This window comes from Atlantibacter sp. RC6, from assembly GCF_014193285.1.
Classification (GTDB): Bacteria; Pseudomonadota; Gammaproteobacteria; order Enterobacterales; family Enterobacteriaceae; genus Atlantibacter.
Map to the genome: position 1 here is coordinate 57,672 of NZ_JACHZE010000001.1, position 115,343 is coordinate 173,014.

A 115,343-nucleotide genomic window follows, 5' to 3' on the forward strand; every position below is an offset into this window, starting at 1 on the left:
TTTTATGCTGACGCCGCCCCCCAGCGGTATTGAAGTCCCCATTCAGGCGCTGGGCGAAGCCAGCACTGCGCTGCTGTTTGATCGAATTGCCAATAAACCGACGCCTGGCTCCATCTTACTGGCCACTGAAAATGTGATTACCGGTTCACTGCCAGGATAAGTATTGAGCGCAGGTGCGTCGGCCTGCGCCCGATGGATATAAGAACGTTTTGGAAGGTTCGTCAGAAGGCGTAATTCACGCCAATGCCCGCGTAGTGGAAAATATCATGGGTATCGCCTTCGCGGTGCGTTTGCCATTCATAGGCATACTCCAGCGTCATCGATAATCCGTTATTAAAATCATGGGCGTACAGCAACCCCAGACGATTGTAATCGTGATCTTCGGGATCCGAACCGTCATCCTGCCAGTCCCAGTTGCTCCAGCGATCGATCGTTAAGCGGGTATAAGGCGTAAAGGTGTTGCTTCCCAGGGCGATGGGGAAATAGATACGCGCCTCATTAGTTGAGAATTCGCCCTGCTTATTACTGCTCACGGTGTTATAGCCGCGCTCAAGATAATAGTGCGCCTGAACCGAGAAGGTCTCATTAAAGTGATAATTCAAACCAGTTTCGGTTTCGACGCGGCTGTCGGAATAACCGGTCTGGTTGAGATCGTTAACAAACCGATACCAGGCCAGCCAGCCTTCAAAAGCCAGATCCTGATTAATTTTCACATTCCAGTCGGGCTGGATTTTCCAGCGCTGAGTATTGGCAGTCCCGGCGGGCGAGCCATCCGCATTTTCAAAATGGTAACCGTAATTGCGTACGCCGCCGGTTAACCCCAGGGAGAGATCGTCGTTTTCGATTAACTGATAACGCAGGTTAAATTCCGGGCGGTTGAAATAGGTGCCGCGCGACATCGAACTGTAATCAACCGGGCCTTCCTGATACATCACCAGGTTAATACTCCACGGCCCGTAAGCGGCATTGAAATAGACGGAGGGTTCATACAGCCCATCCATATCTTCCGCCTGGCCCTCGACGTTTTCAATTTCGTACATCGCGCCAATGCTGTATTTCCAGCTTTGTTGCGGTATTTCTTGCGCCTGGGCATACATTGCGCCAGCAACAGGCAACAGTAACAGCGTCCGAATTATGGCATTCATATTTTCGTTCCTTCATTTGTAGGTATTGCAGAGGTAATGCAAAGGCAAGACGAACGCCTGCCTTTGCGGTTATTACTCGATGGCGTGTTCCGTCTCGCTATTAAAGAAATGGGATTTGTTCATATCAAAATGAATAGGCAGCGTTTGCCCGGCGTGATAATGCCCGTCCGCGCTGGCGCGGACCACAAGTTCATGCCCACCGACCGTGGTATAAAGCATAAATTCCGCGCCGGTTAATTCCGCTACGCTAATATGCGCATCGGCGCTATTGTGCGACTGCGCCAGGGTGGAGATATCTTCCGGGCGAATGCCCATGACCACCGGCTTGCGGTGATATCCTCCGGCATTGAGGATGGCGCGTTTTTCTTCCGGCAGCGCCAGCTTCAGGGTTTCGGTAACAAAATGGCTGCCGTCGAATGCCCCACGCACAAAGTTCATTGCCGGTGACCCGATAAAACCCGCGACAAACATGTTGGCCGGATGGTTATAAACCGTTTTCGGCGCCCCCACCTGCTGGATAATGCCGTCCTTGAGGATCACAATCCGCGTCGCCATGGTCATGGCCTCGGTCTGATCGTGGGTGACGTAAATCATGGTGGTATTGAGTTTCTGATGCAGCTTGCTGATTTCAGCACGCATCTGCACCCGCAGCTTGGCGTCCAGGTTTGACAGCGGTTCGTCCATCAAAAACACCCCGGCTTCCCGCACAATCGCCCTGCCCAGCGCCACCCGCTGGCGTTGCCCGCCGGAGAGCGCGCCGGGCTTGCGCTTGAGGTATTCTTTCAGGCCAAGGATCTGCGCCGCCCATTCGACCCGTTCACTGATCACCTCAGGAGCGATTTTCTGCATCTTCAGCCCGAACGCCATATTGTCGTAGACGCTCATATGGGGATAGAGCGCGTAGTTTTGAAACACCATGGCGATGTCGCGCGATTTAGCAGGGACGTCGTTCATCCGCACCCCGCCGATATAGAGTTCGCCGTGGGTGATCTCTTCGAGCCCGGCAATCATGCGCAGCGTGGTGGATTTCCCGCAGCCTGACGGGCCGACGAAAACAATGAACTCTTTGTCAGCAATGTCGAGGGTGAAATCCTTAACCACGTGGACGTTATTGTCATAAACCTTCTGAATGTGTTGTAAGGAGAGTTGTGCCATGTGAATCCCTTAACGGCGAACCGCTGTCGCCCTGTCTGTGAGTTCCATAAGCCCGGCAATCCGCCGCCAGGTCAGTTCTTCCGTGCTGTTAAGCCGTAAATCCGCATCGGTAAGCGTGGCCCCGATACCAATCGACACCATGCCGCTGGCGTTAATCGCCGCAATCCCGGCCTGGGCGTCCTCCACGCCGATACAGCGTGTCGGCGTAGCGCCCAGCCCGGCGCAGGCCGCGAGAAATATTTCCGGATCGGGTTTGGAATGGGTAATGCGGCTGGCATCGGCGCAGTAATCAAACATCGCGGTTAATCCGAGCGCCTGTAATATGCCCGGCGCATTTAACGACGCGGACGCCAGGCCAATGCCGATGCCGCGCGTTTTAAGTTCATCCAGCAAGGGCGCAATTCCCGGCAGAATGGATTCTGGCCCCAGAGAACCCAGCAGTTCTACGTAGCGGTCATTTTTACGGCTGGCGATCGCCACCTTCTCCGTTGCGCTAAAGAGTTCTGCCTTGCCGCCAAACTGCAAAATACGCTCAAGCGACGCCATCCGGCTGATGCCTTTTAACGACTGGTTCACCTCGTCATCTATCCGGATGCCCAGCTCTGCGGCTACCGATTGCCACGCGATAAAGTGCAGATGCGCGGTATCGGTAATTACGCCGTCTAAATCAAATATCAGTGCCTGTAACATGATCCCTTCCCGGGAGCGCTCCCATCCTGAGTTAAATAAAATCCTGATACGCCCAACTTCCCTGGCCGCTAAATGAAACCGATTGTCCGTACAACCTGAAGGTTAACGGCGCGGAGGTAGTCATCGTCAGATGTGTTGGCGTGAGTTCCAGCGTCAGCCTGATGCCCTGGTAGCACAGCGGGAAACGCAGCCGCCGCCAGCCCTGCGGCAGGCGCGGGGCAATGCACAGCCCTTGTTCAACGCTCACGCCGGCAAAGCCTTCAATCACGCCCAGCCAAATCGCGCCTGTCGCGGCGGCATGGATACCGTCGTCGCAGCTGTGCGGATCGTCGCCAAGATCGATTTGACTCCCCTCGCGCCAGAAGCGATACGCGGTCTGCGGATCGTTACAGCGCGCCGCCACGATGCCGTGAATGGTTTTGCTGAGCGACGAATCATGAATAGTGCGCGGCAGATACCAGGCCAGGCTGGCTTTCTGAACGTCTGGCGTAAACAGCCCCGGCTGGAGATAGAACAGCATCACCACATCCGCCTGCTTGAGGATTTGCATTTCGTTGACTTCAGCCCGCGAGTAATCCTGCAAAATGGTTTGCTTGCCCGCCAGCGCCTGGTAACGGCTCAGGTCGATACAGGGCTTACTGAAAAAGCTGTCATCCTGAGGCACGACATGGCTCGAATCCGCCTGCGGCAGCCGTAAACGGGCGATAAAATCCGCCGCTTTGGCCTTAAAATCCGCGGTTAGCCGCGCTGCCGGGCCATGCTTGAGGGCGTTTGCCACGTTGTACAGCGCCATATAATTGGTAAAGGCGTTGTTATTGACGTGCTCGGTATATTCATCCGGCCCGATAACGTCGTGAATTTCCAGATGGCCGTCGACCTCGGTGGTGCGGCTAATCCAGAAGCAGGCGGTTTGATACAGCAGCTCTCCCCCTTCCCGCTGCAAAAACGCCTCATCGCCGGTAATATCCACATAGCGCATCACCGCCCAGGCAATATCGGCCACCAGATGATGCTCCGCCAGCGCCGATGCGACACGCTGGCGCTGGCCGGTACGGATGTTAATGGCGGCGAACTCCGGCGTCTCTTCTTCACCCGTGCGGGCGCTTTCCCACGGAAACAGCGCGCCCTGATAGCCGCAGCGCCGGGCTTTGTGCTGCGCGCCGGGCAGATTATGCCAGCGATAGCGCAGCAGCTGACGCGCGGTTTCAGGCCAGAAAGGCAGTAAAAATACCTCGGTGTCCCAGAATACATGGCCCTTATAACCCTCGCCGGTGAGCCCTTTCGCCGCAATGCTGGCGCGTTCGTCATGCGCCGGCGTCATGGCATGCAGGTGATAAAGAGCAAAATCCAGCGCCTGCTGATCCTGCGCGTCATCGCAATCCAGCTCCACCCGGCTTTGCCGCCACCAGGGCGCCATAGCCTGACGCGACTCATCCAACAGGGCCTCATAGCCCCGATCTGCCGCCGTTTTTAACGCCGCCAGATTCTGCGCCTCAAAGCCATCATGGGTGTGATCAGGGTCGCCCGCGATCCAGCAGATTTTTTCACAACACAACGTTTCGCCCTGGGCGACATGGGCCGTGGCGTGCTGCAACAGTTTGCGGTTAACGGCGCTGATGCGATTAACCGCATGGGTCACCGTGCAGTGGCAGCCGATAGACACATCGATCTGGCTACCCTGCACGCGATAAACGCCCTGCAAGTAGCGCTCGTCATACACCCGCAGCGAGATTTCATCCAGATGCTGCCGCCCGCTGTTGGTCTGGGTCGCGTCAATGCCAGTGGTCAGTTTTATCTGCGCCGCGCCGTGCAGCGGGGTTATTGAAAGCCGCATGGCAAACAACGATTTTTGAGCGGCAGAAAGAAAGCGGCGGCTTGTGATGCGGTAGCGCCGCCCGTTCGGGGCGCGCCAGAGCACATCACGCATAACTTCGCCGCTGGAAAATGACAGTTCGCGCCGCCAGTCGAGGATTTCTCCGGATAGCAAACTAAAAATGGCTCCATCGATTTCTAAATCCATGCCCACCACGTCGGGCAAATTAATCAGCTCGGTGACGTCCCGCTCCCCTGCGCGGTGGTACAAGCCTGCCATGTACATGCCGCGGTTTTGCTGGCTGTAACTCTCTTCGTGGGTGGCGCGGATACCCAGATAGCCGTTTCCTGCCGCCATCAGCGTGGCGTATTTGTTCAGGCAATGCGGGTCGAAGCGCGCTTCATTTAGCGTGGTCATCGGTTTCATAGGGCGACGGTGACTCCCTGCTCAGCGGCGTCATAAATTGCCTGTACCAGCCGCTGGATCTGATAGCCCTGCTCCGCATCGGCCAGGGCTACCGGGCTGCCTTTCACCGCATCAACAAAAGCGGTCATGGAGCGGAAATGACGCAGGTCATCCGCCGCTTCTCGCTGCATCAACGTGACCAGTTCTCCGGCTTCATCGTGATAAATATGCGCCGGGAACAGCGTACCGCCGGCTTTATCCCCGCAGAACTGGACGTTCATGATGCTTTGTTCAGGAATATTCAGCGCGAACGAGGTTTCCAGGCGCAGAATGCCGCCGTTAGTGAATTCGAGCGTGGCGAACAGCGCGTCTTCAACGGTGTAACTCGCCGGGTCCCATGCGCCGAATTGCCCATTGTTTTTGGTGGTCCCCAGTTTCTGGAAGCTGTGGGCGGTGACGCATTTCACCGCCGGGAACCCCAGCACAAACAGCGCGGCATCCAGCATATGGATACCGATGTCAATAAGCGGCCCGCCGCCCTGGAGCGCTTTATTGGTGAATACGCCCCAGCCCGGAACGCCGCAGCGGCGCAGCGCACGGGCATTCGTCACGTAGACTTCGCCCAGCGTGCCCGCTGCGACCTGCTCGCGCAGCAACTGCACGTCAAGGGCGAAACGATGGTGGAAATCATAAGCCAGTAGCCGATCGGCTTTGCGCGCCGCCAGGCGCATCTCGTCCGCTTCCTGCGGCGTCATCGCCGGCGGTTTCTCACACATCACGTGGCAGCCCGCCGCCAGTGCGGCCAGCACATGCTGATAATGAAACCGATTGGGCGAACAGACGCTGACCACATCCGGGCGCAGCGTCGACAACAGGGTATCCACATCATCAAACGCCGCGCAGCCGTACTTATTGGCAAACGTCTGCGCCTGTTCTGGCCGGTTATCGCAGACGCCCACCAGCTCGGTATCCGGACAGGCGTGATAAAACGATGCGTGAACCCGTTCGGCAATATTACCCGCGCCGATAATGGCAACGCGCAATTTCTTGTCGCTACCGCTCATAGTGCTCCGCCCCTTAGCATGACCGTAAGAAAGCGAGTGACTGGCGGTAGGCGGCGGCAGGATCGTCGGCGCGGACGCGGCACTCGTATACGACCCACCCGTCATAATCATTGGCGCGCAACGTATCAAAATGCTTCTTGAAATCGATGCAGCCGCTACCCGGCTGGTAGCGATGATTATCCGCAAGGTGAACATGACCGAGCAGGTCGCGATGGGTAGTCAGCGCCGCGCTCAGGTCGTCCTCTTCAATGTTCATATGGTAGAAGTCGCCGATGATCTGCACGTTGCGATACTCGCCTTCGTCGATATAGCGACGCGCGTCGGCGAGGGTGTTGATCATGTGATCCTGATAGCGATTCAGCGGCTCAAGGAAAATTATAGTGCCTGTGCGGCGCGCCACCGCATCAAGCTGGCGCAGCGAATCGCTCACCGCTTTGCGATCCCCCTCGACGCTACGCGGCGAAACCATCGGTGGCAGACGGTAAGTAAACATCCCCCAGGCGGCGGGAACGATAATCCCCTTGCCGCCCACTTCCGCCAGCGCCTCCAGAATGCGGGTGATCTGCGCGATACCGTTCAGGCGGCGCTCTTCGATAAAGTCGCCAATCCAGCCGTCATAGCCGCCGCAGGCGGTGACCACCGGTAAGCCGGTCTCCTGGATAGCGGCTTTGACTTCCGCCAGATTGTCTACCAGCAGCTTGCCGTCGATTTCAAAGCCGTCAAAGCCCATTGCCTTGATATAACGGAATTTCTCTTCGATATCCTGCGGGAAAAATGCCTGATTCTGGGTTGCGATTTTCATTTTCTACCTCCGTGTAATTTAAAACGTGACGCCCATTTTGATGCTCAGCTCCGGCTGGCGATCGACATACTTCATGTAGCTCTCCGGGCTGCTGGCGAAAGTCACCACCGGGTCGATTAATTCTTCGCAGTTGAGATAACCGTTCATCAGTAATTCCCAACAGGTTTCTTCAATGCGTTTGCGATTCCAGCGCGGGTAGTCCGGGTTGGGCTCGCTACTGGCGCGGGAAAAGACTATTTTGGCGTTATTGAAATGCGCCTCACGGCCCAGGTTGAACCCCGCCGGGAAGGGTTTGGCGAACGCGATATAGGAAATGGTGCCGCCATAGGCCAGGCCGCGCAGCGCGCTTTGCAAGGCATCGGCATAACCGCTGGATTCGATAATGCTGTCGGCGCCCTGCTTGCCGGTCAGCCGTTTGATCTCCAGCCCGACATCGCACTCCAGCGGGTTAAGGCAGAAATCTGCGCCGTGTCGCCGGGCGATATCACAGCGATGAGCAATAGGATCGATGCCGATGACAATCGACGCCCCCGCTTTTTTGGCAAGCTGGATGGCGATTTGCCCAATCGCGCCGAGACCAAACACCACCACGAAATCCCCGACCCGTACATTGGCGTCGCGCACACCGCTCATGGCGAACTGCGCCGGATCGTAGCAAACCGCGTTTTTCCAGCTTGCGCCGTCAGGCATTTTGCGTAGCTTGTAGTTGTTCACGCCATTAACAATGACGGTTTCCTGAAGCGGGCCATAGGTACAAACGCGATCGCCTTTTTTCACCGCGCTGACCTCTGCACCGATCTCAATCACATCGCCCACGACCATATTGCCAAGCTGGAATTGACCGAACTGGATACCGCGCGGGGCGCCTTCCGGGCGCGGCATAAACATTTGCCATTCCGGGTTAAAATCTTCATCAATGAACGGGCTGGCGGCGCGGAAGTCCACCACTTCAGTGCCGTGCTTCGGCGCGCCGAACAGCACCTTAATTTTGACTTCATTGGCCGCCACCGGGCGGTCCTGATACTCCACAAGCGCCGCCACGCGCGGCTCAGATGCGATTAACTTTTTCATTAACAATCCCTGAATATTAAGTGCGGTTAGCCTTTAACGCCGCCCGCGGTTAAGCCACTTTTGATAAAACGTTCGGAAAGCGCGTACATCACCACTACCGGCAGCGCGGTCACCAGCGATGCCGCCATCATGCGTCCCCAGATGTAATCAGGGGTGCTGAACAGCGCGTTCAGCCCAACGGGAAGCGTGAAGTTGCTGGCGCTGGACAAGAAAATTGAGGCGAACAGAAAGTCGTTCCACGCCACCATAAAGCAGTAAACAAATACCGAGATCAGACCGGAAATCGCCAGCGGGACGGTGATATAAAAGATGATCTGCAACCGGTTCAGGCCATCCATCATGGCGGCTTCTTCAATTTCGTCCGGCAGCGTGTCGAAGTAGCTTTTCAGCATAAACACCGCCGTTGGCAGGGTCTGGGTCACCATGGTGATAATCAGCGCCATTTCCGTGTCGTAGATCCCGAGAGCGGTGATGATTTTGAACAACGGCACCACCAGCAAAATCCCGGAAAACATATACACGGTGTAGAAGCTGGCATTGACCGCCATGCGTCCTTTAAAGCGCAGTTTGGACAGCGCGTAGGCCCCGAGGATGCCAATCGCCACCGCCAGCCCGGACGACACCAGCGACACCACCAGGCTGTTCTGGAAATAGGTGACGAACGGAAAAATAGTCGGGTTAAAAATGTCGAGGTAGTGCTGGAGCGTCCAGTGCTGCGGCAGCAGCGTCGGATGCAGCGAGATCGCCTCTTTTGAGCTTTTGAACGACGTCATTAGCATCACAAAAAAGGGAAACAACGTAATACCAAGAAACAGCATCAGCCCGATATAAAAGCCGACGCGCGGCGCAAGGCGTTTATTTATTGCCATGGAGATTTACCCGTTTTCTGGAAATCAGGATCACGGCGAACACAATGGCGAACAGCACCACAGATATCGCCGAGGCTTTGCCTAAATCGTTAAATGCGAACGCGGTTTTGTAGAGATAGACGCCGAGAATGTCGACTTTGGTGGTCAGTAGCCAGACGTCGGCGAACATGTAAAACATCCAGATAGTGCGCAGCGTGATCACCGTCGCCAGCACCGGCATAATCGCTGGCAGTGTGACGATACGAAACCGCTGCCAGGCGTTCGCGCCGTCCATTTCCGCCGCTTCGTACAGTGATTTGTCGATGGTCTGCAAAATCGCCAGGAACGAGATAAACGCGTAAGGGAAATAGCGCCAGATAGCGAACAGCACCACCAGCACAAAACTGCTGCCGGGGTTGTCGAACCACAGCGGGGCTTTTTCGTACAGATGCAGGACATCCACGCCGAGGTAGTTCACCAACCCGTAACCGTTGTTGAACATGTACTTCCAGGCGAACACCAGCGAGATCGACGGCGTAACGTAAGAGAGGATCACCAGCGAGCGCGCGGTTTTGCGAAAACGAAATTCGCGGTTAAAAAACAGCGCGACCGCCAGCCCCAGGCCAGAGCTCCCCATGACCACCAGCGCGGTGTACCAGAAGGTGGTCCACAGCGCGTGCCAGAATCCAGGATCGCTGAGAATGCCGACATAGTTCGCCAACCCCACGAAATGCGCGGCAATGCGCGGATTCAACGGCAGGCGCAGAAAACTGATTTCAACATTCGAAAGCATTGGCCATGCCACCAGGCCGCCCAGCAAAACCAGGCTGGGGGCCAGTAGCATCAGAGCGAATGGCAAATCTGAACGACCAGAAAATACCTTCATAACACCCCTTCCCTGTGATGATTTAATGCGCTGCCAGCTCGGCGATGCGCGCCTGGCTCTGGGCGAGCGTGGCGTTAACGTCCTTGTTGCCCACGGTCACGTTATTCACCATGGCGTTCAGCGCGCCGGAGCCGGTGATGTCGCCCATACGGGTGAAGTTTTTATCGCCGACCGAACCAAATACCTGCACGTTGGGATACTGGGCGATAAGCTGAGCAGGCAATTCGCCAAAGGCTTTGATCACCGGATTGTCTTTATAGGACGGGGTATCCGAAACGGCGCGGAGGACCGGCAGCGCTGCGCCTGGCGACATCAGCACCCAGTCAGCCGCGTTTTGCCCCTGCTCCATAAACATCACGAATTTTTTCGCCGCGTCGGTTTCGGCTTCGGTCTGGCCCGCCGTCAGCGTCAACGAGGTGATCATTCCGTACACCGCGGGTGACTTCTGGTTTGGCACCACAAATCCCAGATCCTGCGGGTCCCCTTCGCTGTAAACGGCAGGCAGGATATAAGTGGAGTAAATCGCCATCGGCGCGGCGCCGTTCATAAAGGCGTCTTTGATTTCCATCACGTCGTTGGAGCCCGGCATGGTGTCTTTGGCCAGCGTCTGATAGAACGTCAGCGCCTGGGCCATTTGCGGGGTATCGATGGTTACCGCGCCGCTGGCATCAAACACGTTGGCGTTATTCGACAGCGCAAACTGGGAAAATGCCTGTTCGGTCATCACGCTCTCTGCGGTCGGCAGCGCGATGCCGTATTTTTTATGCGCCGGATCGTTTAACGCGTCAGCGGCAACCAGCAGCGAATCCCAGTCCTGCGGCGGTTGTAAACCGGCGTTAGCCAGCACCGATTTTTTGTACCAGACGCCCTGGATCCAGGCGCTAATCGGCACGCCGGTCCAGGCTTTGGCGTCTTCGGTGCGCACAATGCGCAATATGCCGTCGTAAAAGGCGTTATCGCCCAGGGTGGTAATCACCTCCTGAATCGCATCACGATCCAGCAGTTGCTCTTTATCCATGACTTTGGCGTAGTCATGGCTGATCTCGATGATTTCCGGTAGGGCCCCGGAACGGGCCAGGGTGGTCACTTTAGTGTTATAGGCGTCTTCTTCCACCGGCACTTGTTTAACCGTAATCCCCGGATTCTGCTGTTCGAAGCGTTCAATCAGTTTACTAATAACCGCCTGGCGCTCCTGCTCAACAGAGGAGTGCATAAACTCAATGGTGACGGAATCCTTTTTATCATCTTTGCAGCCTGCCAACAGGGCGCAGGCAACCAGTGCTGATAACAGCACAATTTTATTTTTCCGCATGGTAATTTCCTTTATGTATTAGTTAAGCCACAGCGATTGCCAGGGACCTAACGTTATTGCATTCCCATTAATAAACTCGCCGCGGATTAATTCCTGATATTGCCCCTGCCCTAATGATAACGACTGAGGGCGGTCGGTGAAATTAAATAGCGCGGTAATTTTTTCTTCCTGCGCGTTGCCTCGAATAATTTCCAGCACGCCATGGCATTTTTCATTAATGCTAAATTCGCTGTCAGGATGGAAAGCGGGATGGCGCTGGCGAACCGTAATAAGTTGCGTAAGGGCTTCCAGGGTGCGCGCGCGCAAATTTTCAGGCTGCGCCATTAACGCTTCAATTTCCGACTCGCTATATTTCTGGCGATTAATCGCCCGGTTATAGCCCAGACGCTCCACGCCCAGATAATCATTACGCGAACCCAGCACGCTTTGAATATATACCGCCGGCACGCCCGGGAAGGTTAATAACAGCGCGTGCGCCAGCGTAAATCTCGCCAGCCGCTCGTCATCATTACAGACTGGCGGCGTGAGAGCATCCATATAAGTCACGTTTAATTCGTAAGGGCTGCGGGTGCCGTCGGGATTATTTTTCCAGTTAACCTTCGCGCCTTCGTTTTCCAGCGTGTCAACTAAGGTCAGAATTTCCTGTTCGTCAATAATACCGCGCAGCGGATTCAAACCAATGCCGTCATGGGACGCGAGGAAATTAAACCAGGTGGTGCGCCCGTCGCCCTTCGGCGGCAACACGCTGGCCCAGCGTTTCAGCGTACTCACGGACTGGGTGCGAATGGCATGGAGCACCAGCGGCGGTAGCGGGAATTGATACACCATATGCGCTTCATCGCCGCCGTTGCCCAGGTAAGAAACGTTGTCTTTATGGGGCACATTGGTTTCAGTAATAATCTTCGTGCCAGGCGCGACGATATCAGCAATGGCGCGGAACAGTTTTACCAGCAGGTGGGTGTTTTCCAGATGAATGCAGGAGGTGCCGGGGGTTTTCCACATAAAGCCCACGGCGTCCAGCCGGACATAATCGGCCCCCTGCTCAAGATAGTGGATCAGCACATCCACCATTGCCAGCAGTACGTTAGGGTTGGCGAAATTGAGGTCAACCTGGTCTGCGCTAAAGGTTGTCCAGACAGATTTTGTCTCGCCATCAGCAAAAGTGAATGGCGTTAACAGCGGCAATGCCCGGGGACGCGTGACGGCGGATAAATCCACGCCCGGGTCGACGGTAATAAAGAAGTTCTGATATTCCGGGCGTTGATCAATAAAACCTTTAAACCATTCACTTTCGGCTGACATATGATTACATACGAAATCAAACATCAGGCGAGTAGATTTTTTGATGGCGCTAATATCACGCCAGTCGCCGTAATCAGGCGCAACCTGATAATAGTCCTTTACTGAAAACCCATCATCAGAAGTCCAGGGATAAAACGGTAAGAAATGAACAATGGGAAATGCGCTGGCGAGATAGTTATTATAAAAACGTCTGAACGTCGACAACGTTTTTTCATTCGCTGCCGAGAATTGATCGGCATAAGTAATAAGCACCACATCAGATTCATCCCACCCCTGCTTGCGCGCGGATATAATGTTACGCTTACCTTCAAGAATACGGGAAATTAATTTCCCCCGGAGAGCATCATTAAAACCATCAGAATAGATGCGTTCAATAATCTGAATTATTTTGTCCATTTTTGTTTTCCATGGTAGCGGTCCCACGGAAAGGAAATCTACTCCTGAGCCTTATTTATGTCAATGAGATCGCCCTCACAGAAATCATCATTACATCCTTTGCCGGGGGCAAAACTATGTTTTATATTTCCTCTGGCCGTTATCAATCATCATTTAAATAAATATTATTTAAAATGGCATATAAATAAGATATAAAAAAAACCGCTCCGGAGAGCGGTTATTCATTGCATTGGTCATTACAGCGCTTTAAGAATCGCATCCACGCTGGCTTTAGCATCGCCAAACAGCATATGGGTGTTTTCTTTAAAGAACAGCGGGTTTTGAACGCCAGCGTAGCCGGTATTCATGGAGCGTTTAAACACGATAACGTTCTGCGCTTTCCACACTTCCAGCACCGGCATACCGGCGATGGGGCTGCGTGGATCGTCCTGCGCCGCCGGGTTAACGGTGTCGTTCGCGCCTATAACCAGAACGGTGTCGGTATCGGCGAAGTCATCGTTGATTTCGTCCATTTCCAGCACGATGTCATACGGCACTTTGGCTTCCGCCAGCAGCACGTTCATATGGCCCGGCAAACGGCCCGCAACCGGGTGAATGCCGAAACGCACCTTGATGCCGCGCGCGCGCAGACGTTCGGTGATTTCCGCAACCGGATACTGCGCCTGCGCCACCGCCATGCCGTAGCCTGGAGTGATGATCACGGAGTGGGAGTTTTTCAGCATTTCGGCGGTGTCTTCCGCGCTGATTTCACGGTGCTCGCCCACTTCTTCGCTGTCGCCGGTAGAAGAACCGTCAGTGCCGAAGCCGCCCGCGATCACGCTGATAAATGAACGGTTCATCGCCTTACACATAATGTAAGAGAGGATCGCACCCGAAGAGCCCACCAGCGCGCCGGTCACGATCAGCAAGTCGTTGCTGAGCATAAAGCCCGCCGCCGCTGCCGCCCAACCGGAATAGGAGTTGAGCATAGAGACCACCACCGGCATGTCCGCCCCGCCGATAGACGCCACCAGATGCCAGCCAAACGCCAGCGCGATGATGGTCATAATCAGCAGCGCCAGCACTTGCAGGCCCACGCTTTCGGTACGCACAAACACGATAAGCAGCAGAAACGAGACCACCAGCGCCGCCAGGTTCAGCTTATGACGGTTCGGCAGCATCAGCGGTTTAGACGAAATCTTGCCGCGCAGTTTGCCAAACGCCACGATGGAGCCGGTAAAGGTCACCGCGCCGATAAACACGCCCAGGAACACTTCGGTCAAATGGATGTTGACCAGAATGGGCTCCAGACCCGCGTCGTGATACAGATAGCTGTTGAAACCCACCAGCACCGCCGCCAGACCGACGAAGCTGTGCAGGATGGCCACCAGCTCCGGCATTTCGGTCATTTCGACTTTCTTCGCCAGGTGAATACCGATCGCGCCGCCGATCACCATGGCGACGATGATCCACACCACGTTGCCGGTATCCGGCCCAAAGATGGTGGCGACCAGCGCAATCGCCATACCGGCGATACCAAACATGTTGCCCTGACGGGACGTCTCATGTTTGGAAAGCCCGGCCAGGCTGAAAATAAACAGGATCGCGGCAACAATGTATGCAGCTGTAACTAATCCTCCAGACATGTGTTACCCCTTAGTTCTTCCGGAACATTTTCAGCATGCGCTGAGTGACAGTGAAACCACCAAAAATATTGATACTGGCGATCAGCACGGCGATGAAGCTTAAGAAACTCACCCAACCGCCATGGCCAATTTGCAACAGCGCGCCGACCACGATAATCCCCGAAATGGCGTTGGTGACCGACATCAACGGCGTATGCAGGGCGTGGGAGACATTCCACACCACGTAGTAACCAACTACGCAGGCCAGCGCGAACACCGTGAAGTGCCCAAGGAAAGCTTTCGGGGCCACATCCGCCAGCCAGCCGAACAGAATAATCGCCAACGCCATCAGGGCGTATTTACGCCATGGCGAGGCCGGTTTCGGCGGTTCAATAGGGGCAGCGTCGGCTTTTTTGGCCGCCTGCGGCTGGGCGGAAACCTGGATCGGCGGCGCAGGCCAGGTGACTTCGCCGTCGCGGATCACGGTTACGCCGCGCACCACGACGTCGTCAAAATCGATGGCGACATTGCCGTCTTTTTCTTTGCACAGCAGCTTCAGCAGGTTAACCAGGTTGGTGCCGTAAAGCTGGGATGACTGGGTCGGCAGACGGCCCGGCAGGTCGGTATAGCCGATCACTTTGACGCCGTTGGCGGTTTCGAAAACCGCGTTTGGCACGGTGTATTCGCAGTTGCCGCCGTTTTGCGCCGCCAGATCGACCACCACGCTGCCCGGCTTCATGGAATCAACCATTTCGCGGGTGATCAGCTTCGGCGCGGGTTTTCCGGGGATCAGCGCCGTGGTGACGATAATGTCCACGTCTTTCGCCTGGGCGGCGAACAGCGCCATTTCGGCTTTGATAAAGGCTTCAGACATCACTTTGGCGTAGCCATCGCCGCTGCCGGCTTCTTCCTTGAAATCCAGCTCAAGGAATTCCGCGCCCATACTCTGCACCTGCTCTTTAACTTCCGGGCGGGTGTCAAAGGCGCGCACGATAGCGCCGAGGCTGTTGGCCGCGCCAATCGCCGCGAGACCCGCGACGCCTGCGCCAATCACCATCACTTTGGCCGGCGGCACTTTGCCCGCCGCCGTGATCTGGCCAGTAAAGAAGCGGCCAAACTGGTGGGCGGCTTCAACAATCGCGCGATACCCGGCGATGTTGGCCATCGAGCTCAGGGCGTCGAGAGACTGGGCGCGCGAAATACGCGGCACGGAGTCCATGGCCATCACGGTGACGTTGCGCGCCGCCAGTTGCTCCAGCAAGGTGGGGTTTTGCGCGGGCCAGATAAAACTGACTAAGGTGGTTCCCGGATTCAGCAACGGGATCTCTTCGTCGGCAGGGGCGTTAACTTTTAAAATCACGTCCGACGCCCAGATCTCATCGGAGCCCACCACTTGCGCGCCTGCCTGCACAAACGCGTCGTCATCAAAGCTTGCCAGTTTGCCCGCATCGCGCTCAATGGCGACGGTGAAACCCAGTTTCAGCAGCTGTTCCACCGTTTTCGGCGTTGCTGCGACGCGGGTTTCATTGGCCAACCGCTCTTTTGGTACACCAATACGCATAGTATTCCCTTCCATCGGTTTTTTAATGATGGTTTGCCCATTTAACTTTGGCGCAAGCAGCCCGTTTTAGCGCCGCTTAAACCGTAGAAAAATATCTTTGTAACAAACTTTCTATAACCTACTGAAAATAACGACTGTGATCCAGATTCGATCTGCTGAATTTATGGGTTAATCGGTAAAACGGAAGTGAATACCGCCGCTGATAGCTTTTTTTATCTGGTTTTCCTTCCGGAAGGCCGATATTACGCTTCATTGCGCTGGCAAAACATGATTCTACGCCGCGCCAAATCGCTGTTTTAACATCAATTTAACGCTAAAAGTCATAAGCTTTATCATTTATTCCGGTCAGGCGGCTATTTTTGCATCCATAACGAAAGGTTATTAACCGAAATCGTGTCTGGCGCACCAGATGGCAAAAATGGCGCAGACAATTATGGCTTTTCAGTGCAATAATCAGCGGCTGACGGTTTTTAGCATGCAATATCAGTTTTCATTTTTGCGCAAGGCAAAGGATTAATGTTTATGAAGCTCAAGAATTCCCTTCTGGTGTCTGCTGTGTTGTCGCTCTGCGCCTTGTCCGCGCAAGCCGCTACCGAATTAACGCCAGAGCAGGCAGCCGCGCTGAAACCCTTTGACCGTATCACTATCACGGGAAGGTTCAACGCAATTAACGAGGCGGCCTCCGCCATTTCACGTAAAGCCGACCGCGTGGGTGCCGCCTCATTTTATATCGTTGATACCAGTGATGCGGGCAACAGCGGCAACTGGCGCGTCATTGCAGACGTTTACCATGAAAACGCGCAAAAAGCAGATGCGCCTAAAAACCGTGTGATCGCGGGCGTGATGGAACTGCCGAAAGACCAGGCTGTTCTGCTTGAGCCTTTTGATACCGTGACCGTGCAGGGTTTCTATCGCAGCCAGCCGGAAGTCAACGAAGCCATCGCTAAAGCGGCAAAAGCCAAAGATGCAGCCTCTTTCTACATCGTCCGCCAGGTTGATGCCAACCAGGGCGGCAACCAACGCATCACCGCGTTTATCTATAAAGCCGATGCCAAAAAACGTGTCGTGCAGAGCCCGGACGCCATCCCGGCGGATTCCGAAGCCGGACGCGCAGCGTTGGCTGCCGGTGGCGAAGCGGCCAAACAGGTTGAGATCCCGGGCGTTGCCACCACGGCTGCGCCGAGCAGCGATGTGGGCCGTTTCTTTGAAACCCAGTCATCGAAAGGCGGTCGTTACACTGTCACTCTGCCGGACGGAACCAAAATCCAGGAAGTGAATAAAATCACCGCCGCGCAAATGGTGCCGTTTGATAGCGTGAAGTTCACCGGCAACTACGGCAACATGACGGAAATTTCCTACCAGGTGGCGAAACGCGCCGCGAAAAAAGGCGCGAAATATTATCATATTACGCGTCAGTGGCAGGAGCGCGGCGGCAACATTACCATCAGCGCCGACCTCTACAAGTAAGCGTCTCGACTACGCTTTGCAAGGCAGCCAGTGGCTGCCTTTTTTCATGCGGGCAATTTTTTGTGTGATACATCATTGAAAGCTGACTTCGCACTCCGTAGAATCGCGCGCCTCAGAGCGATCCTCCATGGTTATGCGCCCAGGCGGTATAATTATTCTGGATCGACCTTATTTTCAGAACAGGACTCCTATGGATAAAAAACTGGGCCTTACCGCATTAACCGCGCTGGTTCTCAGCTCCATGCTGGGCGCGGGCGTTTTCAGTTTGCCGCAGAATATGGCGCAGGTCGCCAGCCCCGCCGCGCTGTTGATTGGCTGGGCGATTACTGGCGTCGGGATCCTGATGCTGGCGATGGCGATGCTGCTGCTGACCCGGATTCGTCCCGATCTGGACGGCGGGATTTTTACCTACGCCCGTGAAGGTTTTGGCGAGTTAATCGGTTTTTGCTCGGCATGGGGTTACTGGCTGTGCGCGGTGATCGCCAACGTCTCCTATCTGGTGATCGTGTTTTCGGCGCTCAGTTTCTTTACTGATACGCCGGAGCTGCGCCTGTTTGGCGATGGCAACACCTGGCAATCCATTGTCGGCGCGTCGGTATTATTGTGGGTCGTGCACTGGCTGGTGCTGCGCGGGGTGCAAACTGCCGCCAGCATCAACCTGGCTGCGACGCTGGCCAAGCTGTTGCCGCTGGGCCTGTTTATTATCCTCGCGATTATCGCCTTCCGATTGCCCACCTTCAGCCTTGATTTTACCGGCGTGGCGTTAGGCGTCCCGGTCTGGGAACAGGTGAAGAACACCATGCTGATCACCCTGTGGGTGTTTATCGGCGTGGAGGGCGCGGTGGTGGTCTCGGCGCGCGCGCGCAATAAGCGCGACGTGGGCCGCGCTACGCTGCTGGCGGTGTTTGCCGCGCTGGCGGTTTATCTGCTGGTGACGCTGCTGTCGCTGGGGGTTATCGCCCGCCCTGAACTGGCGCAGATGCGTAACCCGTCCATGGCGGGGCTGATGGTTGAAATGATGGGGCCATGGGGCGAAGTGATTATCGCCGCCGGGCTGATTGTCTCGGTGTGCGGAGCGTACCTGAGCTGGACCATCATGGCCGCCGAGGTTCCGTTGCTGGCCGCCACCCATAAAGCCTTCCCGCGTATTTTCGCGCGGCAGAACCAAAACGGCGCGCCGTCGGCATCGCTGTGGCTGACCAATATCAGTATTCAGCTGTGCCTGGTGCTGATCTGGGCCACCGGTTCGGATTACAACACCCTGTTGACCATCGCCTCTGAAATGATCCTGGTGCCTTACTTCCTGGTCGGCGCTTATCTGCTTAAAGTCGCCACTCGCCCGCTGCATACCGCCGTGGGTGTCGGCGCCTGTATTTATGGGTTATGGTTGCTGTATGCGTCGGGCCCGATGCATCTGCTGCTTTCCGTGGTGCTGTACGCGCCGGGTTTGCTGGTGTTCCTGTATGCCCGCCGCACGCACGATAACAATATCGTGCTTAAGCAAACTGAAAAATTGCTGATAGGCTTATTACTGGTTGCCGCTTTGCCAGCCACATGGATGCTGATGGGGTAAACGCCCCATCTTCGTCATGACATACTGACGAGGGTTACGTTATGGGGAAAACACCACACCGACCAATTTTGATCACCGGGGGCGGCCGCCGTATCGGGCTCGCCCTCGCCCACCATTTTCTGGCTGAGAAGCATCCGGTTATTGTCAGCTATCGCGCCGCTTATCCTGCCATCGACGTGCTGACGGAGATGGGCGCTCACTGTATTAAGGCCGATTTTTCCACCGATGACGGCATCCTGGCCTTCGCGGAACAGGTTAAGGCACTGACGCCGTGCCTGCGCGCCATCATTCATAATGCCAGCGCCTGGCAAACCGAAAAAGCCGGGCCGATTTCCGGGGATGTGATCACGGAAATGATGCAGGTGCATGTCCACGCCCCCTATTTAATCAATCTGGCGCTGGAACCACTGTTGCGCGGTCACGGCCATGCGGCCAGCGACATCATTCACTTTACCGATTACGTGGTGGAGCGCGGCAGCGAGAAGCATATCGCCTACGCGGCCAGTAAAGCGGCGCTGGACAATATGACGCGCTCCTTCGCCCGCAAACTGGCCCCGGAAGTGAAAGTGAACGCTATCGCCCCTTCGCTGATCCTGTTCAACGAGCTGGATGACGCCGCCTACCGTCAGCGCGCGCTCAATAAATCGCTGATGAAAACCGAACCGGGCGAGAAAGAAGTCATCGACCTGGTGGAGTATCTGCTGACCAGTTGTTACGTCACGGGGCGCAGCTTTCCGGTAGATGGCGGACGACATCTTCGCTAGCGGTTTACCCGGCGTTAATGGAACCTTGCAGGTGGAAGGTGTAACCTGTGGTTTTTGATCGATAAGCGCCGCTCTATGAGCAAAATTGTATTTGTCGAAGACGATCCCGAGGTAGGTTCGCTGATTGCGGCCTACCTCGGTAAACATGATATTGAGGTGCTGCTGGAAACGCGCGGCGATCGGGCCATCGAGGTGATTCTGGCGCAGCAGCCGGATTTGGTGCTGCTGGATATCATGTTACCCGGTAAAGACGGCATGAGCCTGTGCCGGGACCTGCGCCCGCTGTGGCAAGGGCCGATTGTGCTGCTTACCTCGCTGGACAGCGATATGAACCATATCCTGGCGCTGGAAATGGGCGCCAGCGATTACATCCTCAAAACCACGCCGCCCGCAGTGCTGCTTGCCCGTCTGCGCCTGCATCTGCGCCAACACCAGCTTTCGCCCGCTCCGGAACCCGCCGCCAGCCGCTCGCCGCACAAGGCGCTGCACTTCGGTACGCTGTGCATCGATCCACTTAACCGTCAGGTACGGCTGGGCGAACGTACTGTGATGCTCTCTACCGCCGATTTCGATCTGCTCTGGGAGCTGGCGACCCATGCTGGCAACATCATGGACCGCGACGCCCTGCTCAAGAATCTGCGCGGCGTAAGCTATGACGGGCTGGATCGCAGCGTGGATGTCGCCATCTCGCGACTGAGAAAAAAACTCAACGACAGCGCGACCGAACCCTACCGGATCAAGACCGTGCGCAATAAGGGCTATCTCTTTGCCCCCCACGCCTGGGAAACGGCGGATTAAACACAAGTGGCCGTATGAAGAAGCTATTTATACAGTTTTATTTGCTGCTGTTCGTCTGTTTTCTGGTGATGACGATGCTGGTCGGCCTGGTGTATAAATTCACCGCGGAACGTGCCGGGCGGCAATCGCTGGATGATTTAATGAAAAGCTCCCTGTACCTGATGCGCAGCGAGTTGCGCGAAATCCCGCCGCGCGACTGGAATAAGACGATTAAGCAACTCGACCTGAATCTCTCTTTCGACCTTCGCATTGAGCCCCTGAATCATTTCCATCTCGATGCCCTGCCCACCCAGCGCCTGCGCAGCGGCGAGATCGTGGCGCTGGATGATGAATATACCTTTATCCAGCGCATTCCCCGCAGCCACTATGTGCTGGCGGTCGGGCCGGTGCCCTATCTCTATTTTATGCATCAGATGCGCCTGCTCGACGTGGCGCTGATTGTGTTTATCGCCTTCTCGCTGGCCGTCCCGGTGTTTATCTGGCTGCGCCCGCACTGGAAAGAGATGCTCAGGCTGGAATCCGCCGCGCAGCGTTTTGGCGAAGGCCATCTTGATGAACGCATCCATTTTGACGATGCCTCAAGCTTTGAACGGCTCGGCGTGGCTTTTAACCAGATGGCGGATAACATCAACACCCTGATTGCCAGTAAAAAACAGCTGATCGATGGTATTGCTCACGAGCTACGCACCCCGCTGGTGCGGCTGCGCTACCGGCTGGAGATGAGCGATAACCTGTCGGACGCCGAAAGCGCCGCGCTTAACCGCGATATTAGCCAGCTGGAAGCGCTGATTGACGAACTGCTGACCTACGCCCGCCTCGACCGTCCGCAAAACGAGCTGCATCTGAAACCTGTGGAATTATCAGGTTGGCTGGAAAACCACGTCAGCGATCTCCAGGCGCTGCATCCGGACAAAGCGCTGACGCTGCTGCCCTCCACCACGTGCGAAAGCCTGCTGGATCTGCGCCTGATGGCGCGGGTGCTGGATAACCTGGTCAACAACGCGCTGCGCTATTGCCAGCAGCGAATAGAAATCCACTTCGCCAGCGACGGGGTTACCGGCGTGCTGACGGTGGATGATGACGGCCCCGGTATTCCGGACAGTGAACGGCAGCGGGTTTTTGAACCCTTTGTCCGCCTCGACCCCAGCCGCGACCGCGCCACCGGGGGCTGCGGCCTGGGGCTGGCGATTGTCAGCTCCGTAGCCTCGGCGATGGGCGGCAGCGTGGCGGCCCGGCACAGCCCGCTCGGCGGCGCGCGATTCGAATTCAGCTGGCCGCTTCAACGTTGAAATTTCCCTGCAAGACTTTGCGGCACCGTGGTCAGAGGCTTATTATCGTGCTATACCTATAAGTATGTTGTAACTAAAGGTATCTTTCATGCGCTACGATCTCGCCCAACGTCTTACTTCCACCTTCCAGGAGATGGAGCATCTGCTGCTGGCGTTTAAACAGATGCTGGAGCCCTGTCGGCGGCTCAGCGCCCGGGTGTTTGCCCTGCCGCCGGTGGACAAAGGCAAAGAGCACGATCCGCTGGAAAAAATCAGCGTTAACCAACTGCTGAGCAAAGCGGCTCATGACGCCACGATGCGTCACTTTACCCATCTGTTTATCCAGCAGCAGTCGGAAAACCGCAGCAGTAAAGCGGCCCTGCGCCTGCCCGGCGCCATCTGCTATGCGGTAAGCGCCGCCCAGCGCCAGCAGCTACTGGAAACCATCCAGACCATTAATCAATTGAAAACGCAGTTCGCGGAGATTGTCGCGGTGGAGTCTGGCCTGACGCCCGCCCAGCGCTTTGAGTGGGTGCATCACTATCTGCCTGGCCTTATCACCCTGAACGCCTACCGGCAAATCACGGTGCTGGAAAACCCGGCCACGATCCGCTTCGGCTGGGCGAATAAGCATTTCATCAAGAATTTCACCCGTGAAGAGGTGCTGGCGATGCTGGAGAAAAGCCTGAAGTCACCGCGCGCGGTTGCGCCATGGAGCAAGGAGCAGTGGCGCGAAAAGGTGGAGCAGGAGTATCAGGCTATCGCCTCGCTGCCGCAAGCCGCGCGCTTTAAAATCAAGCGCCCGGTTAAGGTGCAGCCGGTGGCGCGGGTGTGGTATGCGGCGCAGCAAAAGCAGGTACAACTCGCCTGCCCGTCGCCGCTCATTGTGCTGTGTTCCGATGAACCGGGTACGCCGGTGCCGGAAATCGGCGAACTGCTGAATTACGATGCCGAGCAGATCCAACACCGGCATAAGCCGCAGGCGGAGCCGCTGGAACTGTTGATCCCCCGCCTGCACCTTTACCTCGCCCGTTAAGGCTTCATGCTGCCGACCATATCCTGCGGGCGCACCCAGGCGTCGAATTCGGCGTCCGTCAGGTAACCCAGTTTCAGGGCGGACGCTTTCAGCGTCAGCCCCTCTTTATGGGCTTTTTTGGCGATTTCCGCCGCTTTGTCGTAGCCGATATGGGTGTTAAGCGCCGTGACCAGCATCAGCGATTCATTGAGCAACTGGTCGATGCGTTCGCGGTTCGGTTCGATTCCGCTAGCGCAATGGTGATCGAAACTCTCCATCCCGTCCGCCAGCAGGCGAATCGACTGAAGGAAATTGTCGATAACCATCGGGCGGAACACGTTCAGTTCGAAGTTGCCCATCGCGCCGCCCATGTTAATGGCGACATCGTTGCCCATCACCTGGCAGCACAGCATGGTCAGCGCTTCGCACTGGGTCGGGTTGACTTTGCCTGGCATGATCGAGCTGCCCGGTTCGTTTTCCGGGATAGTGATTTCACCAATGCCGCAGCGCGGGCCGGAGGCCAGCCAGCGCACATCGTTGGCGATTTTCATCAGCGAGGCCGCCAGCCCCTTCAGCGCGCCGTGAGCGTGGACCAGCGCGTCACAGGTCGCCAGCGCTTCAAACTTATTCGGTGCGGTAACAAACGGCTGCCCGGTAAAGGCCGCCAGCTCGCTGGCGACGCGCTCGGCGTATTCCGGATGGGTATTCAGCCCGGTGCCCACCGCCGTACCGCCCAGCGCCAGCTCGGCCACGTGCGGCAGGCTCTGTTCGATATGTTTCAGGTTATGCTCCAGCATCGCCACCCAGCCGGAGATTTCCTGCCCAAGGGTCAGCGGCGTGGCGTCCTGGAGATGGGTGCGGCCAATCTTGACGATATCGCTAAAGGCGCTGGATTTGGCTTTCAGGGTCGCGGTGAGCTGGTTCAGTGACGGGATTAACTGTTCGCGCAGGGCTATCACTGCCGCCACGTGCATCGCTGTAGGGAAAACGTCGTTGGAGCTCTGGCTTTTATTCACATCATCGTTGGGGTGAACTTTGCGCCCCATGCCACGCTCGCCGCCCAGCAGTTCACTTGCCCGGTTAGCCAGTACCTCGTTCATGTTCATATTGGTCTGGGTGCCGGAACCGGTTTGCCAGATCGCCAGCGGGAACTCCCCGGCGTGCTGGCCGTTAAGCACTTCATCCGCCGCCGAGATAATCGCCTCGCCCCGCTCTTGCGCCAGCAGCTGCAAATCCATGTTGACCTTTGCCGCCGCGCGTTTAGTGAGCGCCAGCGCATGAATCAGCGCCGTCGGCATTTTTTCCGTTGAAATGCGAAAGTGTTCCAGCGAGCGCTGAGTTTGCGCGCCCCACAGCTTATCGGCAGGCACATCAATCGCGCCCATGGAATCACTTTCACTACGATAGGTTGCCATTCAATGTCTCCTTAACAAGAAAGTTATCAAGCCGACATGACTCACAGAAAATTGACGCTTTGAGTATTGATTAACAAGGTAGTTCAGTTTGCTGGTTAGTGCGGTTAACGAAGGGAAAAACCGCCTCCCGTGAATGAGAGGCGGTAAAAACAGTTATTTCACACAGCTGGCGCACTGCGAAGACTGGATTTGGGCGAAGAAGTCGTTGCCTTTGTCATCCACCAGGATGAATGCCGGGAAATCTTCCACTTCGATTTTCCAGATCGCTTCCATACCCAGCTCCGGATATTCGACGCATTCGAGGCTCTTGATGCTGCTTTGCGCCAGTACTGCCGCCGGGCCGCCGATGCTGCCCAGGTAGAAGCCGCCATGCTTGTGGCAGGCGTCAGTAACCTGTTTGCTGCGGTTGCCCTTGGCCAGCATGATCATACTGCCGCCGTTGGCTTGCAGCAGGTCGACATAGGAGTCCATACGCCCTGCGGTGGTCGGGCCGAGCGAGCCGGAGGCATAGCCTTCCGGGGTTTTGGCCGGGCCGGCGTAATAGATTGGGTGATCTTTCACGTACTGCGGTAGCCCTTCACCGTTGTCGATGCGCTCTTTGAGTTTGGCGTGGGCGATATCGCGCGCCACGATGATGGTGCCGGAGAGCGACAGGCGGGTCGACACCGGGTATTGCGATAGCTGCGCCAGGATGTCGTTCATCGGCCGGTTAAGATCCACACGCACCGCTTCGCCTTCCCCGGCACGTTGCAGTTCTTTGGGAATATACTTGCCTGGGTTGTTTTCCAGTTTCTCAATCCAGATGCCCTGGCGGTTGATTTTGGCCTTGATATTACGATCCGCTGAGCAGGAGACACCCATGCCCACCGGGCAGGACGCGCCGTGGCGCGGCAAACGCACCACGCGGATGTCGTGAGCGAAGTATTTGCCACCGAACTGCGCCCCGAGACCGAGTTTTTGCGCCTCTTCCAGCAGTTCTTGCTCAAGCTGGGTGTCGCGGAACGCCTGGCCGTGTTCATTGCCTTCCGTCGGCAGGCCGTCGTAGTACTTGGTGGACGCCAGCTTGACGGTTTTTAAGGTGGATTCCGCCGAGGTGCCGCCGATGACAAAAGCAATGTGGTACGGCGGGCAGGCAGCGGTGCCCAGGCTGCGCATTTTCTCTACCAACCAGTTTTTCAGCTTACCGGGGGTGAGCAGCGCTTTGGTTTCCTGGTAGAGATAGGTTTTGTTGGCGGAGCCGCCGCCTTTGGCGATGCACAGGAATTTGTACTCATCGCCGTCTACGCTATACAGGTCAATCTGCGCCGGTAAGTTGGTGCCGGTATTGACCTCTTTATACATATCCAGCGCGGCATTCTGGGAATAACGCAGGTTATCTTCGGTGTAGGTGTTATAGACGCCATGCGCCAGCGCCGCCTCATCGCCGCCACCGGTCCAGACGCGCTGGCCTTTTTTCCCGACGATAATCGCGGTGCCGGTGTCCTGGCAGGTCGGCAGAATGCCTTTAGCGGCAATTTCCGAATTGCGCAGGAATTGCAGCGCCACGTACTTGTCGTTTTCACTGGCTTGCGGGTCAGCCAGAATATCCGCCACCTGCTGCTGATGCGCCGGACGCAACATAAACGACGCGTCATGGAAAGCGTGTTGCGCCAGAAGGGTCAGGGCCTGGGGTTCGATTTTAACGATCTCCTGGCCTTCGAATTCGCTGACGCTGACGTAATCGCTGCTCAACAGATAATATTCGGTGTCATCCTTTTTGAGCGGAAAGGGGTCCTGATAATGGAAGGGTTTGTTTGACATTGTTCTCTCACTGACAGCCTAAGTTTAACTATTCTTCATTCAGCACATTGTCCATGTGCCGTGTGCAAAAGCGAGTGCTGACATGCTACACAAATTTTTAACAAAAACTGAGACAAAGACGACTTTTTACCATCCGGGGTTACTTCACCACGAATTGTTGGTTTAATACAGCAAGTTAATTTCACCTAATTAAAGGCTTAATCATGCAAAAACTCATTAACTCAGTGCAAAACTATGCCTGGGGTAGTAAAACTGCGCTGACGGAGCTGTATGGCATCGCCAATCCTGACAACCTGCCGATGGCGGAATTGTGGATGGGCGCGCACCCGAAAAGCAGTTCGAAAATTGAGGGCCAGGACGGCAGCCTTCACGCCCTGCGTGACGTGATTGATGCGGATAAATCGACCCTGTTGGGCGACGCGGTGGCGACACGCTTTGACGAATTACCGTTCCTGTTTAAGGTGCTGTGCGCCGACCAGCCGCTGTCGATTCAGGTTCACCCCAACAAACAGGCCTCCGAAGCCGGCTTTGCTAAAGAAAACGCCGCAGGCATCCCACTGGACGCGGCTGAACGCAATTACAAAGATCCCAACCACAAGCCGGAACTGGTGTTCGCGCTCACGCCCTTCCTGGCGATGAATGCTTTCCGTGAATTTTCTGACATTATCGCCCTGCTGCAACCGGTGGCGGGCGCGCATACCGCTATCGCCCATTTCCTGGAAAAGCCCAACGCGGAACGGCTGAGCCAACTGTTTGCCAGCTTGCTGAATATGGAAGGCGAGAAAAAATCCCGGGCGCTGGCGGTGCTGAAAGCGGCGCTGAACAGCCAGCAGGGAGAGCCCTGGCAAACCATCCGCACTATTTCAGAGTTTTACCCGGACGATAGCGGGCTGTTCTCACCGCTGTTGTTGAATGTGGTGAAACTCAACCCCGGTGAAGCGATGTTCCTGTTCGCCGAAACGCCGCATGCCTATCTGAAGGGCGTCGCGCTGGAGGTGATGGCCAACTCAGACAACGTGCTGCGCGCCGGTTTAACGCCGAAGTACATCGACATCCCGGAACTGGTGGCCAACGTCAAATTCACGCCGCGCGCCGCCGACACCCTGCTCACCACGCCGACTCGCCAGGGCAACGCCCTTGACTTCCCGATCCCGGTGGATGACTTCGCGTTCTCGCTCCATGACCTGACCGCTGAACCCGCCACGCTCAGCCAGCAAAGCGCTGCTATTCTGTTTTGTGTGGAAGGCGAAGCGACGATCGGTAAAGAGAGCCAGACGTTGACGCTTAAACCCGGCGAATCCGCGTTTATCAGCGCAGCCGACTCCCCGGTGACGATTAACGGCACCGGTCGTTTAGCTCGGGTTTATAATAAGCTCAACTAAGTTACTGATCTTTTAGAAAGGCGTTGCTAAGCTTTATCAGCACGTAAATCATCACGCCAGACGATGAGAAGTCGTCTGGTTTTATTTTTTAGGGATAAACACTATGAAAAAAACTCTGGTTGCCGTCGGTGTGATTGTCGCGCTAGGCGTGATGTGGACCGGCGCGTCATGGTACACCGGCAAACAACTCGAATCACGCATCGCTGGCATGGTTGCGAACGCCAACAGTGAACTGAAGCGCAGCGCGCCGCAGGCGGGCGTGGAGTTAGGCTATCAAAACTATCAGCGCGGGTTGTTCTCCAGCCATCTGCAACTGGTGGTAAAACCCATTGAAGGCGTGGAAAATCCGCTGATTAAGCCAGGTCAGAGCGTGGTGTTTAATGAAGATGTCAGCCACGGCCCCTTCCCCCTTGCCCAGTTGAAAAAGCTCAATCTGATCCCGTCAATGGCGTCGGTGCGCACAACGCTGGTCAGTAACGAGACCTCTAAACCGCTGTTCGATATGACCAAAGGGCAGCCGGTGTTCAATTCCCAGACTCGCGTCGGTTACAACGGCAGCACAGCTTCTGAAATTACGCTTGCAGCGCTGAACTACGAAAAAGCCGAAGAGAAAGTCGCGTTCAGTGGCGGGACATTTAATCTCGATGCCGACGGCGAAGGTAACAAAATCAGTCTGAAGGGCGATGCGCAAAGCGGTCTGGTGAGCGCAGTGAATGAATACGGTCAGCGGGTACAGATGACTTTCAACGGTCTCAAATCCGATGGCTCCAGCAAACTGACCGAATTTGATGAGCGCGTCGGCGAGCAAAAACTGTCGATTGAAAAATTTGCCGTCGCGGTGGAAGGCAAAGAGATGGCGGTGATTGACGGGCTGCATCTGGATGCGAAATCCGACGTCGGCCAGGACAAGAAGAAAATCGACAGCGAAATTAACTATGTGATGGACGCGCTGAAGATCCAGAACCAGAACATGGGCAGCGGCAAGCTCACCGTGAAAATCGGTGGGATTGACGGCCAGGCATGGCATCAGTTCAGCCAGCAGTATAACGGACAAATTCAGGGACTGTTGACCGACCCTGCCGTGCAGGATAATCCCGCGCTTTATCAGCAGAAAGCGCTGGAAATCCTGATGGCTAATTTCCCGTTGCTGTTGAAAGGCGACCCGGTAGTGACCGTGGCCCCGCTGAGCTGGAAAAACGACAAGGGAGAGAGTTCTTTCAACCTGTCGCTGTTCCTGAAAGACCCTTCTGCTAACACAACGCCTGCCACCACGCCGGACCAGCAGCTCGACCGGGTGGTGAAATCGCTTGAAAGCAAACTGGTTATCCCGGTGGATATGGCGACCGAGTTTATGACCCAGATTGCTCGCCTGGAAGGGTATCAGGACGATCAGGCTGAGAAGCTGGCATCTCAGCAGGTGAAAGGCCTGGCGGCCATGGGACAGATGTTCCGCATCACCTCTCTGGAAGACAACAAAATCGTCTCCAGCCTGCAATACGGCAACGGTCAGGTGACACTCAACGGGCAGAAAATGCCGCTGGCGGAATTCGTGGGTATGTTCGGCTTAACGGGTGATGCCGTGCCAGTACCGGTCCCGGTTCCGGTGCCTGTCCCGGTTCCGACTCCGGTTCCTGCCCCGGAGACACCGCCTGCGGCCGTACCGCAGCAGTAACCCTGAATGGCCTCGCTTGAGGCCATTTTTATTTCCGTTTAATCAGCCTGCCTGCCAGTACATGGTGCCGGTGTACTTCATCGCTGTGTTCAATCCGATGCGCCATGCGCTCCGCCACCTCATGCCCCATCTCCTGAGCGGGCAGCGTCATCCAGGTCACGGGGATATCTTCCAGCTTATCCTCCGATAATTCGGTGAACGCCCCTAACGCCACGCTGCGATCGAAATAGCTTTCCATACCCGATTCGCCGCTTTGCAGGCCGGCGCGCATCAGCCCAAACCAGGCGCCCAGCGCAATGGTGCTGTTATGACAAATTACCGCGCTGATGGTGGGATTATGGCGCAGCAGCGCGGTGATGGATTCCGCCGCCTGCTTCTGGCTGTTTTCACACTCCACCACCCATTCGCTGTGAAAGGGTAATCCGTATTGCAGCAGGGTGGCGCAGTAACCCCCGAGCCGTTCAGCGCGGGTAAGCGAACCGCTGTTGCCGCCCAGCCAGGCAATGCGCTGGTGACCTTGCTTGATCAGGTGTTCGGTGAGCATCTGCGCCGCCTGAAGATTATCCGGACGCAGTGTGTCGGCCTCGTCGAGATAGCTGGCGCGGGAGGCAAAGACCAGCGGGACACCTTTCTGCTGCGCCTTTTCACGTAGCTCCGCGCCCATACCGGCGGCGCCCGCGATAATCACTCCGTCGACGCCCTGGTTGAGCAACGTCTCAAAGCAGTGCAGCATCTGCTGGCCATCGCGTCCGCTCTGGCTCAGCAGCAGCATCCGGCCCTGCCTTTCCAGCGCGACGGTCAGCCCGGCGATCAGTTGGGCATAGAAAGGATGGCAAACGTCCCGGGCAATCAGACCGATCACCCCACTCTGCCCGCCGCGCAGCGCCGAGGCCTGGCGGTTGCGCACAAATCCCAGTTTCTCGACGGCCTCGCTGACACGCTGCCCGGTCGCCGCCGATATGCGGCCTTTGCCGCTGAGTACCAGAGAGACGGTGCTGACGGATACGCCCGCTTCCAGCGCCACGTCGTTAATCGTGATTTTCTTTTCCTGCGTCATGCGGCAGGCGCTCCTGAATGTCCGATAAAACGTTTTATCAAACCAGGAATAGTATAAATGTTTCTCAGTGATAAATTGTGACTGGCTGCTCATTAAAATTTGATAAAACGTTTTATCTTGCGCGGCATCATCAAACACTGTCGTTTAACAAGGAGCCGCTATGGCGACATCAACCCCTCCAAAAATCACCCTGTGGGAATTTTTTCAACAGTTGGGCAAGACCTTCATGTTGCCCGTCGCCCTGCTTTCGTTTTGCGGCATTATGCTGGGGATCGGTAGTTCCCTGAGCAGCCACGATGTCACCACCCTGATGCCGTTTCTCGCCAATCCGGTGTTGCAATCCATCTTCGTGTGGATGAGTAAGATCGGTTCATTCGCGTTCAGCTTCCTGCCGGTGATGTTCTGTATCGCTATTCCGTTGGGATTGGCGCGGGAAAACAAAGGCGTTGCGGCCTTCTCAGGATTTGTCGGCTATGCGGTGATGAACCTGGCGGTCAACTTCTGGCTCACGGCGAAAGGCGTTTTGCCCAGCAGCGATCCGGCAATCCTGAAAGCGAACAATATTCAGAGCATCCTTGGCATTCAGTCTATCGATACCGGTATTCTGGGCGCGGTGATTGTCGGGGTGATCGTCTGGCTGCTGCATGAGCGTTTTCACAATGTGCGTCTGCCGGATGCGCTGGCCTTTTTCGGCGGCACCCGCTTTGTGCCTATCATCACCACCTTCGTGATAGGGTTGTTGGGGCTGATTGTCCCACTGATTTGGCCGTTCTTCGCGATGGGCATTAATCAACTTGGTCACGTTATCAATAGCGCCGGGGATTTTGGTCCGATGCTGTTTGGCACCGGCGAACGCCTTTTGTTGCCGTTCGGTTTGCATCATATACTGGTGGCGCTGATCCGCTTTACCGATGCGGGCGGGACTCTGGACGTCTGCGGCCATACGGTGAGCGGCGCGCTGACCATTTTCCAGGCTCAGCTAAGCTGCCCGGAAACGCACGGTTTCGCTGAAAGCGCGACCCGCTTCTTGTCCCAGGGTAAAATGCCGGCATTTTTAGGCGGCTTGCCGGGTGCGGCGTTAGCGATGTATCACTGCGCGCGGCCTGAAAACCGTCACAAGATTAAAGGCCTGCTGATTTCCGGCGTGATCGCCTGCGTGGTGGGCGGCACCACTGAGCCGCTGGAGTTCCTGTTCCTGTTTGTCGCTCCGCTGCTGTATTTAATCCACGCGCTGTTGACCGGGCTGGGCTTTACCATGATGGCAATCCTGGGGGTGACCATCGGCAACACTAAATGTCAATAGCCTTTATTGATGCTTTTTTAACCTATCTTCAACCCTCAACTGTTTCGTCCTTTCGATTCCCCTCTTTTGAATTTGCAATATCATTTCCGCAAAATGGATAATAACTCGTTGTGGTCATTACATTACCAAAGAGCATGGAAGGATACCCATCAGTGAACGTTGACAACATACATATCCCGTCGAAAGCTAACTCAACCGGGCTACAACTGACCGCAAAAAGTGCCGCTGTTTACAGAGCATCATCAAGTGTTCCGACTGCTAAGGATGCGATATACGAAATGAATCCACTCAAGTTAGTGCAACCGGCATCCCTTACTAAAATTCTTACTGCTATAACAGCCTTACGTATCGACTCCAATGTGAACAGACCTGTAACAATCGGAGAATCTGATATGCAGTGCGGTGGTTCAGGTGCAAACCTTCAATGTGGTGACGTGATTACATTTTGGGATGCTTTGCATAACATGTTCTTGCCTTCAAGTAACATGACCGCATCTGCCATAGCGCGAACATTCGGAAGATTGTTGTTCAACATTGCTGATAGTGAAAAGCATATCGACTCTATTTGTGTTGCCAATTTCATAAACGAAATGAATAAAACAGCTATGGACATAGGGATGTTCGAATCTGCGTTCATGAACGTTCATGGGTTAGGGGCCAGAGGGCAGCGAACTTGTGCGCGTGATATTGGTCGATTGATGTATGAAGCAGTAAAATACCCTGCAATTATGGATACTTGGAGTAAACGAAAGCATGTGCTTAAAGTTGCCGGACCCAAGCCACGTCTGATACCAATACAAAACACCGTTGAGATGCTTCAGGACGGAAGAGTTCAAGGTGGGAAAACAGGAACACTTGCACCTTCATTCTATAATCTGGCGTTATTTTATACTTTACCTGATGGGAACGAGGCGTTCGCAGTTACCCTGTATTCCTCATCTAAAGATACACGCGACGATGACATGTTCCTCATGCTAGATGCGGTATGTAATGGTTAATGTTTAAGTGAACATCGGCAATGTTTGAAATCTGAAATAGGTCAATGTACAACCCTAACCACCTTTCAATGACATTCCTTATTTTACAGTGAGTTAGAGGTGCACTCCACCTTTCAACCCGAAAAATAGTCAATAAAAACAAAACATTAAAAAATGCGGTAATAAAGTTATAAAGTTTATAAATGACCTGACGATAACTTGTAGTGACACAGGCACGCCTGGCGTAATAAACCTAAAAGGAAAATTTTATGGCACAAGTTATCAACACTAACAGCCTGTCGCTGTTGACTCAAAATAACCTGAACAAATCCCAGTCTTCCCTTAGCTCCGCTATTGAGCGTTTGTCTTCCGGTCTGCGTATCAACAGCGCTAAAGACGACGCCGCTGGCCAGGCGATTGCTAACCGCTTCACCTCCAACATCAAAGGTCTGACTCAGGCTTCCCGTAACGCCAACGATGGTATCTCCATCGCGCAGACCACTGAAGGTTCTCTGAACGAAATCAACAACAACTTACAGCGTATTCGTGAACTGGCTGTTCAGGCCAGCAATGATACTAACTCTACTTCTGACCTGGACTCTATTCAGGCTGAAATTACTCAGCGCCTGGGTGAAATCGACCGTGTGTCTCAACAGACTCAGTTTAACGGCGTAAAAGTTCTGTCTAAAGAGCAAGGGTTGACCATTCAGGTTGGTGCGAATGACAACGAAACCATCACCATTAACCTGCAAGAAATTAACTCCAGTACTCTGGGTTTGGATGGCTTCAGCGTTCAGAAACAGGCTAAGATGACTGATGCAGAGGTCACCAGTTTTGGAACTGCTACAGGTACTAATTCACCAATTGCCATTGCTGATAGTACTGCATTAGATCTTTCCTCTATTGATACAAATGCTGAAACTGATGGTAAAATCTATACTGATGGCGATAAATACTTTATCCAAGTCACCGATTCCAGCGATGACTCTCAGCTTGGGATTTATGAAGTATCCATCATTGATGACAGCACTCAATCAAATGCTGGAGAATTAACATTACTTTCGGATTCAGGTAAAGCAGATCTAACCGGTTTAACTGAAACAACTACTGTTCCTGATACAGCTCCTGTTGCAGGGAATGTAAATGTAAAAATCGATCCTGATACTACTGCTGCAATTCAAGGCGCTAAATTAGTTAAATTAACTGACGAAGCTGGAAAAGACGCCGGTTATGCAATCAAAGGAACCGATAACAAATACTACGCAGCAAAAGTTGATGAAGCTACTGGCGATGTCTCAATGGAAACTGTTAGTTATACCGATGCAAAGGGCAATCCAGTTACTGATGCAAAAGTTCAGATCGGCGGACTCGATGGCAAAACTAAACTTGTTACCGTTGGTACAGGTGATGAAGCTAAAACCTACAAAGCTGATGAACTGAAAGGTAAAGATCTTCGCACTGATGCCGTGGCAGTTGCTGCAACTGAAACGACTGCGAACCCGTTAGCTGCGCTTGATAAAGCACTGGCAAAAGTTGATACGTTCCGTTCAGATTTGGGTGCTATCCAGAACCGTTTCGATTCTGCTATCACCAACCTGGGCAACACCGTTAACAACCTGTCTTCTGCTCGTAGCCGTATCGAAGATGCTGACTACGCGACCGAAGTATCCAACATGTCCCGTGCGCAGATCCTGCAACAAGCAGGTACTTCTGTACTGGCACAGGCTAACCAGGTTACGCAGAACGTTCTGTCTCTGCTGCGTTAATTCGCAAAACCTTGATAAACCCCGCTTCGGTGGGGTTTTTTTATATGTAAATTTTGTTTATCGTAATGACTTGGTTGTAGGTATTGCTTAATGGTTAACGACATCACATACGGACGGGACGCGGAAGTTTGGCCTCGCGATTATTCTCTTTTATCCAGAAGGCTTCAGTTTCTGCGGTTTAATGACGTTCCGGTCAAAATGGTAAGTTGCAACGGGTTATCAATCATTGGTTACGTCGCAAAGTTTTATCCTGAAGAGAATGTTATCTACGCCTCAAGCAGACCCAAAGGCACGAAGCGGATAAAAATTTCGATGGAATACATCGCGTCGTTAGAGGAACTGCCTGTTGATTCAGACGCTAAACCGTATCTGATTGAACCTGAGCAATTCAACGCTTCCGTTACCGAACCTACCCGTAAAGACTTTTTCTCCATATGCAATAAATGCTTTCAGCAGGGCGTAGGCATACGAGTTTATATGATTGATGGCCGTGTTATTGAGGGGAAAACAACTGGTGTTAACGCCTGTCAGGTTGGACTAGTTAAACCCAACGGTAATCATACGCAAATTATGTTCGACTGGGTTAGTCGTATCACGTCAGATGATTACGTAGAAAACTGATCATTTCTAATAATTCAGAAGATAAAACATATGACAAGTCCCATATGCACAGCAAAGTATGGGACAAAAATAATTTTATTTTGAACCTTGTTTGTTTTTAAATTTTCTCTTCGCCCCCAGATAACCACCAAAAGAAGACGTCAAAATATAAGAAACCATTACACAGGTAAGATTATAAATAATCTCAGATAAATAGGTGTTGTCGTATACACTAACGAAACCTGATTTGTCGGCAAGTCGTTGTATTATGAATCTAAGAACAAAATGGTTCAGATACACAAAAAGTGCAAGGGAGGCTAAAATCAAACTCCTTCCTAATCTATCTAGTTCATTTGCTCTGTACAAAAAATACATAGTAACGCCACAAATGATTGCGCATAAGCCGATTAATGGAACAATAAAATCTGGATTCATGTCCTTCCCTGCGAAAACGTGAAAGTACTATAATAATATGAATGAATAACGATTAATGCGGTTTTGTTCAAAATTTTTTAGGTTCTTCTTGGCGATTAGAAAAATGCGTAACTTCAAGCCCCCGGTCTTTAAGTCATATATATTTTTTTAAAAGTGGTTAAGTTACAATAGCCAGAACCTATCAAAATATTACATAAGATTTTTCATAAATTCTGAAGGTTTCGCACAGTTGTAAAACCTCTTCGAATGAAACCAATTTATAATACAACTTCTTCGAAAACGTTCAATTTAAATTCAAAAAAATACCCCACTTTTTCACGGCATAAATAAATCCAGTAAGGGTAAACCTTGCGAAATACTTCAAACAGAGATTACGCAAATGGAACAAAATTTTATTACCGCATCCGAAATTGCCCGTCGATATGGTTTCAGTATCCAAGGTGTTCAGAAATGGCGTGAGCGCGGGATACCATACGATACCAATAAGAAAAAATATCCAGAGAAAGATTCAACAGACTGGATTGTGAAAAATATTCTGGATCCGCTCAAGGATCTGGACACGTCCGAAAAACTTAAACTCGCAAAACTGAAAAAGGCAGAGGCCGAAGCCCGAATCGCGGAAATGGATGAACGATCTCAAGCTGGTTCGTTAATACCTGTTGCCCTGGTTCAGGCTGCATTATCGAAATACTGTTCACAAGTCCGAACGTCGATGACCCAAATTTCAACAACACAGGCCCGCTTTCTTCTTGAACAAGCCACCGACACCAGATCGTTAAAAGAAGCCCTTCAGCGTGTCATTGTGGAGCGTTTAAACGAGATCGGGGCAGTAATGGAATCTGATAGTTTCTTTTATGACCCTGTTCTAACCGATATCAGCGAAGACAACGGAACCACATACCCGGTTGAATCTGTTCCGGTAATTGCAGAACCGGATATCGTGGACGACGACGAACCCGATTTCTTCGAGGAGAACGAATAATGGTTGAATTCTTTTTCTTTTGTTGCTGCCTTATTATATTGTTCGGTTAGCCCTTAATCGGGGCTACCATTGCACGGATAATACCGAAACAGGTTCAGGTTTTGGCTTGTGTTGTTTTGCTATCCACTGCTTTTCCATCTTACGGGCTACTGCATCAATCGCGTTTTCGCCTACCGTAACGAACTTACAGAATTCCTTACCGTATACCCGGTTCCCTTTAACTTTGATGTCTTTGTCCAGGGCAATATACCGTTCTGTTAACCAGCGGTCGTATCCTTCCAATTGCTGGATTTCTTCGAAGAAGTTTTTGAAGCTGTGCCACCCTGGATCTACAGTAACGTCGTTGTAGTTGTGGTTATCTGGATCCGTACAACGTTTTAGCATTGCATGCCACATCATATACGCTTTCTGCCGGATCTTCGGTTCAACAGGGAAACGGTCATCAATATACCCTATTCCGCAGATCGCCGGGCGGTAACGGTCATGTACCCTTCCCTGTTGAACACAATACATCGATGTTACCGTTTCGTACCCTGTTGCTGTAAACCTTACAGTAACGCGTGTATTGCCCTCATAGCCGATGATTTCAAATTCACCATCTTTCGAAGTGTAACGGGTTCCGATTAGTTCTTTTGCGCGTAGTTCTTTGCGTTTCTTACCTGCGTGTCCACGTCCTGTTTTTTGTTCACTCATTATTATTTCCCTCTGTATGCTAACGGTTTCTCATACTCACGTTTAGCGCAATTAACATTAATAAAAAATTTACCTGATTTACTCGTGATGTAATTCCACTCGCCCTGGTAATAATCACAACGATTATCATGAACAAAATGATCCTGTTCAATTATGGTATCCACTCCACTTATGATTACCCTACCCCGTTCAATGCCTGTGATTGCGCCTGTATGCACTCCTAAGCACACGATCACCATTGGCTTACTCATTGCGTTATTAAAATGGAAATAAACCCGGTTGATTGATTCACCCGGCATAATCAGTTCGTTGATCTTCTGTTCTATCAGGGTGAACCGTTTCTTTAATGCTCCGGTCATTTCTAACCGTGGGTTTTCTTCTTTCTTGTATTCAGTGCGGATGTTCTTTTTTACTTCTTTAAAATTGTCACCGTAAATACATACAGGTGATAAAGATTGAACCTGTTCAATAGAATCCTGTTTGGAACTATTGATAAAATAGTAACAAGGTCGGTCGTTGTAGTAGCTATGACCATCTTTAATACGTAAATGAAAGTTCATTCGAATACCTTTGTTATAGTTATTAGTGGCACTCGTAATACCACTATCAGTTAGTAAATTGTTTTTGACATTATATTTTCCTTATAAGGCCCCCGTTAGCGCAGGGGGCTTTTTGCTTTATGCAGCGAAGTTACGAAGTTCGTTAATACGTACGCTCGGATACAACTTCGGGTTGAATACTTCACGAAGTGCAGGCAAACACATAACATCATGGCGTTTAGTATTTCCAGAAGTAGAACGGATGAAATATTTTTCTCCTTCTGGGGTAATGTTATAACCGTTTTGTTTATTGCCGATGTAATGTGGCGTTAACCAACCTTTTTCAACGCAATAGCGCAAACCTTCGCGAGATACCTTTGATGAAGTAGTTCCCATAAATTCGGACATCTTCATACCATGCTGTGATTTAGCGTGCGACTCTTTCGAAAGTGCGGTTGCTTCCTTCTGTGCTAAAACCTTCTGTTCGAACTGTTCAGCCCATGCTCTAGCAGCCTCCCCCGGATCAGTAAAGTCAGGCAGGCCAGCAAACGCCGCTCGTTTCTCTAATTCAATCCAGCGATCCACAATTGATGCCATGAAAATAGGATTGTTCTGTGCAACAATAACATAAGAATCGCGTTTACCTTGTTCACCTTCGAACACGTATACTTCACGCGGAACATTGAATCCTAAGTTATTGATTTCCTCGAAAACCTTCATTGCAGGGGTTCGGATAACACCAGATTCAACCAATCGTTCTATGGATGTTTTAAGATTATCGTGGCGAACGCCGATTAGTTTAGCAATCTCGATACTGTTCATCTGTGCATCTACAGCGGATCCAAATGCGCAGAAAGAGTTGATATTGGTTTCACGAATAAAGTTTACGATATTTGTCATTGTTGATACCTATTAAATATAAATGTGTTTTGGCATTATAGCCGTTTATGTTTTCCATAATTTAATCCTCACAAGTTTTTACTATCGATGCCCTGGCCTTATGGCTGGGGCTTTTTACATCAGAATCAGGATAACGTTACGTTCTTTACGAAATCCAGATTATAACGTTTTAACGCCGCATATAACGTGCTTCGTGCAATTCCGTATTTTTTAAGAATGGCTGGCTTTTCGTCTTTGTCTGCTGATAGATATTCAGGCGCAACTACTTTCAGTTTTGCTAAATTCAGTTTCATAGAATGATTTCCATTTTTTTATTCAGTTCAAAAAATACGCCCGTAGGCGTTATGTTCAGAATCAGTTTTTGATTCATACATGTATTTATAGGGTGTTATTTCAAGTTTTGTTCGAATATTAATCAGCACGATATAAACATTGATCAAAGTCAACGTTTTCGAGAAATTAATAGTTTAACCGAACAATTTTTAATCAGATGAACCAGAATCAAAAATTCATCATGAAACACTACTCCAGTGCTTACACATGAACTCTCGAAGGGTTCTAAGGCAACGGTCTTATCAATTACCGTTCAGCAATCAGATCGGGGAAGTGGGTGATCTCGCCTTGCTGGTATCTAAATTTTTAGTAAGAGAAGGAATTCCCTTTACTCTTCGTAACTGTATTTATAGAACACCAGTTACCGATGAATTCAATCATAAATTTTTTTATTATGAAGTCAAACCGATCACTCAAAATATTTATTTTATTTTAACCTTGAAATTCATACTAAGAATGGTTAGTTTACACACACATCAACATTGATTCAGATCAATATAATTCTTACCTGTGAATTCATATCTCATAACTCATAATTTAAACCCACTCAGAACCCTTCTAAATCGAACCAAAAACGATTTAAACCTAATTCTAATACCTTTCCTTACCTTTATTTAAAACCCTCTCAAAACCTCATTCATGAAGGATTTTAAAAATAACACTGAGGCCGCAGGCCGAAGGATTTCGAGCGAAGCGAAGAAATCTATCCATTAACTACGATCGATACTTGAAAGTAGTAATGTCTATTGTCTTATATATAATTATATATTAGAGAAAAGTGGACATTTTAACATTAGATTAAATTTAATATTTTTAGTGATATTACGTTGTCGCTTCGCGATCGGTGCTTCGCACCGTGATCTATCTTTTTTATTATTCATTCTATGAATAGTTATATTCAGTGAATTACTTATATATTATAGGCGACGAACCCAGTGATACCGGGGTTCTCAGAGGATCTCAAGTAACTTTTTCAACGAAGGAATGCGGGTTCCCAGCCATGTAAAGTAACTTTTTTAATTCTAGCCATGCATGATAAATCACTTTATATGCATAGCCATTCAGCTATCTATTAAAACCACTTCTAAACAGGCCACTAAATAAAGATACTTCAAAACAAGAGATACCAAAATGACCGAATTCTCATTCTCCCGTAAAGACCGAACCATCAACGATGAAATCGAAGCTATCAAAGAACTATTAAAGATTGTCGATGTTCATGCACCATCAGGCGAAGTTACCTATAAGAAATCTGGTAAACCTGCCGGATGTTTAAAACCACATGGTTATACCCAGATTGGATTTAAAAAGAAGCTATACCATAAACACCGTGTAATTTTCTTTTCTGTGCATGGATACCTCCCCCCAATTGTGGATCACATTCATGGTGTAGAAGCTGGCGACGGAATCGGAAATATACAGGCGATAACTCAATCTCAAAACTGTATGAAACGAAAAATGCGATCCGACAATACTACTGGTTATCGTGGCGTTTCATTCGATAAAAATAAAAAACGCTATTCCGCTGGTATCAAACTTAACGGCAAACGGATCAGTATTGATTATTTTGATACCGCCATTGAAGCCAGCGAAGCATACAAGGCAAAAGCAAAAGAGTTGTTTGGTGAATGCTACGTTGAAGAACACACTTCTCGTTAAGTCGTGATCGATCCCCTCCCAGCCGGACAAACAAACCACAAAACCAGCGGGGATATCAATAACATCCGGTAAATATGGACATCAATAAAGGATTTAACCATGACCATACTTACCCAGAAATCACTTCAAGAATGGAAAAAGAACCAGTTCGACAACCAGAACGGTATCTGTCCTATCTGCAAACGTGCTCTTCCTTTCTGGAACGCTTCAAACGGTGACCATTCACACTACAGCGGGCATATGCGCGGATTGCTTCACGTAGGCTGTAACGGCTTCGAGGGGCGCATACAAACCTTGTTCTATCGTGCAGGGTTATCCGGTGCTGATTGGCCTGATGTTCTACGTAATCTTGCTGACTATTGGGAACAGGATTATTCGAACAACCCTATTCACCCGAACCACGTTAACGATATGGCGAAGAAATTTTCCCGCTTCAACAAAGAAAAAATGATTAAAGAACTCCGTTCCGCAGGCGCAGGCGCAGACCGAACTTATAGCCGGGAACAGTTGGTAGATATCTTTAAGAAAACATATCGTGAAAAACTTGCATAAATAAATATACAAAAGAGGCGGTGATTAAATCCCGCATGAGTAGCCCTTAATACAAGGGCATCCAAAACGGCATTTTTCAGGGTGTCGTTTTGGATGCACTTAGACATGTATCAAACCTTTTTACTAAGCCCCTTTCATTAAAAGGGGCTTATTTATTATCTTGAGCTTTCCGCGTATTTTGTTAATTCAATTATCCGATCAATAGTATGCTCTGTTTTGCAAAACATATCCGCACATTTTTCTTTGTTTTTTATCCACTGTCTTTGATCTGGAAGAATTTTATCCTTTTGTTCTTTTGTTAAAGAAGACCATATAACGTTCAACTTTTTATCGGCCATCGAGTAATACACAGCATCATCAACACTTAATTTTTTTGACTGCATAGAATCAGAGGATTGATCCTCATTTGATGATTTTTTATCGATTGAAATATTATTTTTTTCAGTAACCGATTCACTCATTTGAACTGATTTTACGTTTTCATTGATACAAATTTTCAAATCATCTTCAATTTTTTTATTTACATCTAAGTTCTTCTTAACAGCATATCCTTTATCACCCCAAACATCTCCTAAAGAATAATGAGCTTTATAAGCAAGAACGTAGACCTCATCCCCAATTTCTAAATCTGCAATATCTTTCGCTATATTTGGCTTCTGATCCAAATCTTCAAAGTAAATATTTACACCGCCCCTCAACCTGATTTGATATGTGTTTTCGCTCATTGGGTTTCGGTAGACTTCATTAAGAACGCCTTTGACTATATATGAGCAATCGAATTTTTTATCAGCCCGCAGTTCATTTTTTTGAAATGCTGTTTTCATTTCTTGAGGCGAAAAAGTTATTTCGTTGAAAGTGACTGCATGAGCGCTACTGCATAAAAACAATAGTGGTAAAAACGTCTTAGTTACCTTCATTTCATATCCCTTAAAAATTTACACCCACCACGATTATAACCTATTGATTTTTACTGGCAAGATTGTTTAACAAACATGTGCCTATGTTCACAAATATCTCTTGAAACAACCTGCATGTAAATTCAGCAGATAATATCTAAAAATAATATTTTTATATCCTAAATATTGGTCAGAGAGGAAATAACATGACCAATATTGATAAGTTAAAAAATATTTTTAAATCTTGTGCTCCCAACATTATACCGCCGCCAGTATTAGCCCCGAGTGAATGGGCTGAAAATAACCTTATTTTTGTCGATGGCCCCAGCGCAGGCCAAAAGATGCGCCTGTATTCATTTCAAAAACAGATCGCTGATTCCCTGCTCGAAGGACAGAAGAAAATCGTTATGAAGCTGCCAGCACAGGCGGGTAAAACGAACCTGATGAACGCAATGATCGGATATAAAATGGCTACCAGCGGTCACTCATGCGCAGTTGGTCAATCCACAACGCGTGAAGTCGGTCAATGGTTGAATTCGAAATTACTTCCAATGATCAATCAATCGGATTCATTACGCTCCTTGATCACATCAAAATCATCGAAGGATTCTGTAAATAATCAGGCCCAAATTCAATTAACAAATGGTTCATTTTTATACATGCTATCCCTCACCTCACCTTCACACCTTAGGGGTAAAACAATCGGAGGTGGTGTATTTCTTGACGAGGTGGACGCCGCACAGGAAAGCGAAAGTGAAGGCAACCCAATCCTTCTTGCAGAACAGCGGGTTTTTGCTTTTCAGGGTGAATCGCCAGTAGTTATCAGTTCCACCCCTACTACACGGCATGGGCCAGTTTCAGTTGAATATGACAAATCGGATAAGCGATTGTTCTTCTGTTCATGTCCCCATTGCGACAGCGAACAAACCCTTGAATGGGACAATGTGAAGTTCGATTGGGAAGTTCAGCAAGGCAAACGGATCCCGACGGCTAAAGGTGCAAGGTATGTATGTCCTCATTGCCAAAAAGCGTGGACGGAGGCTGAACGTATACGTGCTATCTCTGGCGGAAAATTCCGGGCGACCAATCCAGCAAGTAATATCATCGGGTTTCATATAACGCGATTGGTAAGCCCACTGGCGACCGTAGAAAGCATTGTTCAGGATTACGCCGACGCATTCCAGAGTTTCAGCTTGCAGGTATTCTATAACACCGCACTTGCTACCAGTTACGACGACTTAAACGCAGACATCGAAATTGACCAACTCGAAAAACTTAAATCTGATCAAATATCGGTTACAAGAATACCAGGTGATGTTTTATTTTTAGTCGCAGGTATTGACCAACAGAAATCGAGATTGGAAGCCACCTTATTGGGAATATCCGAAAAAACAATTTATATCCTCGATCATCGTAGTTTCTACGATCTGGATTGCGAACGCGCTGACAGTCCGGCATACACGAAATTAATCGACTTCCTTAAATCCGATTTCAGAACAGTATCCGGGAAGAAAGTTCCTATGTTGTGGGCTTCTCTCGATAGCGGGAACGGAAGGGCAACCCAGACAGTCTACCGAAATTGTAACCGCTGGAACAAACTTCACGCGATCAAAGGTTCAAGTTCACTCAACGCGCCAACCATCCCGATCCAGCCATCAAGGACAGGTGGACAGGAATTGTATGTACTCGGTGTAAGCCAGCTTAAATTCAAAGCGCAAGAAATCATCAACCGTAACTTGAACGGGTCAGCCCCGATGAAACTTGAAATATCAAATACGGTTCCTGATGACTTCTTTGAACAGCTTACAGCCGAAGAAATGAAACGAACCGCAACCGGGATCAAATGGGTACTTAAAAAAGGACAGGAACGAAACGAAGCCTCTGACTGTTTCAACTATGCATTAGCCGGAATGGAATTGGTTTTAAAAGGCATCAAAAAGAACCCGTGGAAGCGCCTCAGAGAATACAAAGAAAAAATTAACACTTATGTATTACCTGAACCCGAAATGGCCACAGAGGACGATTTAACCCCACAGGAACCGTTAAAAGCTATATCTACAAAACAACCTGAACCAGAAAGGAAAGTTTTGAAACCAGATCGTCCTATGTCCCGAAGACCAAAACTAACCGGATGGATTTCGCGCCGTTAAAAACATCAATAAATAGCCTATATGATTCAAAGAATACAGGGCTTTTATATGACACCACAAATTACCGTCAGAAAAGGACTACCGATCACTTTTGATGGACTTACCGATGCGGAGTCCTTTTCTGTTATTGACCAGAATGAAAAAACCGTATTTGCCAGAACTAATAATGGTGAACAGTTTATCACTTTTCCGTCAACCCAATTAGAAACAGGAAAGTATTTGATTACCGCTTTAAATCATAGCGGTGACATTATCCGTATTACACCTTTAAAAATTATCGGTTTGTTCGATAAAGAAGATCGCGTTGATACCCTACGTGAGCAATTAAAACTGATTGATCAGGTTATTTCCGCAAAGCTGGAAGATGATCAGGGTGTATTAACTCAACTCAGTATTAATTCGAAAACACTCGTTTATTCGTCCCTTGCCGATTTGGTTGCATTATCCGATTCACTACGAACACAACTTGCACAAGCGGTTAGAACCAAACGCGCTAAACAAGGCAAATCACCTATTACCGCAATCAAAGTTAAATTTACAAGGGATTAACCATGTTTAATTTTATTAACAGGTTTCGCAAGAAATCCAATAAATCTATTTTGCATCCAGACACACCAAAGCAACACAGACAATTCCGTAAGGCGCTTTCCCGGATTGTTTCTCCCGTTGGGACAGGATTTTTTAAACGGGCATTAGGCATTAATACGAACCGTATTTCGGGTTCGTCCAGTGATGGTATTACCGCCCCTATTAACCGTGCTATCGGTGCTTATCAACAGCAACAGGTGATGTTCCAGGCGCGTGATCTCGTTGTGAATAATCCCCTGGCGGCTAACTATATTCGTGTTGTTACTGACGGCGTTGTAGGCTCTAAGGGAATTAACCCGACGGTTTCGCTGGTAAACCGAAAAGGTGAACTGAACATTGCCCTGAATAAACGTATCAGTGACGAATGGTTGAAGTTCGCAGAAAACCCGCAACGATTTTCACTGAATAAAAAATTCACTTTTAAGCAATTTTTGCGTGAAGTGAGTAAAGCCCGGATTATCGATGGTGAAACTTTTATTCGAATTCATCGTTTTGAAGAAGGAATCAGGGTAGAAATTATTCCGTCTGAACGTGTAGACCGAAATTTAACCAAACAAGGTGAAGAACCAGATACCGTCATTTATCAGGGTATTGAATTCGATATTGATACTAATGAGGTTGTTGCTTACTGGCTACGTGATTTCGATATTTTAACCCAGACTTATTCCGGCACTTCACAGCGTATCCCGGCAGAAGAAATTTTGCATCATTTTGACGGGGTATTACCTGATTCATACAGGGGCGTAACTGATTTTCTCGCGTCGATGAACCTGATGAATCACCTGAACGACTTTACCTTTGCTTCTCTGGTACAAAAGCAAATCACCGCTGCTTCAATGACGTTCTTAGAGCGCGATAAATCACAGGATTCGTTATTGGACGATGATGAAGGTGAACACCAAGAAATCACGCAAGAAATGTCGCCTGGTCTGATCATGGAATTACCCGCTGGTTATTCCGCGAAATCGGTAACGGCTAACTCTAACGGCGATTCATACGAATCATTCGCGGAAGCAACCATCGAACAGATCGCCGCTGGCCTGGGTGTTTATTCGAACGCGCTACTGAATTCAACCAAAAACGTTAATTTCAGTTCTGCTCGTTTTGGACAGCTACAAACCAACGCTCGATTTGCTATTTTGCGCGACAAACTGAAAGAACAGGTAATTATTCCTTTGTTCGAAGAGTTTTTACGGTGCTGTATTGATGATGATGTTTTGCCACTGACTCAAAAAGCAGTTGATGACGTGATTTTCAACACAACTTTTTCAGGCGAAGGTATGAAATCGGTAGATCCGATTAAAGAATATCAGGCTTATGAAGTAGCTGTTCGCAATAAATTTATGTCACGCCATGAAGCAATTATTGCCATCGGTGGCGATCCGCAAAAAGTAGATGAAGAAATCGATGCTGATACTCACACCTTAACACCAGAAGACATTCCTCCTGAAAATGATTCACTAAATAATGACGTGATTCAGCAATAAGGAAAACACATGAGTAAAAAACAACTCCGGCGTAATTTGTCGGTGTTGTCCTCTGGTGGTGATCAAGAACAGTATATTTTCGATATCGCTTTTTCTGATGAAACACCCGTAGTCCGGGAGTTTTTAGACGATAACGGATATCCGATTCTGGTTAACGAAATATTACGCCATGACAACCCGGCAAAGATTGACTTAAGCCGACTAAACAACGGTGCGCCTCTTTTATATCAACATAACCACGAATTACCGATTGGAAAGGTGGTTGAAGGATCTGCACGAATTGACCCCGATGGTGTAGGCCGTTGCCAAATTCAATTTTCGGCTGTGGGCGATCTAACTAATGAAATCCGTTTAAAAATAATAGAAGGAACGCTTTCAAAAATTTCTTTTGGTTACGACCTGACTGAATACGAATTAATTGGTGAAGACCTTATGGCTTATTTCGCGCCGTATGAGGTTTCTGTTGTTTCAGTTCCGGCTTCAGACAACGTGGGAATTAACCGTAATAAACCTGAAAAAAGCGAAATAAAACTTTCCCTAAATAAAAACATACAGCGCAACGCTGAAACTAATAAAGAGATTCAAAAAATGGCTGATGAAATCATCAAAGAAGAAGTTGAACAGATTGAAGAACTCGAACTCACACCAGACGAGATCGAAGAAATTCGTAAGATGCGCGCAAAACGCGAAGAAGAAGTTGTTGAAGAAGAAGAACCCGAAGAAGAAGAAAAAATTGAACTGACTGAAGAAGAAGTTCGTTCAATTAAGGCAATGCGTGAGGGTAAACGCGCTAAACCTGTGCGCCCGGTATACCGCGCAACCCGTAGCCGCGATACCGAACAGAACCTGATGAAGGATTACAATCTCGGTAAAGCGATCCGCGCGAAAATGAACGGTGGCACCCTGAACGGTCGTGAACTCGAAGTTCATAAGGAACTGGCACGTAATGCTACTTCTAATCATGGTGGTATTTTCATTCCTGGTAATGCTCTGGCCCGTGCTGCTGGTGCTGGTGTGACCGCAAGTAAAGTAGCGAAGATCACCCCGGATGGTCTGGATATGTCCTCGTTCCTTGATGTGGTTCTGCAACGTTCCGTTCTGGGTCGTCTGAACATCACCAAATATGACAACCTGACAACTCCGTTGACTCTTCCGAAAATGTCCAAGAATGCTGTTGATTCTTTTGGCTGGGTGGACGAGAACGGCGCAGGCCCGGAAACTGATATTGCGGTCGAAAGTTTCACAATGACCCCGAAAAACTTCTCCGGTGGTGTTCCGATGTCCAAATACAGTCTGCAAACTGTACCGGATCTGGAACGTATCGTGGTTGAACACATCATGCGTGGTTCACAGATTGCACTGGAAAAAACCCTTTTTGCGGCTGCTGGTGTTAATACTGCTAAAGCGCCGAAATCAATCAACGATATGTTCTCTGCTACAGCGCTGAAATCTACTTCTTATAAATACGAAGAGATCCTGGCGGAAATCGCGAAAATGCGTGATGCAGGCTTCTATGAGTCTATGACCTGTGTCATGACCGACGCCACCAAAGCGGCTCTTATGACCACGCTGAAAACTGCTGGTGTACCGGGTTACATCGTAGATGAGATTACAAACACTATGTGTGGCCTGCCTGTTGAAACTACTGGTCTGGTTGGTGATAACAAGATTTACGTAGGCGACTGGTCAAACATCGTTCTGGGTTCCTGGGGTTCCGTTGAACTGGATATGGACGATACCACTTACCGTTCACAAGGCGCTATTGTGCCGCGTATCTGGCTGAACGCTGATGTTGGCTACCGTCATGATGACGCGCTGAAGGTGCTGGTTCCTAAAGTTGGCCCGTAATAATATCTTCTCTTAAATTAAGCGCTCCTTCAGGGGCGCTTTTTTTATGCCCTTAAATAATAAAATATAAAGAGGGTATTTTATGATTAAATTTTCACAAAGTCAGATTGATAAACTTTTAAAGTTTGGCGACGTGTATCAAAAAGAGGACGGTTCAAACGTTCGCGCAATTTACGAACAGTCTTTAATAGAGAATCAGGGCCAGATTTCACAAACGACAAAACTAACTTGTCAACAAGGGAAAGTTGAACAAAACGACATTGTTATTATCGATTCTAAACGTTATGAAGTTGGATATATTGACGATGACAATTCAGGGATCATTAACGCACATTTAAACTTCAAAGGTGACGGGGTGAAACGTGGAAAATACATCTGATACACTCCCGCGCATCCAGATTAAGCGAAAACTTGAATCGATAATGGCTGACGACTGGAAATTAAAAGTTGTTGACCAGTTTAATTCTGGTGTTAAACAGGAAGTGCAAACGTGGGTAGTGGGGTTAACAGAATCATTTCAACCGATCCAGTTAAATTCTAAATCGCTGACCGCAACGTTAACCGTTGATGTTGTCGTATTCTCAGAAATCAACGAAACAGGTGTTCACAATGTTATTTCAAAACTTATGGATCTCACCCCTTCCCTTTTCACCGATGAAATTAGGATCAATTCAATTAATCCGGTCAGTTCTGATACATCTTATATCGATGAAGCGAGCGATGGTCATGTTATGGCATCTGTCACGCTTGAATTCTCATATTACTACAAAAGGAATTAATAAATGCTTCCTATTACATCCCCTGTTGACCCAAAATTAAAACCAGATATTTTCTCTGGTGCGGTCGGTACAGTCGCTGTTAGTGATGATGTTACCGACGCGCCTACCGCAACCGATCCAAAGTTTATCTTAATTAATAATGTTGTTTCGTTTCCATCGTTAGGCCGTCAGACAGAAGTTCAAGAAATCGAAACATATGATTCTGACTATATTTCAAAAATGGTCGGAAATCAGTCGTTAAATGATGTTGAGTTATCTGTTTATATTGATCCGAACGGCGATCATACTCATTCGCTGTTAGACGAAGCAATTTTGAATAAAACCGATCTCAGGTTCAGAAACACATATGAAATGAGCACTGGTGATCAGGCGAAAGTTCACTACTACGAACTTTTCGAAGCGGTTCCGGTAGCCTCCTATGATTCAGGTGGCGATGATTCAGCAGTAACCCGAACGTATACCCTTAGCGTAACGAATGCGCTTGAATCTGGCCTAATGCGCGTTGGCGATCCGTTACTTACGGGTGACTTCGGCGTTGGCGCTGGTACTGGTGACTTTCCCGGCGTCCTGGATACCAACCAACTATCAGGGAACCGGTTCTTACAGTTCAAAGCGAGCAATGCTGACAACCCCTTTGGTGCTGGCGCTGCTGCAATCGCTGTACAGGACTCAGAACAGGCCGGATCTCAACTGGTTATCAACTGTTCAGGATCGCCGTTCATCCGGGTTCGTAATATTGCTGGCGACGGTACAAAAACAGACTGGTACAAGGTTTACACCAGCGCTGAGAAACCTACCCCGCCCGAAATCGGCGCGGTAAAACTTACTGGCGATATCATGAGCGGCGACTTAACCGCTCCAAACTTCACAGCAACGAACGCAGTAACAGCCAACACCCTGACGGGCAAAACATCGGTTACGGTTGGTGTGGATGGCGCTAATGCTGTAAGCAGTATTAATATGTTCGCGGGTAGTTCTTCCAGCTCCAGAAATAACTGGAAAGTTGTTACCGATAAGATTGATTCATTAACTATTGTCGGTGGAACCGCAAACACCGCTAAATTTACATCCGCTGGCGACGTAGATGTTTTGCGTGACGTTTCCGTTGGACGAAATCTGGCGGTTACTGGTGACGTTTCCGTTGGTGGTGTTAAAGCTGCTGCTGTAGACGGCAGTAACATAGCGTTTGGTGATACCAACAAAAACGTTCAGTTGAGATCCACACTGGCGGCAGGCTGGAACGGGATCACAATGAGTTATGACGGCGGCACGAATACCGCGATCATGCTTAACGAACGCAATTACACTAACGCAGTTGACAAAACCCACGTTAAAAAGACTGGCGACACGATGACTGGCAACCTGGTTATTAACCAGAACAATACATCGATTCGTTTCACGTCTTCCAATAATCGGGGATATGTTCAGGCGGGTAACGTAGCGGGGTCAACCGATCCCAACATTCAAACTTTGTGGCTGACAGGATATAACGGAGTCGATTTAACCGAATTCAATATTAAAACGGCTGTTTCAAGTTACGCTAATATTAAGATTAATGGCAACGCAATATATCACGCTGGTTACAGACCTTCAGCGGCGGATATTGGCGCTATTGATTTAAATGATGTAATCGATCTCGGATATTTGTAACCATAAATACCCGTATATGATAAACGTATACGGGTAAAATTATATGGCTAAAATTCAAATGCGCCGAACTAAGACAGCGGGTCAAAAACCGACTGCGGCGCAAATCCTCGAAGGTGAATTACTTGTTAATTTTCCTGATCGCAAGATTTACACAAAAAACGATGCTGGCGGCATTATTGAATTAGGTAATCCAGAAACAGCGGATAAATTAAATATTGCTGGCAGCTTGGTAACTGGCGGCGCGACGACCCTAAACGGTGGCGTAACCATTGCAAATAAAGCGAATATTACGGGCGCTACGGCTGAATTAACTATTGGTAGTGGTAATGCAACCCCTACAATTAAAATGGGCGTCACGGCAACAAAATCACACCAGATTAAGGGCAACGGTAACGACTTAGAAATCACCGCCGACCGGGTAAACATTACTTCAGGCAAAATGGCGCTTAACCCGCTTGCTGGTGGTGAAATCCAGGGGAAAGGCGGTAACAAAATCTTAAGTGATGATGGAAATGGTAATGTAATCCTTTCAGGTGGAAAGACCGGGACAACCACTGGCGATCTGGAATTAGGCGGAACCACAAACGGACATTCAACACGGAACGTTAAACTACGCTCCCCTTTGGTTAACGCCAGTAATGAAGTTCTGGTTGATGCTAATGGTAAGATTAAAGCATCGATGCTGGATACGGGTTATACAACCCCTGCTGACGTTGCAACAGATTATTATTCCAAGACGCAAGCAGACGGCAAATATCTTTCAAAAACTGACGCAACCACGAATCATTACACAAAAACGCAAACTGATTCGGCATTTTTGAAAAAAGCAGATGCAACCGCAACTTATTATTCAAAATCTGAAGCGGATAACCGTTATGTTTCTACAGTGGGTAATCTTCACTCGGAAGGTTATATTCTTAGTAACGCAGTAGACGGAACGGCTTCGACATCTGATACTTCAATGAAGTATTCCGGTTTCTACCGAATGAATCAGGCAGCAAACGCGCTAAACAATATGAGTATTCATGTTGCTAACCCACTGGTGAAAACGGCTGCTGATGCTCGCGGTATCGCTTTTGAAGCGGGTTCAGTTGGAAATAAAGCATATGTTTATCGTTATGGTGCTGATGGGAAGTTTGTTAAATCTGCAAAGATCTACACCGAAGACGATAAGCCCACACTGGCAGAATTAGGCGGCGGTGTATTGGGCGGTGCGGTAACTTCTGTTTATGACCTTACCACTACCAAAACTGTTCAGGCAAATCAGGTAGATGCAAATTATCGAATGTCGGTTCAAAGGGCAGACGGACAATTTTCACCTTATTTCCGTTTAATTAAAACTGATGTAATATCGAGCGATTCCCTTCCTTCTTCTAATATATCAATTGGTGCTATCGGGTTTCAGGAGGGTTCCAAAACAACAGATCCATATGGCGGAACGTTACGCGGTCAAATTTCATCAACTGCAAAAACCAGCGGTGGGGCATTACTTTATATCGATGCGCGTGATATATCTGGTGTAGTTAAAAACAGAATTACCCTTGATACTGATACCGCTACAACGTCGATCGACACTGGAAATTTTAGGGCAGGAACAACTGCGCTAGGCACTACCACAACAGGTGCTTTAACTTCTACCGGAACAATTGCAGCGGGTAATGAATTAACTGCAAAATCAAAATTAACGTTGAATAGTGAGTCAACTACTACTAACGGTATTGAAATCGGTTCTTTGACCAATGCCACAAGTCCGTATATTGATTTTCATACCGATGGGACAAGCTCTGATTATAACCTAAGGATCCAGGCAAGCACGGGTAAACTGGCGGTAATCGGAACCGGTAATATTGAAATTGATGCCAGAACAACAAATTCTCTGAATTTGCATGATAGTGCAACTTCAATGATAAAAATGGCGCGTGGTGCTATAGTTTTGCGTGACCATAATAACGGTAACGTAACTATTTCAGGTGGTCTGAAAACTGACGGTGTTTCATCCGGTGATCTTTATCTGGGATATAGTTCAAGTGCGGGTAGTGCAAGCCAGTATACTAATACTGTTCGCCTGGAATCACCAATGACCTGGAAAGGAACCAGTCAACTTGTAAATAGTTCAGGTAAACTGGTTGGCGCAAGTCTGGATACTGATTATTTGCCATTAGCTGGCGGTTCAATTACTGGCCCGTTAATTGTGTCCGGTGTGGCTACCCTGAACGGTAATACTGTCGCTAAAGCTGTAAGCGCAACGTCATTAACTGTTAGCGGTGCTTCGACCTTTACGGGTAATGTAACCACTAACGGATCGCTGATAACAAAAGGCATTGCGGCAACAGGTACGATTAGCGCTACAACTAACCTGGTGTCTACTGGCGGATCGCTTGAATCATGGAGTAATGGCAATTCGCACATATGGTTCAGGCAATCAAACGGAACCGAAAAGGCGTTAGTTTGGGCTGGTAGTGATAATATTTTACGTATGCGAACAGCCGCTAAATCTGTTTCGTTAGAAGATTCCAGTCTGACATTATCAGGAATTATTAATTCTGGTGCTATCAGTTCTAGTGGTAATGTTAATGCGGCTTCTTTTAGCACCCCTGGCACTATTAATGCAAACGGGACGATTTCCAGCGGTGCTATCTATTCGGGTGGTATAACTAAATATACAGGCGGTCAAATATTAGGTCAGAACAACGCAAGATTATTCGCGGATCATGGAAACGGTAACGTAACCTTATCAGCAAGTTTAACTTCAAACAGCGCAAGTTCAGGGACGCTTATTATTGGTTATGATTCTCGTTCGTCTGGATTTTATACAGACCGCGTTCAGATCATGAAACCATTAACGGCAGATTCTTCAATAGCCGCTGCGGGGCGTGTTAGTGGTGGTGATTTGTTATCTGCGGGTATTGTATATTCCGGTAATGGGTCTTCTTATCTTAATACTGACGGTAACGTTTGGGGTACTGCGTGGGGTGGTTGGGCGTCAACATGGATGTATAACACCGCTAATGAACGCGCTTCTGCTTGGGCTAACCAACAGGTTAATGCTTATTTGTATAGCCAGGATGCATGGTATATAGGTTCATATGCGATGGCTCGCTATGCAGGTGCTAACTTAGGTATTGGTGGACTGGTAGCAGGTAGTGGATTAAACCCTGCCACATGTGACGGTGCATATGATACCGCAACGACATTACCGGGAACCTGGATGTGTATGGGTCGTTCATTAACTAATAACGATGCACACCGCACAACTATATGGAAACGTGTAGGTTAATTATGATTGACTTTAATACAGCAAAAAAACCACGGTCAAAACATATTGACCATTATATTGATTTCGATGTGAAGTTTAACGGTGAGTGGATTCCTTATACCGCTACGCCAGACGACCCAGCCAGCAAAGAAACTTATCAAAAACTCTTCGAGCAAAATAAAGTTAGTATTGCCCCTGGGGAGAATTACGACTGGATTAATAGTGAATGGGTTGAACGCACAAAGGAACAAATTGATCAACTGAATAAGATTGACAATTCAAATAAAATCCGTGAATTAAGCAATCAAATCGAAGCGCTGAAAGATAAAATCGAATTTGGTAAGGCAACGCAAGAAGATGAAGCCAGATTACTTGAATTAAGAGAACAGCGCTCTGAACTCGTATAAATACAGGGGGAATTCTCCCCCTGATAAATTTAAAGGTTTTTAAAAATGGCAAATGATATCTTTGCAGGGCTATACGCAGATATTTTCGTATCAAGCTCTATCGACAATCAAAACATTAACGGGCCGGATTTCACCAGAATTTCAGAACTCTCTGTATGGCCTGAAACCGGGATCGAACGCGCATCAATTGAAGTGCCGAACTTTTCCAGCCCGATTTCCCGAAAGCTGGTAGGCCGCGCAAGTATTCCTGATGTGGCGTTTTCGGTGAACTACATTCCGAATGAATCCTCTCATGAATCATTGCGGGCGATGGCTGAAAGCGGCTCACGTGGTCAGTTTAAGATCGTTTACTGGACTGATGAAACCCGCACTGTTGGCATGGCTAAGGTTTTCAACGGCTTTATTACCAGTTCCGGTTTCACTGGCGGCTCTGATTCTGCTGTAACCCTGAACTTTACCCTTACGGTTGATAAACAGGTTACTACTGGAGTGATTGATAACACCTCCTCCGGTGGCGGTTCTGGTGGCGGCTCCGGTGGCACGGGTTCAAACGCGTAATTTAATAGCGCTACTTCGGTAGCGCTTTTTTTATCTCTAAATAAAGGTAACTTCAACGAATAACGAGAATTCAAAATGAACACAGATAAAATGATGCTGGATTTATGTCCTCCTCGTAAATCCATTACTATGGGTGAACATACTTTTTATGCACGTCCGATGATGATGAAAGAATATATTGATCACATCACTAACCCGAATAAAGAAGACCGTGACGAAGTCACTATTTTACGCTGCATTATTGACGAAAACGGAAACCCGGTATTCACCGATATCGAACAGATTAAACGCCTTTACACTGTTGCCCGCTCGAATCTTATCAGCCTTATTTCTGAAGTATCTATTGTAATGGATCTGGTTGAATTCGAAAAAAAGTCCGAAGCAACCCCTTCCTGAGTTTTAAATATCGCCTGATGCTTCGCAAGGGATTGACTTTCGAAGAACAGATGAATCTTGATCTGGTTACTTTTTTCGAACTTCATATATTCGATCAGTATATTGAACCGCAATCACCTGTTGTCACTGATACATATTTTGCACTGTTGCAGGATGCCATTTACCGATCATCCGGGAACATGACTAAGCAGGGTTTGAAATCAATGAAAGTAAGTGATTTCCGGCTTATTCCAGTTGACCGGATTTTTAAAACCCCGGAAGAAATTCAAGAAATTTACAAGGCAAAAATGAAGAAACATATGGCTGGTATTTTAGCGGGTATTTCGGATCAAGACCGTCAAAAACTGGAAGCCTTAACCAAAAAGAAAGGGGTTGTGAATGGCAAATAATAACAATCACAATATTAATATCAACGCTAATATTTCCGGTCTTGCAGATGGTGTTAACGGTGCGGAGCGATTATTAGATAGCCTGGCTAATCAGGCTACGGATCTGAACGGTGTCCTGGGTTCGCTCGGTCGGGGCATCAGTAGCGCCGGGGGACTTTCTCCGGCGTTCAGGCTGCTGGGGGGTTCGCTGGGGGTTGCTGCTGCCGGTATCACAGCATTAATGGCTTCAGCACAGAAAGCGAGTGAGATCGATCAGTTAGCCCAGACAGCACGAATGACTTCGGACACGCTTCAACAGCTAAAAGCTGAATTCGCTGCTACCGGGATGGAAATGTCTAATTTCGCAGACATGAACAAAGATGCCCTGAAAAACTTCGGTGCGGCGGTTCGTGCTGGTGGTGGTATTGCTGACGAACTGAAGAAATACGGCTTAAAACTTGAAGACTTCACCGCGCATATTGCAGGTGCAAACGGTGGTATCAACGCAACGATTAGCCTGTTTTACAAGATGCGTGAAGCGGGTGCATCCATATCCGAAATTAGTGCTTCAATGGAAGCGTTAGCGGGCGGTTCGTCTGAAATGATTTCTCATTTGCAGAACTACCAGACTGAACAGGAAGCGATGAACGCAGTAGGTAAACAATCGGTAAGCGTTACTGAAGATTCAATTAAGGCTTTCAGGGAACTGGGAACGCGCCTTAGTGAATTCCAGGATGCATCATCTTCCGCTCTGGCTAACGGGCTGGCCCCCTTCGCCCAGAAGATGTCCGACTTATACGACTGGTGCAAAAAGGTTAAAGGCGAACTTGCTGAAGTAAGCAAAAAGATGGGTGATCCGGTGCTGGGTGCTTCTGGTATGAGTCGGGGCCAGCAACAGCAGGGCTTTGGACACATATCAAAAGAGCAATTAGCCGAACAGAAGTATCAGAAAGACGTTGCGGCAGCGCGGGAAAAGGCTGAAAAGAACTTTCAGCAAAACCAGAAAGACATTGCCGCACGTAAAGAAGCCGAAGCCGAAGCCAAACGAATTAACGATGAGATCGCCAGGGTTAACGCTGAAAAAGCGGCTGCGGAAAAGGAAAAAGCTGATAAGGCTGCAAAAGCGGCAGCGGACAAGGCAGCGCGTGAAGCGAAAGCGGCGGCTGATAAAGCCCAACGTGAGGAAGAACAGCGCCAGAAAGAGTATGAGCAATGGAAAAAATCATCGTTTGATGCATTAAACAAACTCACCATTGATTCGTATTCCTCGCAGGCCGCGACCATTTCCAGCGCACAATCTAAATTACAGGAATCCTTCAAATCACTGGATGATTTGTATGAACAGAACCTGATTTCCGAAGATGACTATCATCAGAGAAAGGCGGCATTACAGGATGCCTACGCTGAAAACTTTGGTTCTTTCGTGCTGGGTATGAACCTTGAAGATATTGAAAAGGTTCAGGAGGCGTCTGAACAGGCATACACCAGAGATCTCGAAAACCTTCAGAATTCATACGAGCAAAAACTTATCGCGGTCGAAGAATTTGAAAGCAGAAAGCAGGCAATTATCAGCGCCCATGCTGAACGCGAACGCGAAATAGATAAAGCGACAAACGCCGCTAAGGTTCAGCAGTACAGCGATTACATGATGGCGGCGGGTGGAATGCTTGATGCTTTCGGCGGGCAGTCAAAAAAAGCTGCTTTAGCTTCGTTTGCCCTTCAAAAAGGGGCAGCAATAGCCGAGGCGACTATGGCGGCGTACACAGCATATGCTGACGGCGTTTCTAAGGGCGGTTGGGCTGGGTTCCTGCTTGCTGGTTCCAAAATGGCGGCGGCACTCCAACAGGTAGCGAGTATCAAATCAACCAAACTTTCAGGGATGGCGCACGATGGTATTGATAACGTTCCCAGAGAAGGCACCTGGTTACTGGATCGGGGTGAACGTGTGGTGGATAAACGTACCAACGCCGATTTGAAGACGTTCCTTAATGATTCTGAAGGTAGCGGTCAACCAATAACGATCAACGCGCCCCTGAATATTTCGGGTAACGTGAACTCGTCTGACCGTATGGTGATGGAAGCCCTTAAAAAACACCCCCAGGAGATCAGGCGGCTGGTTGATGAGGCAACAAGGCGATCAATGTAAGTCCCTAAATACGGGTAAATACACAGGGGCTTATTATGTCAGTCGATATTTTCAATCATTCAAAACTTAAAATTGGGGCTTCGGTTAAATCCGTTGCCCCTTTCTTTCAGAATAAAAACGCTAACGGATCCGTTACCAGACGCTTTCCGGGCATTCAGTATTATCAGTTAGATATGGATGTTTCCTTTCAGGCTGAAGATCAATACCTTTTTGAGCAATGGCTGGCTGAATACCGTTACGGTAAGCCATTTACCTTCCCCCTCTCCCGCTCTGTAAACATGAAATACAGAGGGAAACAGACTACCGCTATCTCCACGACCACCGCACCAACAGCCGGGGGGCGTGTCGTGGGTATGTCTGCTGAACTCGAACCGGGAACAAAGTTTAACTTTCAGAATCACCCAAAGGTTTACGAGATAGTGAATTATGACCGGGCAACCGGAACAGCAACCATTTTTCCTAATCTACGCCAGCAGGTGCAGGCAGGCGAAATTATCAGGTATCAAAACCCGGCATTAACGCTGATGCTGACAACCGGAACGGTAGATATCCCGCTGACCCAGATTGTTCAACTCAAGTTAGAAACAACAGAGGCGATCTGAATGGACATTATTCAGTCATTTAACGCGCTGTGTAGCAATGCTGATTTTATCAGTGTGTATAACGAGCGCATGGGAACAAATCTGACCCGGCTCACCATGAAGCATGTATTTTCAACGGGCAGTCTTTATCATTGCGTCAGTATTAAATTTGGTGACGGATCCGGTGAATTGCGAATTTGCGATGGTTATCATGACATCATGTTTAATAACCAGTTGTATATTGCAAGCGGTGATTTTCTTGACGTTCAGAATAGTCCAGAGTCAAAAGAAATTAATAATAACGGGATGAGTGTCAAAATCTCTAATGTTCGCCCGGAATATGTTCAGTTGATCCGTAACAAGAAATTTGACCGGGCGATAGTCACCATTTCTATGGTATTCCTCTCACCGCAAACCGGGCAGGTTCAGACATCTTTCGGTGTGTTTCGGGGCCAGATAGATTCGTCAACCATCCGTATTGATTACGGGCATGATGAAGAAATCATATCAGAAACTGAAATAAAAATAAATAACTTCTGGGAGGTGCTGAATAAATCCGCAAGGTATCACGCTTCTGATGGTGTTCACCGTTCTTATGCAGGTAACAGCCATGATACCTTTTTCCAGAAGATCGGGAAATGGAATTCAGAAGCAGTCTGGATGACAAAAAAATAACTTTAATAAATACGGGTATAAACTTTTAAAGGGTATACCCATGTTTAAGAAACAAGCACAGTTAACAGATTATATTAACTCACTCATCGGCAAACCGCTTCAATACGGTATTGTTGATTGCAACATCGCAACGTTAAAAGTTGTTGATATCCTGTTTGATACCGATTACCACGATAAAATTTTCCAAAAATATACTGATGCGAAATCAGGGTATGCGCTCGCCAAAAAAGAAATCGGTTATACAAACGCGGTTGATTTCCTCAAAAAATATTACCAGGAAACCGATATCCCTTCAGATGGTGGATTAACCATTAAAAAGATCAAAGCCGGACGCCTGAACGAATATCACATTGGAATTGTTTATTCCGGTTTCGTTCTTGCGCTTAAGGATGGTGTATTTCAGATGGTTCCATTATTTGATACCGAATACGATCTATTATTGGGGGTGAAATAATGCCACCAGTAATAATTGCGGCTGCGGTTGCGGCTGCTTCCGCTGCTGCGGCTGCGTCAATGGCTGCGCTTGCTACTACTGCAATTGTGGCAATTGCTGTTGCTGCGGCGGCTGTGACTGCCCTGGTAACGTATCAGGCTATGAAGCAGACCGTTCCCAAATTTAATTCCCCCGATTCCGCTTCGACAATCGGGACAAGCACCGATCCGAAATCGGTAGTTCCTGTTGTGTATGGGAATTCCCGCGTAGGCGCAATTTGCGTTTACAAGGACGTAAAAGGAACCGGGAAAGTTAACGATGATATGTATCTGGTTTCCATTTATGCGGTTGCATTGGGCCAGATTGATTCCTTTAAAAACCTGTACTTGGACAACAAAAAAATCCTTGCTGATGGTGTTTACCGCGACGGTGTGGTCGCTTCTAATAACATTATTTCGCAATACCGTGACGTTGTTCAGGTTGAATTCAGTGTTGGTTCTCAGAACGGAAGACACTTAACCCTTGCTTCAAAATTTCTCGGTGCGGATAAATGGCCTTCAACTAATACAGGTAACGGCATCGCAACAATGTGTGTTGTCCTGAAGAAAACCCAGGATGCGCTAACTTCAGGTGTGGATATCCTTCAGCCTAATTCACAGGTTGCGGTTGATATGTCCGGGACGATTATTACTGATTTAACCGATGGGTCACGTTGGGCTTCAACTAACGGCGCTTCACAAGCTGTGGACTACCTGACCAATACTAATTATGGTTTAGGTGTTCCGCTTGAAAATATCGATCTGGATTCGTTTAAAGCTGTTGCTGTTCAGACGAATAATTTTTATTCGCATGGTTCAACCGACCCGAACAGTTCTTTTAAAAGTAACTTATCCGATCTCTGTTTAGGTTTCGGCGGGGTAATCTTTGAATCGTTCGGAAAACTGGTTTGTAAATTAGATGGCCCGGACGTTGTAAAATATTCATTCGATGAATCGAATATTCTGGCTACCAGCGTTGAATATACCGATGGTTCCACCACGGATTACTTCAATACTCTGAACGTTGCGTTTAACGATCCGAACGCTGATTATGCACAAAACATTTTGCGATACCCGTCTGATCCAAATAACGACCCGGTAATTGCAAAAGATGGTCGTATTATAGCAAAAGATGTTACATATCGGTTTGTTAAAGACACAGCTCAACTTGATAAATTATCCAGCATCGAACGCAATAAATGCAAGCTAACCCAAACGCTTTCTTTTGCTACCGCTGACGCTTATACACTTCAGGTATGGGACGTAATTAAATTCAGCAATGAAGAATTGCAGTTGAAAGATGCCCTGTTCCGTGTTACTTCAATTACCAGAACAATGGAATCCGGTATGGTTGGTTCAATTCAGGTAACAGCGGTTGAATATAATTCACAGATTTATACTGATATGGATTACGCGGTTAAACCGGATAATACAGGATCAAGTATTTCATCAAGCCTGAAAACGCCTTATAACTTCAAAGCTATGGCGACGGGTGAAACGGTCTACGGTAAAAATGTTCTGCTTACCTGGGATTGTGATCATGATTTTAACCGTTATCAGTTCTTTATCCAGTATAAAGAATCCGGTTCGAATTACTGGATTAGTATCGGTTCGACATCACAGTATAGTTTTACCATTACCGGGCTGAAGACAGGGACGAATTATGATTACCGTATTTGCGCTGCGGGCTTATTCTATCAGTCCGATTGGGTAACGCTGATTAACCAGAATCCTGACGTGACATACGCCCTGCCCGCGCCAGTCGTCAAACTGCGTAACGCAACCACCACTGGCGGATTAATTACTACAGACACCGATTTCTTTTTTGAATGGGACGATCAGTCAAAACTGGACGTTGATGTTAACGGGGTGAAGCGAAAATTTGTTGATGTGTTCGACCGCTACCAGATACGTGTCACAACTAATAACACCACGTATACCTATTTCACGCGTAATCTCTCCTGGGATTACACGTTCGCGATGAACCAGAGCAACATCCTTTCGCGTGAAATTAAGGTAGGCGTCAGCGCTATTGGCTTTGGCGGAATGAAGTCAACTGAAACGGTATTAACGGTTAAGAACGAACAGCATAAAGCGCTGAAGGGTTTTGTTGCCTCTGCGGGTTACGGCGCTATCTTCACTCAGTGGACTGATTCAACCGAACCAGACTATGCCGGGGTAATTATTCAGACGGCAACGGATACCAGCTTTACCCAGAATCTCAGGATCCACCAGGCCAGAAACGCCATTGAACTGGCAACAATTAATTTGCCGGACGGGGCTTATTATGTCCGGGGGGCCGGGTTCGATATGTTCGGCATTGACGGGGTGATTTACGGTGCGGCGCTGTATGTTGATCTTCAGTCGCGTGTTGAATGGACATCACAGGACAAGGAAGCACTCGAAGATTTCCTTAACCTTGATCCAAAATTTGAGGATATGGCAGAGAAGACCTTACAGCAGGCTAACGATGCTTTACAGGCGGAAATCGACATACTAAAAACCAGCATTACCAACGACTACCAACGGGACATTGCCGCCAGCGTGACCGACCTGAAAACCATTGTTCAGGACGGTGATGCCCTGGTTACATCAAAACTTGATCAGGTGAAGACCGACGCCGCAAACGGACTATCCAGCGCGGTTACTAATCTGACCAAAGCGATTAGTGATGGTGATAAAGCGCAGGGAACAGCCCTACAGACGGTTAAGACGGGCCTTGAAGGTAAGATTACCGCTGAAGTGCATACGCTCAACCAGACGATTACCACGAAGGATACCGCGCAGAGCACAGCCCTACAACAGGTTAAATCAAACGTTGAAGGCCAGATCGCCACAGTAACGCAACAATCCAAAACGCTGGTTGATAACCTGACCAATAATGTTAACGCGAACTACACGCTGAAGCTTGATGCAAACGGTGTTGTAACGGGTATGCAACTGATCGCGGATTCTGCATCAGGTAAAAGCGCTGTTTATTTCAACGCGAAAGAATTCATGGTGATTTCCGATGCGACAAACACAACAGCGCCTGTAATCCCCTTTGCGGTTCAGAATAACAAAGTTTTTATCAACTCGGCGGTCATTGCGGACGGTTCTATCGGTAACGCGAAAATTGGCAACGCGGCGATTGATACCGCGAAAATTGTTGATGGCTCCATTACCGCCGCGAAAATCGGTAACGCCCAGATTGGCAGTGCCCAGATCGCTAACCAGATTAACTCCAACACCTGGGACGGCACAGGTAATACAGGCTGGGGCATTTTCAAAGATGGTCGTGCTTACTTCAATAATATCTTTGCTCGCGGGCATATTGAAGCAGCTTCAGGTAGCTTTACGGGGAACGTCAACGCCAACAGTGGCTACTTTGCTGGTGAGTTACGCGCAGGTTCAGGTTATATGAACAACATCGAAATCGGGGCGAACTGTAGAATCCACGGAACGTTAACAGCGAACCAGATTGAAGGTGACGTTACTAAAGGCTACTCGTTAACCAACGGTGTGGTTAATACGATCCCTCCAATGCCGTTTAACCGGATGGTGTCGATCCCGGCGATAATCACAACCGCAACAGGCCGAACCACTGGTGAGTATGATTTCGCAGCATCATCAGCCTTGACGTTGTATGTAAACGGCGTTGCGGTAGCAACAGCGGTTGCGCATTCGTCCAGTTCTCAGACTGTAACGGGGGTTGCTCAGTACAGTTTTGAGTTACCGGCGGGTCAGTCTGCAACACTTCGTGTAAGTGGAAGCAGTACAGGCGCAAATGGTGCTTCAAACGCTTTTACCGGTTCAGTTACGGCGTTAGTGTTTAAAAACTGATAAATAAAGCCCCTTAAATAAAGATGCAATTTAACTTTTAAGGGGCATTAATTATGCTTGAATTTGACATTTACGCAGCTACCGGGGCCGGGGCTGCGGTTATCGGCGCACTGTGGAAACTTTTTCACAGTATTTCTCATACCCGAACAAAACACGAGCAACGTTTATCTTTAATTGAATCGACGAATTCACTTCAGAAATTCAAGATTGATACTCTTGAAAAGAAACAGGGAACAACGGAGAACCGGATTGAAAAAATTGATGAAACCATTAATGGTATCCGTCGTGATATTACGGAGATCCTTACCATCCTGAAAGGACGTGCAAATGAGAAAAATAAAAACATGGATAATTAGATCCAAAAAGATTGTCATAATTCTGATGTTTATCGTTATTTTTTATAACATCATCGCTTCAGTTTTTAATTTACCTGTTGTCCCGGTTGATTCTGTGTTTGGTTCTGTTATGTCAATGCTAACAGTCTTTGGGGGGTTGTAATGGCTTCTTCCACATCACGTATCCGGGCAAGGAACGACGCTGAACTAAGACGAACGCTACAACGTATGGAAAAGTGGCGGATCCAGACAGGTGATTCTTACGAAAGAAAAATGTTTAAGGTTGCCGGAATGCTATCTGAATATGTCCAGAAGGAAGTAAACAGAGCGATAGATTCGCCAGTTCCGTTTACAGCGAAATCGGGCATTTTCTACAAGGCAACCCGAAAAGGAAGATTTAACCGGCTGTATCAGATCGGCATAATGGATATTCAGAATATCTATCTTTCCGCACTAATCGATAAGCAGAAGCCTACAACCTCGCTGGTTCCGGTTGCGAAGAAATTCACCGACAAATACGGAAACATTAAAGGATTAAGAAAGAATCTTGGTAATGGTTCGTATGTTCGGGTTAACCATTCTGACAGTTCCATTTTGATAAATAAGGCTGCGAAGAAAAGAGAAGATCGTTTAATCGCAATAAAAAGAACTTCCGTAAGGAAGAAGCCAATTAAATGGCCCGAACTCGAACAGAAAGTAATCAAAATGTTTAACGACAGGATAGACCGATGAACCCAACAGACTTCCCGTATTATGACCACACTGATTTACCCGCTGTATATCTGAACGGTATTAATCCCGAATCCTTAACATATGCCTTCGATAAGAAATTTATCAAACAGAAAAGATTTAAAGATATGTTGGTTAACGAAAACCAGTGTTTTATTGCCAGCACCCAGATGAAGAAACCCGTATTTCGTTTTCAGTTAGGCCGTGAAATAGATATCGTTAATCCTTACGACTACAACACACGTGCAGTTTGCTGTGGGTATCTCGAATATTATTTTCGTGGGTTTAACATGATTGGGTATCTGTTCCAGTATATCTGAAGATAAATACCTGTAAGAAATATTAGCTCTTACAGGTGTTAAAAATGAACAAATATAAATTCTCTACTCGTAGTAAAAATAATATGGTCGGTATTCACCCTGATTTACGTCAGGTTGCCGATCTTGCGCTTGCCCTTACCGACCGTGATTTTATCGTTACCGAAGGTTTACGCACTCCTGAACGCCAGAAGCAAATGGTTCAGGAAGGTAAATCGAAAACAATGAATTCCGCCCACCTCACAGGCCACGCAATCGACATTGTTCCGTATCCGATATCATGGAACCCTGAAGATTTTAAACCTGTCATAGCGGCTTTCAGACGCGCTGCTGACCACCTGGGGATCCTGATTGAATTTGGTGCTGATTGGGTATCGTTCAAAGACTGGCCCCACATCCAGCTACACCGAAAAGAATACAGTTTCTAATCCTTTCTGACGGGCAATCCGTTATCTATCCGATATCGCAAAAGAAAACCCCTGATGGAATATCAGGGGTTTTTCCGTTATTACTCGGTTAAGCGGTCGATTATCGTCGGCGGGTGCTCAGAACGTGCCTGATGCTCTCTAAAGAACCTTTCACGGTCGATCATGATGTCTATATGGGAATGCAACACCAATCCTTCGGATTCTAACAACTGCTCGTTCGTAACTGTGGTTGAATCAATGTAAACCTGTCCTTTCGTCCACGCTGTATCTTTCTTGATCACTAACTTCTGGGTTCGTCCATCCCGGTAAGTAACAAAAAAACAGTTGTGCGCGGGATCAATCTGCTGGCAGTCAATCCGCTTGATTACCGTTTTGATGCTGGCGCGGACCTCCAGGCGATCAACGTTCTGGGTATCGTTGATATCAAGCTGTTTAAACTTATCCCATCCGGCAGTATTCATCCTGACCATTTGATCATCGTGAATCTGTTTCTGTTTGAGATAATCTGCTTTCTGGTTCTCTAAACCGTCGATCAGTTCTGTCAGCTTATTAATCATCGCTGGTGATTTTGCGGAACCAATCGCAACCAGATAGTTGGCGATCTGTTCATCGATATCAGTAATCAGGTGTTCAACGCCTGACATAACCGGGGATGATTCAACGAATACCCGATCCGCTAACAACTGCAACAGGGCAAGTTCAAGAGTACGGGCGCGGAACCCCCACTTAGAACAATTCCGGTGTGAATCCCTCGACGAACAAACGTACCTGTACGCGAACGGCTGGTTCTTCACAGTGGATTTCATTTTGAACATGTGACAACCACAATGTTTGCAGTACAAGATCCCGATACCTGATAACAAAGGGATCTCTGGGTTAGCCTCCTTCAATGGTGCAAATGACTTGTTTCCGATCTGGAACTTCAACCGTTCATATTCGTCCTTCGTCACAATCGCGGGGTAATAATCATCAAGGGTGTACGATACACCATTAACGTTAATCACCTTCTGACCGTGGATCGCAGGTTCGATAATTCGCGAAGCATGTTGTATGTTCCATTTACCGCGTGAACGTCCTTGTGCTGGCGCAGGATGGTTTTCTTTCAGATAGGCCAGTATCAGACGGTTTGAATAGCCCTTCTGCTTCAGTTCAATCATTTTTTGTGCAATAGGGTAATAAACAGGGTGTGGTTTTACGAATCCTGAACTTGAGTCAGTCCACCACTTATCCATCCCTAATTCTTTAATAGCAACGACTGGATCTCCTAACTGACGTGCTTTGTGCCGTTTAATTTTATTCAGGGCACTTGCAATAGTACGATGCGATTTTGTCTCAGATTCATCATTTGCCCGTGAAAACAACATCACCGAATACATAAGCTGCTGAAGGGTATCGTTGTTAACTTTAGTCTCTCTGTAAATTTGGTTGTCGATTCCGGTGATAACGACAATTCCTTTTAACAACAGACTTGTGAACATGTTAACTGCTACCATAGGGTTGGCGCGTGAAAAGCGATCAAGTGATTCAATTAAGAGATACGAACCGGAAGGAATTTTTCCTGTGTCAACATGGTGAATAAAATCCGCTAACGCCCCTTCTGTTGCGTTCTTGCCTTTGAACGCTGACACCCCAAAATCTCGGTATTCTTCGAAGATTTCTAAATCATGCTCCTGCGCAATCTTCTTAACCATTTTGTCGATGTTGGATTTCTGGCGCTCAATACTGGTTCCCTTCGATTGCCGTTCAGAACTAAACCGAACATAACTGTAAATTCTTGGTCTTTCCATAGTTTAAACCTATCTAATGCTGTTTCGTTAATCACCATTATTTAGACATGCCAACTCACACAGTACTGACACAATCAGGCATTTTTATGTGTTTCATTTCAAGTTGCATTTTTTGAACATGGTAAATCCTTAAGTCATTATGCATTCTTATGATGGATAGCTTTATATAGTGTTAACCGACTGAATTCACTTCAATCAAGATTCAGTTAACAAGCATTCCGATTAATATGAGTTAGTGTACTTCAGTGAACACCGACGGGAACGTGATTGATTTCGTGGTGTTCGGCATTCTGCATGGCCTGTCTACCAAGTGGTATATGGTGCCGGTGGTGGCTGCGATATGGTTCGTGGCTTACTATGCGATTTTCCGCTTCGCCATCACCCGCTGGAATATCAAAACGCCAGGTCGCGATATCGAGACCGCGAATGTGCAAGAAAAAATCCAGTCCGTTGTACCCGGTAAATCGGGTTATAACGTGCCGGCTATTCTGGCGGCGCTGGGCGGCGCGGAGAATATTGTCACGCTTGACAACTGCATCACCCGTCTGCGCCTGTCGGTGAAAGACATGTCGCTGGTGGATAGCGATGCGCTGAAAGCCAACCGCGCCATTGGCGTCGTGAAACTTAATCAGCACAATTTGCAGGTGGTCATTGGCACCCAGGTGCAGTCCGTGAAGGATGAAATGGCTGGCCTGATGAATATGGTCGAAGCATAAACATACATGCCCTTTCGCGCCGCGAAGGGGCATGGCTTAAGGAAGGACTATGTTTGATTTTTCTACCCCGGTGGATCGTCACGGCAGCTGGTGTACCCAGTGGGATTATGTCGCCGACCGCTTCGGCAGCGCCGATCTGCTGCCCTTTACCATCTCTGATATGGATTTCCCCACTGCGCCCTGCATCCTTGATGCGCTTAACCAGCGTATCGCCCACGGCGTTTTCGGCTACAGCCGCTGGAAGCATGACGATTTTCTTTCTGCCATCCATCACTGGTTTGCGACGCGCTTTAACGCCCGGCTCGACAATGACGCCATTGTTTACGGGCCGTCGGTGATTTATATGGTCTCGGAGATGATTCGCCAGTGGTCAGCCCCTGGCGATGCGGTGCTGATCCATACGCCGGCTTACGATGCTTTTTATAAGGCTATCGAGGGCAATCAGCGCCAGGTGCTGGCTGCGCCGCTGCAAAAAATCGCCAACGGCTGGCGCTGCGATATGCAGCAGCTTGAGGCGCTGCTGGCGCGTCCCGAATGCAAAATCATGCTGCTGTGCAGCCCCCATAACCCTACCGGCAAAGTATGGACCCGTGATGAGCTCGTCACCCTGGCGCAATTGTGCGCCCGCCATCATGTGCGAGTGATAAGCGATGAGATCCATATGGATATGGTGTGGGGCGACAACCGCCATATTCCCTGGAGCGAAGTGGGCGGCGATCGTTATGCGCTGTTCACCTCCGGCTCGAAAAGTTTCAACATCCCCGCCCTGACCGGCGCCTGGGGGATCATCGCCGACGCGGCGGATCGCACCGCTTATCTGGCGGCGCTGAAAGGCCGCGACGGGCTCTCTTCCCCGGCGGTGCTGGCAGTTGCCGCGCATATTGCGGCCTACCGCGACGGCGCGCCCTGGCTGGACGCGCTGCGCCGCTACCTTGAGCAGAATATGCAGTTTATCGCGCAACGCCTGAACCAGGCTTTCCCGCAGCTCAACTGGCAGCCGCCTGAAGCCACCTATCTGGCGTGGATCGATCTGCGCGTTTTACAGATTGATGACGCCCTGCTGCAAAAAAACCTCATTGAGCAGCAGAAAGTCGCCATTATGCCTGGGGATACCTACGGCGATGAAGGGCGAGGTTTTGTACGGCTCAACGCTGGTTGCCCGCGGGTGAAACTGGAAAAAGGCGTTGAGGGGCTAATTAATGCGATACGCGTCTGCATGGCATAACGCCAATGTGGTATGGTGTCGCCGCTAAAGTTTGCGGAGGCACCAAGCATAAAATATGCGTAAAACAACCTGGATACTTATCGCCGTCGCCATTGTGGTGTGGGCAGCCAGTCAGGCTGGCTGGATTTGAGCAAACCCGGGAAACCGGGTTTTTTATTGGCCGAATGCCCCTTGTTGCGCAACAACCCGACACTTGATGCGCAAATAGCAGAATGTCGCGTGCATGGGCGACGGTAAAGCCTTTATAATAAAATGCACTTTATTCAAAAAAGAGTGCCACTATGATTGATACCACCCTGCCGTTAACCGACCTGCATCGCCACCTCGACGGCAATATTCGCCCGGAAACCATTCTTGAGCTGGGCCAGCAATTTAATCTTCCCCTGCCTTCCCACACGCTCGAAGGATTACTTCCGCACGTACAGGTGATTGAAACCGCGCCCGATCTGGTGAGCTTTTTAAGCAAGCTGGACTGGGGCGTAAAAGTGCTCGGCTCTCTCGATGCCTGCCGCCGCGTGGCGCGGGAAAACGTTGAAGATGCCGCGCGTCAGGGGCTGCATTACGTCGAGCTGCGTTTTTCGCCCTGGTATATGGCGATGAACCATAACCTGCCGGTAGCGGGCGTGGTGGAAGCGGTGATTGACGGCGTACGCCAGGGCTCCCGGGAGTACGGCGTCGAGGTGCGTTTGATCGGCATTCTGAGCCGGACCTTCGGCGAGACCGCCTGCCTGAACGAGCTGGAAGCGCTGCTGGCGCACCGCGACCAGATCACCGCGTTGGATCTGGCGGGAGACGAGCTGGGCTTCCCGGGCAGCCTGTTTTTAAATCACTTTAACCGTGGCCGTGATGCGGGTTGGCGTATTACGGTGCATGCCGGCGAGGCAGCCGGTCCGGAAAGTATTTGGCAGGCTATTCGCGAACTGGGTGCCGAGCGTATTGGTCACGGCGTCAAAGCCATTGAAGATCCGGCGCTGATGGATTTCCTCGCGGAGCAGAAAATCGGTATTGAGTCCTGTCTGACGTCCAATATTCAAACCAGCACCGTGCCGTCGCTGGAGGTTCATCCGCTCAAACGCTTCCTTGAGCACGGCATTCTGGCCACCATCAACACCGACGATCCGGGGGTTCAGGGCGTGGATATTATTCATGAATACCAGATTGCCGCCGTGCAGGCCGGGCTTACGCTCGATCAGATGCGTACCGCCCAACGCAACGGACTGGAAATCGCCTTCCTGTCAGAGAGCGAAAAGCAGGCCCTGCGGGATAAAGTCGCTAAAGCCTGAAAACAAAAACGCGCCAACTGGCGCGTTTTTTTAGGCGTGAACTCTATTACGTCAGGCAAAGCGTTGAGCGATGTTTGGCGGATTCAATCCCCAGCTCAATCAATTCCATCACGCGGATCGCCTGGCTGGCTGGCACCGGGTTTTCGCCCTGGCCGTTAAGCGCATCGCGGATCGCCGCATAATAGGCCGGATAGTTGCCCGGCACGGTCAGCAGGGTTTGCGCGTCCAGCTCCTCGCCGGACGCCAGGGTGAGTACGCCGTCGCGCATATCGTAACCCCAGTCTTCCTGCGGCAAACGTTCGCCCGCTTTCAGGCGATCTTCCTGCGGGTCGAGACCGAATTTCACATAGCTGCCGCGTGTTCCGTGTACGATATAGCGCGCCGATTCGGCTGCTGCCAGCATGGTGCCATGCAGCACTACGCGGCGCTGCGGATAAGTTAACACCGCATGGAAATAGTCGGTGGTTTGCGCATCGGGGCGCAACTGCGCCATATCCACAGTAATGCTCACCGGCACGCCGAACAGCACCAGCGCCTGGTCAATCAGGTGCGGACCTAAATCGTACCAGATGCCGCTTCCCGGGCCCGCCTGTTCGCGCCAGCGATTGCGCACCTGCGGGCGGTAACGGTCAAAGTGGGATTCGAAATAACTCACTTCTCCCAGCTTGCCTTCGGCAATCAGGCCCTTCAGCGTCAGGAAATCGCTGTCCCAGCGGCGGTTATGGAATACCGACAGCACCAGACCGCGGCTTTTCGCCAGCGCTTCCAGTTCACGAGCTTGTGACAACGTCACGGTAAAGGGTTTATCCACCACCACGTGTTTCCCGGCTTCCATAGCGGCGCGGGCCAACGGGAAATGGGTATCGTTGGGCGTGGGAATGACAATAAGGTCGATATCAGGATCGTTGAAAAGCTGTTTAGGGTCGGAGACTACGGTAACGCCAGGCCAGTCGGCGTGCACTTTGCTCGCATCGCTGCTGGATACCGCCGCCAGGGTCATACCCGGCGTGCCGACGATCAGCGGAGCATGGAACGTTTTACTGGCATAGCCATAACCAATTAATCCAACACGGATGTTGTCGCTCATTTACATTCCTCTCGTCTATGGACGAAGATATTTCACACCATTCGCTACCCGGTAACAACTGCTTATCCCATTTATCCTGAGAGATGAGGCCATCCAAAGACCGTCTGTCGCGTCGTTGACTAAGCCTGAGTAGCTTTTGCCGCGAAAATCCTTATAATTCTTGCGCTGAAATTCACCCAGCGAATAGCGCTAACGATATACCGCGCCGGAGGTATTATGACCGCCACGCCAGCACTGCGTATCGGGGGATGGCTTCTTGCCCCTCTCGCCTGGCTTCTGCTGACCTTACTGAGCACCTCATTAGTCGTGGTCATGTATTTCACCGCCCTGCTCTCGCCAGAAACGCGCCAGGCGTTAGGCCAGCAAGCCGGACAAGACGCCATCTGGATCTATGTGTCCCTGCTTTCCGCGGTCTTGATGTGGAGTTATACCCTGTGGCTAACCATCGGATTTTTTAAACGCCAGGCAAAGGTGCCAAAGCACTATATTATCTGGCTGCTGGTTTCAGTGTTGCTGGTACTGAAATCTTTCGCATTTTCGCCGGTGTCGGATGACGCCATTGTGCGCCAGCTGGTGTTTCAACTGATCGCCGCCGCGCTGTTTGTCCCTTATTTCAAGCGTGCGCAGCGGGTAAAGCTGACTTTCGTCAATCCTTAATAACCTTACAGATTCTCTGTTGTCGACATGTGATCCATGTCCGATAATAGGCGGCTATTTTTGTTCCAGGTCGGATAATGACTGATTACTTGCTGTTATTTGTTGGTACTGTGCTGGTCAATAACTTCGTGCTGGTGAAGTTTCTTGGCCTGTGCCCGTTTATGGGAGTTTCCAAAAAGCTGGAGACCGCCATTGGCATGGGCCTGGCCACCACCTTTGTGATGACCCTGGCGTCGGTCTGCGCCTGGCTTATCGACAACTTTATCTTAATCCCCCTCGATCTCGTTTATCTGCGCACCCTCGCCTTTATTCTGGTGATCGCGGTGGTGGTGCAGTTTACCGAGATGGTGGTGCGCAAAACCAGCCCGGCGCTGTATCGCCTGCTGGGTATTTTTCTGCCCCTGATCACCACCAACTGCGCGGTGTTAGGGGTGGCGTTACTGAACATCAACCTCGGCCACAATTTTCTCCAGTCGGCGCTGTACGGCTTTTCGGCGGCGGTGGGTTTCTCCTTTGTTATGGTGCTGTTCGCGGCCATTCGCGAACGTCTGGCAGTGGCCGATGTGCCCGCGCCGTTTCGCGGCAACGCTATCGCGCTGATTACCGCCGGGCTGATGTCGTTGGCCTTTATGGGCTTTAGCGGGCTGGTGAAAGTGTCATGAGTACCGTCTGGATCGCTATTTTATCCCTGAGCGCGCTGGGCCTGGTGTTTGGCCTTCTGCTGGGCTTCGCCTCGCGGCGCTTCGCCGTGGAAGAAGACCCGATCGTCGACAAAATCGATGCGATTCTGCCCCAGAGCCAGTGCGGCCAGTGCGGATACCCCGGCTGTCGGCCCTATGCCGAAGCGGTGGGGAATCAGGGCGAGCATATCAACCGCTGCGCGCCAGGCGGCGAAGCGGTGATGCAAAAAATCGCCACCTTACTGAACGTCGACCCGCAACCAATTGGCGGTGATGCAGCCCCAGAGCCGGTGCGGATGCTGGCTGTGATCGACGAAAACAACTGTATCGGCTGCACCAAGTGCATACAGGCCTGCCCGGTTGACGCCATTGTGGGCGCTACCCGTGCGATGCATACCGTTATGAGCGATCTGTGCACCGGTTGCAATCTGTGCGTTGACCCCTGCCCAACCCGCTGTATTGAATTGCGGCCTGTCGCCACCACGACGGAAAACTGGAAATGGAATCTGGACAGTATTCCGGTTCGAATCATTCCTGTGGAACAACATGCTTAAGTTATTTTCTGCCTTCAGAAAAGAGAAAATCTGGGATTTCGACGGCGGCATCCATCCGCCCGAAATGAAAACCCAGTCCAGCGGTACGCCGCTGCGCCACGTGCCGTTACCTGGCCGTTTTGTAATTCCATTAAAACAGCATATTGGCGCTGAGGGCGAACTGTGCGTTCAGCCTGGCGATCGGGTATTACGCGGCCAGCCGCTGACGCGCGGCTGGGGCCGAATGCTGCCGGTGCATGCGCCGACTTCCGGCACCGTGGTGGCGATTGCGCCGCACAGCACCGCTCATCCTTCCGCGCTGGCGGAACTCAGCGTGATTATCGAGCCGGACGGCGACGACCGCTGGATTGAGCGCGACGGCTGGCAGGATTACCAGCAGCGCACGCGTGAACAGTTGATCGAACGCATTCACCAGTTCGGCGTGGCCGGACTGGGCGGCGCAGGCTTCCCTACCGGCGTCAAATTGCAGGGCGGCGGCGATAAAATCGACACCCTGATCATCAACGCGGCGGAATGCGAGCCCTACATCACGGCTGATGACCGCCTGATGCAGGAGTGCGCGGCGCAAATTATCGAAGGCATTCGTATCCTGGCGTGGATTTTGAAGCCGCGTGAAGTGCTGATCGGTATTGAAGACAATAAACCTCAGGCAATTTCCATGCTGCGGGCCGTGCTGTGCCACGAGCACGGCATGGCGCTGCGCGTGATCCCAACCAAGTACCCGTCCGGCGGCGCGAAACAGCTGACGCAGATCCTGACCGGTAAGCAGGTGCCGCACGGTGGCCGCTCCTCTGACATTGGGGTGCTGATGCACAACGTCGGCACGGCCTATGCGGTTAAGCGCGCCGTTATCGACGGCGAACCGCTGACCGAGCGCGTGGTGACCCTGACGGGCGAATCCATCGCGCAGCCGGGCAACGTCTGGGCGCGTCTCGGTACGCCGGTGCGCCACTTGCTGGATTTTGGCGGATTCTGCCCCACTGGCGATCAGCTGGTGATTATGGGCGGCCCGCTGATGGGCTTTACCCTGCCGTGGCTTGATGTGCCGGTTGTGAAAATTACCAACTGCCTGTTAGCCCCATCCAGTAGTGAAATGGGTGAACAGCAGGAAGAGCAGCACTGCATTCGCTGTAGCGCCTGTGCCGACGCCTGCCCGGCGGATCTGCTTCCCCAACAGCTTTACTGGTTCAGTAAAGGGCAGCAGCATGACAAAGCCACCGCGCACAATCTTTCCGATTGTATTGAGTGCGGCGCCTGCGCCTGGGTCTGCCCGAGCAATATTCCGCTGGTCCAGTATTTCCGCCAGGAGAAAGCCGAAATACGCGCCGTGCAGCTTGAAGAGCAGCGCGCCGCCGAGGCCAAAGCGCGCTTTGAAGCCCGCCAGCAGCGGCTGGAGCGGGAAAAAGCCGCGCGCCTGGAACGTCACAAAAAAGCCGCTGTCCAGCCGGACGCGCAGGATCAGGATGCCATTCAGGCCGCGCTGGCACGGGTGCGGGATAAGAAAGCGTCGGATGTGATCGTGGTGCAGGCGAATAGCCAACCGGACAATCAGGCCGCAATTGCCGCCCGTGAAGCGCGTAAAGCCGAGGCGCGTGCCCGTCAGGCAGAGAAAGCGGCGTCCGCCCAGGCGCAACCGGCCAACGATGCCGCCGCCGATCCGCGTAAAGCGGCGGTAGAAGCGGCCATCGCCCGCGCCAAAGCCCGCAAACAGGCCGCCGCTGAGCCGGTTGAACCCGCCGCCAGCGACGCGCCGGTCGATCCGCGCAAGGCGGCGGTGGAAGCCGCTATTGCCCGCGCCAAAGCCCGCAAGCAGGTCGCCGCTGAGCCGGTAGAAACAGCCGCCAGCGACGCGCCGGTCGATCCGCGCAAGGCGGCGGTAGAAGCCGCTATCGCCCGCGCCAAAGCCCGCAAGCAGGCCGCCGCTGAGCCGGTTGAGCAAGCCGCCAGCGACGCGCCGGTCGATCCGCGTAAAGCGGCGGTAGAAGCTGCCATTGCCCGCGCCAAAGCCCGCAAGCAGGCCGTGCAGGCGGAGCCGGCCAATGACGAACCGGTCGACCCGCGTAAAGCCGCGGTCGCCGCGGCGATTGCCCGCGCCCAGGCTAAGAAAGCCGCCCAGCAGGTTGTGAACGAGGAATAAATGGTTTTCAGAATCGCAAGCTCCCCTTATACCCATAATAAGCGCCAGACCTCGCGCATCATGATGCTGGTCTCACTGGCGCTGCTGCCCGGTATCGCGGTGCAGTGGTACTACTTTGGCTGGGGATCGTTAATTCAGTTACTGCTGGCTGTCATCAGCGCCCTGGCGGCAGAAGGCCTGGTATGTAAACTGCGCAAGCAGCCGCTCTCGGGTATGCTGGGCGACAACTCCGCGCTACTCACCGGGCTGCTGCTGGGTATCAGTATTCCTCCCCTTGCGCCCTGGTGGATGGTGATCCTGGGCACGGTGTTCGCCATTATTATCGCCAAGCAGCTCTACGGCGGTTTGGGCCATAACCCATTTAACCCGGCGATGATCGGCTATGTGGTGTTGCTGATCTCATTCCCGGTGCAGATGACCAGTTGGCTGCCGCCACTGAGCGTTGCTGCGTTACAACCGGATTTGCTGGATACGCTGCGGATGATTTTTAGCGGCCATACCGCCAGCGGCGACACCCTTGTTCAGCTGAAGCTGGGCATTGACGGCGTAAGCCAGGCCACACCGCTGGATACCTTTAAAACCGGCCTGCGCGCCGGCAGCGACGCGGCGCAGTTGATGCATACCCCGATGCTAAGCGGCGTGCTGGGCGGGCCAGGCTGGCAGTGGGTTAATGTGGCGTTTCTGGCGGGCGGTCTGTTCCTGTTAGCCAAAAACCTGATCCGCTGGCATATCCCGGTGAGCTTCCTGATTTCGCTGCTGGTGTGTTCGCTGCTCGGCTGGCTAATTGCCCCGGAGCAGTTTGCCTCCCCGCTGGTGCATCTGTTCTCCGGGGCGACGATGCTTGGCGCGTTCTTTATCCTTACCGATCCGGTGACTGCCTCTACTACCAATCGTGGCCGCCTGATTTTCGGCGCGCTGGCTGGGGTGCTGGTCTGGCTGATCCGCAGCTACGGCGGCTACCCTGACGGCGTGGCGTTTGCCACACTGCTGGCGAATATTACCGTGCCGTTGATTGACTATTACACCCGCCCGCGGGTTTACGGGCATCGCTAAGGAGCGCTTATGCTGAAAACCATGCGAAAACATGGCGTGACGCTGGCGCTGTTTGCCGCGTTCTCCACCGGTCTGACCGCCGCCATTAATGAATTGACCAAAAACACCATTGCCCATCAGGCAGCTATGGTGCAGCAGGCGCTGTTCGACCAGGTATTCCCGACGGATAAATACGATAACGATCTGCAACAGAGCTGCTTGTGGGTTAATGACCCGGCGCTGGGCAAAGGCGAGCATCGTATTTATGTGGCGCGTAAAGGTGATAATCCGGTAGGCGTGGTGATGGAAGCCACTGCGCCCGACGGCTATTCCGGAGCAATCCAACTGCTGGTGGGCAGTGATTTCCAGGGCAACATCTGGGGCAGCCGGGTCACGGAACATCACGAAACGCCAGGTCTCGGCGATAAAATCGAGCTGCGCATTAGCGACTGGATCACCACGCTGAGCAATAAACATATTCAGGGCGCAGACGACGCCAGCTTTGCCGTGAAAAAAGACGGTGGGCAGTTTGACCAGTTTACCGGGGCGACCATTACGCCGCGCGCGGTGGTCAACGCCGTGAAGCGTGCCGGGCTGTATGCCGAAACGCTGCCCAATAAACTGTCTGGTTTACCGTCCTGTGGAGAGCCCTAATGAGTCAGATTAAAGAGGTTGTGGTACAGGGGCTGTGGAAAAACAACTCCGCGTTGGTCCAGTTGCTGGGGCTATGTCCGCTGCTGGCGGTGACCTCTACCGCCACCAACGCGCTGGGCCTTGGCCTTGCCACCACGTTGGTATTGACGCTGACTAACACCGCGATTTCCGCGCTGCGCCGCTGGATGCCCGCCGAAGTGCGCATTCCGATTTACGTGATGATCATTGCTTCGGTGGTCAGCGCGGTGCAGATGCTGATCAACGCTTATGCGTTCGGGCTGTATCAGTCGCTGGGCATTTTTATTCCGCTGATCGTCACCAACTGTATTGTAATTGGCCGCGCTGAAGCCTTCGCCGCGCGCAATAGCGTAGCTATATCCGCGCTCGACGGCTTTGTGATTGGGCTGGGCGCCACCAGCGCGATGTTTGTGTTGGGTTCAATCCGGGAAATTATCGGCAACGGCACGCTGTTTGACGGCGCGGACCAGCTATTGGGCAACTGGGCAAAGGTGCTGCGTATCGAGATTTTCCATACCGATACGCCTTTTTTGCTGGCGATGCTGCCGCCCGGCGCGTTTATCGGGCTGGGCTTAATGCTGGCGGTGAAGTACCTGATCGACGAGAAGATGAAAACCCGCCGTGCGGCGCAGCCCGTAACGGTTGATGCTGATGTTGATGCTGAGAAAGCGTGATGAACAAAGCGAAACGTCTGGAAATACTCTCGCGCTTGCGTGAACACAATCCTCACCCTACGACCGAATTAAATTTCAGTTCGCCGTTTGAGTTGCTGATCGCGGTGCTGCTCTCTGCTCAGGCGACGGATGTCAGCGTCAACAAAGCCACCGCCCGGCTCTACCCGGTCGCCAATACGCCCCAGGCGATGCTGGAACTCGGCGTAGAGGGAGTAAAGGAGTACATCAAAACCATCGGCCTGTTTAACAGCAAAGCCGAGAATGTAATTAAAACCTGCCGCCTGCTGATCGAAAAACACCAGGGCGAAGTGCCTGAGGATCGCGCTGCGTTGGAAGCCCTGCCCGGCGTGGGGCGCAAAACCGCCAACGTGGTGTTAAATACCGCTTTTGGATGGCCGACTATCGCAGTGGACACCCATATTTTCCGGGTCTGCAACCGCACTGAATTCGCCCCCGGTAAAAACGTCGAGCAGGTGGAAGAGAAGCTGTTAAAAGTGGTGCCTGCTGAGTTTAAAGTGGACTGCCACCACTGGCTGATCCTGCATGGCCGTTATACCTGCATTGCGCGCAAACCGCGCTGCGGTTCGTGCATTATCGAAGATCTGTGTGAATACAAAGAGAAAGTTTACGCCTGACCCTTTCGCCTGCCGCAACCGGCAGGCGCTTCCCCGCACAATGCACCGTTAATTCAGCGTATCAATGTGATAATTCACTGCAGCTAATCATCCACTCCGGTCAATCGTTCTTTTTCGTCCAGAAATTTCTATAAAAATGTGACAAAGATCGCATCGATAACACGGTGTTAAAGATCTGTGATTTCTTTACTGAATTTATCAACCGCAATGTTATTTTCTGCTTCGCCATTCAACACATTCAACCACCCTGTGTTTATAAACCGGGCTTTATCACTGGATAATTAACTGGAAAGCAGAATATATCACCACAACCACTTTGCGGGCGGTGTTAGAAAGATAATTGAGCTGTTAATTTTGGTGTACTGAAATTTAACTCTGGATGCTGTTTAAGCGAGGCGGTTATTATTCTGCGAACAAGATATGTAACAGATTATTGCAAAGGTCTTGTTTGAGAGACCAGGATAGTGAACATTACCCGCCGTTTCCCCTCCTTATAACAACAAGCGACTGCCCGCAATGGCATCACGCTGAGTTTTTTTCCCATTAATATGGGACGTAAAAAAAGAGGTATATGTGTCGACTGCAAACAATAAACCAACCGAAAGCGTTAGTATCAACGCTTTTAAACAACCGAAATCGTTCTATCTGATCTTTTCCATAGAATTATGGGAGCGTTTTGGTTTTTATGGCCTGCAAGGGATCATGGCTGTCTATCTGGTGAAACAACTGGGTATGTCAGAAGCGGATTCCATTACCCTTTTCTCTTCCTTTAGCGCCCTGGTCTATGGCCTGGTGTCTATTGGCGGCTGGCTGGGTGATAAAGTTCTCGGTACTAAGCGCGTTATCCTGTTAGGCGCTATTGTACTGGCGATCGGTTATGCGCTGGTTGCATGGTCTGGTCATGACGCCACTATCGTTTACATCGGTATGGCGACCATCGCCGTGGGTAACGGCCTGTTTAAAGCCAACCCGTCCTCCCTGCTTTCTACCTGCTATGCGAAGGATGACCCGCGTCTCGATGGCGCTTTCACCATGTACTATATGGCGATTAACATCGGTTCGTTCTTCTCAATGCTGGCGACTCCGTGGCTTGCCGCGCATTACGGCTGGAGCGTTGCTTTCGCGCTGAGCGTGGTGGGTATGCTGATCACCGTGGTCAACTTCCTGTTCTGCCGCGCATGGGTGAAAGAGTACGGTTCTCAGCCGGACTTCCAGCCGGTGCACTTCGGCAAACTGCTGGCCACGCTGGCAGGCGTTGTGGTGCTGATCACCATCGCGACCTGGTTGCTGCATAACCAGGGTATCGCGCGTATGGCGCTGGCCTTCATCGCTCTGGGCATCGTGTTTATCTTCGGTAAAGAAGCCTTTGCCATGCAGGGCGCAGCACGTCGTAAAATGATCGTGGCATTCATTCTGATGCTGGAAGCGATTGTGTTCTTCGTACTGTATAGCCAGATGCCGACCTCGCTGAACTTCTTCGCTATCCGTAACGTTGAGCATGCGATTCTGGGTATCTCTTTTGAGCCGGAACAGTATCAGGCACTGAACCCGTTCTGGATCATGATTGGTAGCCCGATTCTGGCCGCTATCTATAACAAGATGGGCGACCGTCTGCCGATGCCGCATAAATTCGCCATCGGTATGGTGCTGTGCTCCGGCGCATTCCTGATCCTGCCGGTGGGCACTAAATTCGCCAGCGATGCCGGTATCGTCTCCGTTAACTGGCTGATTGCCAGCTATGCGCTGCAGAGCTTCGGTGAGTTGATGATTTCTGGTCTGGGCCTGGCGATGGTTGCGCAACTGGTTCCGCAACGTCTGATGGGCTTCATCATGGGTAGCTGGTTCCTGACTACCGCTGGCGCTAACCTGATTGGCGGCTACGTCGCTAACATGATGGCGGTGCCGGAAAACGTGACCGATCCGTTGCAGTCGCTGGAAGTGTATGGCCGCGTGTTTATGCAAATCGGTATCGCTACCGCGGTGATTGCTGCCATCATGATCCTGACTGCGCCGAAACTGAACCGCATGACCCAGGACGACGAAAAAACGGCCAAAGCGACCGATACCGCTACCGCGTAATCCTCCTCGCTTGATGAAAGCTCGCTTCGGCGAGCTTTTTTTTTGACACTATCGGTCACACAATTTTCCTCAAAACGCCTGAATCCTAACGCGTTACTGTGTAGTATCAGTAAATCTCGATCCCCCAATGCGTTAAGGAAATGTCCATGAAACTGTTTTATAAACCCGGCGCGTGCTCCCTCTCTCCGCATATCGCGCTGCGTGAGGCTGGCCTTGATTTCACGATGGAAAAAGTCGATTTAGCGGCGAAAACCACCGAGCACGGCGCAGACTATCTGGCGATTAACCCGAAAGGCCAGGTTCCGGCGATACAGCTTGAAGATGGTTCACTGTTGACTGAAGGCGTCGCCATTGTGCAGTTTATCGCGGATAAAGTGCCTGACCGCCAGTTGCTCGCCCCTGCGGGCAGCATGACGCGCTACCATACCCTGGAGTGGCTGAACTATATCGCCACCGAACTGCACAAAGGCTTTACGCCGCTGTTCCGCCCGGATACGCCGGAAGAGTTTAAACCTATCGCCCGCAAGGCGCTGGAGAAGAAGTTCCAGTACATCGACGATGAACTGGCTGATAAGCAGTGGTTGCTGGGGCTGCGCTTCACCGTCGCGGATGCCTATCTGTTTACCGTGCTGCGCTGGGCCTATGCCCTTAAGCTGGATATGAGTGCGTTTTCCCATATCGCGAGCTATATGGAGCGCGTCAAAGCGCGTCCTGGCGTGGCGGCAGCGCTGGCTGCGGAAGGGATTGCCTGATTCTGATTGCCTGCGATGCCTCCGCCCGGAGGCATCGCGTTAAATAACTACACCACGCTGGCGGTAAAACGCACCTCGGGTTGAGCAATCTGCTCCTGCGCGGCAACCACCTGCAGTTCGTACTCTTTCATCTCTTTGGTTACCGCCATTACGCCGTAGACAGCAGCCGTGACGTGCTCCAGCGCATCGCGCAATGTCGCGCCTTGTAACAGCTTCACCAACAGCAGTCCGCTGGTCACGTCGCCGACGCCTACCGGCTGACGCGCGCCGAAATCCACCAGCGGACGGCTGATATGCAGCGCCTCGTCAGCGGTGACCAACAGCATTTCGAATTTATCCAGCCGGTAACCTGCTCGCGCCAGGTGCTTAATCAGCACGATTTGCGGGCCCTGCGCGATCAGCTCACGGGCTGCGCTAACGGCTTGTTCAACGTTATTTACCGCATGGCCGGTGAGGATCTCCAGCTCGATTAAATTTGGCGCGATGATGTCGCTGGCAGGCATGGCGTAACGGGTATGGAATTCCGCCACGCCAGGCGCGACGATACAGCCCTTTTCCGGATGGCCCATCACCGGGTCGCAGAAGTACTTCGCCGCCGGATTGGCGGCTTTGACCTGGCGAACGATAGCGAGGATCTGCTCGCCCTGCTCCGCCGATCCTAAATAACCGCTGAGCACCGCATCGCAGCGCTGAAGCTGGCCAATATCGGCGATGCCCTGGACAATGTCGCTCAGGTGGTTTGCTGGCATTACACAGCCGGTCCACTGCCCGTATTGGGTGTGATTTGAAAACTGAACGGTATTCAGCGGCCAGACGTTTGCGCCAAGGCGACGCATCGGGAATTCCGCGGCGCTGTTGCCGGCATGGCCGAACACCACGTGGGATTGAATCGCGAGGATGTTTTTCATCTCTGTTTCCAACAACTTTTGTGACTACAACAGGCTTCATTCAGGCAAAAGAAAAGGGCGTGGTTTCCCACGCCCTGTGCAATCTCGTTATTACTTCCAGCAGACCAGGCAGTAATTCTTTTTGCCGCGACGTAATAAGGTGTAGCGGCCAAACAGTTTATCAGCCTCGCTGAAGCTGTATTCCGGGTCGGACTGTTTTTCACCGTTGATGGTGACCGCGTTAGAGGCGATGGTTTTGCGCGCCTGCCCGCGGGACGGTTGCAGATCGGAATCGACCAGCGCCTGCTGTAAATCCGCGCCTGCCGCCAGTTCAACCATGGGTACGCCGTCCTGCGCCAGCTGTTCAAAATCCGCTTCGCTCAGAGAGCTCAGATTGCCGTTGAACAGACTCTCGGTAATGCGTTTCGCCGCCACCAGGCCTTCTTCGCCGTGCACCAGACGAGTCACTTCATCCGCCAGCACGTACTGCGCGCGCGGGGCTTTGCCGCTGGTTTTGTCTTCCTGCTCCAGCGCATTGATCGCCTCGAGATCCATAAAGGTGAAAAACTTCAGGAAGCGGTAAACATCGGCGTCAGCGGTGTTGATCCAGAACTGGTAGAATTTGTACGGGCTGGTTTTCTTCGGATCTAACCACACCGCGCCACCTTCGGTTTTCCCGAATTTAGTACCGTCGGCTTTGGTGATCAGCGGAACCGTCAGGCCAAACACCTGGTTCTGGTGCAAACGGCGAGTCAGGTCGATACCGGACGTGATGTTACCCCACTGGTCGGAGCCGCCAATCTGCAGCGCCACGCCGTGCAGTTCATTCAGGCAGGCGAAGTCGTAACCCTGCAGCAGGTTATAGGAGAACTCGGTAAAGGAGATACCCACGTCATCGCGGTTAAGACGCTGCTTAACGGCTTCTTTGTTAATCATCTGGTTAACAGAGAAGTGCTTGCCGATGTCGCGCAGAAAGGTCAGCACGTTCATCTTGCCGAACCAGTCATAGTTATTGGCGGCAATCGCGGCGTTGCTGCCACAGTCGAAATCCAGGAACGGGGCGACCTGTTTACGGATTTTATCCACCCACTCCTGTACGGTTTCTTCGGTATTCAGCTTGCGTTCCGCGGCTTTAAAGCTCGGATCGCCGATCAGACCGGTTGCGCCGCCCACCAGCGCTACCGGCTTATGCCCTGCCTGCTGGAAACGCTTCAGGCACAGCAGAGGAACCAGATGGCCCAAATGCAAGCTATCGGCGGTCGGATCGAAGCCGCAATAGAGTGCAATTGGCCCTTGCGCCAGTCGCTCTGCTAACGCTTCCTCATCCGTCACCTGGGCCACAAGGCCCCGCTCTTGCAATTGTTTAATCAAATTGCTGGTTGCCATCAATTTCTCCATGTATTTACGACTGCACCTGTGCCGGTACACGGCTCTTCGCCCACTGGCGAAAAATAAAAGGACTCATATCCCCTAAATACTTCGAGTTGCAGAAAGGCGGCAAGTGAGTGAATCCCAACAGCTTACAAAAGTAAGTGACTGAGATGACAAATCTGCCGGGAGCAGATTTGAACAGCGCTTGCGCTGGCCCCGAAGGGGCGAGGCCCACGGTGGGCCGAGTAATCAACGCAGCCAACGCATCTGCAACTTGAAATATGACGGGTATAGAATAAAGCGCTCGCAACGGGAGTACCAGCGCTTAAAGAATAAAACCAATACTCAGGGCGCCAGCCTGTCTATTTTCCAGGCATCAGCGTCGCGCTGGTATAAAAAACGGTCGTGCAGACGGTGTTCACCGCCCTGCCAGAACTCCATTTGCTCAATCGACACGCGAAAACCGCCCCAGAAGCTGGGCAACGGGATCTCGCCCTGCTGAAATTTTTGCTTCAGCTCAAGGAATTTACTTTCCAGGATGCCGCGCGCGGAGATGCGGCTGGACTGCTTCGACACCCAGGCGCCGATTTGGCTGTCGCGCGGGCGGCTGTGGAAGTACTTCATCACTTCCAGGGTAGACAGGCGTTCGGCCTGGCCAATCACCATCACCTGGCGTTCCAGCATGTGCCACGGGAACAGCAGGCTGATGCGCGGGTTGTGCTCGATCTGGTGCGCTTTACGGCTGCCAAGGTTGGTGTAGAACACTAACCCGCGCTCGTCATAATGCTTGAGCAGAACAATACGCTGATAAGGCTGATTGTTTTCATCAACCGTGGCGACCACCATAGCGGTAGGATCCGCCAGTTTGGCTTCGCAGGCCTGGCCAAGCCATTTTTCAAACAGCGCTAACGGTTGGTCGGGCAAATCATGACGACGTAAACCGCCTTTCGTGTATTCGCGGCGTAAATGCGCGATCTGTTGCAGGGCATCGTTGTCAGACATAGTGATTCTTAGAGGAGTTTTCGGGTGGCGTTATTGTGCGCCCCACCCGATAAAATCTCAACGCTTAGGGTTTTGTAACTGGCAGTTATTCAACACGATGCGATCTTTGTCGTAAACCGTGGCGCTGTCGCCCTTAGACCAGAAAACATAAATGCCATCAGTATAGCGCGCGCCGGAGGCGGAGAGCCCCTGCTTCAGGGTTAGCGGTTTATCATCGTAAACGAAGCTGACTTCCTGGCGGGTATTATTAAGACTGACGGTGAGCGGTTTTTCATCGCACTGATACTCAAGCGTATCGGTATGCATGCGTTCGACGAAGTTGTTGTAGGTTGAGCAACCCGCCAGCAGCGTGGGGAGTAAAACGACAAGTAATTTTTTCATGGGCGTATCCTGAATCAATCTGTTCCCTGGAGAAACAAATTCTCCACGTACCGATCAGTCTATCGTTTACGCCCGTTGGGCAATTTAAGTTAACTCTGATAGTTCAGGGGATTGGCAGGAAAAATCGCCCCTAATACCGTTGCATTTGCGGCCCCGGTCACAGAAGGCAAATTGCCGGGCAAACCATTGAGGGTGCGCCAGGCGAGCCAGGCAAAAGCCAGCGCCTCCATATCGTCACCGCTAATGCCCGCTTTATCGGTCGTGGTGACTTCGGTACCCGGCAACAGGCTGGACAGACGCGACATCACCAGCGGGTTTCGCCCCCCGCCGCCGCACACCAGCACGCGCTCGCAGCCGCCGCACAGTAAAATTTGTTCTGCGATAGTGACTGCCGTTAGTTCGGCCAGGGTCGCCTGCACATCCTGCGCTTTTACGCCGGGGAAGTTCGCCAGATGGCGCTCCAGCCAGCCGTAGTTGAAATACTCGCGGCCAGTGCTCTTGGGTGCTGGCGCGGAAAAGTACGGGTCGCTGAGCATTTGCTGCAATAAAGGAAGAATAACGCTGCCGCTGCTCGCCCATTGGGCATCCTTATCATAAGGTTTACCGCACTGACGCCATATCCAGGCATCCATCAGCATATTGCCTGGCCCGGTGTCATAGCCTCTGACCGGCGCGCCGGGGAACAGCATAGAGATATTGGCGATACCGCCAATATTCAGCACCATGCGTTTTTCAGTGGGATGAGCCAGCAACGCATGATGAAACGCGGGCACCAATGGCGCGCCCTGCCCGCCGAGCGCGACATCGCGCCGCCGGAAATCGCCGACCACGGTCACGCCGGTACGGGCAACGATTTGATTGTTATCGCCGATCTGCAACGTGTGCGGCGCATCGCCCTGCGGCTCATGCCACACGGTTTGCCCGTGGCAGCCAATCGCCACAATGTCCTCAGGGCGCAAATTTTCCTGCTTCATCAATGCCAGTACCGCATCGGCAAACAGGCGTCCCAGCCGGGTATCCAGTTGACCAAACTGAGAGAGCGTCAACTGCTGCCCCTGACACACCGCCAGTACGGCCTCTTTCAGGGTGTGCGGAATGGGCCACGACAGACTCGCCAGCTGGGCAACCCTGTTTTCATCAATGATCGCCAAAACCACATCCACCCCATCAAGGCTGGTGCCTGACATCACTCCAACATATCGACCCGATTTCATACTTAATCCTTGTTATCCCGCCATTGCCCATCACTGAATCATAACCCCCCTGATTTCGCCACGTTTAATTAGCAACGTAACGGAGGTCGCCTGTAAAGAAACGTGTAGATTGTGTCCTGGGCGGCAGTATCACCGATGTTTAGCTACGGTTAATGGAGATTCTTATATTATTTTTTTATCGACGCTCCACAATAGTGTGAAATCACCGGGTGGAGTATCTTATAATTTGCCATAAGGATGCTCATTTTGAGCGTAGCGTGGTGAACAGGAGATTTACATGATTTCACGAGTTTTGATGATTTCGCTGGTAGGCTTTACCCTGGCCGGTTGTGTGAATAACGATAGCCTTTCAGGTGATGTTTATAGCGCATCGGAAGCTAAACAGGTGCAGCGCGTCACCTATGGCACCGTTGTGAATGTGCGCCCGGTGCAGATCCAGGGCGGAGACGACAATAACGCGATCGGCGCTATCGGCGGCGCGGTACTGGGCGGTTTTCTGGGTAACACCATCGGCGGCGGCACCGGCCGTTCTCTGGCTACTGCCGCAGGCGCAGTGGCAGGCGGCGTAGCCGGCCAGGGCGTACAGGGCGCGATGAACAAAACCCAGGGTGTCGAACTGGAAATTCGTAAAGACGACGGCGACACCATCATGGTTGTTCAGAAACAGGGCGCAACCAAGTTCTCCCCCGGTCAGCGTGTGGTCATGGCGAATAAAGGCAGCCAGGTTACCGTATCTCCGCGTTAATCCTTATTCCGGGAGCGGCTGTTCAGCCGCTCTTTTGTCTGACGCATATTATTTTATTGTTCCCTACTCTTATTTCAGATAAACCCCTATAATAATCTCAACCGTGTTCAGTAAAGCTATCGCAATTTTATAAATAAATCTGCGAACATCATGCTTAAACTGTTCATCAGAGCGCCGCCGCTTATTATCACATTCATTTATATTTTCATTAACAGTTTTTTGATGAGAATTAATTCATCCTTAAAATAACACAGCCAGTTTAGCAATGACGTTTATTGCCCATGCTTAAGGCATCGAAAATGCGCAAAAAAAAGATGACGCCGTTCACAAAAAAATTAATGTTCACGCTATTTAGCCTTTCCTTTTTTTTGATTTTACATATTTTATTCACCCATCACTTTAACTACTCTACACAATTATCTCCGGTACTTTACCCGGGGTTAACAATATTATTAATGGTACTCCACCTGTTGATTGCCAGCTTATTATTTATGCGGGTTTATTGTGACAGTAAGCGGTTTTATCTGGTGGCGATTGCCTTTGGTTTTCTCGGCTCTTCGCTACTGATGACCGGTACGCTCGCCAGCCTGTCCGCCTGGTATACTAACCAACGGGGAGGTGCCGACAGTTATAATAACGTGGCGATTTTTATGATGTTCCGCAACATCTTGCTGGCCTCTATGTGTTGCTGTACCGCCTTGTTTTACGCCCTGCGCATACGTGCCGAATCCACGATAACGCGCCGGGCAGGCTTTACGCTGGTAATCGGTGTTACGGCAACGCTGATGCTGCTGGGTTATACCTTTTCCAGTTTCGGCCCGGTACTTTCAGTGGATTTAATCGATGAGAACTCCTTAACCTGGCTGCCGATATGGCATGGTAAAATTGCCTGGTGCATAATGGCTTTATGGTTTACTGCACTCGCGTTGATCATTCATTTCACGCAACTGAAAAATTTACTTTGGCTGGGGCTGGCCATTTTATGCGCATGCAATATCGGCACGATTATTATTATGCTGTCGGACTCGCGCACCAATAGTCTGGCCTGGTTCTATTCCCGAATCTTTGAAACCGTTTCGACGTTGATAATTTTGCTGGTGCTGTTATGTGATGTGTTTCAACTTTATCAACGTTCGTATCAGAAATACCAAATTTCCTATCATGATGCCCTGCACGATACATTAAGCGGTCTTTATAATCGGCGGTTTTTGTTTGAACAAGCCCAGCTCGAGTTAAAAAACGCCAGCGCTGTGAATCCCCTTTCTTTCGTGTTATGCGATATTGATTATTTTAAACGTATTAACGATTGTTACGGTCACCTACAGGGCGATAAGGTTATTAACTTTGTCGGGCAACTTTTAATGAACGCGGTACGTAGCCATGATGTCGCCGCCAGAACCGGGGGCGACGAATTTGTGCTGCTGCTTATCAGCACGAATAATCAGAATGCCATGAACATCGCCCAGCGTATCCAGGCGCATATTGCGGTGCAAGACGCTGTCAGCAGCCAGAGTGCTTTACCGGAGCCAGTGACCCTGAGCATGGGGGTCTATACCGCAACGGAGCCAAATTACACCATCGAAGAGTGCCTCGAACGCGCCGATAAAGCGATGTATTGCGCGAAGCAACAAGGCCGTAACCGGGTTGGGAATGACCAATAAGGAAAAGGCCTCGTGAACACGAGGCCTTTGATTAATCCTGGCCGTGAAGCCGGATGATGTTCTTCTCAATCCGTTCGATAAGATTGATTAACAGTTCCAGCTCCTGCTGGCTGATACCGCCGAGGATTTCGCCCCGGGTTTTGCGGATCACATCTTCCATTTCAGTGATGATGGGCGCCGCTTTTTCAGTCAGCTTAATGCGTTTTGCGCGTCTGTCGTTAGCACAGGTGTGACGGGCAATCAGCCCCTTCTCTTCCAGTTGGTCCAGGGTACGCACCAGCGATGGCTGTTCGATGCCGATCGCTTTAGCCAGTTGTATTTGCGATTGATCGGGCGGCAACTCGTGAATGTTATGCAATGTGACCCAGTGGGTTTGCGTCAACTCCAGAGGTTTCAGGCGATGGTCAATCAGAGCACGCCATATGCGTACCAGCCGCGCCAGATCAGAACCGAGTGGCGATTCCAATTTCATCTCCTTATAATTAGCTTGCTAACTTATTATACTGATTTTAAACTTAGTGTGCAGCATTTATATGTCTAAAACAAATTACTGATTTATCTGCCGCTTCGCGCAAAGTCTATAATTTGATTTTACAACCTGTCAGGGAAACAGCGTGTTATGGCCGTTATGATTAGGGTTAATCCGAAGTGAAACTGTTATCTATGCCGCCCGGTATGCCGCTCCAGGATGTGGTGGTTGGCGCCTCTGTCTATTTCCCCCCGATTTTTAAAGCGGTGTTTATCGGCCTGTTTATCTGGCTTATCGTGCATCGCTTAGTGCGTAACTGGCTCTATTCAGGCGCAGTCTGGCACCCAACGCTGATGGATTTATCGCTGTTTGTCCTGTCGGTATGCGGCGGGATGTTTCTTCTGACTACAGGGCTGTTTTGATAATGAAGACCGTGAAGTACTTTTCCACCCTGATTGTTCTGGCGGCGGCCCTTCTGGCCGGCTGGTGGCTGTGGAACTATTACATGCAGTCTCCCTGGACGCGCGACGGGAAAGTGCGCGCTGAACTGGTGGATATATCGCCCCAGGTCGGCGGCACCATCACGCAAATCGATGTGCGCGATAATCAATTTGTCAAAGCTGGCGCGCCGCTGTTCAGCATAGACGCCACGCCGTTCCACATTGCGGTACTCAACGCGCAAGCGCAGCTGGCCCATGCCCAGTCCGACCTGGCGAAAGCGCAGAATGAAGCCAACCGCCGCCAGCATCTGCCGCAAAACTATATTTCCGCCGAAGAGTTAGATAGCGCCACCATCAATGTGAAAGCCATGCAGGCCGCCGTGAATGTGGCAAAGGCCTCGCTGGAGCAGGCCCAATGGCAACTCTCCCAGACCAGGGTGACCGCGCCGGTTGACGGCTGGGTGACCAATCTGTCGGTACGCGTCGGTAACTACGCTTCCACGGGCGCGCCGGTTTTTGCGTTAATCGACAGCCACTCTTTTTACGTTGTCGGCTATTTTGAAGAGACCAAACTTCGCCATATCGCCCCGGGCGCAACGGCCAGAATCACCCTGCTCAATAACGATACGCCGCTTACCGGCCGCGTTGAGAGCATTGGCCGGGCTATTTACGATCAAAGTGTGGAAACCGACAGTGGGCTGGTGCCTGACGTCAAACCCAATGTGCCCTGGGTCAGGCTGGCTCAGCGGGTGCCGGTACGTTTCGAACTGCAAAACGTACCGGATAACGCGCTGTTAGTTTCCGGCACCACCTGCACCATCGCTATCGAGCAATAATCCATGATTCCCGGCTGGCTTGACTGGCAACGCACGCCCTGGGGCAAAGCATCGGGCAACCAGTGGCGCTATGCCCTGCGCAACGCGATTGCCATGTGCCTTGCGCTGAGTATCGCCTACGCGCTCGATCTGGATGAACCTTACTGGGCCATGACTTCGGCCGCCGTGGTGAGTTTCCCGACTCCCGGCGGCGTAATCAGTAAAAGCCTTGGCCGCGTGGTGGGCAGTCTGATCGGTGCCAGCGCATCGCTGATGATTGCCGGAAGCACGCTCAACGATCCGTGGTTTTTTTCACTTTCCATGGCCGGCTGGCTGGCGCTATGTACATGGACGTCCAGCCATTTTCATAATAACGCTGCCTATGCCGCCCAGCTGGCGGGTTATACCGCCGCGATCATCGCCTTTACCATGGTGAACACCGTGGAAACCACCCAGCTCTGGGATATCGCCCAGGCCAGGGTTTGTGAAGTGCTGATCGGCATCGCCTGCGGCGGTTTTATGATGATGGTACTGCCCAGCACCTCTGATGGCAGTACGCTGCTGGTCTCCCTGAAAACCCAGCACGCACGGCTGTTGGAACATGCCAGTTTGCTCTGGCAGCCGGAAACCACCGACGCGATGCGCACCGCTCACCAGGGAATGATTAGCCAGATTTTGACGTTGAATATTTTGCGTATCCAGGCGTTCTGGAGTCATTACCGGTTTCGTCAAAACAACAATCTGCTTAATGCCATCCTGCATCAACAGTTACGGTTGACCAGCACCATTTCCGGCCTGCGCCGTTTAATCATTAACTGGCACGATATGCCGCCACATATCGCTGCGCTACAGAGCGATCTGCTGGCGGAACTGGCGCGTGATAAGCCGGATCGTTACCGCATTGCACGCCTGCTGGCGCTGTGCCTGCCCGAGAAAAGTAATGATTATCGGCACCTCGCGTACTGGCAGCGCCTGCGCTATTTTTGCCACACCTATCTAGGGGTCAATCATCAACGGGTGGCGCTGGAAAACGATCGCGCAGGCATCGACGTACCCGCGCCGAAAACCGCCTCGCTCACCCGCCATGCCGATATTGCCGAAGCGTTGTGGAATGCGTTACGCACATTTTGCGTCATCACCTTGGGCTGCGCCTGGACAATAACGGCGCAATGGGATGCCGGCAGCTCCGCCCTGACCATGATCGCCATCTGCTGCGTACTTTACTCCTCGTCGCCCTCCCCGCATCAGTCGTTGTCCCTGCTGATGCGCACCCTGATTTTGCTGTCACTGTTTAGCTTCGCGGTAAAATTCGGCCTGATGATCCGGGTCACCGAATTGTGGGAATTCCTGCTGTTTTTATTTCCCCTGCTCGCCACCATGCAGTTAATGAAGCTCCAGCAGCCCAAATTCGCTGGCCTTTGGGGGCAATTGATTGTTTTTATGGGTTCCTTTATCGCGGTGACCAACCCGCCGGTGTATGACTTTGGTGATTTTCTTAACGATAACCTCGCCAAAATCATCGGCGTTGGCCTGGCCTGGATGGCGTTCTCGATCCTGAAACCCGGCTCGGACACGCGCAAAGGCCGCCGCCATATTCGGGCGCTGCGCCGGGGATTTATCGATCAGTTAAGCCGTAAACCCGAGTACAGCGAGAGCGAATTCGAATCGCTGGTTTATCATCACATCCACCAGCTAAGCCAGGCGAAAGAGGAGACCGCCCGCCGCTGGCTGCTGCGCTGGGGCGTGGTATTACTTAACTGTTCACATGTGGTATGGGCGCTACGCGCCTGGGAAGCGCGTTCCGATCCGCTGGCGCAGGTGCGGGATGTCTGCATCAGCACGTTGCGCAACGTAATGAGCGAGCGCGGCATTCAGAAAAAACCGCTTGGGGTCGCGTTGAATGAGTTGCAGCGCTATGCCGAGGTGTTAGCCAGGCGTAACGATCCGGCTGCGGTGGAATTAGCGGCGTTAATTTGGCGATTGTACTGCTCGCTAAAACAGCTGGAACAAGCGCCGACAGCGGACAATCCCGCTAACGGCGCACCGGCTGCTATTTTATAACGCCGCAGGCAAAGCGTGCCCCGCCACCGCCAAGCGGTTCCGGTTTATCAGACATGTTATCGCCGCCGACGTGGATCATCAGCGCTTTGCCTTTTACTTCATCCAGTTTTTTCAGGCGTGGCGCGGTCACCGCTTCTTTCGCGTTGCCGTCTTTATCCACTAACAGCACCGGGAGATCCCCAATATGGCCTGCGCCCTCTGGGCCCTGGTGCTTACCTGTGCTTTGCGGGTCGAGGTGGCCCCCCGCCGCTTCAGCAGCGGACGGCTTACCGTTTTTCATCGCTGGTTCGCAGCTGCCGTTGGCGTGGATGTGGAAACCGCGCTCGCCGGGCGGCAGCGCTTTTAGATCGGGGGTGAATTTCAGGCCGTTGTCGGTCTCTTCGATTTCGACTTCACCGATGGACTGGCCAATGCCCTGAGGCGTAACCAGATGCATCTCGACGTCTTCACTGGCTGCCTGGGCTGCGCCGCAGGCAAACAGAACGACCATTGCCAGACTGATCTTTTTCATCGTGCCTCCTGATTCATGAATTTGCCTGTTAAGTCTAGAACATAGGCAAGATTCGAACCGGGAGGCGACGATTTTAGGAATTACGGCACATCGTAACCCAGCGCGGCTTTACGGATGCGGAACCACTGCTGGCGGGTCATTTCCAGCGACAACGCCTGGATGGCGGAACGAACGCGTTCGATTTTCCCCGAGCCGATAATCGGCAGCGGCTGTGACGGCAGGCGCATCACCCACGCATACACCACCTGTTCGATAGTTTGCGCGCCGATCTCCTGGGCAACCTGTTGCAGTTCGTCACGCAGCGGCTGGAACGATTCGTCATTAAACAAACGGCCGCCGCCGAGGCAGGACCACGCCATCGGGCGAATGCGCAGCTGTTGCAACTGGTCAAGCGTGCCGTCCAGCAGCAACGGCTGATGAACCGGAGAAATTTCCACCTGGTTGGTCGCCAGAGTAAACGGCAGACGCGACTGGAGCAGCGAGAACTGCGCCGGGGTAAAGTTCGATACGCCGAAGTGGCGCACTTTGCCCGCCTGATGCAATTGCAAAAAGGCCTCGGCCACGTCATCCGCATCCATCAGCGGGTCCGGACGGTGGATCAGCAGCAGATCGAGATGCTCCACGGCGAGATTCTTCAGCGACTTTTCGGCGCTTTCAACAATATGCGCGCGGTCGGTGATGTAGTGACCGATTTTGTTTTCCGCTTTGGCAGTGGTGGCGATGCCGCACTTAGTGACAATTTCCATTCTGTCGCGCAATTGCGGCGCCAGCTTTAACGCTTCGCCAAACGCGGCTTCACACTGGTAGCCGCCGTAGATATCGGCGTGGTCGACGGTGGTGATCCCCAAATCGAGATGTTGTTCGATAAAGCTGAGCAGCTCGCGCGGCGACATATTCCAGTCCATCAGCCGCCAGTAGCCCATCACCAGACGCGAAAACTCCGGGCCTTGCGGTGCAAGGGTAATTCGCTGAACCATCTTAATTTCCTCGACGAATAAATAAAGGCTGAGTATACGTGACTGTGCGGGCTAGAAAAGTGAAGGTTGTTGCGGTTCATCATCCTGCGAGGTTTTACTGGCGCGCAGTTTACGCAGCCAGCGCTGGCGGCACAGGCGTAGCACCTCCTGCTTCTGGGCGTCGCTCATCGCTTGCCAGTTGAAGCGCTCGTCCCGGCTGCGCATACAGCCGCGGCAAAAGCCCTTTTCATCGGACTGGCAAATCCCGCGACACGGGCTTGGGATCGGGAAAAACTCGAGTTGCTCGGCCACTGGCCCTCCGGATTGAACGCCTTGTTACTATTCAAGCCTGTGATAGCGGTTGTTGCAAGTGGCGAACGCTAATCTGTGACAACGTCACGCATAGCGAGCAAGAAATTATTGCATTAGACCGATTGGTCTACTACAGTAAGCGCCATGAACAAGATAGCTGAACACGATACCCGCGAACACATCCTTGCTACCGGCGAGCAGCTTTGCCTGCACCGGGGCTTTGTGGGGATGGGATTGAGCGAGTTGCTAAAAACCGCTGAAGTGCCGAAGGGCTCGTTCTACCACTACTTCCGTTCAAAAGAAGCGTTTGGTGTGGCGATGCTCGAGCGCTATTACATGGCCTATCATCAGCGCCTGACCCAGCATTTTTCCGCACCTGGCGCCAGCGCCCGCGAAAAACTACTGGCGCACTATCAGCAAACGCTTCAGCAGTTTTGCCAGCACGATCGGATTAACGGTTGCCTGACGGTGAAGCTGTCTGCCGAGGTGTGCGATTTATCGGAAGATATGCGCGTCGCGCTCGATCGCGGCGCGGCGAAAATTATCACCCTGCTGGCGGAAAGCCTGGCGCAGGGGGTTAAGGAAGGCAGCCTGAGGTTAACCGATGATGCCGTTTCCACCGCTAACGTGCTTTACGCCCTGTGGCTGGGCGCCAGCCTACAGGCCAAAATTACCCGCAGCGCCCTGCCGTTAGAAAGCGCGCTGGCGCATGTAAAAGCCTTACTCTCAGCACCTGAGTAACAGGTGCTTTTTATTTCGAACATTACAAGACGACCGGTCTACTCAGGAGTGTTTATGTCATCAGAGAAACTGTTTACCCCGCTCAAAGTGGGTGCTGTCACTGTGCCGAACCGTGTATTTATGGCTCCGCTGACCCGTCTGCGCAGCATTGAGCCGGGCGATATCCCAACCGCCATGATGGTGGAATATTATCGCCAGCGCGCCAGCTCCGGTCTGATTATCAGCGAAGCGACCCAGATTTCCGCCCAGGCTAAAGGCTACGCGGGCGCGCCGGGCCTGCACAGCGATGAACAAATCGCCGCCTGGAAAAAAATTACCGCAGCGGTTCACGAACGTGATGGCCGCATTGCAGTACAACTGTGGCACACAGGCCGTATTTCTCATGCCAGCCTGCAACCGGGCGGCGAAGCGCCGGTCGCGCCGTCGGCGATCCGTGCAGAAACCCGTACTTCGCTGCGCGATGAACAGGGCCACGCCATCCGCGTCGATACCTCTACTCCGCGCGCGCTGGAAACTGAAGAGATTTCCGGGATCGTTAATGATTTCCGCCAGGCGGTACTTAACGCCCGCGAAGCCGGATTCGATCTGGTGGAACTGCACGCCGCCCACGGCTACCTGCTGCACCAGTTTCTCTCCCCTGCGTCCAACCAGCGTACCGACGCCTACGGCGGCAGCATCGAAAACCGCACCCGTCTGGTGCTTGAAGTGGTGGATTCGGTCAGCGACGCCTGGGCATCCGATCGCATCGGCATTCGCATTTCGCCATTGGGCCCGTTCAATGGCCTCGACAACGGCGAAGACCAGGAAGAAGCCGCGCTGTACCTGATCGGCGAACTGGCGAAGCGCAATCTGGCTTACCTGCATATTTCCGAACCTGACTGGGCGGGCGGTAAGCCTTACTCTGACGAATTCCGCGCCAAAGTGCGCCAGCAATACCCGGGCGTCATCATCGGGGCCGGTGCCTACACGGCGGAAAAAGCGGAAGATCTGATTACCAAAGGCTATATCGACGCCGTGGCGTTTGGCCGCGTCTATATCGCCAACCCGGACCTGGTAGAACGTCTGCAACGCAAAGCGCAACTGAATGCTCAGAAACCGGAGCTGTTCTACGGCGGCGGCGCGGAAGGCTATATCGACTACCCCACGCTGTGATGGGAATTGATAGCGGCGACATATCGCCGCTATACTCAAATTCCCTTAATGGTTAAAAACTTACAGATAACGAGGATGTTATGCGTTTACTTCACACCATGTTACGCGTTGGCGATTTGCAACGTTCCATCGATTTCTACACCAAAGTGCTGGGCATGACCCTGCTGCGCACCAGCGAAAACGAAGAGTACAAATACTCTCTGGCGTTCGTGGGCTACGGTCCGGAAAGTGAAGAAGCCGTTATCGAGCTGACTTACAACTGGGGTGTGGACAGCTATGAACTCGGCACCGCGTACGGCCATATCGCGTTAAGCGTGGATAACGCGGCGCAAGCCTGCGAACGCATTCGCGCCAACGGCGGCAACGTCACCCGTGAAGCGGGCCCGGTCAAAGGCGGCACCACGGTTATCGCCTTCGTGGAAGATCCGGACGGCTACAAAATCGAGCTGATTGAAGCCAAAGACGCCGGCAAAGGCCTCGGCAACTGATAACCTGGTGGGCGCTAACTGCGCCCGCCCTGCTGCAACTCCCGCCTTTTTTTGCCATAATACGCGCTGCTTTTCATTCCCCAACATAGAGACGCTGATGTCCGACAACGCTCAACTTACCGGTCTGTGCGACCGTTTTCGTGGTTTTTATCCCGTCGTGATTGATGTGGAAACTGCCGGATTCAACGCTAAAACTGACGCCCTGCTGGAAATCGCCGCCGTCACGCTCAAAATGGATGAGCAGGGTTGGCTTGGTATCGACGAAACGCTGCATTTCCACGTCGAACCTTTCGAAGGCGCGAATTTACAACCCGAAGCCCTGGCCTTTAACGGCATCGATCCCCATAACCCGCTGCGCGGCGCGGTCAGCGAATACGACGCCCTGCACGCTATCTTTAAAATGGTGCGTAAAGGCATTAAAGATCGCGGCTGTAACCGGGCGATTATGGTGGCGCATAATGCCACGTTCGATCACGGTTTTTTGATGGCGGCGGCGGAACGCGCTTCGCTGAAACGCAACCCGTTCCACCCGTTCGTGACCTTTGATACCGCGGCGCTAAGCGGCCTGGCATTAGGGCAAACGGTGCTTGCGAAAGCCTGTCTAGCGGCGGGTATTGCGTTTGACAGCACCCAGGCGCACTCCGCGCTGTATGACACCGAACAAACGGCGCGGCTGTTTTGCGAAATCGTCAACCGCTGGAAGCGTCTGGGCGGCTGGCCGTTGCCGCCGTTACAGGCCGATGAATAAACAAAAAAAGCGACCCAGGGTCGCTTTTTTAATGGCTGCGCGAATTACTCCGCGTCAGATTCTTTATGCTTTTCAGCCGTTTCTTTGATCAGCTGTTGCAATTCGCCGCGCTGGTACATCTCGATAATGATATCGCAGCCGCCAACCAATTCACCGTCTACCCACAGCTGCGGGAAAGTCGGCCAGTTCGCGTATTTCGGCAGCTCGGCGCGGATGTCCGGGTTCTGCAGAATATCAACGTAAGCAAAACGTTCGCCGCAAGCGGACAGCGCCTGCACGGCCTGAGCGGAGAAACCGCAGCTTGGCAGCTTCGGAGAGCCTTTCATGTACAGCAGGATCGGGTTTTCAGCGATTTGGCGTTCAATTTTTTCGATGGTGGTGCTCATTGTCTTGCTTCCTCAAGCTTCTCAGGCAAACAGCCTGTATTTTACTGGCTATCAGGGAACCGTGTAAATCTGGAAGATAAAACGCAACAGTCCCGGTAAACATGTGGCAAGAATAACATTTTCACCACGTAAAACCTTACTCTTTCACTCAACTATTGTGCAAAAAACCATCATGCAATTCGCCGGTTGGTTATTTTATTTGCGCACGGTTCCAAAACAACGTTTTGAGATAATAACTCTCTTACCTTAGAGCAATTTTATAGATTAGAATCGACGGGTTTTTGGAAATCACACGTTGGCATGATTGTCAGCTTAGTTCAGGGGAACGCTCAGTGGCGCGGATGAATAAAGTTTCGCTTACGCTTTGTGCTCTGTTTTTCACTTCTTTAACCTTTACGCCATTCACTCAGGCGTCGGAGCATGCACGCCCATCGGCCGTGCATAAGCAAATCACCAAAACCAAAACCAGCAGCAAAAAGACCACCACCAGCAAGACCACAGTAAAAAAGAAAAGCCCACAAGCATCAGCTGTAAAAACCGCAAAAACGAACACCGCTAAAAAAAGCACCTCCGGCAAAAAAACCGCCGCCTCTTCTAAAACCGTAGCCAAAAGCCGCCGGGTTTCTCAACCCGTCACTGCCGCTGCGGATGTCATTAAAAAGACCTGCACCAAATCCCGTAAAACCGGCAAAAAACAGTGCGTGACGGCAAAAACCGGCAAGCCAACCAGTATCGCCGAAGCGCATAAAATCCGGGTGCAGAAAGCGCAGCAAACCGCCATGACCAAGCTGATGGGGCAGATCGGCAAACCCTACCGCTGGGGCGGCTCTTCACCGCGTACCGGTTTCGATTGCAGCGGGCTGATTTATTATGCCTATAAAGATCTGGTGAAGTTCCGCATTCCGCGCACCGCCAATGAGATGTACCACCTGCGCGATGCGGCGCCGGTTAACGTTGCTGAGCTGGAAAGCGGCGATCTGGTGTTCTTCCGCACTCAGGGGCGCGGCACCGCCGATCACGTGGGCGTGTACGTCGGTAACGGGAAATTTATCCAGTCCCCGCGCTCCGGTCGCGATATTGAAATCACCTCTCTTAGCGAAGATTACTGGCAGCGTCACTACGTCGGCGCACGCCGCGTAATGACGTCGAAAACCATTCGTTAATCCGTTACCTGCCTGGCTGCCAGGCAGGTAACTTCATCTTTTGCTTACCCTTTTGATTTGCTACCCTATAGCCACACTAAATTTGTGGAATTTAGTGAATCATAATAAGGAGTGAAGCAATGTCGTTCGAATTACCTGCATTACCGTATGCCAAAGAGGCCCTTGCACCGCACATCTCCGCTGAAACGCTGGAGTATCACTACGGGAAGCATCATCAGACCTACGTCACTAACCTGAATAACCTGATCAAAGGCACCGCGTTTGAAGGCAAATCGCTGGAAGAGATCGTGCGCAGCTCGGAAGGCGGTGTGTTCAATAACGCCGCCCAGGTGTGGAACCACACCTTCTACTGGCACTGCCTGGCGCCCAACGCGGGCGGCGAGCCGACCGGCGCGCTGGCGGAGGCCATTAATAAGGCGTTTGGCAGTTTCGCGGAGTTTAAAGCGCAGTTTACCGATGCCGCGATTAAGAACTTCGGTTCCGGCTGGACCTGGCTTGTGAAAAAACCTGACGGCGCGTTGGCGATTGTTTCAACCTCCAACGCCGGCACCCCGCTGACCAGCGACGCTAAACCGCTGCTGACGGTGGACGTGTGGGAACACGCGTATTACATCGACTACCGTAACGCCCGTCCGCAGTACCTGGAGCATTTCTGGGCGCTGGTAAACTGGGCGTTTGCGGCGAAAAACTTCGCCGCGTAAGTCCGTATCACGGAGAAGGTCGCCCTTCTCCGTTTTTTATTCCGCCGCGCACAGCGTTTCGCGTTCGCGTCGGGAAGAGAGCACCACCAGCGCCAGGCCGACAGCCGCTATCATCGCCCCCATCACCGGCACCATACTGAACCCTAAGCCCGCCTGGATCACCGCGCCGCCCGCCGCCGCGCCCAGGGCATTGCCCAGGTTAAACGCGCCGATATTCACCGAAGAAGAGAGCCCCGGCGCTTCGCTGGCTACGCGCATCACGCGCATCTGCAGCGGCGGGACCACGGCAAAGGTCGCCGCGCCCCACACGACCATGCTTAGCGCTGCGCCAAATTCACTGCGCGCCAGCCACGGAATAGCGGCCATAATCACGATCAACAGCAGCAAAAAGCCTTTCAGGGTGCCCGTTACGGATTTATCCGCCAGGCGGCCGCCCAACCAGTTACCGAGGGAGAAACCGACGCCAATCAACACCAGCATTGCGGTAACAAACAGCGGCGTGGCGTGGGTGACGTGCTGCAACACCGGGGAAATATAGGTATACAGCGTAAACATCGCCCCCGCACCCAGCACCGTGGTTAACAGGGCGCTGACTACTTGCGGGCGCATCAGCACCGACAACTCTTTCTTCACGTCCGGGCGCTCGCCCGCGCCGCCTTTCGGCAGCGAGAACCCCAGGCTTATCATCGAAATCACGCCAAGCCCTGCCGTCGCCAGGAACGACATCCGCCAGCCGATGGTTTCGCCAAGCCAGGTCGCCGCCGGCACGCCGCCGATATTGGCGATAGTCAGGCCCATAAACATGGTGGCGACCGCGCTGGCCTGTTTATGCTTCGGCACCACGCTTGCCGCCACCACGGAGCCCAGGCCGAAGAAGGCGCCATGGTTCAGGCTGGTGATAATGCGTGACACCATCAGGGTGGTGTAATCCGGCGCGATAGCGGAAAGCACATTGCCGAGGGTGAATATCGCCATCAGGAAAATCAACGCGCTGCGCCGTGCGCGATGCGACAACAGCAGGGTCATTAGTGGCGCGCCGACCATTACGCCTACCGCATAGGCGCTGATCAGCATCCCGGCGGCGGGGATCGACACGTCAACCCCTTTTGCGATCACCGGCAGCAGCCCCATCGGTGAAAATTCTGTTGTACCGATCCCAAACGCGCCGATTGCCAGCGCCAGCAGCGGATAGTTTATTTTCATGCGTGAATTCCAGAAGTCGTGTCGCTTTACAACGCTCTACGTCGGGCGACCTGTCAGAAAAAAGAAGCAAAGAGTGACATCTGTCACATCAGAAAGGAAGTCACCATTCTGGCAAAAGATTTTTGCACGGTTGTGAATAATGGAGGCGGCTGCTCAGAAAGGAAATCAAACACCAAAAAATAGCGATTTTCTGGTGTTTGTTAATGCCAAACGCGGTAAAAATGCAATTTTGTTTAGTTCAGTACCGCAACTAAACCGGTTGCCACAATCAATCCCAGCACGATAACGGTCGTCACCAGAGAAAATTTTAGGTCTGTGCTCATTTTTGCTCTCCTTGTTACCCACATTAAAAGTGTGTGCAGATCATTTTTGCATAAATTCAGACAAAATTACCACGGGATTTAAACTGATATGCGTTTTGCCTCTTCCCCTTTTGCGCAAGATCAGACAAAATCCGTCGCTACCTTATTTTTCACCAGCCATTGACCCCCTCCTTTTGATGTCGCACTCACCCGACATAATGCAACCGAAATGTTGCGGACCGAGGTTGGCATAGGCAAACGTTTAACCTGTGATAAACAGGGGCTCGGAGAGGGTCTGGAGTAACAAGAATGGCAACAATAAAAGATGTCGCTAAACGCGCAAACGTTTCCACTACAACTGTGTCGCATGTTATTAACAAAACCCGCTTTGTTGCGGAAGAAACGCGCAATGCAGTCTGGGCAGCGATAAAGGAATTACATTATTCCCCAAGCGCCGTGGCACGCAGCTTAAAAGTTAACCACACCAAATCCATCGGTCTGCTGGCCACCAGCAGCGAAGCGCCCTATTTTGCGGAAATCATTGAAGCCGTAGAAAATAGCTGTTTCAGCAAAGGCTATACCCTGATCCTCGGCAACGCCCACAATAATCAGGAAAAACAGCGTGCTTACCTGTCGATGATGGCGCAAAAGCGCGTCGACGGTTTACTGGTGATGTGCTCCGAATACCCGGAATCGCTGCTGTCGATGCTGGAAGAGTACCGCCATATCCCTATGGTGGTGATGGACTGGGGTGAAGCCAAAGCCGACTTCACCGACTCGGTGATCGACAATGCTTTCCAGGGCGGTTACATGGCCGGGCGTTACCTGATTGAACGTGGTCACCGCGAAATTGGTGTTATCCCCGGCCCGCTGGAGCGCAACACCGGCGCGGGCCGTCTGTCCGGTTTCCTGAAAGCGCTGGAAGAAGTGCAAATCACCGTACCGGAAAACTGGATTGTGCAGGGCGATTTCGAACCAGAATCCGGCTATCGCGCCATGCAGCAAATCCTTTCCCAGCATCCACGCCCCAGCGCGGTGTTCTGTGGCGGTGACGTGATGGCGATGGGCGCGATTTGCGCCGCTGATGAGATGGGCCTGCGGGTGCCGCAGGATATTTCGGTGATCGGTTATGACAATGTGCGCAACGCGCGCTACTTCAGCCCGGCGCTGACCACTATTCACCAGCCGAAGGATTCGCTGGGCGAAACCGCGTTTAATATGCTGCTCGATCGCATCGTCAACAAGCGCGAAGAGTCGCAAACCATCGAAGTGCATCCGCGCCTGATTGAACGCCGTTCCGTGGCGGACGGCCCGTTCCGCGACTACCGCCGTTAATCTTCCCGGAGCCGGTTATTCCGGCTCCATTAACCACTCCCGGTTCAGCGTTTCGCTGTCTCCCAGATAATCCAGCAACCACAACAGCGCCGGCGACGTATCGGTCTGTTTCCAGGTCAGGCAGCACGGCGAATCCGGGAAGGGATCGTCCAGTTGCAGTTTTTTCCAGCGCCCGGCGACCACCGGGTCGTGAGCCACGTGCGCAGGCACCATTCCCACACATAAGCCATTGTTGAGGCACTCCACCGCTGTCGCCCAGTCCGGCACCACCACGCGGCGCTGATTATCCAAAAGCCAGGTGGTGCGCTTGGGCAGCGAGCGCGAGGTATCTTCCAGCACCAGCGACGGCCACTGGCGCAATTGATCATCGCTGAGCGGCGTGTTTTGCTTCGCCAGCGGATGATCGGCGCTCACCACGCACTGCCAGCTTAGCGGCCCCATATCGCGAAAGGCGAATCGCCCGCCTACCGGTATCGCCTGGGTCGCCCCTATCGCCAGCTCGACGCGCCCGTCCGATAACGCATCCCACACCCCGTTGAACACCTCCTGGGCGACAATCAACTCCACGTCGTCGAAATGGCGATAGAAATCGAGGATTAACTGCCGGGTGCGCGCCGGTTTGACGATGTTGTCGACGGCAATAGAAAGCTGCCCGCGCCAGCCGTTGGCGATCTGCTGGCACTGCTGGCGGGTCACCATCATTTTTCTGATAACAGAACGGCCTTCCTTCAAAAACCACGCGCCGGCGGGCGTCAGCTCTACTTCCCGGTGGCGGCGGATAAATAGCGGAACCGCCAGCCATTCTTCCAGTTGCTTAACGGTATAGCTCACCGCAGACGGCACCCGGTGCAGTTCCTGCGCTGCCGCGCTGAAACTGCCGTTACGTGCAACCGCATCAACCACTTCGAGAGAATATTCAGACCACATCTTCTGCCTGCAAAAATTTTGAAAGGAACGTGCAAATATTACCGTTTCACAAGCTCGATTGCACTTTTGTACACTCCTGCGTCCGTAGTTTGGGTTATCAGATCAAAAAAGAAGAGAATTACCATGCGTCCTTCACGAGGTTTTTTAGTCTGGCTGGCGGGGTTAAGCGTACTGGGCTTCCTGGCCACCGATATGTATTTACCGGCATTCGCCGCCATTCAACAGGATCTGGGCACTGAGGCATCCGCCGTCAGCGCCAGCCTGAGCTTGTTCCTCGCCGGGTTTGCCGTTGCGCAACTGGCCTGGGGGCCATTGTCCGACCGCTATGGCCGTAAGCCGATTCTGCTGGCCGGGCTGAGCATTTTCGCCGTGGGTTGCCTCGGGATGCTGTGGGTGGATAACGCCGCCATGCTGCTGGCGCTGCGCTTTGTCCAGGCGGTGGGCGTTTGTGCTGCCGCAGTGACCTGGCAGGCGCTGGTGACCGATTATTATCCCGCGACCCGCACTAACCGCATTTTCGCCACCATCATGCCGCTGGTGGCCCTGTCGCCTGCCCTCGCCCCGCTGCTGGGCAGCTGGCTGCTGCACCATTTCGACTGGAAAGTGATTTTCCTGGTGCTGTTCGCGGTGACTCTGGCGCTGATGATCCCGGCGCTGCGCCTGAAGCCGCGCAGCCAGGCGCAGCATGCCGACGCGCCGTCGCTCAGCTTTATGACCCTGCTGCGTTCAAAGACCTACAGCGGCAATGTGCTGATCTACGCAGGCTGTTCCGCCAGCTTCTTCGCCTGGCTGACCGGCTCGCCGTTTATCCTTAATGATATGGGCTATGGCCCGACGGCTATCGGCCTGAGCTATGTGCCGCAAACTATCGCCTTTCTGATTGGCGGTTACGGCTGTCGCAGCGCGCTGAAAAAATGGCATGGCCCGCAGATGCTGCCGTGGCTGCTGATCCTGTTTGCCCTGAGCGTAGTGGGCACCTGGGGCGCGGGACTGATGCCGAACCCCAGCCTGACGCTGATCCTGATCCCGTTCTGCCTGATGGCGGCGGTCAACGGCGCGATTTATCCTGTTGTGGTGGCCTCTGCGCTTCAGCCTTTCCCGCAGGCCACAGGCCGCGCCGCCGCGCTGCAAAATACGTTACAGCTCGGATTGTGCTTCCTGTCCAGCCTGGCCGTTTCCTGGTTGGTGTCTGCCGCGCCGTTGCTCTCGACCACCAGCGTGATGTTGTCCACCGTGCTCGTCGTCGCCCTTGGCTACCGGATGCAGGCCACTGACAGCGTAACGGCCCGGTTAAACCAGCCTACGTCCTCATCGCAAAGCGCCTGATCCGCTTCAGCATTTTAATTAGACTGCTAATTATTTTTTATTGAACCCCCGTTGGGTGAGTTCTATACTGATTGGCAGTCTTTTAAAAATAAAAGTAGCAACGGATTTTCATTTGGCACCATGGATGGCCTTTACGGTAAGGGCCTTCTCCCTTCCTCTGTTCTCGTCGGATTTCAGGCTCGCGGCATCGTTCGCGAAATTTCTCGCCGCCCTGGCGTCAGGGTGATGTTCACCGCACAGTGATGGAGAAGCTATGAGTTCATCGTGTATAGAAGAAGTCGGATTACGGGACAACCAGTGGTTCCGCATCGTCAATGACCTGCTGAGCAAAGCGGGTGTCGCCATTAATGGCCCTTCCCCCGCCGACCTTCAGGTCAAAAACCCCGATTTTTATAAACGCGTCTTGCAACAGGGATCGCTCGGTCTGGGCGAAAGCTATATGGACGGCTGGTGGGAGTGCGAACGGCTGGACCAGTTTTTTACTAACGTGATTAAAGCGGGGCTGGAGAACCAGTTGCCGACCCACTTTAAGGATACCTTACGGGTATTGGGCGCGCGTCTTTTCAACCTCCAGACGCAAAAGCGCGCCTGGATGGTGGGCAAAGAGCACTACGATTTAGGCAACGATCTGTTCAGCCGCATGCTGGACGGGCAGATGCAGTACTCCTGCGGCTACTGGAAGACGGCTGACAATCTCGCCGACGCCCAGCGCGATAAGCTGCGGCTGGTATGTGAAAAACTCCAGCTGGCGCCGGGCATGCGCATTTTGGATATCGGCTGCGGCTGGGGCGGGCTGGCGGAGTTCGCCGCGCGGGAATACGGCGTGTCGGTCACCGGAGTAACCATCTCCGCCGAGCAGCAGAAAATGGCGCAAGCCCGTTGCCAGGGGCTGGATGTCACTATCCTGTTGCAGGATTATCGCGACCTTAACGATCGTTTTGACCGCATTGTCTCTGTGGGCATGTTTGAACACGTCGGCCCGAAAAACTACGCCACCTATTTTGACGTGGTGAACCGCAATCTGGCGGCGGACGGGATTTTCTTGTTGCATACCATCGGCTCGCGCAAAACCGATAACAACGTCGATCCGTGGATTAATAAGTATATTTTCCCCAACGGCTGCCTGCCCTCAATGCGCCATATCGTTGATGCCAGCGCAAACCATTTTGTGATGGAAGACTGGCATAATTTTGGCGCGGATTACGATAAGACGCTGATGGCCTGGCATGCGCGGTTTATGGAGGCGTGGCCGACGCTTGCGGGCCATTATTCCGAGCGTTTCAAACGGATGTTCAGCTATTACCTCAACGCCTGCGCCGGGGCGTTTCGCGCCCGGGATCTGCAACTCTGGCAGGTGGTGTTCAGCCGGGGCATCGAAAACGGTTTGCGCGTGGCGCGCTAAGCACAACCCCGGTAAAACCGGGGTTTTTCGCCTTACGCGTCGGGAAGATTAAGCGCCGCTTCGCGCGCTGCCAGCACGCGTTCAACGGTATCCACCACCGCCTGGGTTTGCGGGTCGATCTCAATATTGACCCGCTGGCCGAGTTTTTTATTTCCCAGCGTCGTGCGCTGAAGCGTCTCGGGAATTAAATAGACGCAGAAGCGGGAAGCGGTCACTTCCCCCACCGTCAGGCTAATACCGTCAATGCCAATAAACCCTTTGTGCAGAATATACTTCATCAGGGTGGCATCCTGCGGTTTAAACCAGATTTGACGGTTATTTTCCGAGGTTAATATTTTTGAGACTTCCGCGGTGGTCATAATATGGCCGGACATCAAATGCCCGCCAATTTCATCGCTGAATTTCGCGGCGCGTTCAATATTTACCAGATCCCCCACCGCCAGCTCACCGAGGTTAGTGATGCGCAGGGTTTCTTTCATTAAATCAAAGCTTACCTGGTTGCCGTCAATATGGGTTACTGTCAGGCAACAGCCGTTGTGCGCCACCGAGGCGCCGGTTTCGAGGCCCGGCAGCAGCGACGGCGGTAATTCCACCACATGGGTACGGAAATTCGGTTTTTCATCGATGGCGATAATTTTCGCCACGCCCTGGACAATACCGGTAAACATAAGGCTAACTCCTGAATAACAGCAAACTGGCAAGGCGCCAGTCACACGATGCATGCACAATAACAGTTGGAAATTGCGCTTGCCAGTAGGTTACACAATTCACTGGCTTAATAATGAACTCCCGCTACAATAGTCTGACTATTCCCCTGCAACCTCTTCTTGCTGCCACCGTTGGCGGCTTTTTGTTTTTCATATAACAACAATATAAAAGGTGTTCTCGTGCAGAAGTATTTTGTCGAAGCGCGTCAGTTATTAGCTCTGGCGATCCCGGTGATCCTCGCGCAAATCGCCCAAACCTCAATGGGATTCGTCGATACGGTGATGGCCGGTGGTTACAGCGCCACCGATATGGCCGCCGTCGCCATTGGCACCTCGGTGTGGCTGCCTGCCATTCTGTTCGGTCACGGCCTGCTGCTGGCCCTCACGCCGGTTATCGCCCAGCTTAACGGCTCCGGGCGGCGCGATCGCGTGGCGCATCAAATCCAACAGGGATTCTGGCTGGCGGGCATGGTGTCGCTGTTAGTGATGTTTGTGCTGTGGAATGCCGGTTACATCATCCACGCCATGCACGATATCGATCCGCTGATGGCGGATAAAGCCGTTGGCTATCTGCGGGCGCTGCTGTGGGGGGCGCCGGGCTATCTGTTTTTCCAGGTGATGCGTAACCAGTGCGAAGGGCTGGCGAAAACCAAACCCGGCATGGTGATGGGCTTTATCGGCCTGCTGGTTAACATTCCGGTGAACTATGTTTTTATTTACGGTCATTTCGGGATGCCGGAACTGGGCGGCGTCGGCTGCGGCGTGGCGACGGCGGCGGTGTACTGGGTGATGTTTATCGCCATGCGTTCTTACGTTACCCGCGCCCGTTCGATGCGCGATATCCGTAGCACGTCGGGCTTCCAGAAACCGGACTGGGCCGTGCTCAAGCGCCTGACCCAACTCGGCCTGCCCATCGCGCTGGCGCTGTTTTTCGAAGTCACGCTGTTTGCGGTAGTGGCATTGCTGGTCTCTCCGCTGGGGATTGTCAACGTGGCCGGTCACCAGATTGCGCTGAACTTCAGCTCGCTGATGTTTGTATTGCCGCTGTCGCTGGGCGCGGCGGTGACGATCCGCGTCGGCTATCGGCTGGGCCAGGGCTCGACGCTGGAAGCGCAAACCGCGGCCTGGACCGGGCTGGGCGTCGGGGTCTGCATGGCGGTGTTCACCGCGCTGTTCACGGTGATTTTCCGCGAGCCTATCGCCCTGCTGTATAACGACAATCCGGCGGTTATCGCCCTTGCTACCCAGTTGATGCTGCTGGCTGCCATCTACCAGATTTCCGACTCCATCCAGGTGATCGGCAGCGGTATCCTGCGCGGTTATAAAGATACCCGTTCGATTTTCTTTATCACCTTTACTGCCTACTGGGTGCTGGGATTGCCGAGCGGCTATATTCTGGCGTTGACCGACTGGGTGGTCGAACCGATGGGCCCGGCGGGCTTCTGGATGGGCTTTATTATTGGCCTGACTTCCGCCGCGGTGCTGATGATGCTGCGGATGCGCTTCTTACAGCGCCAGCCGTCGTCGGTGATTTTGCACCGGGCGGCTCGCTAATGCGTAAAGGCACCTTCGGGTGCCTTTTTCGTTTCATAAGGGGTTGATTACTTTCTCCCCGTTTTGCGCAGTTGCGCAGCAATCGCGTGAAATGTGGAAGAAAATTGCCATTTTCCCCTTGCAAGCCACCAGGGCTGCCGCTAATATTCGTCCCCGCTGTCACACAGTAATGCGTTCATAGCTCAGTTGGTTAGAGCACCACCTTGACATGGTGGGGGTCGTTGGTTCGAGTCCAATTGAACGCACCATTCTCTACAATGCGTTCGTAGCTCAGTTGGTTAGAGCACCACCTTGACATGGTGGGGGTCGTTGGTTCGAGTCCAATCGAACGCACCATTTCTGTTTTAGCTCCCGGCGTTAATCCCCGATCCATTTTGTTAGCCAGATATTGCCCGTCCCGCGTCCCTGCACGCGAAAATGACGCCAGAACCAGTGTCGTTTCCATGGCGTTAATATTTCGTCAGTCTGGGCGTACCGCTTGCGCGGCAACGTTCCTATCAGCACCACCTCATCCTGGGCATGGCTTAACAGCTTACGCAGCGATCCCTGGCGCAGCAGATCTCTGCCCTCGCTCACCCAGTATGTCGCTATGCCCTGTCGGTTGACCGTCTCGATTAACACCAGCGTCCCGTCCTCAAGCGTAATAATAACCGGCGTCACCTCACTGCCCCAACTCACGCCATGACGCTTGACGCAGTTCAGCTCCAGACCCATCAACGCCGCCAGTTTTTCGAGCAGGGTATCGCGCCGGGCCAGGTTTTCCACCCGTAACTGCTGGCGGACAGTGGCGATATTTAACGTCAGGCCAAAGGTCGATGCGCTACGCGCCAACAATCTCAGCCAGGACTCAGCCACATTTATGGATATAGTCATCATTTATCCTTGTGGTTAAGGTTTCCAGTCCTTAAGCGACGGCAACGAATAAGGCTTCCCGTCGATTTTCACGATCAGTTGGTCGGTCATGATTTTGCTGATCACCACGTTCTGAGCCAGGCTATCGCCTTCTTTATAGAGATGATTGTTAAGTTTGACGCGGCTTTTACTGCCGTCGGAAGAGTACATATGCTGCTGATATTTGAGATAAGGCAACCGCTGGCGCATGGCGTCTGGGGAGTCGATAGCGCTTTCGTCGCGGCGCTCTTCCACCGTGCGGGTGGCGGATTGCGCTGGTTCATCCATCGCGCCCTGCGGCACCTCCGAATTATATTCCCGGCTCTGCTCGCGTAGCGCCATAGCCAGTTTTTCACGCAGCTTTGCCGAGATCTCATCCGTGCCGCCGTCTGGCGGTGTCATCAGCGAACTCTCCTGAAACGCAGGAAGGTCATTTTCAGGCGGCGTGCTAAGTTGTTTGAGCAAAGGCGAGGTCGCGAACAGCGCATTTTTGAGATCGCTGACCTCGCCCTGCGTCACGGGCAGCGCTTTGGTGGTATAGACATAATGCACGTCGGAGATGAACGTTTCCGGCTGCACGACGTGGATAACCGGCGGTGGCGGCGGGTTGCGCAAATTCCAGTAGAGATGCAGATAACTGCCGCCCACCACGGCGGCAGCACCGCTCAGGCCGAGCCCCAGCAGCAACAGACTATAACGTTTCCATGCAATCGGCCCGCCGGAAAGGCGAACCCCGCGATTGGTTTGCAAACTTTCATACGCAGCGGTACGAATACTGGACATATTCAGCCCCCTATTGTTTGACGGCTACCGCTGCCAGTTCAGTCGCAGCGTCTTGTGGTTTGCTTTCCTGGGTCTGGACTTTTTGCATTTGCTGGGTGTTGGCTGAGGCATCTTTATCGCGGATAAGCCCAGGCGACTCGCCGGAGGCGATAAGCAACCTCATCAGCGTGCTCTCGCCGATTTGCCCGTCGACTTTAATGGCCATTTTGCGCTGGAATTCTTTGATGTTATCCACCAGCGCCGCCGACCATCCGGGGGCGGTGTTTTTTGGCTTCATCAATGCCCGGCTGAGCATTTTATTCAGCCAGGCAATTTCACTGGGATCGCTTTTCGCATCCACTTTGGTATTTCCCTGGGGAGTCAGGCGATACAGCAGGACATAATTCCCGGTGGCGGCGTGTTTGAACCAGTCGCGCGAAACTTGCCAGGTTTTATTACCCATCAGCAAATCCATATCGTTCGGCCCGCTGCGCACCACGCTGGCATAACCTGTGCGATCGCCGACACGCAGTTCAGCAAGCCAGGGATAACCGTTTTTTTCCAGCGTCGAGACGGGGCTCTCTCCGCGCTTGCACTGGAGCTTCGCGCGCCCGGCTTCTTCACAAAACGCTTCTTCAAGCGGGACGTCATAACCCCAAACCCGAAACAGCTGGCGCATCGCGGCGACCGGTTGATCCAGCGCATCCTCGATTTTGTCGAGGGGTTTACTCGCCGGCGCTGGCGGCTGCTGCGCCCAACTGGCGGGTATGGGTAATAGAGGCGACGTATGCGGCAAGACTTGCCAGCCCGTCGCGATAAAAGCGCCCAGCCAAAGCACGCTGGCGGCTATGCCAGGCGTGTAGTGGCGTTTTTCCAGGGTGAGTTCTTTTAGCGCACCCCTCAAGTGGCGCGGTTTGATACGGGCACTCCGTTCAGCAAAGGCGGCCAGCAGCGCCATATCGGCGACTTTGCCGATAAGAGAAAGCTGACCATGGCAACGTGAATAAATCTGGCGAATTTGCCAGTCGGAAAACAGCGACGTTTCCCGGCCATTCCATTGATGTTGATACAAGAACCAACCGCGAACCTCCGGGTAATGAGGCGCGCGAAGGGTGATAGGTGTCGTTATTGCCGCCAGGATGGCGGGTGGTGTTTTTAGCGTTTCTGCGAGCGATTGATTGCCTGCCAACAAAAGGGTGATGTCCGCCCCCCGATCCCGCGCTTTATCGAGGTGCTTACGTAATATACGTTTGTGCACAAGTGTGAAGTTATCCCGAACATGTAAAACCAGCAAATAACGCGGTTCACGGGTAATATTTTCATCTGTGAAACTGAGACAGTCAGCCAATTTTTTGTCGAACTCTTTTGCTGACAGGTTATTATTTACTTCAATCAGAGCCCCTGGTGTTTCACTCTTCATCTGCACTCGGTTTAATAATTCAGAAATAATGATATCATCTTCGCCGAAGAGCCCGATGCTGTCAGAGTCGTTACAGGCATGGGCCAACATAAGTTCAACCCCTGCAAAATAGTTAATATAGCTACGCTGCTTCGAGGCCTGAAACAGAAGCGTTTTGAAAGGTGGTTCGGTGAAGCCGAAATGCGTGAGATACATATTTTCTTTACTCCACACAGGTAATCTGGAATGAATAAATATGAGTTCCCGATCAAAAAACCGATGAAAACTGTTCAACAAACCGTTTTTGCGCCCCACTCTTTTTATTAATAAAAGTTGCGCAACATTTTCATCAGCGAATTAATTATGGACACTTACAGCTATAGAATGAACAAACTGCAATGTCAAGAAACGTTATCTTTTTTGATTATCGATAAATATCAATTAGTTACGTTTAATATCAATTTTATTTTGTTATTTTGCCTTCATTTTTTTAATCATAACAATAACAACATCTACGGCTAACCTCAGATGCTAAAAGATTTTTTTACCAGTGCAACCAGGTTGTGTTACTCATCTCAAAATTAAATAAATTAGCAGGCAAATTAAATTTGTTTATATTCAGGAAAACCCGTGAAATAACTTTTACCTGTAAATAGTAAAGTATTATTTTTATTAAATCAGCGAGATAAAAAATTTGCGGTTATTACGATAATTTATTTCTAGACATTCTAAAAATCTTGAACTAAAAATCTTTACATTCCACTGACACAGCGCCGCCAATATGAACGATAAATTCAGACGGATAACCCTGCTCTGCGTGGGTATGATTTTCTGCGCTTCATCCCCTTCTGCAGCTGACTTTAGTGCCAGTTTCAAAAACACTGACATTCATGAATTTATTGATATCGCCGGAAAGAACCTGAATAAAACGATACTTGTCGACCCTTCCGTTCAGGGAACGATATCCGTGCGAACCTATGATTTATTGACTCAGGAGCAATATTATCAATTTTTTCTCAGCGTGCTGGATTTATATGGATTTACGGCAATACCCATGGATAACGGCATGTTGAAAGTGGTGCGCTCGTCGGTGGCGAAAACGTCGGGCGTGCCGATTGCCGACAGCCAGAACCCAGGTAAAGGCGACGAAATTATTACCCGCGTGGTACAGATGGTGAACGTGCCGGTCAGGGATCTGGCGCCGCTGCTGCGGCAACTCAATGATGCATCCGGTATCGGTAATGTGGTTAATTACGAACCCTCAAACGTCTTACTCCTCACCGGTAAAGCCTCGGTGATTAACCGGCTGGTGGATCTGGTAAAACGGGTTGATGCCTCTGGCGCTCAGCAGCGTGAAACCATTTCGCTGCGCTACGGAACCGCCAAAGAGATTGCCGATATGCTCAACAATCTCACCAACGAAGAGCAAAAAGGCCAGAGCGCGCCTCAGCTTGCTGCCAAAGTGGTGGCGGATAACCGTACCAATACCCTGATTATCAGCGGCCCACAGTCGGCACGCGAGCGCACCCGGCGTCTGATATCACAGCTTGACCGCTACGAAGTCAGCGAAGGCAAAACCCGCGTTTTCTATCTCAAGTACGCCAACGCCACCAAAATCGCCAATGTGCTTAACGGCATCGGCGATAAAATCCAGGGGGATCAAGCCAAAGGCGGCGCACCCGGTAAAGTCCCGGCCGGCCCTGGAGCCAGCGGCGGCGGCAACGATCTCAACATTACCGCCGACGATCAGAACAACGCGCTGGTGATCAGCGCCCAACCTGATGTCATGCAGTCTCTTGAACAGGTGATTGCCCGGCTGGATATACGTCGCGCCCAGGTACTGGTCGAAGCGATTATCGTAGAAGTGCAAAACGGCGAAGGGCTGAACCTGGGTATCCAGTGGATGACCGATCACGGCATATCGCAATTTACCGGCACAGGTATGGGTATCAACCGGGTGAAAATGGGCCTGGATCAGCGTGACATTGATGGCCGCCTGACCACCACCAACCCGCTAACCAGCGTGCTGAACAGCTATAACGGGATTGCTACCGGGTTCTTTAACGGCGATTTTGGTGTGCTGCTCACCGCTATCGCCTCCGACAGCAAAAACGATATCCTCTCAACCCCCAGCGTGGTGACGCTGGATAACAAAGAAGCGTCATTTAACGTCGGCCAGGATGTGCCGGTGCTTTCAGGCTCGCAGGCCAGCACCACCGGGGATAATGTGTTCAATACCGTGGAACGCAAAACTATCGGTACCAAACTCAAAGTCACGCCGCTGATCAATGATGACAACTCGGTCCAGCTCAAAATTGAGCAGGAGGTCTCCAGTGTCGATGCAACGTCAACAAACAGCGCCCTTGGCCCGACCTTTAATACCCGTACCATCAACAATGAAGTGTTAGTCCGCGACGGACAGACCGTGGTACTGGGCGGGCTGGTGGAAGACTTAACCGCCCAAACGGTGCAAAAGGTTCCCCTGCTGGGTGATATCCCTCTGATTGGCCAACTGTTTCGCTACACTAGCAATACCAAGGGCAAACGAAATTTGATGGTGTTTATTCGCCCAACCGTGCTGCGCAACGATGTCGATTACCGCAACTCATCGAGGTCTAAATACAACTATTCCAGAGATGCGCAACTGCATCGTCAGGAAGAGAATAAGCTCGGCATCCTGCCGCCTAACGAGCCTAAAACGCTGCCGCTCTACCCTGAAGGGACCTCGCCCGTCGTGGTGCCGAGTTCAACCGTTGCCCCAACGACCCCGAAAGGTCGTAACCCGTTCCGTAACTGATACCGGGAGCGATTCATGGATACCACCAGTAAAGCCTTCTGCTCCTATGGCTATGCCCGCGAGAACGGTATCGTCATGGCTGACGAACAGATTTATATCCGCGAGCACACGCCCCTGAGCGCGCTGCTGGAAATGCAGCGCATGTTACAGCGCCCGTTTGCGCCGGTGATCCTGACGCCGGAAGCCTTTGATGAGATCCTGGCGCGTATCTGGCAGCAGAGCACCGGCATGTCCCAGCAAATCATGGATGATATGGATGCGGATATCGATCTGATGGCGCTGACCGAGGAGATCCCGGATAACGAGGACTTACTGGAAAACGATGAAAACTCCCCGGTTATCCGGCTGATTAACGCCATTCTTGGCGAAGCGGTAAAAGAAAACGCCTCCGATATCCATATTGAGACCTTTGAGAAAACCCTCAGCATCCGTTTTCGCGTGGATGGGGTGTTGCAATCCATCCTTCAACCGGCTCGCAAGCTGGCCCCGCTGCTGGTGTCGCGTATTAAGGTGATGTCCAAACTGGACATCGCTGAAAAGCGGCTTCCGCAGGATGGTCGTATCTCTCTGCGCATCGGCAAACGCGCCATTGATGTACGCGTATCGACCATTCCGTCGCAGTACGGCGAGCGCGTGGTTATGCGTTTGCTGGATAAATCCAAAATGCAGATGAACCTGACGCAGCTCGGGCTCTCGGAAAACGACCTGCACTATATGCAGGAATTTATCGCCAAACCTCACGGGATCATTCTGGTCACCGGCCCCACCGGTTCCGGGAAAAGTACCACGCTGTACGCGGTGCTCTCCTCCCTCGACCGCAATCAGCGCAACATTCTGACCGTTGAAGATCCGATTGAATATGAGCTGGAAGGCGTTGGGCAAACCCAGGTGAATCCACGCGTAGATATGACCTTCGCCCGCGGCCTGCGCGCCATTTTGCGCCAGGACCCCGATGTGGTGATGGTGGGGGAAATTCGTGACAGCGAGACGGCGCAAATCGCGGTACAGGCCTCGCTGACGGGTCACCTGGTAATGTCAACGCTGCACACCAACAGCGCTACCGGCGCCATTACCCGCCTGCGGGATATGGGGCTGGAGTCGTTCTTGATCGGCTCATCGCTGCTCGGCGTGGTGGCGCAGCGCCTGGTGCGCCGGTTGTGCCAGCACTGTAAACAGCCGGTTGAACTCACCCCGCAGGAGGCCGAAATGTTCGGCTTTTTGCCCCATCCCCCTAAACAGATTTGGGCGGCCAAAGGGTGCGAAAAGTGCCGTAACAACGGTTACGCAGGCCGCGCCGGGATCCATGAACTGCTGGTGATGGATGCCGAACTGCGGCGCGCCATTAATGACAATCAGGATGAAATGACCATGGAGCCGATCCTGCGTAAAAGCACCCGCAGCCTGCGCCAGAACGGGTTACTGAAAGTGGTGCAAGGCATTACGTCGCTGGATGAAGTGCTACGCGTTACCACCACCGGCCAGGGAGACGACGAGTAATGGCCTGGTATGCCTGGCGCGCCACGACGCCGAATGGCAAATCCGAGCGCGGCACGTTGCAGGCCGACACGCCGCGCCAGGTGCGCCAGCATTTACGCGAACTGGGGATGACGCCGGTCAGCATAGAGGAAACCGCGGCGCCGGGAGCCGGTAAAGCCGCGCGGGGGAAAAAGTTC

General features: G+C 51.6%; 107 protein-coding genes, 2 tRNA genes and 2 pseudogenes (2 of these 111 cut by a window edge). 70 read left to right on the forward strand and 41 right to left on the reverse strand.

Annotated features, from left to right (window positions below; all coding sequences use genetic code 11):
- Positions 1 to 160 carry the 3' portion of a LacI family DNA-binding transcriptional regulator gene (locus tag FHW74_RS00245; protein WP_183168598.1) on the forward strand. The gene continues 854 nt to the left of window position 1, outside the view, so only the last 160 of its 1,014 coding nucleotides appear in the window; the start codon falls outside the window, past its left edge; its stop codon occupies positions 158 to 160.
- Between the two features lie 61 nt (positions 161 to 221).
- Here FHW74_RS00245 and FHW74_RS00250 read toward each other — a convergent pair whose 3' ends face one another.
- The 13 genes from FHW74_RS00250 to pntA form a co-directional block, all read right to left on the reverse strand.
- The gene (locus tag FHW74_RS00250; protein WP_183168599.1) at positions 222 to 1,145 is read right to left on the reverse strand and encodes an OmpG family monomeric porin; all 924 of its coding nucleotides are present in this window, start codon (positions 1,143 to 1,145) and stop codon (positions 222 to 224) included.
- A 72-nt stretch (positions 1,146 to 1,217) separates the two neighbouring features.
- Positions 1,218 to 2,300 carry an ABC transporter ATP-binding protein gene (locus tag FHW74_RS00255; protein WP_183168600.1) on the reverse strand — a complete coding sequence of 361 codons (1,083 nt, stop codon included), beginning with the start codon at positions 2,298 to 2,300 and terminating at the stop codon, positions 1,218 to 1,220.
- A gap of 9 nt (positions 2,301 to 2,309) precedes the next feature.
- Positions 2,310 to 2,990: a beta-phosphoglucomutase gene (gene pgmB / locus FHW74_RS00260; RefSeq protein ID WP_221192210.1), complete on the reverse strand. Its 681-nt coding sequence runs from the start codon at positions 2,988 to 2,990 to the stop codon at positions 2,310 to 2,312.
- Positions 2,991 to 3,021: 31 nt separating this feature from the next.
- Positions 3,022 to 5,229, reverse strand: a complete 2,208-nt coding sequence (locus FHW74_RS00265; protein ID WP_183168601.1) for a glycoside hydrolase family 65 protein — start codon at positions 5,227 to 5,229, stop codon at positions 3,022 to 3,024.
- Entirely contained in the window at positions 5,226 to 6,272 is a 1,047-nt protein-coding gene (locus FHW74_RS00270) for a Gfo/Idh/MocA family protein (protein WP_183168602.1), read from the reverse strand. Before FHW74_RS00270 ends, FHW74_RS00265 begins: the two co-directional genes overlap by 4 nt.
- Before the next feature lie 13 nt (positions 6,273 to 6,285).
- Positions 6,286 to 7,074: a sugar phosphate isomerase/epimerase gene (locus FHW74_RS00275; protein ID WP_183168603.1), complete on the reverse strand. Its 789-nt coding sequence runs from the start codon at positions 7,072 to 7,074 to the stop codon at positions 6,286 to 6,288.
- Between the two features lie 18 nt (positions 7,075 to 7,092).
- Positions 7,093 to 8,145 (reverse strand): zinc-binding alcohol dehydrogenase, encoded by a 1,053-nt coding sequence (locus tag FHW74_RS00280; protein ID WP_183168604.1) that lies wholly within the window; start codon positions 8,143 to 8,145, stop codon positions 7,093 to 7,095.
- Positions 8,146 to 8,171: 26 nt separating this feature from the next.
- Positions 8,172 to 9,014: a carbohydrate ABC transporter permease gene (locus FHW74_RS00285; RefSeq protein WP_183168605.1), complete on the reverse strand. Its 843-nt coding sequence runs from the start codon at positions 9,012 to 9,014 to the stop codon at positions 8,172 to 8,174.
- Positions 9,001 to 9,879, reverse strand: a complete 879-nt coding sequence (locus tag FHW74_RS00290; RefSeq protein WP_183168606.1) for a carbohydrate ABC transporter permease — start codon at positions 9,877 to 9,879, stop codon at positions 9,001 to 9,003. The genes FHW74_RS00285 and FHW74_RS00290 overlap by 14 nt, the downstream gene beginning before the upstream one ends.
- Positions 9,880 to 9,901: 22 nt before the next feature.
- Positions 9,902 to 11,191, reverse strand: a complete 1,290-nt coding sequence (locus FHW74_RS00295; protein WP_183168607.1) for an ABC transporter substrate-binding protein — start codon at positions 11,189 to 11,191, stop codon at positions 9,902 to 9,904.
- 18 nt (positions 11,192 to 11,209) lie between these two features.
- The gene (locus tag FHW74_RS00300) at positions 11,210 to 12,889 is read right to left on the reverse strand and encodes a sugar phosphorylase (RefSeq protein WP_183168608.1); all 1,680 of its coding nucleotides are present in this window, start codon (positions 12,887 to 12,889) and stop codon (positions 11,210 to 11,212) included.
- A gap of 236 nt (positions 12,890 to 13,125) precedes the next feature.
- Complete coding sequence (gene pntB, locus FHW74_RS00305) at positions 13,126 to 14,514, reverse strand: Re/Si-specific NAD(P)(+) transhydrogenase subunit beta (RefSeq protein ID WP_183168609.1); 1,389 nt, start codon at positions 14,512 to 14,514, stop codon at positions 13,126 to 13,128.
- Positions 14,515 to 14,524: 10 nt separating this feature from the next.
- Complete coding sequence (gene pntA, locus FHW74_RS00310) at positions 14,525 to 16,054, reverse strand: Re/Si-specific NAD(P)(+) transhydrogenase subunit alpha (protein WP_183168610.1); 1,530 nt, start codon at positions 16,052 to 16,054, stop codon at positions 14,525 to 14,527.
- A gap of 522 nt (positions 16,055 to 16,576) precedes the next feature.
- Between pntA and ydgH the strand changes: the two genes are divergently transcribed.
- The 6 genes from ydgH to tus all read left to right on the forward strand — a co-directional run bounded on the left by ydgH (position 16,577) and on the right by tus (position 22,960).
- Positions 16,577 to 17,521: a DUF1471 family protein YdgH gene (gene ydgH, locus FHW74_RS00315; protein WP_183168611.1), complete on the forward strand. Its 945-nt coding sequence runs from the start codon at positions 16,577 to 16,579 to the stop codon at positions 17,519 to 17,521.
- 190 nt (positions 17,522 to 17,711) lie between these two features.
- A complete protein-coding gene (locus FHW74_RS00320; RefSeq protein ID WP_183168612.1) occupies positions 17,712 to 19,094 on the forward strand; it encodes an amino acid permease in 1,383 nt (460 codons plus the stop codon).
- Between the two features lie 41 nt (positions 19,095 to 19,135).
- Complete coding sequence (gene folM / locus FHW74_RS00325) at positions 19,136 to 19,858, forward strand: dihydromonapterin reductase (RefSeq protein WP_183168613.1); 723 nt, start codon at positions 19,136 to 19,138, stop codon at positions 19,856 to 19,858.
- 75 nt (positions 19,859 to 19,933) lie between these two features.
- Positions 19,934 to 20,656, forward strand: coding sequence for a two-component system response regulator RstA (gene rstA, locus FHW74_RS00330; RefSeq protein ID WP_183168614.1), 723 nt, complete (start codon positions 19,934 to 19,936; stop codon positions 20,654 to 20,656).
- A gap of 14 nt (positions 20,657 to 20,670) precedes the next feature.
- Positions 20,671 to 21,945 carry a two-component system sensor histidine kinase RstB gene (gene rstB, locus FHW74_RS00335; protein ID WP_183168615.1) on the forward strand — a complete coding sequence of 425 codons (1,275 nt, stop codon included), beginning with the start codon at positions 20,671 to 20,673 and terminating at the stop codon, positions 21,943 to 21,945.
- Positions 21,946 to 22,033: 88 nt separating this feature from the next.
- Positions 22,034 to 22,960 carry a DNA replication terminus site-binding protein gene (gene tus, locus FHW74_RS00340; RefSeq protein ID WP_183168616.1) on the forward strand — a complete coding sequence of 309 codons (927 nt, stop codon included), beginning with the start codon at positions 22,034 to 22,036 and terminating at the stop codon, positions 22,958 to 22,960.
- On the opposite strand, the gene fumC is transcribed toward tus, so the two are convergent.
- Positions 22,957 to 24,354, reverse strand: coding sequence for a class II fumarate hydratase (gene fumC / locus FHW74_RS00345; RefSeq protein WP_183168617.1), 1,398 nt, complete (start codon positions 24,352 to 24,354; stop codon positions 22,957 to 22,959). The genes tus and fumC overlap by 4 nt on opposite strands.
- 153 nt (positions 24,355 to 24,507) lie before the next feature.
- A complete protein-coding gene (fumA, locus tag FHW74_RS00350) occupies positions 24,508 to 26,154 on the reverse strand; it encodes a class I fumarate hydratase FumA (protein ID WP_183168618.1) in 1,647 nt (548 codons plus the stop codon).
- 203 nt (positions 26,155 to 26,357) lie between these two features.
- Here fumA and manA point away from each other — a divergent pair, with 203 nt between their 5' ends.
- Together manA and FHW74_RS00360 are read left to right on the forward strand one after the other, a co-directional pair.
- The gene (gene manA, locus FHW74_RS00355) at positions 26,358 to 27,536 is read left to right on the forward strand and encodes a mannose-6-phosphate isomerase (RefSeq protein WP_183168619.1); all 1,179 of its coding nucleotides are present in this window, start codon (positions 26,358 to 26,360) and stop codon (positions 27,534 to 27,536) included.
- A gap of 103 nt (positions 27,537 to 27,639) precedes the next feature.
- Complete coding sequence (locus tag FHW74_RS00360; RefSeq protein ID WP_183168620.1) at positions 27,640 to 29,208, forward strand: YdgA family protein; 1,569 nt, start codon at positions 27,640 to 27,642, stop codon at positions 29,206 to 29,208.
- A gap of 28 nt (positions 29,209 to 29,236) precedes the next feature.
- Here the strand turns inward: FHW74_RS00360 and FHW74_RS00365 are convergent, their stop codons facing one another.
- The gene (locus FHW74_RS00365; protein WP_183168621.1) at positions 29,237 to 30,265 is read right to left on the reverse strand and encodes a Mal regulon transcriptional regulator MalI; all 1,029 of its coding nucleotides are present in this window, start codon (positions 30,263 to 30,265) and stop codon (positions 29,237 to 29,239) included.
- Positions 30,266 to 30,425: 160 nt separating this feature from the next.
- On the opposite strand from FHW74_RS00365, the pseudogene malX reads away from it, so the two are divergent.
- The 4 genes and pseudogenes from malX to FHW74_RS00385 all read left to right on the forward strand — a co-directional run.
- Positions 30,426 to 31,556: pseudogene (gene malX, locus FHW74_RS00370) on the forward strand (PTS maltose transporter subunit IICB); the annotation flags it as partial.
- Positions 31,557 to 31,720: 164 nt separating this feature from the next.
- Positions 31,721 to 32,566 (forward strand): D-alanyl-D-alanine carboxypeptidase, encoded by an 846-nt coding sequence (locus FHW74_RS00375; RefSeq protein WP_183168622.1) that lies wholly within the window; start codon positions 31,721 to 31,723, stop codon positions 32,564 to 32,566.
- A 248-nt stretch (positions 32,567 to 32,814) separates the two neighbouring features.
- Positions 32,815 to 34,311 (forward strand): flagellin, encoded by a 1,497-nt coding sequence (locus FHW74_RS00380; RefSeq protein ID WP_183168623.1) that lies wholly within the window; start codon positions 32,815 to 32,817, stop codon positions 34,309 to 34,311.
- 90 nt (positions 34,312 to 34,401) lie between these two features.
- Positions 34,402 to 34,932, forward strand: a complete 531-nt coding sequence (locus tag FHW74_RS00385; protein WP_183168624.1) for a phase 1 flagellin transcriptional repressor — start codon at positions 34,402 to 34,404, stop codon at positions 34,930 to 34,932.
- A gap of 75 nt (positions 34,933 to 35,007) precedes the next feature.
- Here FHW74_RS00385 and FHW74_RS00390 read toward each other — a convergent pair whose 3' ends face one another.
- A complete protein-coding gene (locus tag FHW74_RS00390) occupies positions 35,008 to 35,346 on the reverse strand; it encodes a hypothetical protein (RefSeq protein WP_183168625.1) in 339 nt (112 codons plus the stop codon).
- Positions 35,347 to 35,725: 379 nt separating this feature from the next.
- Here FHW74_RS00390 and FHW74_RS00395 point away from each other — a divergent pair, with 379 nt between their 5' ends.
- Positions 35,726 to 36,328: a hypothetical protein gene (locus FHW74_RS00395; protein WP_183168626.1), complete on the forward strand. Its 603-nt coding sequence runs from the start codon at positions 35,726 to 35,728 to the stop codon at positions 36,326 to 36,328.
- A gap of 63 nt (positions 36,329 to 36,391) precedes the next feature.
- Here the strand turns inward: FHW74_RS00395 and FHW74_RS00400 are convergent, their stop codons facing one another.
- From FHW74_RS00400 to FHW74_RS00415, 4 genes are all read right to left on the reverse strand, one after another.
- Entirely contained in the window at positions 36,392 to 37,021 is a 630-nt protein-coding gene (locus FHW74_RS00400) for a hypothetical protein (RefSeq protein ID WP_183168627.1), read from the reverse strand.
- A gap of 2 nt (positions 37,022 to 37,023) precedes the next feature.
- Complete coding sequence (locus FHW74_RS00405) at positions 37,024 to 37,581, reverse strand: hypothetical protein (protein ID WP_183168628.1); 558 nt, start codon at positions 37,579 to 37,581, stop codon at positions 37,024 to 37,026.
- 117 nt (positions 37,582 to 37,698) lie between these two features.
- Positions 37,699 to 38,460, reverse strand: coding sequence for a Rha family transcriptional regulator (locus FHW74_RS00410; protein WP_183168629.1), 762 nt, complete (start codon positions 38,458 to 38,460; stop codon positions 37,699 to 37,701).
- Between the two features lie 125 nt (positions 38,461 to 38,585).
- Complete coding sequence (locus FHW74_RS00415; RefSeq protein WP_183168630.1) at positions 38,586 to 38,753, reverse strand: hypothetical protein; 168 nt, start codon at positions 38,751 to 38,753, stop codon at positions 38,586 to 38,588.
- Between the two features lie 1,171 nt (positions 38,754 to 39,924).
- On the opposite strand from FHW74_RS00415, the gene FHW74_RS00420 reads away from it, so the two are divergent.
- The gene (locus FHW74_RS00420; RefSeq protein ID WP_183168631.1) at positions 39,925 to 40,452 is read left to right on the forward strand and encodes an AP2 domain-containing protein; all 528 of its coding nucleotides are present in this window, start codon (positions 39,925 to 39,927) and stop codon (positions 40,450 to 40,452) included.
- 99 nt (positions 40,453 to 40,551) lie between these two features.
- Positions 40,552 to 41,004: an endonuclease domain-containing protein gene (locus FHW74_RS00425; RefSeq protein WP_183168632.1), complete on the forward strand. Its 453-nt coding sequence runs from the start codon at positions 40,552 to 40,554 to the stop codon at positions 41,002 to 41,004.
- Between the two features lie 155 nt (positions 41,005 to 41,159).
- Here FHW74_RS00425 and FHW74_RS00430 read toward each other — a convergent pair whose 3' ends face one another.
- The gene (locus FHW74_RS00430; protein WP_183168633.1) at positions 41,160 to 41,921 is read right to left on the reverse strand and encodes a DUF1311 domain-containing protein; all 762 of its coding nucleotides are present in this window, start codon (positions 41,919 to 41,921) and stop codon (positions 41,160 to 41,162) included.
- A gap of 185 nt (positions 41,922 to 42,106) precedes the next feature.
- On the opposite strand from FHW74_RS00430, the gene FHW74_RS00435 reads away from it, so the two are divergent.
- The 21 genes from FHW74_RS00435 (at position 42,107) to FHW74_RS00535 (ending at position 64,891) form a co-directional block, all read left to right on the forward strand.
- Complete coding sequence (locus tag FHW74_RS00435; protein WP_183168634.1) at positions 42,107 to 44,050, forward strand: terminase gpA endonuclease subunit; 1,944 nt, start codon at positions 42,107 to 42,109, stop codon at positions 44,048 to 44,050.
- Between the two features lie 48 nt (positions 44,051 to 44,098).
- Positions 44,099 to 44,599 carry a hypothetical protein gene (locus tag FHW74_RS00440; RefSeq protein ID WP_183168635.1) on the forward strand — a complete coding sequence of 167 codons (501 nt, stop codon included), beginning with the start codon at positions 44,099 to 44,101 and terminating at the stop codon, positions 44,597 to 44,599.
- A 2-nt stretch (positions 44,600 to 44,601) separates the two neighbouring features.
- Complete coding sequence (locus FHW74_RS00445; RefSeq protein WP_183168636.1) at positions 44,602 to 46,125, forward strand: phage portal protein; 1,524 nt, start codon at positions 44,602 to 44,604, stop codon at positions 46,123 to 46,125.
- A 9-nt stretch (positions 46,126 to 46,134) separates the two neighbouring features.
- The gene (locus tag FHW74_RS00450; protein WP_183168637.1) at positions 46,135 to 47,973 is read left to right on the forward strand and encodes a phage major capsid protein; all 1,839 of its coding nucleotides are present in this window, start codon (positions 46,135 to 46,137) and stop codon (positions 47,971 to 47,973) included.
- An 82-nt stretch (positions 47,974 to 48,055) separates the two neighbouring features.
- Complete coding sequence (locus tag FHW74_RS00455) at positions 48,056 to 48,352, forward strand: hypothetical protein (RefSeq protein ID WP_183168638.1); 297 nt, start codon at positions 48,056 to 48,058, stop codon at positions 48,350 to 48,352.
- 43 nt (positions 48,353 to 48,395) lie between these two features.
- Positions 48,396 to 48,752: a hypothetical protein gene (locus tag FHW74_RS00460; RefSeq protein WP_183168639.1), complete on the forward strand. Its 357-nt coding sequence runs from the start codon at positions 48,396 to 48,398 to the stop codon at positions 48,750 to 48,752.
- A gap of 3 nt (positions 48,753 to 48,755) precedes the next feature.
- Entirely contained in the window at positions 48,756 to 50,402 is a 1,647-nt protein-coding gene (locus FHW74_RS00465) for a hypothetical protein (protein WP_183168640.1), read from the forward strand.
- 43 nt (positions 50,403 to 50,445) lie between these two features.
- Positions 50,446 to 53,679 (forward strand): hypothetical protein, encoded by a 3,234-nt coding sequence (locus FHW74_RS00470; RefSeq protein ID WP_183168641.1) that lies wholly within the window; start codon positions 50,446 to 50,448, stop codon positions 53,677 to 53,679.
- 2 nt (positions 53,680 to 53,681) lie between these two features.
- Complete coding sequence (locus tag FHW74_RS00475) at positions 53,682 to 54,065, forward strand: tail fiber assembly protein (RefSeq protein ID WP_183168642.1); 384 nt, start codon at positions 53,682 to 53,684, stop codon at positions 54,063 to 54,065.
- Between the two features lie 45 nt (positions 54,066 to 54,110).
- Complete coding sequence (locus tag FHW74_RS00480) at positions 54,111 to 54,623, forward strand: hypothetical protein (protein ID WP_183168643.1); 513 nt, start codon at positions 54,111 to 54,113, stop codon at positions 54,621 to 54,623.
- A gap of 75 nt (positions 54,624 to 54,698) precedes the next feature.
- Positions 54,699 to 55,019: a cytochrome gene (locus FHW74_RS00485; RefSeq protein WP_183168644.1), complete on the forward strand. Its 321-nt coding sequence runs from the start codon at positions 54,699 to 54,701 to the stop codon at positions 55,017 to 55,019.
- A gap of 50 nt (positions 55,020 to 55,069) precedes the next feature.
- A complete protein-coding gene (locus FHW74_RS00490; protein ID WP_183168645.1) occupies positions 55,070 to 55,408 on the forward strand; it encodes a hypothetical protein in 339 nt (112 codons plus the stop codon).
- Complete coding sequence (locus tag FHW74_RS00495) at positions 55,398 to 57,533, forward strand: hypothetical protein (RefSeq protein ID WP_183168646.1); 2,136 nt, start codon at positions 55,398 to 55,400, stop codon at positions 57,531 to 57,533. Before FHW74_RS00490 ends, FHW74_RS00495 begins: the two co-directional genes overlap by 11 nt.
- 35 nt (positions 57,534 to 57,568) lie before the next feature.
- Positions 57,569 to 58,135 (forward strand): hypothetical protein, encoded by a 567-nt coding sequence (locus tag FHW74_RS00500; protein ID WP_183168647.1) that lies wholly within the window; start codon positions 57,569 to 57,571, stop codon positions 58,133 to 58,135.
- Complete coding sequence (locus tag FHW74_RS00505; RefSeq protein ID WP_255459831.1) at positions 58,136 to 58,789, forward strand: hypothetical protein; 654 nt, start codon at positions 58,136 to 58,138, stop codon at positions 58,787 to 58,789.
- A gap of 40 nt (positions 58,790 to 58,829) precedes the next feature.
- A complete protein-coding gene (locus FHW74_RS00510; RefSeq protein ID WP_183168648.1) occupies positions 58,830 to 59,243 on the forward strand; it encodes a hypothetical protein in 414 nt (137 codons plus the stop codon).
- Positions 59,243 to 63,082 carry a DUF1983 domain-containing protein gene (locus FHW74_RS00515; RefSeq protein WP_183168649.1) on the forward strand — a complete coding sequence of 1,280 codons (3,840 nt, stop codon included), beginning with the start codon at positions 59,243 to 59,245 and terminating at the stop codon, positions 63,080 to 63,082. Before FHW74_RS00510 ends, FHW74_RS00515 begins: the two co-directional genes overlap by 1 nt.
- Before the next feature lie 53 nt (positions 63,083 to 63,135).
- Positions 63,136 to 63,438 (forward strand): hypothetical protein, encoded by a 303-nt coding sequence (locus FHW74_RS00520; protein ID WP_183168650.1) that lies wholly within the window; start codon positions 63,136 to 63,138, stop codon positions 63,436 to 63,438.
- 141 nt (positions 63,439 to 63,579) lie between these two features.
- On the forward strand, positions 63,580 to 64,149 hold the full coding sequence (locus tag FHW74_RS00525; protein WP_183168651.1) for a hypothetical protein: 570 nt from the start codon (positions 63,580 to 63,582) through the stop codon (positions 64,147 to 64,149).
- Positions 64,146 to 64,466 carry a hypothetical protein gene (locus FHW74_RS00530; protein ID WP_183168652.1) on the forward strand — a complete coding sequence of 107 codons (321 nt, stop codon included), beginning with the start codon at positions 64,146 to 64,148 and terminating at the stop codon, positions 64,464 to 64,466. Before FHW74_RS00525 ends, FHW74_RS00530 begins: the two co-directional genes overlap by 4 nt.
- Before the next feature lie 44 nt (positions 64,467 to 64,510).
- Positions 64,511 to 64,891 (forward strand): M15 family metallopeptidase, encoded by a 381-nt coding sequence (locus FHW74_RS00535; protein ID WP_183168653.1) that lies wholly within the window; start codon positions 64,511 to 64,513, stop codon positions 64,889 to 64,891.
- A gap of 80 nt (positions 64,892 to 64,971) precedes the next feature.
- On the opposite strand, the gene FHW74_RS00540 is transcribed toward FHW74_RS00535, so the two are convergent.
- Complete coding sequence (locus FHW74_RS00540) at positions 64,972 to 66,678, reverse strand: recombinase family protein (protein WP_183168654.1); 1,707 nt, start codon at positions 66,676 to 66,678, stop codon at positions 64,972 to 64,974.
- Between the two features lie 248 nt (positions 66,679 to 66,926).
- On the opposite strand from FHW74_RS00540, the pseudogene FHW74_RS00545 reads away from it, so the two are divergent.
- The 3 genes and pseudogenes from FHW74_RS00545 to add form a co-directional block, all read left to right on the forward strand.
- A pseudogene (locus tag FHW74_RS00545) lies at positions 66,927 to 67,394 on the forward strand (glucose PTS transporter subunit EIIB); the annotation flags it as partial.
- 49 nt (positions 67,395 to 67,443) lie between these two features.
- Positions 67,444 to 68,619: a MalY/PatB family protein gene (locus FHW74_RS00550; RefSeq protein WP_183168655.1), complete on the forward strand. Its 1,176-nt coding sequence runs from the start codon at positions 67,444 to 67,446 to the stop codon at positions 68,617 to 68,619.
- A 281-nt stretch (positions 68,620 to 68,900) separates the two neighbouring features.
- Positions 68,901 to 69,902 (forward strand): adenosine deaminase, encoded by a 1,002-nt coding sequence (add, locus tag FHW74_RS00555; protein WP_183168656.1) that lies wholly within the window; start codon positions 68,901 to 68,903, stop codon positions 69,900 to 69,902.
- A gap of 46 nt (positions 69,903 to 69,948) precedes the next feature.
- Here add and FHW74_RS00560 read toward each other — a convergent pair whose 3' ends face one another.
- The gene (locus FHW74_RS00560) at positions 69,949 to 70,989 is read right to left on the reverse strand and encodes an oxidoreductase (protein WP_183168657.1); all 1,041 of its coding nucleotides are present in this window, start codon (positions 70,987 to 70,989) and stop codon (positions 69,949 to 69,951) included.
- Between the two features lie 216 nt (positions 70,990 to 71,205).
- Here FHW74_RS00560 and FHW74_RS00565 point away from each other — a divergent pair, with 216 nt between their 5' ends.
- The 10 genes from FHW74_RS00565 (at position 71,206) to gstA (ending at position 80,861) form a co-directional block, all read left to right on the forward strand.
- Positions 71,206 to 71,646: a DUF2569 domain-containing protein gene (locus FHW74_RS00565; protein WP_183168658.1), complete on the forward strand. Its 441-nt coding sequence runs from the start codon at positions 71,206 to 71,208 to the stop codon at positions 71,644 to 71,646.
- Between the two features lie 77 nt (positions 71,647 to 71,723).
- Positions 71,724 to 72,308 carry an electron transport complex subunit RsxA gene (gene rsxA, locus FHW74_RS00570; RefSeq protein WP_183168659.1) on the forward strand — a complete coding sequence of 195 codons (585 nt, stop codon included), beginning with the start codon at positions 71,724 to 71,726 and terminating at the stop codon, positions 72,306 to 72,308.
- Positions 72,305 to 72,880 carry an electron transport complex subunit RsxB gene (gene rsxB / locus FHW74_RS00575; protein WP_183168660.1) on the forward strand — a complete coding sequence of 192 codons (576 nt, stop codon included), beginning with the start codon at positions 72,305 to 72,307 and terminating at the stop codon, positions 72,878 to 72,880. Before rsxA ends, rsxB begins: the two co-directional genes overlap by 4 nt.
- Entirely contained in the window at positions 72,873 to 75,017 is a 2,145-nt protein-coding gene (rsxC, locus tag FHW74_RS00580) for an electron transport complex subunit RsxC (protein ID WP_183168661.1), read from the forward strand. The genes rsxB and rsxC overlap by 8 nt, the downstream gene beginning before the upstream one ends.
- A complete protein-coding gene (rsxD, locus tag FHW74_RS00585; RefSeq protein WP_183168662.1) occupies positions 75,018 to 76,070 on the forward strand; it encodes an electron transport complex subunit RsxD in 1,053 nt (350 codons plus the stop codon).
- 9 nt (positions 76,071 to 76,079) lie between these two features.
- Positions 76,080 to 76,703, forward strand: coding sequence for an electron transport complex subunit RsxG (gene rsxG / locus FHW74_RS00590; RefSeq protein ID WP_183168663.1), 624 nt, complete (start codon positions 76,080 to 76,082; stop codon positions 76,701 to 76,703).
- Positions 76,703 to 77,395 (forward strand): electron transport complex subunit E, encoded by a 693-nt coding sequence (locus FHW74_RS00595; RefSeq protein ID WP_183168664.1) that lies wholly within the window; start codon positions 76,703 to 76,705, stop codon positions 77,393 to 77,395. The genes rsxG and FHW74_RS00595 overlap by 1 nt, the downstream gene beginning before the upstream one ends.
- Positions 77,395 to 78,030: an endonuclease III gene (gene nth / locus FHW74_RS00600; RefSeq protein ID WP_183168665.1), complete on the forward strand. Its 636-nt coding sequence runs from the start codon at positions 77,395 to 77,397 to the stop codon at positions 78,028 to 78,030. Before FHW74_RS00595 ends, nth begins: the two co-directional genes overlap by 1 nt.
- Before the next feature lie 573 nt (positions 78,031 to 78,603).
- On the forward strand, positions 78,604 to 80,109 hold the full coding sequence (dtpA, locus tag FHW74_RS00605) for a dipeptide/tripeptide permease DtpA (RefSeq protein WP_183168666.1): 1,506 nt from the start codon (positions 78,604 to 78,606) through the stop codon (positions 80,107 to 80,109).
- 146 nt (positions 80,110 to 80,255) lie between these two features.
- Positions 80,256 to 80,861, forward strand: a complete 606-nt coding sequence (gstA, locus tag FHW74_RS00610; RefSeq protein ID WP_183168667.1) for a glutathione transferase GstA — start codon at positions 80,256 to 80,258, stop codon at positions 80,859 to 80,861.
- A 47-nt stretch (positions 80,862 to 80,908) separates the two neighbouring features.
- Here gstA and pdxY read toward each other — a convergent pair whose 3' ends face one another.
- From pdxY to anmK, 5 genes are all read right to left on the reverse strand, one after another.
- On the reverse strand, positions 80,909 to 81,769 hold the full coding sequence (gene pdxY, locus FHW74_RS00615; protein ID WP_183168668.1) for a pyridoxal kinase PdxY: 861 nt from the start codon (positions 81,767 to 81,769) through the stop codon (positions 80,909 to 80,911).
- 90 nt (positions 81,770 to 81,859) lie between these two features.
- Positions 81,860 to 83,134 carry a tyrosine--tRNA ligase gene (tyrS, locus tag FHW74_RS00620; protein ID WP_183168669.1) on the reverse strand — a complete coding sequence of 425 codons (1,275 nt, stop codon included), beginning with the start codon at positions 83,132 to 83,134 and terminating at the stop codon, positions 81,860 to 81,862.
- 330 nt (positions 83,135 to 83,464) lie between these two features.
- Positions 83,465 to 84,121, reverse strand: coding sequence for a pyridoxamine 5'-phosphate oxidase (gene pdxH / locus FHW74_RS00625; RefSeq protein ID WP_161660125.1), 657 nt, complete (start codon positions 84,119 to 84,121; stop codon positions 83,465 to 83,467).
- Positions 84,122 to 84,178: 57 nt separating this feature from the next.
- Entirely contained in the window at positions 84,179 to 84,502 is a 324-nt protein-coding gene (mliC, locus tag FHW74_RS00630; RefSeq protein ID WP_183168670.1) for a C-type lysozyme inhibitor, read from the reverse strand.
- 89 nt (positions 84,503 to 84,591) lie between these two features.
- Entirely contained in the window at positions 84,592 to 85,716 is a 1,125-nt protein-coding gene (anmK, locus tag FHW74_RS00635) for an anhydro-N-acetylmuramic acid kinase (protein WP_183168671.1), read from the reverse strand.
- Positions 85,717 to 85,993: 277 nt separating this feature from the next.
- Between anmK and slyB the strand changes: the two genes are divergently transcribed.
- Positions 85,994 to 86,461 (forward strand): outer membrane lipoprotein SlyB, encoded by a 468-nt coding sequence (gene slyB, locus FHW74_RS00640; RefSeq protein ID WP_183168672.1) that lies wholly within the window; start codon positions 85,994 to 85,996, stop codon positions 86,459 to 86,461.
- Positions 86,462 to 86,799: 338 nt separating this feature from the next.
- Positions 86,800 to 88,122, forward strand: coding sequence for a GGDEF domain-containing protein (locus FHW74_RS00645; protein WP_255459850.1), 1,323 nt, complete (start codon positions 86,800 to 86,802; stop codon positions 88,120 to 88,122).
- Positions 88,123 to 88,153: 31 nt separating this feature from the next.
- Here the strand turns inward: FHW74_RS00645 and slyA are convergent, their stop codons facing one another.
- Positions 88,154 to 88,594, reverse strand: coding sequence for a transcriptional regulator SlyA (slyA, locus tag FHW74_RS00650; RefSeq protein WP_183168674.1), 441 nt, complete (start codon positions 88,592 to 88,594; stop codon positions 88,154 to 88,156).
- Positions 88,595 to 88,785: 191 nt separating this feature from the next.
- On the opposite strand from slyA, the gene FHW74_RS00655 reads away from it, so the two are divergent.
- The 3 genes from FHW74_RS00655 to FHW74_RS00665 are packed head-to-tail and all read left to right on the forward strand — an operon-like array spanning position 88,786 to position 91,907.
- Positions 88,786 to 89,013, forward strand: coding sequence for a DUF1656 domain-containing protein (locus tag FHW74_RS00655; RefSeq protein ID WP_125293574.1), 228 nt, complete (start codon positions 88,786 to 88,788; stop codon positions 89,011 to 89,013).
- The gene (locus FHW74_RS00660; protein WP_183168675.1) at positions 89,010 to 89,867 is read left to right on the forward strand and encodes an HlyD family secretion protein; all 858 of its coding nucleotides are present in this window, start codon (positions 89,010 to 89,012) and stop codon (positions 89,865 to 89,867) included. Before FHW74_RS00655 ends, FHW74_RS00660 begins: the two co-directional genes overlap by 4 nt.
- A gap of 3 nt (positions 89,868 to 89,870) precedes the next feature.
- Positions 89,871 to 91,907, forward strand: a complete 2,037-nt coding sequence (locus tag FHW74_RS00665) for an FUSC family protein (protein WP_183168676.1) — start codon at positions 89,871 to 89,873, stop codon at positions 91,905 to 91,907.
- Here FHW74_RS00665 and sodC read toward each other — a convergent pair.
- From sodC to FHW74_RS22790, 3 genes are all read right to left on the reverse strand, one after another.
- Complete coding sequence (sodC, locus tag FHW74_RS00670) at positions 91,897 to 92,418, reverse strand: superoxide dismutase [Cu-Zn] SodC (RefSeq protein WP_183168677.1); 522 nt, start codon at positions 92,416 to 92,418, stop codon at positions 91,897 to 91,899. The genes FHW74_RS00665 and sodC overlap by 11 nt on opposite strands.
- An 80-nt stretch (positions 92,419 to 92,498) precedes the next feature.
- The gene (locus FHW74_RS00675) at positions 92,499 to 93,395 is read right to left on the reverse strand and encodes an aldo/keto reductase family oxidoreductase (RefSeq protein ID WP_183168678.1); all 897 of its coding nucleotides are present in this window, start codon (positions 93,393 to 93,395) and stop codon (positions 92,499 to 92,501) included.
- A gap of 51 nt (positions 93,396 to 93,446) precedes the next feature.
- A complete protein-coding gene (locus FHW74_RS22790; RefSeq protein WP_183168679.1) occupies positions 93,447 to 93,686 on the reverse strand; it encodes a DUF1289 domain-containing protein in 240 nt (79 codons plus the stop codon).
- A gap of 144 nt (positions 93,687 to 93,830) precedes the next feature.
- Between FHW74_RS22790 and FHW74_RS00685 the strand changes: the two genes are divergently transcribed.
- The 4 genes from FHW74_RS00685 (at position 93,831) to rnt (ending at position 96,815) form a co-directional block, all read left to right on the forward strand.
- Positions 93,831 to 94,427 carry a TetR/AcrR family transcriptional regulator gene (locus FHW74_RS00685; protein ID WP_183168680.1) on the forward strand — a complete coding sequence of 199 codons (597 nt, stop codon included), beginning with the start codon at positions 93,831 to 93,833 and terminating at the stop codon, positions 94,425 to 94,427.
- 54 nt (positions 94,428 to 94,481) lie between these two features.
- Entirely contained in the window at positions 94,482 to 95,579 is a 1,098-nt protein-coding gene (locus tag FHW74_RS00690; RefSeq protein ID WP_183168681.1) for an alkene reductase, read from the forward strand.
- Between the two features lie 80 nt (positions 95,580 to 95,659).
- Positions 95,660 to 96,067 (forward strand): lactoylglutathione lyase, encoded by a 408-nt coding sequence (gene gloA, locus FHW74_RS00695; RefSeq protein ID WP_125293443.1) that lies wholly within the window; start codon positions 95,660 to 95,662, stop codon positions 96,065 to 96,067.
- Positions 96,068 to 96,164: 97 nt separating this feature from the next.
- Positions 96,165 to 96,815 carry a ribonuclease T gene (rnt, locus tag FHW74_RS00700; RefSeq protein WP_183168682.1) on the forward strand — a complete coding sequence of 217 codons (651 nt, stop codon included), beginning with the start codon at positions 96,165 to 96,167 and terminating at the stop codon, positions 96,813 to 96,815.
- A 44-nt stretch (positions 96,816 to 96,859) separates the two neighbouring features.
- Here the strand turns inward: rnt and FHW74_RS00705 are convergent, their stop codons facing one another.
- Entirely contained in the window at positions 96,860 to 97,201 is a 342-nt protein-coding gene (locus tag FHW74_RS00705; protein ID WP_125293445.1) for a Grx4 family monothiol glutaredoxin, read from the reverse strand.
- Positions 97,202 to 97,533: 332 nt separating this feature from the next.
- Here FHW74_RS00705 and FHW74_RS00710 point away from each other — a divergent pair, with 332 nt between their 5' ends.
- Both FHW74_RS00710 and sodB read left to right on the forward strand, forming a co-directional pair.
- Positions 97,534 to 98,364: a C40 family peptidase gene (locus FHW74_RS00710; RefSeq protein ID WP_183168683.1), complete on the forward strand. Its 831-nt coding sequence runs from the start codon at positions 97,534 to 97,536 to the stop codon at positions 98,362 to 98,364.
- A 119-nt stretch (positions 98,365 to 98,483) separates the two neighbouring features.
- Entirely contained in the window at positions 98,484 to 99,065 is a 582-nt protein-coding gene (sodB, locus tag FHW74_RS00715) for a superoxide dismutase [Fe] (RefSeq protein WP_183168684.1), read from the forward strand.
- A gap of 36 nt (positions 99,066 to 99,101) precedes the next feature.
- On the opposite strand, the gene FHW74_RS00720 is transcribed toward sodB, so the two are convergent.
- Together FHW74_RS00720 and FHW74_RS00725 are read right to left on the reverse strand one after the other, a co-directional pair.
- Positions 99,102 to 100,268, reverse strand: coding sequence for an MFS transporter (locus FHW74_RS00720; protein ID WP_183168685.1), 1,167 nt, complete (start codon positions 100,266 to 100,268; stop codon positions 99,102 to 99,104).
- 233 nt (positions 100,269 to 100,501) lie between these two features.
- A complete protein-coding gene (locus tag FHW74_RS00725; protein WP_125293449.1) occupies positions 100,502 to 100,591 on the reverse strand; it encodes a YnhF family membrane protein in 90 nt (29 codons plus the stop codon).
- A 288-nt stretch (positions 100,592 to 100,879) separates the two neighbouring features.
- Here FHW74_RS00725 and purR point away from each other — a divergent pair, with 288 nt between their 5' ends.
- Complete coding sequence (gene purR / locus FHW74_RS00730) at positions 100,880 to 101,905, forward strand: HTH-type transcriptional repressor PurR (RefSeq protein ID WP_183168686.1); 1,026 nt, start codon at positions 100,880 to 100,882, stop codon at positions 101,903 to 101,905.
- Positions 101,906 to 101,920: 15 nt separating this feature from the next.
- Here the strand turns inward: purR and punR are convergent, their stop codons facing one another.
- Positions 101,921 to 102,832, reverse strand: a complete 912-nt coding sequence (gene punR / locus FHW74_RS00735) for a DNA-binding transcriptional activator PunR (RefSeq protein WP_183168687.1) — start codon at positions 102,830 to 102,832, stop codon at positions 101,921 to 101,923.
- 123 nt (positions 102,833 to 102,955) lie between these two features.
- Here punR and punC point away from each other — a divergent pair, with 123 nt between their 5' ends.
- Together punC and cfa are read left to right on the forward strand one after the other, a co-directional pair.
- The gene (punC, locus tag FHW74_RS00740; protein ID WP_183168688.1) at positions 102,956 to 104,158 is read left to right on the forward strand and encodes a purine nucleoside transporter PunC; all 1,203 of its coding nucleotides are present in this window, start codon (positions 102,956 to 102,958) and stop codon (positions 104,156 to 104,158) included.
- A gap of 253 nt (positions 104,159 to 104,411) precedes the next feature.
- Positions 104,412 to 105,560: a cyclopropane fatty acyl phospholipid synthase gene (cfa, locus tag FHW74_RS00745; RefSeq protein ID WP_183168689.1), complete on the forward strand. Its 1,149-nt coding sequence runs from the start codon at positions 104,412 to 104,414 to the stop codon at positions 105,558 to 105,560.
- A gap of 32 nt (positions 105,561 to 105,592) precedes the next feature.
- Here cfa and FHW74_RS00750 read toward each other — a convergent pair whose 3' ends face one another.
- Positions 105,593 to 106,228, reverse strand: a complete 636-nt coding sequence (locus FHW74_RS00750) for a riboflavin synthase subunit alpha (protein ID WP_183168690.1) — start codon at positions 106,226 to 106,228, stop codon at positions 105,593 to 105,595.
- 219 nt (positions 106,229 to 106,447) lie between these two features.
- Here FHW74_RS00750 and mdtK point away from each other — a divergent pair, with 219 nt between their 5' ends.
- From mdtK to FHW74_RS00765, 3 genes are all read left to right on the forward strand, one after another.
- The gene (gene mdtK / locus FHW74_RS00755) at positions 106,448 to 107,821 is read left to right on the forward strand and encodes an MdtK family multidrug efflux MATE transporter (RefSeq protein ID WP_183168691.1); all 1,374 of its coding nucleotides are present in this window, start codon (positions 106,448 to 106,450) and stop codon (positions 107,819 to 107,821) included.
- A gap of 171 nt (positions 107,822 to 107,992) precedes the next feature.
- Positions 107,993 to 108,069 (forward strand) — tRNA-Val (locus FHW74_RS00760).
- 11 nt (positions 108,070 to 108,080) lie between these two features.
- Positions 108,081 to 108,157 (forward strand) — tRNA-Val (locus FHW74_RS00765).
- A 21-nt stretch (positions 108,158 to 108,178) separates the two neighbouring features.
- Here FHW74_RS00765 and FHW74_RS00770 read toward each other — a convergent pair.
- From FHW74_RS00770 to FHW74_RS22970, 3 genes are read right to left on the reverse strand one after another with little or no spacing between them, the layout of a single operon-like run.
- Positions 108,179 to 108,694: a hypothetical protein gene (locus tag FHW74_RS00770; RefSeq protein ID WP_183168692.1), complete on the reverse strand. Its 516-nt coding sequence runs from the start codon at positions 108,692 to 108,694 to the stop codon at positions 108,179 to 108,181.
- Positions 108,695 to 108,709: 15 nt separating this feature from the next.
- Positions 108,710 to 109,495 (reverse strand): general secretion pathway protein GspB, encoded by a 786-nt coding sequence (locus tag FHW74_RS00775; RefSeq protein WP_183168693.1) that lies wholly within the window; start codon positions 109,493 to 109,495, stop codon positions 108,710 to 108,712.
- 10 nt (positions 109,496 to 109,505) lie between these two features.
- Positions 109,506 to 110,732: a peptidoglycan-binding protein gene (locus FHW74_RS22970; RefSeq protein ID WP_183168694.1), complete on the reverse strand. Its 1,227-nt coding sequence runs from the start codon at positions 110,730 to 110,732 to the stop codon at positions 109,506 to 109,508.
- 922 nt (positions 110,733 to 111,654) lie between these two features.
- On the opposite strand from FHW74_RS22970, the gene gspD reads away from it, so the two are divergent.
- The 3 genes in view from gspD to gspF are tightly spaced (at most 15 nt apart) and all read left to right on the forward strand, a layout consistent with a single transcriptional unit that may run on beyond the window.
- Positions 111,655 to 113,670, forward strand: a complete 2,016-nt coding sequence (gene gspD / locus FHW74_RS00785; protein WP_370527944.1) for a type II secretion system secretin GspD — start codon at positions 111,655 to 111,657, stop codon at positions 113,668 to 113,670.
- A 15-nt stretch (positions 113,671 to 113,685) separates the two neighbouring features.
- Entirely contained in the window at positions 113,686 to 115,167 is a 1,482-nt protein-coding gene (gene gspE, locus FHW74_RS00790) for a type II secretion system ATPase GspE (protein WP_183168695.1), read from the forward strand.
- On the forward strand, positions 115,167 to 115,343 hold the 5' portion of the coding sequence (gspF, locus tag FHW74_RS00795; protein WP_183168696.1) for a type II secretion system inner membrane protein GspF. Its footprint extends 1,029 nt past the window's final position; only the first 177 of its 1,206 coding nucleotides appear in the window; its start codon is at positions 115,167 to 115,169; its stop codon lies off the right edge, out of view. Before gspE ends, gspF begins: the two co-directional genes overlap by 1 nt.

Bases quoted from the DNA above. Each gene is read 5' to 3' on its own strand.
- folM (WP_183168613.1), top strand. From the start codon at position 19,136: ATGGGGAAAACACCACACCGACCAATTTTGATCACCGGGGGCGGCCGC.
- pntA (WP_183168610.1), bottom strand. From the start codon at position 16,054: ATGCGTATTGGTGTACCAAAAGAGCGGTTGGCCAATGAAACCCGCGTC.
- pntB (WP_183168609.1), bottom strand. From the start codon at position 14,514: ATGTCTGGAGGATTAGTTACAGCTGCATACATTGTTGCCGCGATCCTG.
- FHW74_RS00490 (WP_183168645.1), top strand. From the start codon at position 55,070: ATGAATCTTGATCTGGTTACTTTTTTCGAACTTCATATATTCGATCAG.
- FHW74_RS00265 (WP_183168601.1), bottom strand. From the start codon at position 5,229: ATGAAACCGATGACCACGCTAAATGAAGCGCGCTTCGACCCGCATTGC.
- FHW74_RS00280 (WP_183168604.1), bottom strand. From the start codon at position 8,145: ATGAAAAAGTTAATCGCATCTGAGCCGCGCGTGGCGGCGCTTGTGGAG.
- FHW74_RS00505 (WP_255459831.1), top strand. From the start codon at position 58,136: ATGGACATTATTCAGTCATTTAACGCGCTGTGTAGCAATGCTGATTTT.
- FHW74_RS00775 (WP_183168693.1), bottom strand. From the start codon at position 109,495: ATGTCCAGTATTCGTACCGCTGCGTATGAAAGTTTGCAAACCAATCGC.
- FHW74_RS00285 (WP_183168605.1), bottom strand. From the start codon at position 9,014: ATGGCAATAAATAAACGCCTTGCGCCGCGCGTCGGCTTTTATATCGGG.
- FHW74_RS00380 (WP_183168623.1), top strand. From the start codon at position 32,815: ATGGCACAAGTTATCAACACTAACAGCCTGTCGCTGTTGACTCAAAAT.
- FHW74_RS00705 (WP_125293445.1), bottom strand. From the start codon at position 97,201: ATGAGCACCACCATCGAAAAAATTGAACGCCAAATCGCTGAAAACCCG.
- FHW74_RS00455 (WP_183168638.1), top strand. From the start codon at position 48,056: ATGATTAAATTTTCACAAAGTCAGATTGATAAACTTTTAAAGTTTGGC.
- fumA (WP_183168618.1), bottom strand. From the start codon at position 26,154: ATGTCAAACAAACCCTTCCATTATCAGGACCCCTTTCCGCTCAAAAAG.
- rsxA (WP_183168659.1), top strand. From the start codon at position 71,724: ATGACTGATTACTTGCTGTTATTTGTTGGTACTGTGCTGGTCAATAAC.
- FHW74_RS00405 (WP_183168628.1), bottom strand. From the start codon at position 37,581: ATGAACTTTCATTTACGTATTAAAGATGGTCATAGCTACTACAACGAC.
- mliC (WP_183168670.1), bottom strand. From the start codon at position 84,502: ATGAAAAAATTACTTGTCGTTTTACTCCCCACGCTGCTGGCGGGTTGC.
- purR (WP_183168686.1), top strand. From the start codon at position 100,880: ATGGCAACAATAAAAGATGTCGCTAAACGCGCAAACGTTTCCACTACA.
- FHW74_RS00415 (WP_183168630.1), bottom strand. From the start codon at position 38,753: ATGAAACTGAATTTAGCAAAACTGAAAGTAGTTGCGCCTGAATATCTA.
- FHW74_RS00365 (WP_183168621.1), bottom strand. From the start codon at position 30,265: ATGACGCAGGAAAAGAAAATCACGATTAACGACGTGGCGCTGGAAGCG.
- FHW74_RS00480 (WP_183168643.1), top strand. From the start codon at position 54,111: ATGGCAAATGATATCTTTGCAGGGCTATACGCAGATATTTTCGTATCA.
- rnt (WP_183168682.1), top strand. From the start codon at position 96,165: ATGTCCGACAACGCTCAACTTACCGGTCTGTGCGACCGTTTTCGTGGT.
- slyA (WP_183168674.1), bottom strand. From the start codon at position 88,594: ATGAAATTGGAATCGCCACTCGGTTCTGATCTGGCGCGGCTGGTACGC.
- FHW74_RS00530 (WP_183168652.1), top strand. From the start codon at position 64,146: ATGAACCCAACAGACTTCCCGTATTATGACCACACTGATTTACCCGCT.
- FHW74_RS00495 (WP_183168646.1), top strand. From the start codon at position 55,398: ATGGCAAATAATAACAATCACAATATTAATATCAACGCTAATATTTCC.
- sodC (WP_183168677.1), bottom strand. From the start codon at position 92,418: ATGAAAAAGATCAGTCTGGCAATGGTCGTTCTGTTTGCCTGCGGCGCA.
- FHW74_RS00725 (WP_125293449.1), bottom strand. From the start codon at position 100,591: ATGAGCACAGACCTAAAATTTTCTCTGGTGACGACCGTTATCGTGCTG.
- FHW74_RS00770 (WP_183168692.1), bottom strand. From the start codon at position 108,694: ATGACTATATCCATAAATGTGGCTGAGTCCTGGCTGAGATTGTTGGCG.
- FHW74_RS00470 (WP_183168641.1), top strand. From the start codon at position 50,446: ATGGCTAAAATTCAAATGCGCCGAACTAAGACAGCGGGTCAAAAACCG.
- FHW74_RS00500 (WP_183168647.1), top strand. From the start codon at position 57,569: ATGTCAGTCGATATTTTCAATCATTCAAAACTTAAAATTGGGGCTTCG.
- FHW74_RS00400 (WP_183168627.1), bottom strand. From the start codon at position 37,021: ATGAGTGAACAAAAAACAGGACGTGGACACGCAGGTAAGAAACGCAAA.
- rstA (WP_183168614.1), top strand. From the start codon at position 19,934: ATGAGCAAAATTGTATTTGTCGAAGACGATCCCGAGGTAGGTTCGCTG.
- FHW74_RS00475 (WP_183168642.1), top strand. From the start codon at position 53,682: ATGATTGACTTTAATACAGCAAAAAAACCACGGTCAAAACATATTGAC.
- pdxH (WP_161660125.1), bottom strand. From the start codon at position 84,121: ATGTCTGACAACGATGCCCTGCAACAGATCGCGCATTTACGCCGCGAA.
- FHW74_RS00655 (WP_125293574.1), top strand. From the start codon at position 88,786: ATGCCGCCCGGTATGCCGCTCCAGGATGTGGTGGTTGGCGCCTCTGTC.
- FHW74_RS00465 (WP_183168640.1), top strand. From the start codon at position 48,756: ATGCTTCCTATTACATCCCCTGTTGACCCAAAATTAAAACCAGATATT.
- add (WP_183168656.1), top strand. From the start codon at position 68,901: ATGATTGATACCACCCTGCCGTTAACCGACCTGCATCGCCACCTCGAC.
- FHW74_RS00595 (WP_183168664.1), top strand. From the start codon at position 76,703: ATGAGTCAGATTAAAGAGGTTGTGGTACAGGGGCTGTGGAAAAACAAC.
- FHW74_RS00550 (WP_183168655.1), top strand. From the start codon at position 67,444: ATGTTTGATTTTTCTACCCCGGTGGATCGTCACGGCAGCTGGTGTACC.
- FHW74_RS00410 (WP_183168629.1), bottom strand. From the start codon at position 38,460: ATGACAAATATCGTAAACTTTATTCGTGAAACCAATATCAACTCTTTC.
- FHW74_RS00300 (WP_183168608.1), bottom strand. From the start codon at position 12,889: ATGGACAAAATAATTCAGATTATTGAACGCATCTATTCTGATGGTTTT.
- FHW74_RS00250 (WP_183168599.1), bottom strand. From the start codon at position 1,145: ATGAATGCCATAATTCGGACGCTGTTACTGTTGCCTGTTGCTGGCGCA.
- FHW74_RS00515 (WP_183168649.1), top strand. From the start codon at position 59,243: ATGCCACCAGTAATAATTGCGGCTGCGGTTGCGGCTGCTTCCGCTGCT.
- FHW74_RS00295 (WP_183168607.1), bottom strand. From the start codon at position 11,191: ATGCGGAAAAATAAAATTGTGCTGTTATCAGCACTGGTTGCCTGCGCC.
- FHW74_RS00510 (WP_183168648.1), top strand. From the start codon at position 58,830: ATGTTTAAGAAACAAGCACAGTTAACAGATTATATTAACTCACTCATC.
- FHW74_RS00445 (WP_183168636.1), top strand. From the start codon at position 44,602: ATGTTTAATTTTATTAACAGGTTTCGCAAGAAATCCAATAAATCTATT.
- FHW74_RS00720 (WP_183168685.1), bottom strand. From the start codon at position 100,268: ATGAAAATAAACTATCCGCTGCTGGCGCTGGCAATCGGCGCGTTTGGG.
- FHW74_RS00440 (WP_183168635.1), top strand. From the start codon at position 44,099: ATGACACCACAAATTACCGTCAGAAAAGGACTACCGATCACTTTTGAT.
- FHW74_RS00270 (WP_183168602.1), bottom strand. From the start codon at position 6,272: ATGAGCGGTAGCGACAAGAAATTGCGCGTTGCCATTATCGGCGCGGGT.
- FHW74_RS00395 (WP_183168626.1), top strand. From the start codon at position 35,726: ATGGAACAAAATTTTATTACCGCATCCGAAATTGCCCGTCGATATGGT.
- FHW74_RS00485 (WP_183168644.1), top strand. From the start codon at position 54,699: ATGAACACAGATAAAATGATGCTGGATTTATGTCCTCCTCGTAAATCC.
- FHW74_RS00685 (WP_183168680.1), top strand. From the start codon at position 93,831: ATGAACAAGATAGCTGAACACGATACCCGCGAACACATCCTTGCTACC.
- FHW74_RS00435 (WP_183168634.1), top strand. From the start codon at position 42,107: ATGACCAATATTGATAAGTTAAAAAATATTTTTAAATCTTGTGCTCCC.
- rsxC (WP_183168661.1), top strand. From the start codon at position 72,873: ATGCTTAAGTTATTTTCTGCCTTCAGAAAAGAGAAAATCTGGGATTTC.
- FHW74_RS00690 (WP_183168681.1), top strand. From the start codon at position 94,482: ATGTCATCAGAGAAACTGTTTACCCCGCTCAAAGTGGGTGCTGTCACT.
- gstA (WP_183168667.1), top strand. From the start codon at position 80,256: ATGAAACTGTTTTATAAACCCGGCGCGTGCTCCCTCTCTCCGCATATC.
- rsxB (WP_183168660.1), top strand. From the start codon at position 72,305: ATGAGTACCGTCTGGATCGCTATTTTATCCCTGAGCGCGCTGGGCCTG.
- slyB (WP_183168672.1), top strand. From the start codon at position 85,994: ATGATTTCACGAGTTTTGATGATTTCGCTGGTAGGCTTTACCCTGGCC.
- FHW74_RS00460 (WP_183168639.1), top strand. From the start codon at position 48,396: ATGGCTGACGACTGGAAATTAAAAGTTGTTGACCAGTTTAATTCTGGT.
- FHW74_RS00425 (WP_183168632.1), top strand. From the start codon at position 40,552: ATGACCATACTTACCCAGAAATCACTTCAAGAATGGAAAAAGAACCAG.
- FHW74_RS00290 (WP_183168606.1), bottom strand. From the start codon at position 9,879: ATGAAGGTATTTTCTGGTCGTTCAGATTTGCCATTCGCTCTGATGCTA.
- manA (WP_183168619.1), top strand. From the start codon at position 26,358: ATGCAAAAACTCATTAACTCAGTGCAAAACTATGCCTGGGGTAGTAAA.
- FHW74_RS00540 (WP_183168654.1), bottom strand. From the start codon at position 66,678: ATGGAAAGACCAAGAATTTACAGTTATGTTCGGTTTAGTTCTGAACGG.
- FHW74_RS00665 (WP_183168676.1), top strand. From the start codon at position 89,871: ATGATTCCCGGCTGGCTTGACTGGCAACGCACGCCCTGGGGCAAAGCA.
- FHW74_RS00525 (WP_183168651.1), top strand. From the start codon at position 63,580: ATGGCTTCTTCCACATCACGTATCCGGGCAAGGAACGACGCTGAACTA.
- FHW74_RS00385 (WP_183168624.1), top strand. From the start codon at position 34,402: ATGGTTAACGACATCACATACGGACGGGACGCGGAAGTTTGGCCTCGC.
- FHW74_RS00565 (WP_183168658.1), top strand. From the start codon at position 71,206: ATGACCGCCACGCCAGCACTGCGTATCGGGGGATGGCTTCTTGCCCCT.
- anmK (WP_183168671.1), bottom strand. From the start codon at position 85,716: ATGAAATCGGGTCGATATGTTGGAGTGATGTCAGGCACCAGCCTTGAT.
- tyrS (WP_183168669.1), bottom strand. From the start codon at position 83,134: ATGGCAACCAGCAATTTGATTAAACAATTGCAAGAGCGGGGCCTTGTG.
- FHW74_RS00390 (WP_183168625.1), bottom strand. From the start codon at position 35,346: ATGAATCCAGATTTTATTGTTCCATTAATCGGCTTATGCGCAATCATT.
- cfa (WP_183168689.1), top strand. From the start codon at position 104,412: ATGAGTTCATCGTGTATAGAAGAAGTCGGATTACGGGACAACCAGTGG.
- punC (WP_183168688.1), top strand. From the start codon at position 102,956: ATGCGTCCTTCACGAGGTTTTTTAGTCTGGCTGGCGGGGTTAAGCGTA.
- FHW74_RS00560 (WP_183168657.1), bottom strand. From the start codon at position 70,989: ATGAGCGACAACATCCGTGTTGGATTAATTGGTTATGGCTATGCCAGT.
- gloA (WP_125293443.1), top strand. From the start codon at position 95,660: ATGCGTTTACTTCACACCATGTTACGCGTTGGCGATTTGCAACGTTCC.
- fumC (WP_183168617.1), bottom strand. From the start codon at position 24,354: ATGGCAACCTATCGTAGTGAAAGTGATTCCATGGGCGCGATTGATGTG.
- punR (WP_183168687.1), bottom strand. From the start codon at position 102,832: ATGTGGTCTGAATATTCTCTCGAAGTGGTTGATGCGGTTGCACGTAAC.
- FHW74_RS00360 (WP_183168620.1), top strand. From the start codon at position 27,640: ATGAAAAAAACTCTGGTTGCCGTCGGTGTGATTGTCGCGCTAGGCGTG.
- FHW74_RS00520 (WP_183168650.1), top strand. From the start codon at position 63,136: ATGCTTGAATTTGACATTTACGCAGCTACCGGGGCCGGGGCTGCGGTT.
- FHW74_RS00420 (WP_183168631.1), top strand. From the start codon at position 39,925: ATGACCGAATTCTCATTCTCCCGTAAAGACCGAACCATCAACGATGAA.
- FHW74_RS00275 (WP_183168603.1), bottom strand. From the start codon at position 7,074: ATGAAAATCGCAACCCAGAATCAGGCATTTTTCCCGCAGGATATCGAA.
- rsxG (WP_183168663.1), top strand. From the start codon at position 76,080: ATGCTGAAAACCATGCGAAAACATGGCGTGACGCTGGCGCTGTTTGCC.
- FHW74_RS00255 (WP_183168600.1), bottom strand. From the start codon at position 2,300: ATGGCACAACTCTCCTTACAACACATTCAGAAGGTTTATGACAATAAC.
- sodB (WP_183168684.1), top strand. From the start codon at position 98,484: ATGTCGTTCGAATTACCTGCATTACCGTATGCCAAAGAGGCCCTTGCA.
- pdxY (WP_183168668.1), bottom strand. From the start codon at position 81,769: ATGAAAAACATCCTCGCGATTCAATCCCACGTGGTGTTCGGCCATGCC.
- ydgH (WP_183168611.1), top strand. From the start codon at position 16,577: ATGAAGCTCAAGAATTCCCTTCTGGTGTCTGCTGTGTTGTCGCTCTGC.
- FHW74_RS00430 (WP_183168633.1), bottom strand. From the start codon at position 41,921: ATGAAGGTAACTAAGACGTTTTTACCACTATTGTTTTTATGCAGTAGC.
- rsxD (WP_183168662.1), top strand. From the start codon at position 75,018: ATGGTTTTCAGAATCGCAAGCTCCCCTTATACCCATAATAAGCGCCAG.
- nth (WP_183168665.1), top strand. From the start codon at position 77,395: ATGAACAAAGCGAAACGTCTGGAAATACTCTCGCGCTTGCGTGAACAC.
- FHW74_RS00450 (WP_183168637.1), top strand. From the start codon at position 46,135: ATGAGTAAAAAACAACTCCGGCGTAATTTGTCGGTGTTGTCCTCTGGT.
- FHW74_RS00535 (WP_183168653.1), top strand. From the start codon at position 64,511: ATGAACAAATATAAATTCTCTACTCGTAGTAAAAATAATATGGTCGGT.
- rstB (WP_183168615.1), top strand. From the start codon at position 20,671: ATGAAGAAGCTATTTATACAGTTTTATTTGCTGCTGTTCGTCTGTTTT.
- FHW74_RS00320 (WP_183168612.1), top strand. From the start codon at position 17,712: ATGGATAAAAAACTGGGCCTTACCGCATTAACCGCGCTGGTTCTCAGC.
- FHW74_RS00645 (WP_255459850.1), top strand. From the start codon at position 86,800: ATGTTCACGCTATTTAGCCTTTCCTTTTTTTTGATTTTACATATTTTA.
- FHW74_RS00675 (WP_183168678.1), bottom strand. From the start codon at position 93,395: ATGGTTCAGCGAATTACCCTTGCACCGCAAGGCCCGGAGTTTTCGCGT.
- tus (WP_183168616.1), top strand. From the start codon at position 22,034: ATGCGCTACGATCTCGCCCAACGTCTTACTTCCACCTTCCAGGAGATG.
- gspE (WP_183168695.1), top strand. From the start codon at position 113,686: ATGGATACCACCAGTAAAGCCTTCTGCTCCTATGGCTATGCCCGCGAG.
- gspD (WP_370527944.1), top strand. From the start codon at position 111,655: ATGAACGATAAATTCAGACGGATAACCCTGCTCTGCGTGGGTATGATT.
- pgmB (WP_221192210.1), bottom strand. From the start codon at position 2,990: ATGTTACAGGCACTGATATTTGATTTAGACGGCGTAATTACCGATACC.
- FHW74_RS00750 (WP_183168690.1), bottom strand. From the start codon at position 106,228: ATGTTTACCGGTATTGTCCAGGGCGTGGCGAAAATTATCGCCATCGAT.